The organism is Mycobacterium sp. NPDC051804 (assembly GCF_044452905.1).
Taxonomy (GTDB): domain Bacteria; phylum Actinomycetota; class Actinomycetes; order Mycobacteriales; family Mycobacteriaceae; genus Mycobacterium.
On the sequence record NZ_JBITCD010000005.1, the window covers coordinates 119,878 to 233,158 of the forward strand.

The following is a 113,281-nucleotide window of genomic DNA, read 5'->3' on the forward strand; positions in this document are numbered from 1 at the left end:
GAGGCCGGTCGAAAGCTCCGGTTCTCCTCGGAGCGCACGATGAGCATCGCGCAGCGGCTCTACGAGAACGGCTACATCACTTATATGCGTACCGACTCGACCACGCTGTCGCAGTCGGCCATCAACGCCGCACGAAACCAGGCCACCCAGCTGTACGGCCAGGAGTACGTGCACCCGTCGCCGCGGCAGTACACCCGCAAGGTCAAGAACGCCCAGGAGGCACACGAGGCCATCCGCCCCGCGGGCGACGTGTTCCAGACCCCCGGGCAGCTGCACGCGCAGTTGGACACCGACGAGTTCCGGCTCTACGAGCTGATCTGGCAGCGCACGGTCGCCTCGCAGATGGCCGACGCGCGCGGCACCACGCTGTCGTTGCGCATCTCCGGGCACTCCAGTGACGGCCAGCAGGTGGTGTTCAGCGCCAGCGGCCGCACCATCACGTTCGCGGGCTTCTTGAAGGCCTACGTCGAGAGCATCGACGACCAGGCGGGTGGTGAGGCCGATGACGCCGAGAGCCGGCTGCCGAATCTGGAGCAGGGCCAGCGGGTCGACGCCAAGGAGCTCACCGCCGACGGGCACACCACGTCACCGCCTGCTCGCTACACCGAGGCGTCGCTGATCAAGGCGCTGGAAGATCTCGGTATTGGCCGGCCGTCGACGTACTCGTCGATCATCAAGACAATTCAGGACCGCGGGTACGTGCACAAGAAGGGCAGCGCCCTGGTGCCGTCCTGGGTGGCGTTCGCCGTGACCGGACTGCTCGAACAGCACTTCGGGCGGCTGGTCGACTACGGTTTCACCGCGGCGATGGAGGACGAGCTCGACGAGATCGCCGCCGGGAACGAGCAGCGCACCAACTGGCTGACGAACTTCTACTTCGGCGGCGAGCACGGAGTGGCCGATTCGATCGCGCGCTCGGGTGGTCTCAAGAAGCTCGTCGGTGTGAACCTTGAGGGTATCGATGCCCGAGAAGTCAACTCCATCAAGCTCTTTGACGACGAGGAGGGCCGTCCGATCTATGTCCGCGTGGGCAAGAACGGGCCGTACCTCGAGCGCATGGTGGCCGATCCGGACGGCGAGCCAGGCGAGCTCAAGCCGCAGCGCGCGAACCTCAAGGACGAGCTCACACCCGACGAGTTGACGCTCGAACTTGCCGAAAAGCTTTTCTCCACACCGCAAGAGGGCCGTTCCCTGGGTGTCGATCCAGCCACCGGACACGAGGTCGTCGCGAAGGACGGCCGGTACGGCCCGTACGTCACCGAGGTGTTGCCCGCGCCGCCGGAGACGCCGGACGACGGCGCGGCGTCCGGCGCGAAGAAGCCCAAAAAGCCGACGGGCCCCAAGCCGCGCACCGGCTCGCTGCTGCGCACGATGGACCTGGAAACGGTGACGCTGGAAGACGCGCTGCGACTGCTCTCGCTCCCGCGCGTGGTCGGTGTCGACCCGAACACGAACGAGGAGATCACCGCGCAGAACGGCCGCTACGGTCCATACCTCAAGCGCGGCACCGACTCTCGATCGCTAGCCACCGAAGAGCAGATGTTCGACATCACGCTCGATGAGGCGCTCAAGATCTATTCGGAACCGAAACGCCGTGGTGGACAACGGGCTTCGGCACCGCCGCTGCGTGAGCTGGGTAACGATCCCGCGACCGACAAACCGATGGTGATCAAGGACGGCCGGTTCGGACCGTACGTCACCGACGGCGAGACCAACGCCAGCCTGCGCAAGGGCGATGACGTCATGTCCATCACCGACGAGCGCGCCTCTGAGTTGTTGGCCGACCGCCGGGCCCGGGGCCCGGTCAAGAAGAAGGCGACCAAGAAGGCCGCGAAGAAGAAGGCCCCGGCCAAGAAGGCAGCCAAGAAGGCCTAGCCGCCGGCGGAGACGTCTTCGGGTAGCACCAGGTTCAGCGGCCTGGCCAGCTGTGTCGGGGCCACGCGCCCGCGCAGTTCGACGATCTCGCCGACGTCCCAGCACAGCGCCTCGGCGTCCAGGGCACCGCTGACCGCGATGGCCGATGCGAGCACGTGCCCAGCCTCGAGCTTGGCCAGCTCCGTGAGTCGCGCGGCCTCGTTCACCGGGTCGCCGATCACGGTGTACTCGAAACGGGCCTGCGCGCCGATGTGCCCGGCGATCGCGCGGCCGGCCGACACCCCGATACCGAACTCCGTCTGGCCGAGCACCTTGATCACTTCGTCGTGCAGTTCACGCGACGCGGCGAGCGCCGCCCCGCACGCGTCGGGATGTTCGATAGGCGCACCGAAGATGGCCAGTGCCGCGTCGCCCTGGAACTTGTTGACGAACCCCCCGTGACGGTTGACGGTGTCGACCACCACCCGGAAGAAGTCGTTGAGCAGGTTGACGACCTCGCCCGCGGGGATGGTCGCCGCCAGCTGTGTCGAGCCGACGAGGTCGACGAACAGCACGGCGACGTCGCGTTCCTGGCCGCCGAGCTCGGTGCCGCGCTCCAGCGCTCGCCGGGCGACGTCCTCGCCGACGTAGCGGCCGAAGAGGTCGCGCAGCCGCTGCCGCTCGGCCAGGTCGCGGACCATGTCGTTGAAGCCCGCCTGAAGCAGACCCAGTTCGCTGGCGTCGTAGATCTGCATGTGGGCGTTGTAATTTCCGCGCTGCACCTCGCCGAGCGCCCAGCGCAACTGGCGCAGCGGATCGGCGATCGACATGGCTACCAGCACCGTGCCGAACAGCCCGATGACCAACGCGGCGATCGCGAGCAACAGAATCGGCGTGGTCAGCTTGTCGGCTGGAGCGGTGAGGACCTCGAACTTGCTGGCCACCAGTGCCAGCACGATCGCCAAAATAGGCACGCCGGTGGACAGCACCCACGTCATGACCTGGCGTTGGATCACGCCGGGAGCGCGGAAGTTCTCCGGAACGCCGCCGCGCAGGGCGGCCACGGCGACCGGTCGCAGCACCCGCTCCGACTGCAGATATCCGATGATCGCCGTCGCGGTGGCACCCAAACCGCTGGCGACAGCCACCACTGGCGCCGATTTACTGGCCACCGGCCAGCTGGCCACGATGAACACCACCGAACCGAGCAACCAGTTCGCGACGTTGATCATCGTGCGGTAGTACGGCATCTTCAGCGCGCGGACCCGGGCCAGCTCGGTGACAGCCGGATCGGCGTCGGTCAGCAGCGTGTCCCGGCGCTGCCAGCGGATCACTGGGATCAGCAGCCGCAGGCTCAGGTACGACGCGGTGGTGAACGAGATGAACAGGAAGCCCAGGAACACCGCCAGGTTGAACGCGGGCAGGTCCTGCAGCTGGATCCGGTCCTCAGGCGGCAACCCGAACCGCAGGAAACTCAGGACCAGCAGCGCGCCGATGATGTCGGCCTGCAGCATCCCGAGGGTGAACACCGGCCACGGCGTGCGCGCGACCCAACGGACGAATGCGCCGATTCGCCTCATGGGTATCGCCCCGGTGGTCACTGGTCAACCGTATCGGTCGCCGGCGACGGGAAAAGGCGCAAACGAGCCCTGTGGGACGGACGTGTCGCTTCGCAGCACTACTGTTATCTGCGATGACGGGTGTCTTTTCGCGTCTGGTGGGTCAGCACGCCGTGGAAGCCGAGTTGGTGGCCGCCGCGCGTGCCGCACGCGGTGATTCGGCTCACAGCACAGTGGCGACAGGGACCATGACACACGCGTGGCTGATCACCGGCCCGCCCGGGTCGGGCCGATCGATCGCCGCGCTGTGCTTTGCCGCCGCGCTGCAGTGCACCAGCGACGGCGTTCCCGGCTGCGGAGAGTGCCGCGCCTGTACGACGGCGATGGCGGGCACCCACGCCGACGTGCGGCGGATCGTTCCCGAGGGCCTGTCCATCGGCGTGGACGAGATGCGCAGCATCGTGCAGATCGCGTCGCGGCGGCCCGGGACGGGACGGTGGCAGGTCGTCCTGATCGAGGACGCCGACCGGCTGACCGAGGGTGCGGCGAATGCACTGCTCAAGGTGGTCGAGGAGCCGCCGCCGTCGACGGTGTTCCTGCTCTGCGCTCCGTCGGTCGACCCGGAGGACATCGCGATCACGTTGAGGTCGCGTTGCCGGCATGTGGCGCTGGTGACGCCACCGGTCGACGCCATCGCGCAGGTGCTGGTCGAGACCGACGGGCTGACGGAGGAGGACGCGCGCTGGGCGGCGTCGGTCAGCGGGGGCCACGTCGGCAGGGCGCGGCGGCTGGCCGTCGACCAGGAGGCGCGTGAGCGCCGGCAACGGGCCCTGGGATTGGCGCGTGACGCCGCGACACCGTCGCGGGCCTACGCCGCTGCCGAGGAACTGGTGGCAGCGGCCGAGGCGGAGGCAGTGTCGCTGACCGTCGTCCGCAATGAGACCGAGGCCGAGGAGTTGCGCACCGCTCTGGGCGCCGGCGGCACCGGCAAGGGCACCGCGGGCACCATGCGCGGTGCGACCGGTGCGCTCAAAGACCTTGAGAAACGCCAGAAGTCGCGCAAGACACGGGCGTCCCGCGATGCGCTCGACCGGGCCCTGATCGACCTGGCCACATATTTCCGCGATGCGCTGCTGGTGTCCTCGGGTGCGGGCGACATCCAGGCGAACCACCCGGACATGGGTGAGCGGGTTGCCGCGATGGCCGCGCACGCGCCGCCGGACAAGCTGTTGCGCTGCATCGAGGCGGTGCTGGAGTGCCGCGAAGCACTGGATATGAACGTCAAGCCGAAGTTCGCGGTCGACGCGATGGTGGCGACGGTGGGACGGGCATTGCGCGACTGACTTGGGCGCGCGGTATGCCCTGTCGTAGACTCGTCCCGCCCTTACGGGCGCGGCCACCTTAGCTCAGTCGGTAGAGCGATTCACTCGTAATGAATAGGTCAGGAGTTCGATTCTCCTAGGTGGCTCAAGAACTCGTCCACCAGCGTAAGCACCTCGCCGAGGTGCGTCTGCAACAGCCAGTGCCCGCCACCGAGTAGGTGCAGCTGCGCGTCGGGTAGGTCGCGGTGGTAGGCCCGGGCCGAAGCCTCCGGCATGTAGCCGTCGTGCGGGCCCCACACAATCAGGGCCGGCGGCCGGTGCTCACGCAGGTAGGCCTGCTCGCGGGAGAACCAGTCAAGCGTGGACGGTTGGTCTTCGAGCAAGTGGATGAGGTTGGCCAGCCGCTGCGGGGTGTTCATCAGCGCCCAGTGCAATGTCCAGAGGTCCGGGCTGATGCGGTCGGCGACGTCGTCGGGTAGTTCGCCGCGAAACTCGCTCTCGAATCCTGCGAGGGTGACGTGGTCGGCGATGCGGCGGCGCGAGCCCGGGCCGGGGTTGTCCCAGAGCTCCTTCAGGAAGTCGTACTTTGGGCCGAAGGTGTCGGCGTAGATGTCGCCGTTCTGGATGACAAGACCTGTGATCTGCTCGGGCCGCGACAGCGCCATCCGGAAACCGAATTGCGAGCCGTAGTCGTGCAGCCAGATGGCGAAACGCTGCAAGCCGATCGCGTCGGTGAACCGCGGCAGGAACTCGGCATAGGCGTCGAAGCTGTATCCGAAGTCCTCAGGGGACGGTGTTGCGCTGTAACCGAACCCGGGCATGTCGGGTGCGATGGTCCGCCACCGTCCGCCGAGCCCCGCCATGAGCTCGCGGTAGACGAAGGACGACGCGGGGTAACCGTGGGGAAGCAACAACGCGGGCGCGTCGGCGGGGCCCGCTTCGCGGTAGAACGTGTCGATGCCATCGACGGTGATCCGATGATGGCGAACAGGCGAGAGGGGCATATCCGCCGCGTTCCCCGTCACCTCTTGGCGTCAAACACCTGACGGGCGAGCGTGCACGCCGTATTGCCTGCGGGAAATCCGGCATAACCGGTCGAGTGGTAGATCACCTCGGCGATCTCGTCCTCGGTCAGACCGTTGTTGCGCGCGATCTGGAAGTGAATCTTCAGCTCGTCGGTCGCCCGCAAGGTGATGAGGATGCCAAGAGTGACGAGGCTTCTGTCGCGACGGCTCAGGCCTTCGCGGGCCCACAAGTTGCCGAAGACGTTGTCCATCGCGATCTCGAGAATCTCATCGCCGAACGAGCCGTCCCGAACGTTGAGCGGACCCTCGGGCAGTACGCCGGGAAGCAGCTCGCGGAAAACCTGAACACCTTGCTCACGCACTTCTGTCATGCGATCAGCGTGGCACGTGGCGACTATTTCGGTGCCACGAATCCGACCGGTCCCGCCGCGATGCACACCGACAACGCCGCGGTGTTCGCGCTGACGTTGATCGCGTCGCCCGCACCCGGCAGCCGGACGAACACCCGGTTGAGCCCGGGGTGCACCGGCACCTTCACCTCGACACCCTCGGTCAGCGACATCGTCAGCGATCCGTCGCTGTTGGCCAGGTAGTTGATCTCCGCGGTCCAGTCGGCGGGCAACAGGGGACCGTCCAGTGGCATGCGCACTCCGAAATCCGGCTGGACGAGATAGCCGCATTGCGGCTCCGGTCCCTCGACGATGCTGCGCACCCACGTGACCTTCGCGTCGACCAGTCGGCCGGAGCTGTTCAGCATACGTAACTCGGTTGTCGCCGAGGCGAATTCGGGTCTGTCCCGCAGCAGTGCGAACATGTGGCTGGCTAGGTTCTCGGGGCCGACCACACGCTGCAACACCATCGGGTCGACCTCTTGATCGAGCATCGCGGCGCTCGACGTTTGCGCAGCCGTGGCGAGGCCGGCCTCGGCATTCTGCAGGTACGGCTGTGCCGGGTTGTCGCGCCAGCTCGTCAAGAACGTCGCCGTCGAGTACAGGCTGCTGGCCATGAATACGGTTGTTGCAAGGACGGTTACGGCCGTCCGCGCGCGTGAAGCGTCCAGCCATTTCGAACCCTCGCGGTTGGGTGCGCACAACCCGACGGCGGCCAACAGCGCCAGCACCACGACGAGATCCGGCAGGTATCGCAGTGTCTGCGCCAACTCGAGCGCGGTGAACTCCGACGACCGCATCAGGTAGATCGGTATCTGGCAGGCGACCGCATATCCGACCGCTACCAGCCACACCGCGCCGATGCGCCGTTTGCGAATCACGGTCAGGGCCACCACGGCCGCGAGCGCCACCCAGCCCAGCACCATCACGGTCACCGGCGGCGTACCCCACGGCGATGCGGGTGCCCAGCGCTGCCAATCCCATGGCCCGCCAACGAGTCCAGGCACGATGCCGTGCGTCACCGACCTGGCCAGCAGATCCCATGTCATCGACCAGTCGAGCGTCCATCGCTTCTGGTCGACGACGGCGAGGTACACCGCGATCCACGCGGCCGTCACCGCAAGCGACGAAACCCACAGCCGAACGCCCTGACGCCACACCATCATCGGCGATCCCGCCCCGGTGACGTAGGCGAGCAGCGCCGCGACCGCGAACGCGACGAACGGGATGACGGCGGCCTTCTCGAAGAACAGCAGACCGCCGAGGAACACCAGCAGACCCGTCACGGCGTAACGCTGATTGCCGGTGCGCACCAGCAACACCGCATCCCCGCACACCCACGCCAGTGCCGCGAGCATGGGTAGCGAGTTCAATGCTGCCGCCCACCAAGCGAACCCGGGGACAGCCATCGGGGTGAACAGTGCGAACGCCAACGGAACCAACAGCACGGGCTGCCAACCCAGAATCACGTGCAGCGCCCGGAGCAGCGCCAGCGACGCCAGCAGCTGCAGCACGATCAGGCTGAGCGCGGGAAGGAACCAGTGCAGCGGTGCGAGGCGGGTGATCCCGCCGGCGACCAGAAACGCTGCCGGCATGACGTGGCCGTCGTGGTCGTCGAACAGGTACCCCATCGAGAGCAGGTCCTGGGTGCCTGCCCGACCGATGAGAATCAGGTCGTCCCAGTAGAAGTAGCCGCTGAACGCCAGCACCGCCCGGATGAGCAGTTGCACCAGGATCAGCGCGGCAGCGGCGCGGACGACCCAGTTGGTCTGACCCGTAAACCGTTTCACGCCGGATAGGTGTCGCCGGCTTGGCTGCGTGCCGCCCACGCGGAAGCCACCATCTCGCCGAGCGAATGCCGCATCCGCCAGTCCAGGTCACGGGCCGCCAGATCGCCGGCCGCGACGATGCGCGCCGGATCACCCGGGCGTCGGGGTTTGATCGTGGGTTCGAACTCGATCCCGGTCGCTTCCCGGATCGCGGTCATGATCTCGCGGACGGACGTGCCGTCGCCGCTGCCGAGGTTGTACACCGGCTCGACCGGTTGGCCGGCCGTCAGCCGCTGCGCGGCGGCGACGTGGGCCAACGCCAAATCGGCGACGTGAATGTAGTCGCGCACACACGTGCCGTCCGGCGTCGGATAGTCGTCACCGTTGATCTGTGGGGTTTCACCGCGATAGAGCATGTTGAAGACCAACGGGAACAGGTTGTGTGGACTCACATCGAACAGGTCCGTCGAACCCGAGCCCACCACGTTGAAGTAGCGCAGGCTCGTGTGCTTGAGGCCGGACGCCCGCCCGGCGTCGCGCAGCAGCCATTCGCCGATCAGCTTGGTCTCTCCGTACGGCGATTCCGGCCGGGTCGGGGTGTCCTCGGTGACGATGTCGACGTCCGGCGTGCCGAAGGTGGCCGCACTGGACGAGAACACCAACTTGTCGACGCCCTCGGCGTCCATCGCCTTGAGCAGCGTGACCATCGCCGACACGTTCTGCTCGTACGTGTGTAGCGGCCGCCGGACCGATACGCCCGCGTACTTGAAGCCGGCGATGTGGATGACGCCTTGGACGCCGTGGTCGCGCAGCACCTTGGCGACGCGGTCAGCGTCGAGCAGAGTCCCGCGCACCAACGGCACGGACGCGGGCACGAACTGCTCTAGGCCGGTCGACAGGTCGTCGAGCACCACCACCGGAATGTCGGCGTCCTGGAGGGCGCGGACCACGTGTGACCCGATGTAGCCCGCCCCGCCCGTCACCATCCACGTCATGTTGGAGCCGAGTCTAAAGGGGAAAAAAGATTGTAAGTACTTACTTTCTGTTGTACGCTCGTCGCCATGACCTACGACGTGATTGTTCGTGACGGCCTGTGGTTCGACGGCACCGGCGCAGCCCCGCAGGTCCGCTCGCTGGGCATCCGCGACGGGATCGTGGCAGCAGTTTCGGCCACCCCCCTCGATGAGACGGGGTGCCCGGACGTCATCGACGCAGCGGGCAAGTGGATCGTTCCCGGTTTCATCGACGTGCATACGCACTACGACGCCGAGGTGCTCCTTGATCCGGGCCTGCGCGAGTCGGTGCGGCACGGCGTCACCACGGTGCTGCTCGGCAACTGTTCGCTGTCGACGGTCTACGCCGAGACCGACGACGCCGCCGATCTGTTCAGCCGCGTCGAGGCGGTGCCCCGCAGCTTCGTGCACGGCGCGCTCGACGCGAAGAAAACGTGGACCGAGCCCGCCGAGTACGTCCGCGCCATCGACGAGCTGCCGCTGGGCCCGAACATCGGCTCGATGCTCGGGCATTCGGACCTCCGCACCAGCGTCCTCGGCCTGGACCGCGCGACGACCGAGGGTGTGAAGCCGACTCCGGCCGAGCTTGACCGAATGATGGTGATGCTTGAAAAGGCGCTCGACGCAGGGCTTCTCGGGTTGTCCGGCATGGACGCGCCCATCGACAAGCTCGACGGTGACCGGTTCCGTTCGCGGGCACTGCCCTCGACGTTCGCCACCTGGCGTGAGCGACGCAAGCTGATCTCGGTCCTACGTAAGCGCGGTCGCATCCTGCAGAGCGCGCCCAACACCAAGAGCCCGGCCTCGGCGCTGATGTTCTTCCTGACCAGCAGCAAGTGGTTCGGCCGCCGTCCGGGTGTTCGGATGAGCCTCCTCGTCTCGGCCGACGCGAAGTCCGCCACCGGCGCCGTGCACGTATTCGGGCCCGGCGTCAGGCTTCTGAACAAGGTGCTCGACTCCTTGGTGCGGTTCCAGCACCTACCGGTGCCTTTCGAGCTGTACTCCGACGGCATCGACCTGCCGGTCTTCGAAGAGTTCGGTGCCGGGACCGCGGCTCTGCATCTGCGCGACCAGATCGAGCGCAACGAACTGCTGGCCGACACCGACTACCGTCGCCGATTCCGCAAGTCGTTCGACCGCAAGAAGCTCGGCCCGTCGTTGTGGCACCGCGATTTCCACGACGCGACGATCGTCGAGTGCCCCGATGAGTCGCTGATCGGCAAGAGCTTCGGTCAGATCGCCGACGAGCGCGGGCTGCATCCGCTCGACGCGTTCCTCGACGTGCTCGTCGAGAACGGCGAGCGCAACGTGCGGTGGACGACGATCGTGGCGAACCACCGGCCCAAGTACCTCGACAAGCTCGCCGCCGAACCGGCTATCCATATGGGGTTCTCCGACGCCGGCGCGCATCTGCGCAACATGGCGTTCTACAACTTCTCGCTGCGGTTGCTCAAGCGTGTGCGCGACGCCGAGCGTGCGGGTCGCCCCTTCCTGTCGACGCAACGGGCGGTGCACCGGCTGACCGCCGAGGTCGCTGAATGGTTCGGTCTCGACGCGGGCACCCTGCGCGAGGGTGAGCGCGCCGACTTCGTCGTCATCGACCCTGAGCGCCTCGATGAATCGGTGAACTCGTACCACGAGGAGACGGTCCCGTTCTACGGCGGACTGAGCCGCATGGTCAACCGAAACGATTCGACGGTCGTGGCGACCGCGGTCAACGGTACGGTCGTGTTCCGCGACGGCGAGTTCTGCGAGGGCTACGGGACAACCGTGAAGTCGGGTCGCTTCCTGCGCGCCGGTTCGGCCGAGCCCGCGAAAGCGCTTGTCTGACATGGCAAGGACGCAACAGCAGCGTCGTGAAGAAACGATCGCACGTCTGCTCGACGCCAGCATCGACACCATCGTCGAGGTGGGATACGCGCGGGCGTCGGCGGCGGTGATCGCCAGGCGCGCTCAGGTTTCCGACGGCGCGTTGTTCCGGCATTTCCCGACCATGGGTGACTTCATGGCGGCTACCGCGCGGGAGGTGATGCGTCGGCAGCTGGGCCTGTTCTCGAAGCGGGTCGCCGAGATACCGTCGGCGGAGCCTGCACTCCAGGCCGCGTTGTCCGTGCTGCGCGACGTGACCGGCAACGACACCAACACGGTGATGTACGAACTCCTGGTCGCCGCGCGCACCGACGAAAAGCTCAGAGAGACACTGCAAGATGTATTGACCGAGTACGCCGCGAACATCTACGAGGCTGCGAGGGCGCTCCCCGGCGCCGATCAATTTCCGGAGGATACTTTCGCCGCGCTGACGGCGATCCTTACCAATACCTTCGACGGCGCGGCCATCGTGCGTGCGGTGATGCCGCAACCCGAACTCGAGGACAAGAGGATCGAGCTGCTGACGTTGCTTCTCAGCGGTGGGTCACCTGTCGGGCGGAACTAACGCCCCTCGGGCGCGCGCCAGTGCCGCTAGGTGCACCACGATTCCCACGAGCGGCCCGCACAGCAGGGCGATCACGGTCCGAGTTTCGATGTCCAACGGCAGCAACAGCAGTGCCGTCGATGCGACCGTCGCCGAAACCCAGCCCAGGGAATAGGCCCGGTGCAGCGCCGCGGCCACCGTCGCGGCGCCCGTCAGCGTCAGCAGTGCGATCGTTATCGCGGCGGCGGTCAACCACGCCAGCAGTGGGCCGTCGGCCCGGTACTCTTCGCCGAACGCGTTGCGCAGCAACCACGGTCCGAACACAGCGGCGGCGACCACGCCCAGCAGGCCCAGCCCGATCACCGCGGCGGCAGGTTTCATCAGGGCCTGCATTCGCTCGGTGCGTTGGTCGACGAAGTGCGCGATCAGATTGCCTTGCATCGCGGTGAGGGGTACCAGCAGCGGGGCGCGGGTGAGCGTCACGGCCAGAATCACGACTCCGCCCGTCGCACCCAGATCACCCGACGTCGCCTTGAGGAGTACCGGAAAGCCCATCACCAGAACGGCACTCGCTCCGGCGGCGGCGATCGAATGCGATGCGCCACGCAGAAATGTGGCTGTGCCGCCCGGCGTGAGCATTCGCGCCGCGTCCCGCGTAGCGGGGGAGACCAGCAACAGGATGAGCCAGGCGATCGCGCCCGCCACCGTGGCCCACAGATACCCCACGAGTTCGGCGCCCACCAGAAATGTCGCGACGGCTACGAGCACCCTCAGCCCGGCATCGGTCACCATCAACGACCCGTAAGCCGTCCACCGGTTCAGCCCGGCGAGCATGCCGAGCAGCGTGGCGTGCAGACAGAAACCGGCGAGGCCGACGGCCAGGAGTGCGACCGAAAGCCAGCGCGCCTCGGCGAAGACATGCGCCGACCACAACGGCGAACTCAGCGCGATGAACGCCGCGGCCGCCACACCGACACCCGCCGCCACCCGCATCGCGTGCGTCCGGGGGCCGTCGACGATCTCGGTGTAACCAGCCGAACGCACCTCCCTCGTGGTCTCCTGCAAGAGGCCGAACGCCGCGCCGGTCACCAGGCCGAAAGCTCCCCAGAAGACGCCGAATACGGAGAATCCGAGAGGTTCGAGGTCGCGCGCGGCCAGATACAGCACGGTGTATCCGCACAGTGCGGACAGTGCCGTTGCCACGCCGACCCGGGCGACGCTCGCGCGCGCGACGGGACCCGGTGTGCCGACATCTGTCACGGGGAGAGGTCCAGCGGCGGCAGGTCCGTGGAGTAGAGCCACGCGGCCCACAACGGCCGCAGGGAGTCGTTCGTATGGTTCGAGGCGAGCCCGGTGAAATCGTCGGTGACGGCCGTGCTGTGCCGATGCCTCGCCGTCCAATCACGAAGCAGCGCAAAGAAGTTGTCGTCGCCGATATGCCGGCGCAACACGTGCAGGGTCATTGCTCCGCGCTTGTACACACGATCGTCGAACATGTCGTCGGCGCCCGGATCGGCGAGCAGTAGATCTTGCGGTGAATCCGCAAGCCGCTGGTAGTAGTGCCTGGCCCACTCGTCGGTGGTTCGTCCACCGGAGTGTTCCGACCACAGCCACTCCGCATAGCAGGCGAAACCCTCATGTAGCCAGATGTGCCGCCACCGTTGCGCAGTCACCGAGTTGCCGAACCACTGGTGGGCCAACTCGTGTGCGATCAGCCGCTCCGCACTGCCATGCCCGTCGCAGTGGTTGGCGCCGAAGATCGAGATGCCTTGTGCCTCAAGCGGTATCTCCAGGACGTCGTCGGTGACGACGACTGTGTAACCGGTGGCCAGCGGGTATGGACCGAACAGTTTGACGAAGAGCTTCATCATCTGCGGCTGGTCGGCGAAGTCTCGATCGAAATTGCGCCGCAACCGATTCGGCAGAACGGCGTGCATCTGCACGCCGTTCTTCGCCATGCGGTGGCGCTGGTACATCCCGATCTGCAGCGTCATCAGATACGTCGAGGTCGGCTCGGCCTGCTCGTAGGTCCAGGTGGTCGTCCCGGCTCGCGCCCGCTTCGACACCAGCTCACCGTTGGCCAGTGCGTAGTAGGGACTCTCGGTGCTGATCCGGATGGAGTAGCTCGCCTTCGCGCTGGGATGGTCGTCGCAGGGAAACCACGAAGCCGCACCGTTGGGTTGACCGGCCACCAGCACACCCTCAGTGAGCTCCTCGAAACCCACCTCGCCCCAAGGGCCCCGGATCGGCCGAGGTGTCCCGCCGTACCGCACCACGATCGACATCGCCGCGCCCGCGGGCACGGCCTCCGCCAACCCGATGTGCAGCTTGTTCTGCGACGACCGGAACTGTGCGGGCCGCCGCCCGTTCACGGTCACCTTCGTCACCGACAGCGCATGGGACAGGTCGAGGGTGAAACTGCGCAATGCGGCGAGGGTCACGGCGGTGATGGTCGCCGACCCGGACAGCCGGTTGATCGCCACCTTGTATTCGAGATCGAGTTCGTAGCGCGATACCCGGTAGCCGAAGTTGCCGTTGGCCGGGATATATGGATCGATGACGGGGAGAGTTCCCTTCTTCTTGCTTCGTGTCACGCGGCGGCGTCTTCTGGCTTCTTGGGAGCCGGGTCCGGGGTGCCGCCGCCGCGCTTCTTGCGGAACAGATTCCACGGCGCGATCGGGTTGCCCAGCCAGCGGGTAGACGGCGGTACCTCGTCGCCGCGCATCACCAGCGATGCCGGGCCGACCGTCGCGCCCGCGCCGATCCGCGCGGCGGGCAACGCGACACAATGCGGGCCCAGCGTCGAACCCTCTTCGAGCACAACGGTGTCCATCCGCATGATGCGGTCGTGGAACAGGTGCGTCTGCACGACGCAGCCGCGGTTGACGGTCGACCCCTCGCCGAGCGTGACCAGGTCGGCCTCGGGCAGCCAGTAGGTCTCGCACCACACGCCGCGCCCGATCGAGGCTCCGAGCGCCCGCAGCCACAGGTTCATCACCGGGGTGCCGGTGGCAGCGCGTGCGAACCACGGCGCCGCGACGGTCTCGACGAAGGTGTCCGACACCTCGTTGCGCCACACGAACGCGGACCACAGCGGGTGCTCGATTGCCCGGATGCGACCCACCACAACCCATTTCGCGATCACCGCGATACCGCCTGCGATCGCGCCCGCCGTCAGCAGGACGACACCGCCCGCCAGCGCCGCCCACAGCCAGCCGAAACTGACCGCCAACCACTGCAACGTCAGCAGCACAGCCACGCCGATCGCGAACGTCACGACCAGCGGAACCACCCGGCAGGTCTCCACCAGCGAGCGCAAGATCTTCAACCGCGCCGACGGATGGAACGTGCGCAGTGTGTCGGCCGCTGTCGGCTTGCGCCGCAACCGGACCGGCGGACTGCCGAGCCACGATGAGCCCGCCTTGGCCTTGTGCGGTGCGGCGGACAGCACCGCGACCAACCCGTCGTCGGGCACCTTTCGGCCCGGCTGGGTGATGCCGGAATTGCCGAGGAACGCCCGCTTGCCGATGGTCGCCTTCGCGACGTGTATCCAGCCGCCGCCGAGTTCGTAGGACGCGACCATGGTGTCGTCGGCCAGGAACGCACCGTCTTCGATCACGGTGAACTTCGGGGTCAGCAGTGCCGTCGAGATCTCGGTCCCACGACCCACTTTCGCACCCAGGATCCGCAGCCACCACGGCGTCAGCAGGCTGGCGTACAAGGGAAAAAGGTAGTTGCGCGCGGCATCCATCAGCCGCTCGGTCGCCCATATCTGCCAGCCGACACGACTGCGTACCGGGTGATAGCCCTCGCTCAGCCACAGCGACAGCACCCGCACGCCGAGGACCGTCACCAGGGCGTACGTCAGCACCGCCGTCAACGTCGCGACCGGGGTCCACAGTGCGGCGGGAACAATTGCCGCCGTCACAGACTCCGCACCGCGAATGCCCCAGCCGATCACAACGAGGCCGACACCGAGCGCAAGCAGCGGAACGGCACCGAGCAGCACCGACGTCGTCCCGTACACCGCGACCCACAACGGCGCCCGGCGCGGGCGGTGATCCGGCCACGGATGGCGGGCCTTCCCCGACTTCACCGCGGGCGAGCCCTTCCAATACTGGCCGTTCTTCACCTTGCCGACGACGCCCGAACCCGGTGCGACGTCGGCGTTCTTGCCGACGGTGGCTCCAGGTAGCAGGGTCGTGCGGGCGCCGATGGTGGCGTCGTTGCCGATGGTGATGTGGCCGACGTGGAAGTGGTCGCCGTCGATCCAGTGACCCGTCAGGTCGACTTCGGGTTCGACCGAACTGCGATGACCGAGCTTGAGCATGCCGGTTACCGGCGGTGACGAGTGCAGGTCGACGCCCTTGCCGACCTTGTTGCCGAGCGCGCGGGCGTAGTACACCAGCCACGGCGCCCCGGCCAGGTTCTCCGCGCCGCTGGCCTCCGCGAGGCGCTCGGCGAACCACACCCGCAGATGCTCCGACCCGCCCCTGCGGTACGTGCCGGGCTCGAGTCCCGCCAGCAGCATCCGTGCGAACAGCACCGCGATGCCCATCCGGCCCAGTGGTGTGACGAACAGCAGGAAACCCGCGAGGATCCACCACCAACCGACCGGTGCGGCCCACGGCACCAGGTTCAGTTCGGCGGCGATGTTGTTGGCCAGCGCCAGCCAGATGATCCACTGGAGCCCCGTCAGCGTGGCCAGTGGCAGCGTCAGCGCGACCTGCACCGCTTGGGACAGCCACGACGTCGGTTTGACCACACGAGTCTTTACCCGCGGCGGCGGTTTCAACTCGTCCAGGTATCCGGTCAGCGAGCCCAGCCGGGGATGGTCATAGAGATCGGCAACGGTCACTTGCGGATACCGCTGGCGTAGGGCGGTAACCAGTTGGGCCGCTGACAGCGATCCCCCGCCCAGCGCGAAGAAGTCGGCCTCGGGACCCTCGATAGGGGCGGCCAGGACGTCGCGCCACAGGCCGGCCACCCAGCCCATCGTGCCCGCCAGGTCGGGCGCATCGGCACCCTGTGGTTCACCGGGTGGCGGCCACGGCAGCGCGTCGCGGTCGACCTTGCCGGACGTCCGCGTCGGCAGTTCTTCGACGAGTACCAGACGCGGCACCAGCGCGGCGGGCAGCGCCTCGGCCAGGGACGCGCGCGCGGCAGCCAGATCGAACGCCGGGTCGGCGCTGGCGATATAGCCGACCAGCAGCGGGGTGCCGCTCGTCGTCCGCCGCACCGCGGCCGCGCCGCCGCTGACGCCGGGAAGGTTGACCAACGCCGAGTCGACCTCGCCGAGCTCGATCCGTCGGCCGCCGACCTTGACCTGATCGTCGGCGCGTCCCTGGAAGTAGAGGCCGTCCTGTTCGAGCCGAACCAGGTCGCCGCTGCGGTAGGCGCGGTTCCATTCGAGTGTGGGCATCGGTGCGTATTTCTCGGCGTCCTTCTCCGGATCCAGATAGCGGGCCAGCCCGACGCCGCCGATCACGAGTTCACCGACCTCACCGACGGCCACCGGCGTGCCCGACTTGTCGACGACCGCCAGGTCCCAGCCGGGCAGCGGTCGTCCGATGCTCACCGGTGACCAGTTACGCAACCGGGCCGCGCACGCGACGACCGTCGCCTCGGTGGGTCCGTAGGTGTTCCACACCTCGCGGCCCTCGACCGCGAGGCGCTCAGCCAGCTCCGGTGGGCAGGCCTCACCGCCGAAGATCAGCAGCCGCACCGCCTCGAGCGCCTCGGCGGGCCATAGTGCCGCCAGCGTCGGCACTGTCGAAACGACGGTGATGTCCCTGGAGACCAGCCAGGGACCCAGGTCCATGCCGCTGCGCACCAGCGACCGCGGCGCGGGGACCAGACATGCCCCGTGCCGCCAGGCCAGCCACATCTCCTCGCACGACGCATCGAACGCCACCGACAGACCGGCCAGCACCCGGTCGTTCGGCCCGATCGGGTTGTCCTGCAGAAACATTCGTGCTTCGGCGTCGACGAACGCGGCCGCACTTCGGTGCGTGACGGCGACACCTTTGGGGGTGCCGGTCGATCCCGACGTGAAGATGATCCAGGCATCGTCGCGGCCGAGCGGAGCCGCGGCACGCCATCCGCGCGAGGAACCGCGGGCGCGGACCAGCCCGGCCTCGGTGATGATCGCGACGACGTTGGCCTCGGTGAACACCAGATCAGCGCGTTCGTCGGGATCGTCGGCGTCGACGGGGACGTAGGCGGCGCCGCTGGCCAGCGTCGCGAGGATCGCCACGTACAGCGCGTAACTGCCCGACGGCATCCGGATTCCGATCCGGTCCCCGCGCCCGATGCCGCGGCTGGCCAGCCATTCGACGCTGTCCTCGATATCGGCGATCAACTCTGCGTACGTGAGTTGCACCTCGCCGTCGTCGATGGCCGGCGAATCAGGATGACGGCCCGCGGTGTCGTAAAGGATGTCGATGAGCGTCCTGGGTTCCGGCGCTTGCGACGACAGCAGATACTGCGCAGGTATCTCCGGCACGGCGTCCCCAGTCACGGCTACAAACTACTAAGTGGCGCGGTCAGCGCACACGCGCCGCACGCGCTGGCCGATCACAATTGCGCCAACGGCAATTGCACGTTTGGTTTCCCCGATTTCGGTCAATCGCGGTTACCTGGCAGAATCATGTACGGAGGGGAGTATTCCTTCGCCGCAGCGTCGTCATCACGTCGACCGACATCGGACGACCGGTGCTGCGGACCGCCGGTTACGTGCGGTGGAAGAGACCTCCGGCGTTATTCGAGCTGCATTCGCGGCTCGCCGCGGCGACCGGAGGTTTTGTGAACGTTTCTCAACTCGAGTGGATCATCACGCTGGGCGTGACGATCGCGATTCTGCTGTTCGACGTCATTGTCATCGGGCGCCGGCCGCACGAACCGTCGAGGCGCGAAACCGGGACGTACTTGACCATCTACCTCACTCTTGCCGTGGCCTTCGGTATCTGGGTGTGGTTCTTCCACGGCAGCCAGTTCGGCCTGGAGTTCTTCACGGGCTGGCTCACCGAATACAGCTTGTCGGTCGACAACCTGTTCATCTTCTTGATCATCATGGCCAGCTTCAACGTGCCGAGGAAGTACCAGCAGCAGGCGCTGCTCGTGGGCATCATCCTGGCGCTGATCTTCCGCGGCATCTTCATCGCGCTGGGCGCAGTGGCGATCAACCAGTTCTCCTGGATCTTCTACGCCTTCGGGGCGTTCCTGGTCTACACCGCGATCACGTTGATCCGCGACACAGATCACGACGACGACGCCGAGAACTTCGTGGTGCGCTTTGCGCGTAAACATCTGAGCCTGACCGACGAGTGGCACGGCCTGAAGATGTGGATCAAGGACAACGGCAAGCGGCTGATGACGCCGATGTTCCTCGTGATCGTCGCGCTCGGCACCACCGATCTGCTCTTCGCGCTGGACTCGATTCCCGCGATCTACGGCCTGACCCGCGAGCCGTACCTGGTGTTCACGGCGAACGTTTTCGCGCTGATGGGTCTGCGCCAGCTGTACTTCCTGCTCGGCGACCTGCTGAAGCGGCTGGTGTACCTGTCCCAGGGCCTGGCCATCATCCTCGCGTTCATCGGTGTGAAGCTGATCCTGCACGCGCTGCACGAGAACGAGCTGCCGTTCATCAACGGCGGCGAGCATGTACCGGTGCCGGAGATCCCCACCCTGGCAAGCCTCGGCGTGATCATCGTGACGTTGCTCGTCACGACGGCCGCGAGCCTGTACAAGACGCGCGTGCACGACGTGAAGAACGACAAGAACGGCGAGAACGGCACCGAGACTGCGCCTGACGCATCTGAGAAGTCCTTGGATTCGCGCTGATCGGAACAGTCGACGGTGGTCGCGCCAACACCTAGCGTGGCCGTCGTGCGGCTATTCGTGACTGACGACATCGACGGGCACTGGAGCGAGTTGACCGACGGCGGCGAGCCGGCCGTTCGGGTGGCCGCCGAGGACCTGTCTCAGGCACGCCGGGCCCGGTCGCGGATTCGGGCTGGTTCCGACGAGGTCGCCGTCATCCTCGACGTGACCGTCGCGGTGGCGGACGACTTCCGTTCGGCTCGAAGGGAACTCGATTCGGCCGACGGCGTGCATTACGTCGGTACGGTCGACGGCCTCGCCGGTTTGATCGCCGACATCGAGACGGCGGGTGTAGCCGACGGTGTCACGTTGATCGCGGCGTCACCGCGGCAAGATCTGCGCGCCGTAGGTCTCGATGTGCTCGACTGGCTGGCGGTCCGCGGTCAGGCCAAGGCCTCGTAGAACAGGCGCGCGTACCGGTTGGTGCGATCGGTGCCGACGGTGCCGGGGCCCATCCTGTTCATCACGTAGGCGAACGTGGCCCCGTATTCCGGATTCATCACTATCGCCGAGCCGCCCCAGCCACCCCACCAACAGATCTTCCCGTCCGGCACGGCGGGGACGCTCTCCGGAGTGGGCAATCCGAAGCCGATGCCGAACCGCAGCGGGGTGAACAGCACCTGGTCGACGCCGTTGGATTGCTCCTGGAAAATCAGGTCGATGGTGGCGGGGCTGAGTAGCTGAACACCGTTGGCCTTGCCGCCCAACGAGATCGGCGACAGCGCGCGTGCCAATGCCCGGGCATTGCCGTGCCCGTTCGCGCCACCGATGTCCGCACGCCGCCACGCGGTGGTCTCAGCGATCGCCGCGAAGTCCGGCGCAGCCCGGAACGCAGCGAATGTCTTCAGCATCGGGTGGTCCGCGGGCAACGCATCGTATGGCAGATCAAGAGGCGGCGGCGGAATCAGCTCAGCGATGCGGCGGTCGTCCTCGGCGCGGGCACCGATCTGGACGTCCGCGCCGAGAGGATGGGCGATCTCCTCGTCAACGAAGGCTTTGAGCGTCTTGCCGGTGATACGTCGGATCACCTCGCCGATCAGGTGGCCGTAGTTGATCGCGTGGTATCCCGACGCCGTGCCCGGTTCCCACCACGGTGCCTGACGGGCGAGTTGGCTTGTCGACTTCTCCCAGTCGTAGACGTCGTCGACGTCGAACGGCATATCCCATCCCGACACTCCTGACGTGTGGGCCAGCAGATGGCGCACTTCGATGTCGCGCTTGCCGTTCTCGGCGAATTCCGGCCAGTACTCGGCGACGGGAGCGAAGGGATCGAGCAGGCCGCGGTCGATGAGCATCAACGCCGAGAGCGCGGTGAGTGTCTTGGTGCACGACCAGAAGTTGACGATGGTGTTCTCGGACCAGGGCACGGTCTTGGCGCGGTCCGCATGCCCGCCCCACATGTCGACGACGTACTCGCCGTCGATGTCGATGGCGATCGATGCGCCGAGTTCCTCGCCGCTGGCGATCTCGTCAGCGAGCGCCTCGGCGACCTTGTCGAACCGGGCATCCCAATGACCGTGCACGACGTCATTCATGGACACATCATGCTGTGTCGAGCCTGCGGACAGATCGCGATTCGAACGAAATTCGCGATCTGTCCGCAGTCTCGGCGGGTCTAGCCGTGCTTGGCGGCCTCCTGGGCGAGCTGCACTCGAGACGTGAGTCCCAGCTTCGTGTAGACGTGGGTGAGGTGGGCCTGCACGGTGCGAGGTGAGACGAACAGTCGTGCCGCGACGTCCTTGTTGCCGAGCCCTTCACTGACGAGTTTGACGACGTCGAGTTCGGCGCGGGTGAGAGACGCCCATCCGCTGCTGGCGCGTCGACGCTCACCGCGACCGCGTTGTACGTAGGCGATGGTTTCCTCGATGCTCAGCGAAGCGCCTTCATCCCAGGCTGCGCGAAAGTCGTTCTCGCCCAGATGATCCTGGATTGCCGCGATGCGAGTATCGTGGTCGGACTCGAATATCTTGAATCGACGAACTCCATTTCGCTGTCGAGCGGCATCTGCCGCGCCGAGTAGACGGGCTGCTTCCCGGTGATTCCCGGCGTCTGCCGTGACGTAGGCGAGGCATTCGAATGCGTCGGGAACCATCATGTAGCCGTGCGATTCTGCAGCAGTTTCCAGCGCCGACCGCGCATCGAGACCGGCCTGCTCCAGCTCGCCTTGTGCGATGGCGACGTATGCGCGAGAAGCGAGCGCCGCGACAAGTGAGATGCTCGTCGACATCGCCACTACTTCGTCGGCGCGGCGTCGTGCTGCGCTGAGTTCACCGAGGGCCAAGAGCGGCAACGAGGTGACCACATATGTGGATATCGTTGCAGGCGTCATCGGTGTGTGCAGCAACGCGGCTTCGTACGCCCGTGCCGCCGCGGCGGCATCCCCTGTCATCAGGTTTATGAGCCCGATCGCCGAATACCCGACGAGTTCGCCGAGGTCGGACTGGTACTCCAGATAGGCATCGGCTGCGGTCTGCGCGCCTTCGACGTCGCCTTGCCAGGCCAGCGCAAAATTCAAGCAGATGAGGGCAACCGGTCTGCAGAACGAATCGTGCGCGGCCGTAGCTTCGGCGAGGACGTCTCTCAGCGGGGCGACAGCCTGGATCACCTCGCCTCTGAATGTGTGAGCGTTCGCCAGAGCCAGTCGGCACATCCGCCCGTTGAAGCCATCGCCGATCGCGTCGGCAACCTCGCTGCCTTCCCGGGCAGTTGCATTGATTGCTACGTGGTCTCCCACACCCATCGCTGCGATCGACTGCCAGCCGAGGATCTGACTCAGCCGCCAGCGATCTTTGAGTTCGCGCGCGAGTCTGCCGGCCTCGAGAAAGTCTGCGCCGGCAACCTCGGGGTCGTGGGCAAAAACCCTCCCGTGTGCGATGAGGGCACGCGTGACCAAAGACGGGTCACCGATCTCGCGCGCCAGGCGCAGTGCTTCTTCGGCCACTGCTGCACCGTCGGTGAAACCGTAGTACGCGAGCGACGCCGCTTTGTCGGCAAGTGCTCGCACGCGGTCAGGATCGTGATCCGCATCAGTTGACGTGGTGCAGGCCAGGGCCGCATCGAGCCAAGCAAGCCCCTCCCGGTGGCGCCACTGAGAAAACCACAGCGGCTGCAGCGATGCGGCAATCCGCAATGCGGCTGGAGTGTCCGAGTTCTCCAGACACCAGGCGAATGCGCTTCTCAGGTTGTCGATCTCGACTTCCGCCTGTGCGAGACGCCGCGCGTGGCCGGTGTCGTTCGGCCAGTCGAGTTCGGCCGCCATTGCGGCGTAGTGGTCGCGGTGGCGGCCTCGGATGCCGTCGCCTTCGCGGGATTCGTGCAGTTTCTCCTGTGCGTACTGACGGACGGTCTCCAACAGCCGATAGCGGGTGCCGTGTTCGGTGTCCTCGGCGACCACGAGCGACTTGTCGACCAACAGCGTGAGCTGATCGAGCACCTGGTAGCGCTCGGTATCGGAATCGCCCGCGACAATGTGCGCGGCGTCGATGTCGAACCCACCGAAAAACACTGCCAGCCTGCGGAACAACACTTGTTCCTGCTCGCTCAACAGCGCATGCGACCAGTCCACCGACGCGCGCAGCGTCTGCTGGCGGCGCACAGCGGTACGCGATCCGCCGGTCAGCAGGCGGAACTGGTCGTGCAGACTGTCGAGTATCTCGGCGGGCGACAGCGCACGGACCCGGGCCGCGGCGAGTTCGATGGCCAGCGGGAGCCCGTCGAGCCTCCGGCAGACCTCGGTCACGGTCTCGGTGTTATCCGTCGTGACCCGGAACTCAGGCTTGCTCCTGCGTGCGCGGTCGGCGAACAACTCGATCGCCTCGTCGGCCAGGGACATCGAGGGCACTCGCCAACTCACCTCGCCGGCAACGCCGATCGGCTCGCGACTCGTGGTCAGCAGCGTCAATGCGGGACAGGCGCCGAGCAGGGTGATGACCAGATGGGCGGTGGCGTCGAGCAGGTGTTCGCAGTTGTCGAGCACCAGCAGGATGCGGCGATCGCGGATGAACCGCAGCAGCACGTCCATCGTCTGCTGACCGGGCTGGTCGGGCAGCCCCAGCGCGCGCGCCGCCGTCACCGGCACCACAGCCGGATCGGTGATCGGCGCCAGGTCGACGTACCATGCTCCGTCGGCGAACTCGGTGGCAATCTCCGTCGCGACCTGTATCGCCAGGCGCGTCTTGCCCGCACCGCCGGCGCCGGTCAGCGTGACAAGCCGGTTGTCGCCGAGTGCCTCGCGGATGCCGCGGATCTCGGCCTTGCGTCCGATGAAGCGCGACAGCTGCACCGGAAGATGTTCGGCTGCAACGACAGTCACGGTGCGCAGCGGTGGGAAGTCGTTGTGCAGATCGGCATGGCAGAGCTGCACCACCCGTTCGGGTCGTGGGAGATCGCGCAGGGGGTGAGAGCCGAGGTCGTTGAGTGTCACGTCCGCCGGAAGCTGGTCGACGACAAGCGCTTCCGTCGCACCCGAGAGGACGGTCTGGCCACCGTGTGCGAGATCGCGCAACCGCGCGGTCCGGTTGATTGTCGGACCGATGTAGTTGCCCTCGTCGCGCAGGTAGACGTCCCCGGTGTGCACACCGATGCGCAACTTGATCGGTGCCAAGGGTGCTCGCTGCAAGTCGAGCGCGCAGCTGATGGCGTCCGCGGCACGGGAGAACGCGATGACAAAGCTGTCGCCCTCACCCTGTTCGACCGGCCGCACCCCGTCGTGTGCCGCGACCGCTTGGGACAGTGTCTGATCGAGCCGCTCGACGGCCGACTTCATCGCCTCGGGCTGGGTCTCCCAGAGCCGCGTCGAACCTTCGACGTCGGCCAGCAGCAGCGTGACCGTTCCAGTCGGAAGCTCGCTCATGTCGGCGCCAATGTCCGGGTATTTCCAGCTACTTTCGCTCATGCTAGCCAGCATGCGGCGGCGACCATCGCCGAAACATCAGCGAAAGCGCCAATTGTTCCGATGCGGCCCCGCTTACATACGCGTCCAGACCCTGCGGATTTAGGCGCAATGGCCGATGGACGCTGGGCGGCACCACCGGATAGTCCCTGCCATGACGAATTACGACTTCATCGTGGTCGGTGCGGGTTCAGCCGGCTGCGCAGTGGCCGGCCGATTGGCAGCCCAATCGTCGGCGCGCGTGCTACTGATCGAGGCCGGCGGCTCCGATCGACGCCTGACGATCCGGGCACCGCTGTTCGCGCCGATGCAATACGGGACCGCATTGGACTGGGCGTACGAGAGCGAACCGGAACTCGGCTGTGCCGGCCGCCGCATCGCCCAACCCCGCGGTCGGGTGCTCGGTGGTTGCAGCGCGATGAACGGGATGTTCTGGATCAAGGGCAGCGCCCTGGACTACGACGGCTGGCGGCTGCCCGGCTGGAGCTGGGCCGACGTCGCTCCGGTTTTCGCGCGGATCGAGAGCGGACCGATGCGCGTATCCCGCTCGCCCTTCCCCGATGAGCTATCCCATCGCTTCGTCGCGGCGGCGCGGGCGGCCGGTGTCGCCGCCAACGACGATGTCAGCGGACCCGACCTCGACGGCGCGACGATCACCCCGGTCAACATCCACAAAGGTCAGCGTTGGAGCGCGGCGCGAGGCTACCTCCGCGGGCAGAACAATCTGACCATCGTCACCAAGGCCGCCGTCGACAAGGTGATCATCAGAAACGGGCAGGCCGTCGGCATCGACTACCGCCGTCGCGGACGTGCCCACCAGGCTATCGCCGACCAGGAAATCGTCTTGAGTGCAGGGGCTTTCGGCACGCCTCAGCTGCTGCAGGTGTCCGGTGTCGGACCGGCGGACCATCTGCGCCGGGTCGGCGTCACCCCGCTGGTCGACAGCGTGCGTGTCGGCGCCGGCTTGGCTGACCATCCGATCGTCTGGTCCGTGTGGTCGCTATCGCCGGGGCACGTCGGCCTCGCGGATGTTTCGAATCCGAAGTGGTTGCTGCAGTGGCTGTTACGTCGCTCCGGCAAGCTCGCGAGCAACGGCGGTGAGGCGCTGGCCCACATCCGGTCGACGGTCGACGTGCCGGCATGCGACGTTCAGCTGATCTTCACACCCGCCGACGCCCGCGCCGAAGCGCACGGGCCAAAGTTTGCGCCCGCGCTGTCGGTCGGCCATTCATACTGGACACCGGAGAGCCGCGGAAGTGTCCTGATCAGCTCACCGAACCCTGTTGTGCCACCAGCGATCCGGATGAATCTGCTGTCCGAGCGCTCCGACGTCGATGCTCTGGTGCGCGCCGTTGGACGCACCCGCGAGATCATCGCCACCGAGCCGATCGCATCGGCTGTCGAGCGTGAGCTGGCGCCGGGAAACGGCGAGGACGTCGAGACCTACATCAGGAATTTCGCGAAAACCACAGCGCATCCGGCGTGCAGCGTCGCGATGGGAAGTGACCCCGACAGCGCACTCGACGAGAAGCTGCGGGTGCGCGGGGTCGAGAACCTACGCGTGGCCGACGCGTCGGCGCTACCGAAGATCCCCCGCGCCAACACGAACGCGCCGTCGATCATGGTTGGCGAACGCTGCGCGGATCTCCTACTGGCAGATCACCAGTTGTCGTAGCCGCCCTCGGGGCCCAGCATGCGCTCGAGACGCGTGCGGTTGATGCGGGCAAGCTCGTTGCGCACGACCTTGCGCTCGGTCTCGGTGTCGTTGTGCAATCGATCTGACATCGTCGTGAGCACGTCCTGTGCGGTGTAACCGTTGACGAACATGACGAAGCCGAAGCCGAAGTGTGCCAGGTAGCGCTCCGACGCCTGGCCGAGTCGGACCATCACCTCGGGCTGATCGCACCAGATGGCGCACTGCTCGGCGGCCGACTTCTCGCTGCCAGGCCTGCGCCCGATGTCGGGATAGGCCTGCAGAATCGTGTCGACCGATTCCTCGGAGAGCCCGAACAGCACCGCGTCGGCGGCCCGGAAGAGATCGTCGTGACCGCCGAACGGCCGGCCACTGCACAGGTCGGCGGCCAGCGGCACGCTGTAGCAGCACTCGTAAATCGCATGCACCGCGCGCCGCATCGGCATGGCGTTGAACGCCTCGAGGCCGATCCCCTGATGCATCAGCACAGCGCAATCATCGAAGGCGCAGAGTACGCCCGGGTTACCGCGTGTTACGGCGGTGAAAAATCAGTCGCCCGTCAGTGCCCTTGAGCCTTGAAACGCTCGACGGAGGCCTTCAATTCGGCCTCTGCCTTCTCGCGTCCCACCCAGTCCGCGGCCTTGACGTACTTGCCCGGCTCGAGGTCCTTGTAGTGCACGAAGAAGTGCTTGATCGCGTCGAGTTCGTAGGCGGGCACATCCTCGAGGTCCTGGATGTGGTCCCAGCGCCCATCGCCGGCGGGCACGCACAGCAGCTTGTCGTCGCCGCCGGCCTCGTCGGTCATCTGGAACATGGCGACGACCCGCGCCTCGACGATGCAACCGGGAAACACCGACTCCGGCAGCAGCACCAGCGCGTCCAGTGGGTCGCCGTCCTCGCCGAGCGTGTTCTCGAAGAAGCCGTAGTCGGCGGGGTATGCCATCGACGTGTAGAGGTAGCGATCGAGCTTCACCCGCCCGGAGTCGTGGTCCACCTCGTACTTGTTCCGCGAACCCTTCGGGATCTCGATGACTACGTCGAACTCCACGGCGGCGCCTTCCTGCCCTGTGCTGCGGTATTGGGGACGGCATCACCCTAATCTGCCTAGGATTCTCGCCACCTACTCGGGAGGCACCATGGGCAGAATCTCGACCGGTTGGGCTTTGACGAAGCAGAGCTGGGCGGTCTTGAAGAACGACCGCTCGCTGGTGATCTTCCCGATCCTGTCGGCGGTGTTCGCGACCATCGCGGTCGTCGTGATCATGGTTCCCGCGGTGTTCGCCGACGCCGTAGTGCAGGGCGGGGCGGACAACCAGGAAGGCATCATCTTTGCCATCGGTGGGGCCGTGGCCATCTATGTGTCCACGTTCTTTGCCATTTTCTTCAATGTGGCGCTGGCCGCATGTGCTGCGCGCTCGCTGCGGGGTGAAGACACCAAGGTCAGCGAAGGTATCTCGGCCGCGATGCGCCAACTCGGGCCGATCCTGGGATGGACCCTCGTCGCGGGCACCGTCGGGGTGATCCTGCGGGTTCTGGAGAACCGCTTGCCGCTCCTGGGGCAAATCGCGACCGCGATAGCCGGGGCCGCGTGGTCGGTCGCAACGTTCTTCGTCATTCCGGTGATCGCGATGGAAGGCACGGGACCGTTTGCCTCGCTGAAACGGTCGGTGCAGGTCATCAAGGCCAAATGGGGTGAGGGTGTGACCGGGCAGGTCGCGATCTCGGCGGCGACGGGGCTGATCGTGTTCGGGGTCGTGTTCGTCGGGGGCGGAATCGCCTTTGCCCTGGTCTCCATCAACCTGAAACCGATCGGCATCGCGGTCGGGGCCGTCGCGGTGGCCGCCGTGATCGTCGTCGCGATCGTCTCCAGCGCGCTGAACTCGATCTTCCGCGTCGCCGTCTACCAGTACGCGGTCACCGGTCAGGCGCCCGTCGCGTTCGACCCCCAGATGGTGCAGGCCGCGTTCGGCGCACGCGGCCGGCGGGCGTGATCGGGGCAAACGGATACCCTTAGCTATGCGGCCGACCACGTGGGGGCGATCAACCCATGCCTTGATCGCGGTCGCGGTGCTGGTGTTGGTGGCCGCCGTCGTCGCGGCGTCGGCCCTGCTGAGCCGCGGGGGGTCGCCCGATGCGGCGGCGGTCAAGCCAACACCCGCGGCTGCCACCGCGAACCCGGGCATCGTGCCCGTCTCGGAGTCTGCCGAGAAACCCACTCCCGACCGGCTGGCTGCCGTGCTCGCGCCCGTGCTGGCCGATCCGAATCTCGGCAAGTTCACCGGCCGCATCACCGATGCCATCACCGGGTCTGAGCTGTGGGCTCAGGGTGCCGACGTGCCGATGCAGCCCGCGTCGACCAACAAGACACTGACGGCCGCGGCGGCGCTGCTGGCGCTGGACCGCGACGACCGGCTCATCACCCGGGTCTTCAGCACCGACAAGCGCGGTGTCGTCGTCCTGAAGGGCGGTGGTGATCAGACGCTTTCGGCGGTCGCGCCGGACGAGGAGACCTGGTACCGCGATGCCGCACGGATCAGCGATCTGGCCGAGCAGGTGGAAGCCGCCGGCATCGACGCCACCTCGGTGCAGGTCGACGTGAGCGCCTACACCGGGCCGAACATGGCGCCGGGCTGGGATCCGATGGACATCGACGGAGGCGATATCGCGCCGATGGAGTCGGTGATGCTCGACGGTGGCCGCACGCAACCGGTCAGTGTCGATTCCACCCGGTCGAAGACGCCCGCGCTGGATGCGGGGCGCGCCCTGGCCGTGGCGCTGGACGTCGATCCCAAGAAGGTGACGATGGTGCCGGGTGCCGCGCGCGGCGGTCAGGAGATCGGGTCGGTGCAGTCGCCACCGCTCATCGATCGGCTGCGAGACATGATGAACGCCTCGGACAACGTGATGGCCGAGTCGATCGGCCGCGAGGTCGCCGCCGAGGTCGGGCTACCCCAGAGTTTCGCCGGTGCGGTGCAGGCGGTGCTCGGTGAACTGGACGGCGCCAAGATCGACACCACCAACGCGCGGCTTTTCGATTCCAGCGGGCTGTCGGTCGATGACCGGCTCACCGCGGAAACCCTCGACGAAGTCGTGAACGCGGCCGCAGGCAGCGCGCAACCCAGGCTGCGGCCGCTGGTCGAGATGCTGCCGATCGCGGGCGGCAGCGGCACCCTGTCCAACCGCTACCTCGACACCGATGCGGGGCGGTCGGCTGCCGGTTTCCTGCGAGCCAAGACGGGATCACTGACCGGTACGAACTCGCTGGCGGGCATCATCACCGACGCCAGCGGACGGGTGCTCACGTTCGCCCTCATCTCCAACGACGCCGGGCCGACGGGTCGCATTGCCCTGGACAATTTCGCCGCCGCGCTACGGTCGTGTGGGTGCAGCACATGACCACGTCGACAACGTCATCGCTCAGCGTCGGCCACGCCGTCGACTGGAAGTTCGCCGCCGACGTGGGCGAGAAGCTGGTGCGCCCGGGTCCGGCCGCCTCGGACTACACCCGCCGTCAGGTCATCGACCAACTCGCCGAGTCGTCCCGCAACGCCGAGGTGCCGGTACGTGAGGTCACCGGGCTCATCGAGGGCGGCGCGATCCCCGAAGCCCGCATCGTCGACCGTCCGCAGTGGATCAAGGCGGCGACACAGTCGATGCGCGTGATGACCGGCGGCAGTGAGAAACCCAAGGGCTTCATCAGCGGACGCATCACGGGCGCGCAGACGGGGGCGGTGCTCGCCTACGTGTCGCAGGGCATCCTCGGCCAGTACGACCCGTTCGGTCGGGACGGCGGCGAGCTGCTGCTGGTGTACCCGAACGTGATCGGTGTTGAGCGCCAATTGCGAGTTGATCCAAGTGATTTCAGGCTGTGGGTGTGTCTGCATGAAGTCACCCACCGAGTGCAGTTCAGGGCCAATCCGTGGCTGGCTGACCACATGTCGCAGTCGCTGGGAGTGCTCACCCAAGATGCGGGCGACGACGTCGGACAGATGGTGGGCAGGCTGGCGGGTTACCTACGCAGCCGGCGCGACTATGTCGTTGATGCTGAGTCGGAACCGAATTCGTCGGGGATGATCGGTCTGATGCGGGCGGTTCAGGCTGAGCCGCAGCGCCGAGCGCTGGATCAACTGCTTGTGCTGGGGACGCTGCTGGAGGGCCACGCCGACCACGTGATGGACGCGGTCGGACCCAAGGTGGTGCCATCGGTTTCGACGATCCGGCGGCGCTTCGACGAACGGCGCCAACGCAAGCAGCCGCCGCTGCAGCGGATCATGCGGGCACTGCTCGGGTTCGACGCCAAGCTCAGCCAGTACACCCGCGGTAAGGCGTTCGTCGACCACGTCGTGTCCCGCGTCGGGATGACGCAGTTCAACGCTGTCTGGACTAGCCCCGAAACCCTGCCGCTGCCAATGGAAATCGACAAGCCACAACGGTGGATCGACAGAGTGCTGTAGCCGCGCTACATGCGGCCGTCATGGCGTTTTCCCGCGAGCACGCGACCGCGGACCTGCGCTGGTGCGTGGCACTGTCCGGTGGCGCGGATTCGCTGGCGCTGACGGCGGCCGCGGCGAAGGTGAAACCGACGACGGCGCTGATCGTCGATCATCGACTGCAAACCGGCTCCGACGAGGTCGCGGCGGCGGCGCGCGAACAGGCACTCACGCTGGGATGTGTTGACGCTCAAGTTCTTTGCGTCGACGTTGGCACTGTCGGCGGGCCCGAGGCGGCCGCCCGTACCGCGCGCTACCGGGCACTGGACACCGCGCGAGCCGGCGCGCCGGTACTGCTCGCGCACACGCTCGACGATCAGGCCGAGACCGTGCTGCTCGGACTGGGACGCGGTTCGGGTGCACGGTCCATCGCAGGTATGCGCGCGTACGACCCGCCCTGGTACCGACCGCTGCTCGGCGTCCGGCGCGCGGTGACGCACGCCGCGTGCGACGAGCTGAACCTGACTCCGTGGCAGGACCCGCACAATGCCGATAGGCGGTATACCCGGGTCCGGCTGCGCGTCGAGGTGCTGCCGCTGCTGGAAGACGTGCTCGGCGGAGGAGTCGCCGAGGCGCTGGCCCGCACCGCGGCCGCCCTGCGTGAGGACACCGAGACGCTCGACGCCCTCGCTGACCGTGAGCTGTCCGAGATGTCGACCGCAGGCAGTCTCGACACCGCGCGTCTGGTCGGGCTGCCGGAGGCCGTTCGGCGCAGGGTGATTCGGCGCTGGCTGCTCGCCGGTGGTGCCAGCGGTCTGACCGACAAGCAGATTCGTGGGGTCGACACCCTGGTGACGGCATGGCGTGGGCAGGGTGGTGTCGCGGTGGGATCACCGTTGCGCAGCAGGCGGCTGATCGCGGGCCGCCGCGACGGGATGCTGACCCTGCACACCGAGCCCGTCTGAAACATGGCACGCTGTGCACGTGGCGGAAACCACCGAGATGTACCCGGGCGACATCAAGTCGGTGCTGCTCTCGTCTGACGAGATCCAGGCGAAGGTCGCTGAGCTCGGGCAGCAGCTCGGCGAGGACTACCGCGACACCCTTGCCGAGAACGGCCAAGACCTTCTGCTCATCACCGTGCTCAAAGGTGCGGTGTTCTTCGTGACTGACCTGGCCAGGGCGATCCCGCTGCCGACGCAATTGGAGTTCATGGCCGTCAGCTCGTATGGGTCATCGACGTCGTCGTCGGGCGTGGTGCGCATCCTCAAGGACCTCGATCGCGACATCAACGACCGTGACGTGCTGATCGTCGAGGACATCGTGGACTCGGGCCTGACGCTCTCGTGGCTGCTGCGCAACCTCGCGACGCGGCATCCGCGCTCGCTGAGGGTGTGCACGCTGATGCGTAAACCCGACGCCGTGCGCGCCGACGTTGACATCGCCTACGTCGGATTCGACATCCCCAACGAGTTCGTCGTCGGCTACGGCCTGGACTACGCCGAGCGCTACCGCGACCTGCCCTACATCGGCACGCTGGACCCCAAGGTGTACGAAAACCCGTAGTCGGCGCAAGATGTTTGGCATGACCGAAACAGCCCTTCGGATCTGCCCCTTGTGCGAGGCCACCTGCGGCCTCACCCTGACGATCGACGACGGCAAGCTCACCGGTGCTCGCGGCGACCGCGAGGACGTGTTCAGCCACGGCTTCATCTGCCCCAAAGGTGCGAGCTTCGCAGAGCTCGACAATGACCCCGACCGCTTGGCTCGGCCACTGGTACGGCGCGACGGCGTGCTCACCGAGGCCACGTGGGACGAGGCGTTCGCCGCGGTCGCCGACGGACTCGGCGCGGTCGTGCGCGAGCACGGCGGCTCGTCGGTCGGGGTGTATCTCGGGAACCCGAGCGCGCACACGATCGCGGGCTCGCTGTATCCGCCGGTGATCATTCGCGCGCTCGGCACCCGCCAGGTGTTCAGCGCCAGCACGCTGGACCAGATGCCCAAGCACGTCGCGCTCGGTCTGATGTTCGGCAGCCCGGTCGCGTTCACCGTGCCCGACCTCGACCGCACCGACCACCTCGTCGTCATCGGCGCGAATCCCCTTGTGTCCAACGGCAGTCTGGCCACCGCCGCCGATTTCCCCGGTAAGTTGCGGGCGTTACGTAAGCGGGGCGGCAAGCTTGTCGTCATAGATCCCGCGCGCACCCGTACCGCGGAACTCGCCGACCGTCACATCGCGCCCCGCCCCGGAACCGACCCGGCCCTGATGCTCGCCGTCGTGCACGTGTTGTTCGATGAAGGCCTCGTCGACCTCGGGGCGGTCGCCGACCATGTCAACGGCGTCGACGACGTCCGCGCCATCGCCTCCGATTTCGCCCCGGACGCCGTCGCCGGATACTGCGGCGTGACTGCGGACGAGATCCGCACGCTGGCCCGCGAACTCGCCGCCGCCCCGACAGCCGCGGTGTACGGCCGGATCGGCACTTCCACGGTCGAATTCGGGACGCTGGGAAGCTGGCTCGTCGACGTCATCAACGTTTTGACGGGCAATCTGGACCGCGAGGGCGGCGCGATGTTCCCGCTCGGTCCGACGGCCCCGGCGCCGCGCCCGCCGAAGACGGGTAGGGGTTTCCGGATCGGGCGCTGGCACAGCCGGGTATCCGGCTATCCGGAAGCGCTGTCCGAATTCCCGGCGGCCGCGCTGGCCGAGGAGATCGACACACCCGGCGACGGGCAGATCAAGGCGATGATCACGATCGCAGGAAACCCGGTGCTGTCGGCGCCCGACGGCGATCGCCTCGACCGTGCGCTCGAAAGCGTCGGATTCATGGTGAGCATCGACCCGTATCTCAACGAGACGACGCGTCACGCCGACGTCATCCTGCCGCCACCGCCGCCATCGCAGACCGGACACTTCGACTTCGCGCTCAACAATCTCGCGGTGCGTAACAACGCCCGATATTCGCCGCCGGTATTTCCGGTCGACGGTCGGCCCGACGAGCCCGAGATCCTGTCGCGAATCGCGCTCCTGCTGATGGGCATCGACGCCGATCCCGGTGCTGTCGACGATCAGGTCATCGCAATGACGTTGGGTAAAGAGACAGCCGACGCCGACTCACCGGTCGCCGGCCGTGACGTCGCCGAACTGACCGCGATGCTTGCGTCGGGTCCCGGATACGAACGCCGTCTCGACATGATGCTGCGATTGGGGGGCTACGGCGACGCGTTCGGCGCCGAGCCGGACGGTCTGACGCTGCAACGGCTCAAGGAAACTCCGCACGGTGTCGACCTTGGTCCGCTGCAGCCGCGCCTCACCGAGGTGCTGCGAACGCCAACGGGGAGAATCGAACTCGCCCCGCCGCTGCTCGTCGAGGAGGCTGCGCGGCTGCGGGACGCACTCGATCGTCGCGCGGACCGGTTCGTGCTCATCGGACGACGACATCTGCGGTCCAACAACAGCTGGATGCACAACGTGCCCGCGCTCGCGGGCGGCAGCAATCGGTGCACGCTGCGGATCCATCCCGACGACGCCGCGGAACTCGGCCTCACGGACACCGCGGTCGTCAAGGGTCCCGGTGGTGAACTGCTGGCGCCGATCGAGATCACCGACGGCATGCGGCGCGGTGTGGTGTCGCTACCGCATGGGTGGGGCCATGACCGCGGTGGGACCGGCCAGGAGGTGGCATCGCGCCATCCCGGCGTCAACGTCAATCAGCTGAACGCGGGCAATCAGCTCGACCCGCTGTCGGGTACCGCGGTGCTGAACGGGATCCCGGTGGACATCGCTCCTGCGGGTTAGGTGAGCACCAGCGGGTTAGTCGAGCTCCCAGATCACCGTCACGCTGAACCCGACGGTCTGCTGACCGGGCTCCACGGGTACGGGTGCGGCCATCGCCATCTCGGCGCCGTTGCGCGGCATCGGGACCGGTGGCTGAGTTCCGGCGACCTCCGAAATCGAGATCACGTTGCCCAAGCTGAGACCGGACAGCTGCGCGTACTGCTCGGCCCGGTCTTTCGCGTCTTTGAAGGCGCGGCTGCGGGCGTCGCGCACGAGTTGCGAATCGTCGTCGATCGAGTAGTTCACCGAGTTGATCCGAGTGGCGTTGCCGCCGGTGCTGACGATGAGAGCGAGCGCCTGTGACGCGGCGTCGAGTTGGCGGATCTTCACGTCGATCGTGTTGCTCGCCCGGTAGCCGGAGATGGCGGTGCTGTCGGTGGTCGGCGCGAACTGCGGCTGCAGGCTCACCTGGCTGGTGCTGATGTCGTTGCGGTCTACGCCCGCGTCTACCAGTGCGTTGATCACGGCCTGTTGACGATCGCTGGTCTGGTTCATCGCGCCGGTGACATCGAGCGCGATGGCCTCGATCGAGGCGTTGACGTTCAAGGTGTCCGGGGTGCCTTTGACTTCGCCCGACCCCGCGACGGTGACCTGCCGGACGTCGGAGTTCGCGGTCGGGGCAGCCGCGGTCGGGCCTGACTGTGCGTCGCAACCCGACAGCGTGACAACGAGTCCCGCGGCGGCGAGGACAAGCATTCGGGTGGGCAACTTCGCTCGCGCGGCGATCGGCATGACGAGCACCATACCGTCAGGGCAAGACCAGAATCTTGCAGTGTGCGTCGGGCTCGGAGAGGTCGTCGAAGGCCTGTCCGACGGCTTCGAGGCCGACCTCACCGGTGATCAGCGGCGCGACGTCGATCTCGCCTTCCCCGATCGCGCGTAGCGACTCCGCGAATTCGTTGTAGTCATAGGCGTTCACGAACTGCAGGCTGATCTCCTTGGAGATACCGAACAGCGGCATCACCGTATCGGCCTCCATGCACACTCCTGCCACGATCACGCGGGTGGCGATCGGTGCCCGCCGCAGCACGTCGTTGACGATGCCGGGGACACCGACCGCCTCGAACACCACGGCGGGTTTCGCGGTGTCGAACGGTGATTCCCGTGTCGCGTCGACCGTCCGGTGTGCGCCCATCGTCATGGCCAGTTCGCGCCGCATTCCCGAATAGTCGGAGGCGACAACGCTTTCGACACCGCGGTGGCGAAGCGCCGCGATGATCGCGATACCGATCGGCCCGCAACCGATCACCAGGGCTTCTTCGCCGGGCTGGATAGCGGACTTGTTGACGGCGTGCAGGCCGACGGCCATCGGCTCGGCGAGCGCGGCGTGCCGCGGGTCCATGCCGGTAGGTAACCGCAACAGCAGCGGCGCCGAGAGCAGCATCCGTTCGGCATAGCCGCCCATCGTGGTGTTGCTGGCGAGGATCGGCTCGAAACCCTTCGGCGACAACAACACCGGCAGTGAGGTCACCGCGGTGCCGGCGGGCGGGGCGTCGGTGTCCGGGCCGGCCTCGAGCACCTCGGCGCTGAACTCGTGGCCCATGAACACGTCACCGGCGACGTCGACCGGCAGGCCACCTTCAATCGGCATACCCGTGATTTCCCTCGTGAGCCTGACCATCTGTGCGCCGTGCTTCGCGAAATGCAGGTCGGAGCCGCAGATTCCGCATGCCGTCACACCGACGAGGACCTCGCCCGGACCGGGTACGGGTTCTACGACATCGTCGCGCAGCACCATTCGTCCGTCACGAAGGACCGACGCGCGCATCTATGGCTCCTTTACTTCACGCAGAAACGCCAGCAGGATTCGGTTGATTTCGTCGGGGCACTCCTGCTGGATCCAATGGCCCGCACCATCGACCCACTTCTCGGTGTACGGCCCCGCGGCGACCTCACGTGCGCGGGCGGGGTTCATCGTCGGACCGACCGGATCGGCGGTGCCGCCGACGAACAGCGCGGGCGCGGTGGTCTGTGCATCGGCCAGCTGCGGCGTCGATTCCCAGTTGCGGTCGTAGTTGCGGTACCAGTTCAGCGCGCCCGTGAAGCCGGTCCGGCTGAATTCCGTCACGTAGTGGTCGAAATCGGCCGGGCTGATCCAGTCGGGCAGCGGTGCGTCACCGGAGAGCTGGCCGGCGAACATCCCTCGCATGGTGACGGCGACGTCGGCCTCCAGCTCGGCGTCGGCGAGGCCGGGCTCCTGGAAATGCAACATGTAGAAGTCCTCGCCGAACTTCTCCCGCCACCGTTGCGTCGGGCGGGAACGGGCGCGGGGGATGGGTGGCACGCTGAGCCCCGCGACCGCGGCGACCCGGTCGGGGTGCAGCAGCGCGGTGTGCCACACGACCATGGCGCCCCAGTCGTGGCCGATGAACACCGCCCGGTCGACGCCTCCGCCGACTTCCGAGTCGAGCAGGGCGACCAGATCGCCCGTCAGGGCGTGGATGTCGTAGTCCTCGACGGCCTCAGGACGGCTGGAGCCGCCGTATCCACGCTGGTCGGGGGCCAGTACGTGGTAGCCGGCCTGCGCGAGCACCGGGATCTGGTGCCGCCACGAATACGCCAGCTCGGGGAACCCGTGGGCCAATACGACAAGCGGTGCACCGCGCTCGCCGGCTTCGATGACGCGAAGCGCCACCCCGTTGGTCTCGACGATCCGTTCGGCCGACGTGAGCACGGCCCCAGCCAAGCACACCGTCGGGAACCTCAGTTCGTTGGTGTAGCGGTAGCCTTGAGGTTTCTGACTGCGCTTAAGAGGAAGTCGACGACGGACATTCGATGAACCGTAAAAATGTGATCCGGACGCTCACCGTGATCGCGGTGGTGCTGCTGCTGGGTTGGTCGTTCTACTACTTCAGTGACGACACTCGCGGCTACAAGCCCGTCGACACCTCGGTGGCGATGTCCCAAATCAGCAGCGACAACGTCAAAAGCGCGCAGATCGACGACCGTGAACAGCAGCTTCGCCTCGAACTGAAGAACGGCAACGGCGACACCGAGAACAGCGACAAGATCATCACCAAGTACCCGACCGGGTACGCAGTGCAGTTGTTCGACGCGCTCAGCGCCAAGAACGCCAAGATCAACACAGTTGTGAACCAGGGCAGCATGCTCGGCTCGCTGCTGATCTACCTACTTCCACTGCTGCTGCTCGTCGGCCTGTTCGTGATGTTCTCCCGCATGCAGAGCGGCGGCCGGATGGGCTTCGGCTTCGGTAAGTCGAAGGCCAAGCAGCTGTCCAAGGACATGCCGAAGACGACGTTCGCCGACGTGGCCGGTGTCGACGAGGCAGTCGAGGAACTCTACGAGATCAAGGATTTCCTGCAGAACCCGTCGCGCTACCAGGCGCTGGGCGCCAAGATCCCCAAGGGCGTGCTGCTCTACGGCCCGCCGGGCACCGGTAAGACGCTGCTCGCCCGTGCGGTCGCGGGGGAGGCCGGCGTTCCGTTCTTCACGATTTCCGGCTCTGACTTCGTCGAGATGTTCGTCGGTGTCGGCGCCTCCCGTGTGCGCGACCTGTTCGAGCAGGCCAAGCAGAACAGCCCGTGCATCATCTTCGTCGACGAGATCGACGCCGTCGGCCGTCAGCGTGGCGCCGGCCTCGGCGGTGGCCACGACGAACGCGAACAGACGCTGAACCAGCTGCTCGTCGAGATGGACGGGTTCGGCGACCGCGCCGGTGTCATCCTCATTGCCGCGACCAACCGGCCCGACATCCTGGACCCGGCGCTGCTGCGTCCTGGCCGCTTCGACCGTCAGATCCCGGTGTCCAATCCCGACCTCGCCGGCCGCAAGGCCGTGCTCAAGGTGCACTCGGCAGGCAAGCCGATGGCCGAGGGCGCCGATCTCGACGGGCTGGCCAAACGCACGGTCGGCATGTCCGGCGCGGACCTGGCCAACGTGATCAACGAGGCCGCGCTGCTGACCGCTCGTGAGAACGGCACCGTCATCACCGGTCCCGCGCTGGAGGAGGCGGTCGACCGCGTCGTGGGCGGGCCGCGCCGCAAGGGCCGCATCATCAGCGAGCACGAGAAGAAGATCACCGCCTATCACGAGGGCGGGCATACGCTCGCGGCATGGGCGATGCCCGACATCGAGCCGATTTACAAGGTGACGATTCTCGCCCGCGGTCGCACGGGCGGCCACGCCGTCGCGGTGCCCGAGGACGACAAGGGTCTGATGACCCGGTCGGAGATGATCGCGCGGCTGGTGTTCGCGATGGGCGGCCGGGCTGCCGAGGAGTTGGTGTTCCGCGAGCCGACGACCGGCGCGGTGTCCGACATCGAGCAGGCCACCAAGATCGCCCGCGCGATGGTCACCGAGTACGGCATGAGCTCCAAGCTCGGCGCCGTCCGCTACGGCACCGAACACGGAGACCCGTTCCTCGGCCGCACCATGGGCACACAGGCCGACTACAGCCACGAAGTCGCGCAGATCATCGACGATGAAGTACGCAAGCTCATCGAGGCCGCGCACACCGAGGCGTGGGAGATCCTCACCGAGTACCGCGATGTGCTGGACATCCTCGCCGGCGAGCTGCTGGAGAAGGAGACACTGCACCGCGCCGAGCTGCAGGCCATCTTCGAGGACGTCAAGAAGCGGCCGCGCCTGACCATGTTCGACGACTTCGGTGGTCGTGTCCCCTCCGACAAGCCTCCGATCAAGACACCGGGCGAGCTGGCGATCGAACGCGGCGAGCCCTGGCCGAAGCCGGTGCCCGAGCCCGCGTTCAAGACCGCGATCGCGCAGGCGTCCAGAGCCGCAGAAGCCACCAAGCTTGCCGAAGCGGGTAAGAACGGCACAAATGGCAACGGTGCCAATGGAACTGGCGGGCAAACGCAACCCGACTACGGCGCTCCAGCTGGATGGCACGCTCCGGGCTGGCCTCCGCCACCGAATCAGCAGCAACCACAACATCAGCAACCGCAGGGTTACTGGTATCCGCCACCGCCCCCACCCAATTGGCAACAGCAGCAGCCCTATCCGCCGTATCAGCAGCCCTACCCGCAGCCCGGCCACCCACCGCAGGGCGGCCAACCGAACCCGAATGATGAATCGGGGCAGGAGAACGGTCGGCACAACCCGCACGGCTGACAGGCTTGCAGGGTCACAGGAGGCTTCAATGACGCAGTCGCAGAACAACTCTGTCCAATTCGAACCCGTGGAGTTCGACCAGGCGCGCGCGGAGAAAGCTGTCCGCGAATTGCTGATCGCCGTGGGAGAGGACCCGGACCGGCACGGCCTCGAGGACACTCCGGCCAGGGTGGCGCGCGCCTACAAGGAGCTGTTCGCGGGCCTGTACACCGACCCGGACACAGTGCTGGACACCACCTTCGACGAACAGCATGACGAAATGGTGCTGGTCAAGCAGATACCGATGTACTCCACCTGCGAGCACCATCTGGTGTCGTTCCACGGTGTGGCGCACGTCGGCTACATACCCGGCGAGGACGGTCGCGTCACCGGGCTGTCGAAAATCGCACGGCTGGTTGATCTTTACGCCAAACGCCCACAGGTGCAAGAGCGACTGACCGCGCAGATCGCCGACGCGTTGATGCGCAAGCTGAATCCGCGGGGCGCCATCGTGGTGGTCGAGGCCGAGCACCTCTGCATGGCGATGCGCGGTGTCCGTAAGCCAGGCGCAATCACGACCACCTCTGCGGTGCGCGGACAGTTCAAGACCGACAGCGCATCCAGGTCGGAAGCACTGGATCTCATCCTGCGGAAGTGAGTTCACCGGTGCAGGTCATGGGGGTTGTGAACGTCACCGACGACTCCTTCTCCGATGGTGGCCTGTTCCTCGATCGTGACCGCGCCGTCGCCCACGGGCTGGCGCTGGCCGCCGAGGGTGCCTCGATCGTCGATGTCGGAGGCGAGTCGACGCGTCCCGGCGCCACGCGCATCGATCCGCAGGTCGAGACGGCACGCGTGGTTCCGGTAATCAAAGAGCTTGCCGGAGAGGGTCTTACCGTCAGCATCGACACCATGCACGCCGCAGTGGCACTGGCCGCGCTGGAAAGCGGCGCGAAGATCGTCAACGACGTGTCGGGTGGCCGCGCCGACCCCGCGATGGCTCCGCTGCTGGCCGACGCGAAAGTGCCGTGGGTGCTGATGCATTGGCGCTCGGTCGGCTCGACTCGGCCGCATGATGCGCCCGCATACGGCGATGTCGTCGCCGAGGTCCGCGACGAACTGATGGCCAGCGTCGACGCTGCGGTGGCTGCCGGGGTGGATCCGGTGAACGTGATCATTGATCCGGGCCTGGGTTTCGCCAAGACCGCAGAACACAATTGGGCGCTGTTGCGGGCGCTGCCCGAGCTCGTCGGCACCGGGGTGCCCGTGCTGGTCGGCGCGTCCCGCAAGCGCTTCCTCGGCTCGTTGCTCGCGGGCCCTGATGGTGAGGTGCGACCGCCCAACGGCAGAGAGACAGCGACGGCGGTGATCTCCGCGCTCGCCGGACTGCACGGAGCATGGGGTGTTCGGGTGCATGATGTGCGGGCGTCTGTCGATGCGGTGAAGGTGCTGGAGGCCTGGCGTGGCTGATCGGATCGAATTGCGCGGGTTGACTGTTCGCGGTCATCATGGGGTTTTCGAGCATGAGCGCCGCGACGGCCAGGACTTCGTCGTCGACATCACCGTATGGGTGGACCTGGCCGCTGCGGCCGCGAGCGATGACCTCGCTGACACGCTGGACTACGGGGTCCTGGCGCAGCGCGCCGCCGACATCGTCGCCGGACCGCCGCGCAACCTGATCGAGACCGTCGCCGGGGAGATCGCCGAGGGCGTCATGACCGACGAACGGGTGCACGCCGTCGAGGTGGTGGTGCACAAGCCCGCCGCGCCGATCCCGCTGACCTTCACCGACGTGGCGGTGGTGGCACGCCGGTCGCGACGCAACGGGCGGGGCAACCTATGACCTCAGTGGTGTTGTCCATCGGTTCGAACCTCGGTGACCGGCTGGCGCAACTTCAGTCGGTGGTCGACGGCCTCGGCGGCGCGCTGCGCGAGGTGTCACCGGTGTACGAGACCGATCCGTGGGGCGGCGTCGAACAGGGTGCCTTCCTCAACGCGGTGGTGCTCGCCGACGATCCCGCTCTCGACGCCCGGGGATGGTTGCGTCGCGCGCAGGAATTCGAACGGGCCGCCGCGCGCGTCCGCAACGAACGGTGGGGCCCGCGCACCCTCGACGTGGACCTCGTCATGTGCAGCGACGGCGGTCGCGAGATCATGTCGGCGGACGACGAGCTGACGTTGCCGCACCCGCTGGCGCATGAGCGCGCGTTCGTGCTTGTGCCGTGGCTCGCCGTCGATCCCGCAGCTGTGCTGACCGTCGCCGGTGAGCGGCGCTCGGTCGAGAAGCTGCTCGCCGAACTCGACGCCGCCGACCGCGACGGGGTGCGGTTGACCGACTCGGCGCTGCGCTGATGGGTCCCACCCGCAAGCGTGACCTCACCACCGCGACCGTGATCGCTGCGGTCGCGGCCTACCTGCTCGTGTTACTGCTGTACCGCTTTTTTCCGCCCATCACCCTCTTGTCGGGGGTGTCGTTGCTGCTGGTCGCGATGGCCGAGACGGGATGGGCCTTCTTTGTGCGGTCCAAGATCAACGAGGGCCACATCGGAGACGGTCCCGGCTGGCTTCATCCGCTCGCAGTCGCCAGATCCGTGTCGATCGCCAAGGCGTCGGCGTGGGTGGGTGCCGTGGTGCTCGGCTGGTGGCTGGGCGTGCTCGCGTACCTATTGCCGCGGCGCTCCACTTTGCGAGTCGCGGGCGAGGACACCGCCGGCGCGGTAGTGGCCGCTGTGTGTGCCCTTGCGCTGGTGGCCGCCGCGCTGTGGTTGCAGCATTGCTGCAAGTCTCCGCCAGAACCGCCAGACAACCCTGACGGCGCAACCGAGTAACTGAATTCAAGGGCCTACCAGCCGAATCGCCGAAGAGGTCGACACGCGAGGTGACCTGTGGCGGGTACAGTCGCCCCATGACCGAACCGACCCGCAGCGCCCGGCCTCGGCGCAGCGGGCGCCGGCCCGGTTGGGTGCTGTTGACGGTGTTGCTGGTGCTCGCCATCGGCTCCAGTTCAGCCCTCGTGTTCACCGACCGGGTGGAGTTACTGAAACTCGCTGTCATCCTGGCGCTCTGGGCCGCGGTGGTGGCGGCCTTCGTATCGGTCATCTACCGCAGGCAGAGCGATCTGGACCAGGCGAAGGTTCGCGATCTCAAGCTCGTCTACGACCTGCAGCTCGATCGTGAGATCTCCGCACGCAGGGAGTACGAACTGTCGGTGGAGTCGCAGCTGCGCCGCGAGCTGGTCTCGGAAATCCGCGCGCAGGCGGCCGATGAGGTAGCCGGTCTTCGCGCCGAGCTGGCCGCTCTGCGGGCCAACCTGGAAATCCTGTTCGACGCCGACCTGTCGCATCGGCCCGCGCTCGAGCACGACCGAACCAGCGCGCGGGTCACGGCCAGCCGCATCGACACCGAGGATCGCGAGGACACCGACTTCCGCACCGATGAAAGCCCGATCATTGACGTGCACGAGGAACCGCACCCGCCCGAATACGAATGGACGCCGCCCGACAACGCCGGTGGCGCGCATCGAAGGGGCGCGGAGGCCGAGCGGGAGAACCGTCGGTATGCCCCCAGTGCGCCCCCGCCACCGGTCCCGCCGCCGACGGAGAACGAGCGCACCACCCAATTCACTTGGCCGACAGGACAAGAGCCGCCGAAGCCACCCGAGCCCGTACCAGCTCCGCCCCCGCCGCCTCCACCACCTCCGCCTGCGCCTCCCGAGCCCGCTCCCGTCTCCGACTGGGAGCCCGCGCCCGCGGAGGGACGCTGGATTCCGGCCGGGACGCCGGGCAGCAACTGGGTCGCGCCCCCGCCCCCGCCCCCGCTCCCGCCGGAGCAGCCGGCCAACGGGACCGCCGGCGAGTACGTCGGCCGACGACGCGCACCCGCACCCGGCGCTCCGCATTCGCAGCCGGCGATGTCGACACCGCCGCCCGAGCTGCCCCGCCGCGGTCGGCACTCGGCGCCGCCGGAGGCTGTCGACCCCGGTAAGCCCCCCGCGCCGCCGACCCTGGCCACCGAATCGTCCGAGCCGCCACCGCACGCCGAGCCGGAGCCGACTGAGCCACCGCCGACGTCGCGGCGGCACCGCAGTTCCGACGATGAGACTACCGGCGGGCAGTCGGTGGCCGACCTGCTGGCGCGGCTGCAGGCAGCCCCGTCCGGGGGCGGTCGTCGCCGACGCCGCGACGAGTGAGTTAGGCTTTGTCGACCGTCCGGTACCCGCATCGCAGGACCGGAACGAAGAACTCTCGACATTCAGCGAGGTCGTCTGCGTGGTTTCAATGGGGACCCCCTCTGACGGATTCCGCCCGGCGCGGCTCACGATCGGCATCGTTTCCGCTGGTCGCGTGGGTACCGCCCTCGGCGTTGCCTTGGAGCGCGCCGAGCACGTCGTCGTCGGGTGCAGTGCCATATCGCGCGCGTCGCGCGAGCGCGCGCAGCGCCGGTTGCCCGACACTGCGGTGCTGCCGGTCGACGAGGTCGCCGGACGCGCTGAACTGCTACTGCTCGCAGTGCCCGACGCGGCCCTGGCCGGACTGGTCTCCGGGCTCGCGGCGACGGGCGCCGTTCGTCCGGGCACGATCGTGGCGCACACGTCGGGCGCCAACGGCATCGGCCTGCTGGCTCCGCTGACCGAACAGGACTGCATACCGCTGGCCATTCACCCGGCCATGACCTTCACCGGCGGTGACGAGGACATCGCGCGTCTGCCCGAGGCGTGTTTCGGGGTAACTGCGGCCGACGAAGTCGGATACGCGATCGCCCAATCGCTGGTGCTGGAGATCGGCGGCGAGCCGTTCCGTATTCGCGAAGACGCCCGGACGCTGTATCACGCTGCGTTGGCGCATGCGAGCAATCACCTCGTCACCGTGGTACTCGACGCGGTCGAGGCGCTGCGCTCCGCACTGTGGGGCCAGGAACTGCTCGGCCAGGAGCTCATCGGTGAGGCACCCGGCGGCATCGCCGAGCGAGTCGTCGGTCCACTGGCACGAGCGTCGTTGGAGAACGCACTGGTGCGCGGCCAGGGTGCGCTGACGGGTCCGGTCGCGCGCGGTGATGCGGACGCGGTCGCGCGCCATTTGGAGGCGCTGACAGAATCCGATCCCCATCTGGCACAGGCGTATCGGGCCATTTCATTACGGACCGCGCAGCGTGCGCACGCCCCCGACGAGGTGTTCGCAGTGCTTGGATCGAAGCGATGATCACGACCCCTAAGCCACAGTTCAACGCGGGTGAGCTCAACGTCTACTCGTCGCCGCGGGACGTCTCCGACGTCACCAAGGCGCTTCGGGCGACTGGACGCAGGGTGATGCTGGTGCCGACCATGGGCGCGCTGCACGAGGGCCACCTCACCCTGATCCGTTCTGCCAAGCGAGTCCAGGGTGCAGTCGTCGTGGTGTCGATCTTCGTGAACCCCTTGCAATTCGGTGCGAACGAGGACCTCGACGCATACCCGCGCACGCTTGACGCCGACCTCGCCGCGCTACGCGAGGAACGTGTTGACATCGTGTTCACGCCGACGGCCGCCGACATGTACCCCGACGGCATGCGCACCTCAGTCCACCCGGGCCCGCTCGGCGCGGAGCTCGAAGGTGCCGCGAGGCCAACACATTTCGCCGGAGTTCTGACGGTCGTGCTCAAATTGCTCAACATCGTGCACCCGGATCGCGCATTCTTCGGCGAGAAGGACTACCAGCAGCTGACGCTGATCCGGCAGATGGCCGTAGACCTCGATCTCGGTATCCAGATCGTCGGCGTGCCGATCGTGCGTGAACCCGACGGCCTCGCGCTGTCGTCTCGCAACCGTTACCTCACTGACGTCGAACGTGAACAGGCAGGCGCACTTTCGGCGGCGCTGCTCGCGGGGATGTACGGGGCCGGTGAGGGTTCGGCGGCCGCGCTGGACGCTGCCCGCGCTGTACTTGACGAGGTGCCCGCCATCGACCTGGACTACCTCGAGGTGCGTGACCCGATGATGGGCCCCGCTCCCTCGGTGGGGATGGCGCGAATGCTGGTCGCGGGCCGACTGGGACGAACCCGACTTCTGGACAACATCGCCATCGACATCGGAATGCCGTCCGGCAACGGTCCGGATGTCGAATACGACGAACACGAATTGCCGTGGAGGAATTGATGTTACGAACAATGCTGAAGTCCAAGATCCACCGCGCGACGGTGACGCAGGCCGATCTGCACTACGTCGGCTCGGTCACAATCGATGCCGACCTGATGGATGCGGCCGACCTGCTGGAGGGTGAGCAGGTGACGATCGTGGACATCGAAAATGGGGCGCGCCTGGTGACCTATGCGATCACCGGTGAACGCGGCAGCGGCGTGATTGGGATCAACGGCGCCGCAGCACATCTGGTGCATCCCGGCGACCTGGTGATCCTGATCGCCTACGGCACGATGGAGGACGCCGAGGCGCGTGAGTATCAGCCGCGGGTGGTCTTCGTCGACACGGACAACAAGCAGATCGATCTCGGTCACGACGCTGCCTACGTGCCGGCCGATGCGGCCGAGCTGATGTCGCCACGGTGAGCAGGAACGAAGTGACCCCAGAATCGGTGGAGTAGACCGTGCTGCTCGCAATCGACGTTCGCAACACCCACACCGTCGTCGGACTGGTGTCGGGTTCTGGCGACCACGCAAAAGTTGTGCACCACTGGCGGATACGCACCGAGTCAGAGGTGACCGCCGACGAGTTGGCATTGACGATCGACGGCCTGATCGGCGATGACGCCGAGCAACTCACCGGCGCCGCGGGATTGTCCACCGTGCCCTCGGTGCTGCATGAGGTGCGCCTGATGCTCGAGCAGTACTGGCCGTCGGTGCCGCATGTGCTCATCGAGCCGGGTGTGCGCACCGGAGTCCCGCTGTTGGTCGACAACCCCAAGGAGGTTGGCGCAGACCGTATCGTCAACTGTCTGTCCGCCTTTCATAAGTACGGCACCGCGGCCATCGTTGTCGATTTCGGCTCGTCGATCTGCGTTGACGTGGTTTCGGCCAAGGGAGAGTTTCTCGGCGGCGCCATCGCCCCCGGCGTACAGGTGTCGTCCGACGCGGCGGCGGAACGTTCAGCCGCGTTGCGTCGCGTCGAGCTGACCCGGCCGCGATCGGTCGTCGGCAAGAACACCGTCGAGTGCATGCAGGCCGGAGCGGTGTTCGGATTCGCGGGCCTGGTGGACGGATTGGTGAACCGAATCCGCGCCGACATCGACGGTTTCGACGGTGACGACGTCACGGTGGTGGCCACCGGGCACGGAGCACCCCTGGTGCTGCCGGATGTGCACACCGTCGAGCATTACGACCAGCACTTGACCCTCGACGGTCTGCGGCTGGTGTTCGAGCGCAACCGCGACAGCCAGCGGGGTCGGCTGAAGCAGGCCCGCTAGCCCACGGGATAGGAAAATCTATCCCGTTCACAGGTGAATGCTGGCCTCCCCACGATTACGGAATGACGGCGAGAGCACGAGGATTTCATCCGACGCTCCGCAAACATCCAAACGATCGAAGGGACACCAAATGACCATCAAGCACACCACCGCGGCAATCACGTTCCGGCGAGCTGTCGGCGCTGTCATCGGCGCGGCAGCATTGAGCACCGTGTTCGCGGGTGCCGCGGGCGCCACGATCGACGGTCCACGCCCCAGCCCCAATGGCCCATGCTCGACCATCGGCTCTTGTATGCCCCCGAAGGGTCCGGAGGCGCCGGCGCCACCCTCGCCCGGCCCGGAAACCGTCCTGCCCTCGCCCGATAAAGGTGGCTGCAAGGGGATGATCTGCTTCCCTTGATCCAGGTCTAGAAGAACGTCCGGATCAGGTCGACGACGTGACCGTCCCCGTCGAGCACGGGGATCATCGGCCACTTGTCGAAAACCGTGCACGGATGGCTGATTCCGAACTCCACCCAGTCGCCGACCGCCGCATCGTCCCCGTTGAGTCGCAGATACGCGTGCTGGTCGTTGAGCTTGACGACGTGTGCGGTCGACAAGCTGTGCGGGACCGGCAGGTCTTGGTCGAAGGACACGTCGCGACGGCCCAGCGTAAGCACCGCGAGGTCGGTTTCGGGACGCGACACCACCTGCGCCCACACCCGCAATGCCGACTGCAGCTCCCCGCGCAGCGGAGACGTACGGCGGTACAGACCGTCGTCGTGCGTCAGATAGCACCCGCTGCGCAGGATCGTGCGCACCCGCAGATCGGCGGGCCACCGGGTGAGCGTGTCGGCGACCATGTCGAAATACGTGCTGCCGCCCGCCGTCGTGATGATGTCGTCGGTTTCCATGATCGGCGCCAGCCGCAGCAGTGCGGCCCGCACGTCGGCCAGATACGCACGAACACCGGCGACGGTCTCGGCGCCCAGGTCGTGCCCCAGCGCCGCTTCGTAGCCGGCTACGCCGACCAAGCGCAGCCGGGGGGACGACGTGACGGCACGGGCCACCGCGTCGACGCCGTCCGCGTCGCGGCACCCCGTGCGCCCACCCGGCATGCCGACCTCCACGCAGACGTCCACCGGCCGCACCGCGCCCGCCGCCGTCAGTCCCGCCGTCATCAGCTCGACGCCGCGCAGAGAGTCGACCCAGCACACCAGGGTGAAGTCGGCGTCGGCGTCGAGTTCTGCGGCCAGCCAGTGCAGCGCAGCCGGGTCGACCAGCTCATTGGCAAGGACGACGTCGCGCACACCAAACGCGCGGAAGATCCGGACCTGGCTGATGGTGGCCGCCGTGACCGCGCACGCACCCGCCGCCAACTGACGGGCCAGCAGCTGAGGTGACATATGCGTCTTGCCGTGGGGCGCGAGCTCCACCCCTCGGTCGTCACACCACTTCGCCATCGTGGCGAGGTTCGCCGACAGAGCGTCCGCGAGCAGCACACAGACCGGGCCGACGGCTCCGTCACCGCCGGCTGAGCCGGCGATCCCGCCTTCGAACAGAGGAGGTGACTCTGCGCACACGTCGGCGGGTGTGCGACCCCACCACGTTGCAGGCAGGCCTTTGAACCGCCAGTCCAGCGGGTCCAAGGCAAGTGCCGCGACGGCTGCTGCGTTGATGGGCGCGGTCATGAGTTGATTTAAGCTGGCCTGTCGTGACCGCACCTGATCCGCCCGAAGCCGACATCCCCGAGCAGTACAGGATCCGTCAGGGCAAGCGGGAACGTCTGCTGGCCGAAGGGCGCGATCCGTATCCCGTCGAGGTCGCTCGCACGCACACTCTCGCCGAGATCCGCGAGACCTACCCTGACCTGGAGGCCAACGCCGAGACCGGACTGATCGTCGGTGTCGCGGGCCGCGTCATGTTCGCCCGCAATTCCGGAAAGCTGTGTTTCGCGTCATTGCAGGAGGGCGACGGCACGCAACTGCAGGTCATGATCAGCCTCGACAAGGTCGGTCAGGAATCGCTGGACGCATGGAAGGCCGATGTCGACCTCGGCGACATTGTTTTTGTTCACGGCGAGGTAATCAGCTCGCGGCGCGGTGAACTTTCCGTGCTCGCCGATTTCTGGCAGATCGTGTCGAAGTCCCTGCGGCCACTTCCCGTTGCACACAAAGAGATGAGCGAAGAGTCGCGGGTTCGGCAACGCTATGTCGATCTGATCGTGCGCCCGGAGGCCCGCACCATCGCGCGCCAGCGCGTCGCCGTGGTTCGCGCTGTGCGCTCGGCACTGGAACGACGCGGTTTCCTCGAGGTCGAGACGCCGATGCTGCAGACGCTGGCCGGTGGTGCTGCCGCGCGCCCATTCGTCACGCACTCCAATGCGCTCGACACGGATCTGTACCTTCGTATCGCTCCGGAGCTTTTCCTGAAGCGTTGCTTGGTCGGCGGATTCGAGCGGGTCTTCGAGTTGAATCGCAACTTTCGAAACGAGGGCGCGGATTCGACGCATTCACCGGAATTCGCGATGCTCGAGACATATCAGGCGTACGGCACGTACGACGATTCCGCAGTCGTCACCAGAGAGATAATTCAGGAGGTCGCTGACGAGGCGATCGGCACCAGAAAGGTCCCATTGCCTGATGGCAGTGTCTACGATCTCGACGGCGAATGGCAGTCAATACAAATGTATTCATCGCTGTCGGAAGCGCTTGGTGAAGAGATCACTCCGGATACACCTGCCGATCACTTATGGGCGATCGCCGACAGGTTGGATGTCGAGATTCCGCGCGATCGCGGCTATGGACACGGGAAATTGGTCGAGGAACTGTGGGAGCACACGGTGGGAAACTCGCTGTGGGCCCCCACCTTCGTCAGGGACTTTCCCGTCGAAACGACCCCATTGACTCGTGAACACCGCAGCATCGCCGGCGTCACCGAGAAATGGGACCTTTATGTGCGGCGCTTCGAGCTCGCGACTGGTTACTCCGAACTCATCGACCCAGTTATCCAACGCGAAAGGTTCGAAGCGCAAGCGCGCGCGGCGGCTGCGGGTGATGACGAGGCAATGGCTCTAGATGAGGATTTCCTCGCCGCCCTGGAGTATGCGATGCCGCCCTCGACCGGCACCGGAATGGGTATCGATAGATTGTTGATGGCTTTGACGGGACTGTCGATTCGGGACACAGTTCTGTTCCCGATAGTTCGACGTCAAGGCATGTGATCTAAGCCGAAGTTGCCCGATTTACCATCTTGTTTGAATGGTGTGTTTTACTGTGGCACATTAGGTCGGGGGATCACAGGCTTATCAATTCATCAAGGTTGTTGCCGAGAAGGGCAGAGTGGGCTAATGGCCAAGAAAGTGACCGTCACGCTGGTCGATGATTTCGACGGCGAGGGCGCAGCAGACGAGACGGTTGAATTCGGGCTCGACGGCGTCAGCTACGAGATCGATCTTTCTTCGAAAAATGCCACCAAGCTGCGAAATGACCTCAAGCAATGGGTCGAGGCGGGACGCCGGGTCGGCGGCCGCCGACGCGGTCGCTCAGCAGGTTCCGGCCGTGGTCGGGCTGCGATCGACCGCGAGCAGAGCGCCGCGATTCGGGACTGGGCCCGGCGCAACGGACACAATGTGTCCACCCGTGGACGAATTCCGGCAGACGTCATCGACGCATTTCATGCGGCAACGTAAATAATTCACGCGGTGGAATAGTTCACACGTTCGCTGGCGGCGAAGCCCGCAGCAGCGATCTGCGGAAACAATCACGTCGCCCGGGCGTTGAAACTCGATAGCACCCGGGGACGAGCCACCGCACGCGTTGGTGGTGCCCCTGTCCGCTTAGAGCAGACCGGGAGGCGGGGCACCTGGGTCCGTCGCCCATTAGAGTGGATGGCAGGTGCGGCGCACTTAATCAAGTGCAAGGCGCCGAGTCTATTGATGGAGAGCAGGTAACCACCGATGTTCGAGAGATTCACCGACCGTGCCCGCAGGGTCGTCGTCCTGGCTCAAGAAGAGGCCCGGATGCTCAACCACAACTACATCGGAACCGAGCACATCCTCCTTGGGCTCATTCATGAGGGGGAAGGCGTAGCCGCCAAGTCGCTGGAGTCACTGGGCATTTCGCTCGAGGGCGTGCGCAGCCAGGTCGAGGAGATCATCGGCCAGGGCCAGCAGGCGCCGTCCGGCCATATTCCGTTCACACCCCGCGCCAAGAAGGTGCTTGAACTGTCGCTGCGCGAGGCGCTGCAGCTCGGTCACAACTACATCGGCACCGAGCACATCCTGCTCGGCCTGATTCGTGAGGGCGAGGGCGTCGCCGCCCAGGTCCTCGTGAAGCTGGGCGCCGAGTTGACCCGGGTGCGTCAGCAGGTGATCCAGCTGCTGAGCGGATACCAGGGCAAGGAGACCGCGGAAGCCGGTACCGGTGGCCGTGGCGGCGAGGCGGGCAACCCGTCGACGTCGCTGGTCCTCGACCAGTTCGGCCGCAACCTCACCGCCGCCGCGATGGAAGGCAAGCTCGATCCGGTCATCGGCCGTGAGAAGGAAATCGAGCGGGTCATGCAGGTGCTGAGCCGCCGCACCAAGAACAACCCGGTGCTGATCGGCGAGCCGGGCGTCGGCAAGACCGCGGTCGTCGAGGGTCTGGCGCAGGCGATCGTTCACGGCGAGGTCCCCGAGACGCTGAAGGACAAGCAGCTCTACACACTTGACCTCGGCTCACTGGTCGCCGGCAGCCGCTACCGCGGTGACTTCGAAGAACGCCTCAAGAAGGTGCTCAAGGAAATCAACACCCGCGGCGACATCATCCTGTTCATCGACGAGCTGCACACGCTCGTCGGTGCGGGTGCCGCCGAGGGCGCCATCGACGCGGCGTCGATCCTGAAGCCGAAGCTGGCCCGTGGCGAGCTGCAGACCATCGGCGCCACCACCCTCGACGAGTACCGCAAGTACATCGAGAAGGACGCCGCGCTGGAGCGTCGCTTCCAGCCGGTGCAGGTCGGCGAGCCGACGGTCGAGCACACCATCGAGATCCTCAAGGGACTGCGCGATCGTTACGAGGCGCATCACCGGGTTTCGATCACCGATCCCGCTATCGTGGCCGCGGCCACCCTGGCCGACCGCTACATCAACGACCGGTTCCTGCCGGACAAGGCGATCGACCTGATCGACGAGGCCGGTGCGCGGATGCGCATCCGCCGGATGACCGCTCCGCCGGACCTGCGCGAGTTCGACGAGAAGATCGCCGAGGCGCGTCGCGAGAAGGAATCCGCGATCGACGCTCAGGACTTCGAGAAGGCCGCCAGCCTGCGCGACAAGGAGAAGCAACTTGTCGCGCAGCGTGCCGAGCGTGAAAAGCAGTGGCGCTCAGGTGATCTCGACGTCGTGGCCGAGGTCGACGACGAGCAGATCGCCGAGGTACTCGGCAACTGGACCGGCATCCCCGTGTTCAAGCTGACCGAGGAGGAGACCACTCGGCTGCTGCGCATGGAGGACGAGCTGCACAAGCGGATCATCGGCCAGGAGGACGCCGTCAAGGCCGTCTCCAAGGCGATCCGGCGTACCCGCGCGGGTCTGAAGGATCCCAAGCGGCCGTCGGGCTCGTTCATCTTCGCCGGCCCGTCCGGTGTCGGTAAGACCGAGCTGTCCAAGGCGCTGGCCAACTTCCTGTTCGGCGACGACGACGCGCTCATCCAGATCGACATGGGTGAGTTCCACGACCGCTTCACCGCCTCGCGGCTGTTCGGTGCCCCTCCGGGCTACGTCGGCTACGAGGAGGGCGGCCAGCTCACCGAGAAGGTGCGCCGCAAGCCGTTCTCCGTGGTGCTGTTCGATGAGATCGAGAAGGCCCATCAGGAGATCTACAACAGCCTGTTGCAGGTCCTCGAGGATGGCCGTTTGACCGACGGTCAGGGTCGCACGGTGGACTTCAAGAACACCGTGCTGATCTTCACCTCGAACCTCGGCACGTCCGACATCTCCAAGGCGGTTGGGCTCGGCTTCACCCAGGGTGGCGGCGAGAACAACTACGAGCGGATGAAGCAGAAGGTCAACGACGAGCTGAAGAAGCACTTCAGGCCGGAGTTCCTCAACCGCATCGACGACATCATCGTCTTCCACCAGTTGACTCGCGACGAGATCATCAAGATGGTCGACCTGATGATCGGCCGGGTGGAGAAGCAGCTCAAGGGCAAGGACATGGCCATGGAGCTGACCGACAAGGCCAAGTCCCTGTTGGCCAAGCGCGGGTTCGACCCCGTGCTCGGCGCGCGGCCGCTGCGTCGCACCATCCAGCGTGAGATCGAGGACCAGCTGTCCGAGAAGATCCTCTTCGAGGAAGTCGGTCCCGGTCAGCTCGTGACCGTCGACGTCGACAACTGGGACGGCGAAGGCTCGGGCGAGGATGCGGTCTTCACCTTCAAGGGCAGCAAGAAGCCGGCGAAGGTGGAGGAGCCTGCAGACCTGGCGCAGGCCGGTGCTGCTGGCGCGACAAGCACCGAGTAATTCGAACGACACGCGAAGGCCCCGAAACCATTGGTTTCGGGGCCTTCGTGTTGCCGTCTTTGTTTCGAATGCATGTCCTCCTGTCCCGAACGGTGGACCGTCTGCTTAGGATGCTGGTGTAATCGACGGGCGAAGGAATCTGGTGAGAGTCCAGAACGGTCGCGCCACTGTTAAGTCAGACCCGACGTCCGTCGTCAACCCTTGGTACATGCACGGCTCGCCGTGCGAAAGCTGGGACGCGAAATCCCGGGAAGGACCTGACAATGACATCTCCACAGGCCCGCACATCGCGGGCGACGCCGATCGACTTCTCCGCCACCAAGGCGGCGGTCTGGCTGACCCTCACGGCGTTCTTCGCTCTGCTGGTCATCTATTTCATCGGAATGGACCAGGGCGCCACGTCGGTGTTCGGTAGCAACACGATGGTTCATGAGTTCGTCCACGACGCCCGGCATCTGCTCGGCTTCCCCTGCCACTGATCGCGCAGAGGGAACCCACAAACAATGGAAAAGCAGATTATTTGGCGTGGCTTGCTGGCCGGCGCCGCCGCGGGAGTGCTGTCGTTCATCTTCTCCCGGATTTTCATCGAGCCTGTCATCGACAAGGCAATCGGTTATGAAGACGGCATTGGTGCGGCGCACGAAGCTTTGTCCGGGGCCGCAGGCGGACATGATCACGGCGGCGGCGAAGGCGGATTCGAGGGTTTCACCCGCGCTGTGCAGATGAACATCGGCATGGGGCTCGGCGTGCTGCTGTTCAGCATCGCCATCGGGGCGTTGTTCGCCGTCGTGTTTGCGGTCGCCTACGGCCGGGTGGGCAACATCTCGGCGCGACTGACGTCTTTGTACGTGGCGGGCGGCATGCTGCTCAGCCTGTTCGTCGTGCCCGCGCTGAAGTATCCGCCGAGCCCTCCCGCGCTCAGCCTCGACGAGACCATCCGTCAACGCACCCTGCTGTACCTGCTGATGGTCGCGCTGTCCGCGGCGCTCCTGGTCGCAGCGGTATATCTGGGCCGTCGTCTCAACGAGAAACTCGGCGCCTGGAACGCGGCACTGGCGGCCGCGGGTGCCTACGTCGCGGCGTCGGCGATCGTGATGCTCGTGCTGCCGACCATCGACGAGACACCGGGTCCGCTGCTCGACGACGCGGGCAACATCGTCTACGAAGGCTTCCCGGCCGACCTGCTCTACGACTTCCGGCTGTACTCGCTCGGGAACCAGCTGATCATCTACGCGACGATCGGATTGGTCTTCGGAGCGATGGCGGCAAAGCTGTTGGGCGATAAGCAACGGGACACCGTTTCGGTGTGAGTGAGGTCGTCCGGCTGACCCTCGTATCGCATGCCATGACCGATGCGATGGCAGCCGGGCGGTTTCCCACCGACGAGCCGCTGAACGCCGTCGGTCACCGTCAGGTCGACGCCTCGACGGAACTCGGTGTCGCCGAACGCGCCTACTGCGGGCCCGAGAAACGGTCCAGGCAAACAGCGGAACTGCTTGGCCTGCAGGCAAGTATCGACACTCGACTGGCCGACCTGGACTGCGGTCGCTGGCGAGGAGATGTCCTCGCCCACGTGGATCCCGCGGACTTGGCGATCTGGCTGACGGACCCGACGCGCGCACCGCATGGCGGCGAGTCCGTTGTCGATCTGATCGAGCGGGTGAGGGCCTGGATGGAATCGCTCACCGCCGACCGGGCCCGGTTGGTCGCCGTCACCCATCCGTCCGTGATCCGTGCGGCGATCGTCATCGCGCTTGACGCACCACCGAAGTCGTTCTGGCGCATCGACATTGCGCCGGCGAGCCGGACGATCATGCATTTTCGTGGGCACGCCTGGACGCTACGGTCGAACAACTAACCCATCAGAGCACAATGTCGGCCTGAGAGCGTGGCCGTGCATATATAGCCGCGGCAGCGCTGTCAGCACGACATTGCGTCGGCGTCCGAGGCGAGGGTGACACTAGCCCATCGGGATCAAGTCAAATGTCTTGTGCGCGACCGACAACAGCCAGCCCGCGGCGGTCTGACTGCGAAAGCGGGGCCAGTTCAACTGGAAGCTAACCACCCAGGGCTGGCCGGTGCGGTCCACCGCGTACCAACTGAATGTCAGGTCCCCCGGCAGGTTTCCGCCCTTGGCGCCGATATAGGGCCACTGCGACTCGTCGAGCGAGATACCGGGAACGGCCGAGAGGATGTCCCGCACCGGAGCGGCTTCACCGACAGCGGCGGCCTGCAACGCGGCATGTACGCGACAGATATCGGATGCGCTGCCGTACCACTCTGCGCCGTACTCGGATGCAGGCGTTCCAGTGCGAACCGGATCTGGTTGGAACGGACGGGAATTCGTCTGCTCCAATAGTTGGGCGCGAACCTGTGGCGAAGCCTGCTTCCATTGCTCACGGAGGTCCGGCTGGCCCCAGCCGATTGAAAACAGTTCGTGCATGGTCGGGAACGGCGTCATGCTCGCCGGGTCGTGATGACCCGCGGTGACCAGAGCACGTTCGACGGCGCCGGGGCCAAGCCGCTCGATCAGCAGATCGGTCGCCATGTTGTCGCTCGCCGAGATCATTTCCTGGGCGGCCTTGCGCACGGACACCTGCGCCCCGGGCGGAAGCTCCTGCAGGCCGGCCGATCCGACGGCTTTCGCTTCTTTGGTGATGGTGAGTGGGTCGGTCCATTCGAGGGTGCCGGCCTGCACGGCTTCCGCAACCGCAAGCAGCACATAGAGTTTGAAGATCGACGCCAGCGGCAGCGACAGCTCGGTGTTGGTGCCCGCGACCGTAGTGCACTTCCCAGCCGGACCGCTCAAGTCGACCTTCGAGACTAGGTAGGAGTACCGCGCGTCCGTCTTCGACAGTTCGGTGTCGATGTCCTGCCACGTGTTGATCACGGGTTCCTGCAGCGACACCTCGAAACGATCGACGAGGCCGGCATCATTGGTGCGTAGCGAAATATCCTGTGCGACACCGTAGGACGTCAGGACGTGCATGGTGGCATGCCCGGCTCCGATGTCGATACCGGCGACGGTGATCGGGCGGTCCAACCACAGGTTGCCCATGGCGGACGTGACTCCGTTGACCTGGTCAGGGGCGGCCAGCGTGCGCACCCCGACCGTGCCGATGGGCCATTCGGAGTTGAGCATGTCGATGGTCTGCTTGGCGCGCAGGCCGGGTGGGGTGTTGATCTCGATGGGCACGCCATAGCTCGCGTCCGCCGCGGGCACCGGCGTCGCGGTATTGGTACAGCCGGTAACCACCGCGACGACGACCGCGACGGCGAGCAGCGGGCCCGCCGCCCGGCGCGCCTTACTTACTGGTGCCAGCAACGTCCAGGACAACCTCGAACTCGAGCAGCGATGCGCCGGTGGCAACGGGGTTGGCAGCCTGTCCCTTGTGCGCCTCGATGGCGGGGCCCGTCGCCCACGCCTGGAATGCCTCCTCGGACTCCCACTGGGTCACCACGAAGTAGCGGTCTTCACCCTTGATCGGGCGCAGCAGCTGGAAGCCCAGGAAGCCGGGCTGGTTGTCGACGGCGTGCGCGCGGTGCGCGAACCGCTTCTCCAACTCAGGCCCTGCGTCGGGCGGTACCTCGATTGCGTTGATCTTCACCACGGGCATGTCGCTAGGTTACCGTGCGGACCCATGGCCCCTGACCTGCTGACGCCCCGAGGCGGAACCGGTGAGCCGCTGGTCCTCGTGCACGGTCTGATGGGCCGGGGCAGCACGTGGTCACGGCAGCTGCCATGGCTCGCCCGGCTGGGCCGGGTGTACACGTACGACGCGCCGTGGCACCGCGGGCGCGATGTCGAGGATCCTTATCCGATCAGCACCGAGCGCTTCGTCGCCGACCTCGGTGAGGCCATCGAGGCGCTCGGCGCCCCGGCTGTCATGGTCGGGCACTCGATGGGTGCACTGCACTCGTGGTGTCTCGCCGCGAGCCGGCCCGACCTGGTGCGTGCACTCGTCATCGAGGACATGGCTCCGGACTTCCGGGGCCGTACCACCGGCCCGTGGGAACCCTGGCTCCACGCGCTGCCGGTCGAATTCGACACAGCGCAAAGGGTTTACGACGAGTTCGGACCCGTCGCCGGGCAGTACTTCCTCGAGGCGTTCGACAAGACCGATACCGGTTGGCGACTGCATGGGCATACGAAGACGTGGATCGAGATCGCGGCCGAGTGGGGGACTCGCGACTACTGGCGGCAGTGGTCGATGGTGCGCGCACCCGCACTGCTCATAGAGGCGGGCAACTCTGTGACGCCGCCGGGGCAGATGCTCACTATGGCGGAGTCCGGTCAGCGGACGACGTATCTGCACGTGCCCGGAGCCGGTCACCTGATCCACGACGATGCGCCGCAGATCTATCAAGACGCCGTCGAGTCGTTTCTAGCGACCCTCGCTCATCGACCCTGACGCAGGCCAGAATGGATGCTGCTCGAAGCGCGTCCGCACCGCGTCCACATCATGGTCGATGCGGAATGCGTCGCGGTCGTCAGCCAGATCAGGACTGAAGAACCGTCCGGACATCGGGCCTGCCATCCGGAATTGGTCGAGCCGAAGCCGCAGGGAGCCGGTGCGATGTGCGGCCCAGCTGAGGGTCACTGCCACCGCCAAGGGGGCGATCAGGATGAGGAACGTCAGTGCAGTGGTCATGGCAGTAATGCTCCGCTCACATATATTCCGCCAACAGTGGCAGGAAGGACACCTTGCGATAAAATGCTGCCATGGCATTGAAAAGCGTATCGGCGCTGGTGCTGGACCGTCTAGCGATTTTTGAGTTCGGCGTGATCTGCGAGGTCTTCGGAATCGACCGCTCCGGAGACGGGGTACCGAACTTTGATTTCAAGGTCTGCGGGCCGGAGCCGGGCAAGCCGCTGCGGACCTCGGTCGGCGCGACGATCATCCCCGATCACGGCCTCGATGACCTCATTGGCGCGGATCTGGTGGCCATCCCGGCGATCGGCGGATCGGAGTACCTGCCCGAAGCGCTCGAGGCCGTGAAGGCCGCCGCCGAGTCCGGGTCGATCATCCTCACGGTCTGCTCGGGCGCGTTCGTCGCGGGCGCCGCCGGACTCCTCGACGGCAGGCCGTGCACCACGCACTGGATGCACGCCGACGACCTGGCTCATCAGTATCCGACCGCGCAAGTCGACCGCAATGTGTTGTTTGTCGACGACGGGAATCTGATCACCAGCGCGGGCACCGCTGCCGGCATCGATGCGTGTCTTCATCTGGTCCGCCGCGAACTCGGCAGTGAGGTCACCAACAAGATCGCGCGCCGGATGGTGGTGCCCCCGCAACGCGACGGCGGTCAACGTCAGTACATCGATCAGCCGATACCGGTGCGGTGCTCGGAACGTTTCGCGCCGCAACTGGACTGGATTCTCGCCAACCTCGACCAGCCGCACACCGTCGCGACACTGGCGACGCGCGCGCACATGTCGGCCCGCACGTTCGCGCGCCGGTTCGTCGAGGAGACCGGTCGCACACCGATGCAATGGGTCACCGATCAGCGTGTGCTCTATGCCCGCACCCTGCTCGAGGAGTCCGATCTGGACATCGACCGTATTGCCGAGCGGTCCGGCTTCGGCACAGCCACCCTCCTGCGTCACCACTTCCGTCGCATCATCGGGGTGACGCCGTCAGACTATCGACGCCGGTTCTGCTGCAACGACTCTGGCGACTCCGACGATGACGAAGCTGCCACCGCCTAGACAGCGTCGCGCACCAGCGCATACACCCGCCAGCGGCCCGGCACTCCCTTGAGATCGTGCTCGCCGCGGTCGTCGAATGCGTGTCGCGATCCCGTGACGATCTCGCGGACAGTCGAGGACACCAGGACCTCACTCGGTCCCGCCAGCGCAGACACCCGCGCACCGATGTGCACGGCCATTCCAGCGATGTCGTCACCACGCACCTCGACCTCGCCCGCGTGGATACCGGCACGGATTTCGATGCCGAGCGCCCCGACGGCATCGACGATCGCGGAGGCACATTGAATGGCCGCACTGGGGCTGGGAAACATGGCGACGAAGCCGTCGCCAACCGTGTTCACCTCAATGCCGCGGAACCGCTCGAGCTCGCGCCGCACGAGGGTGTCGTGGTTGTCGAGCAGGCCATGCCATCGGTCGTCGCCCAGAGCGGCCGCGCGCTGCGTCGAGGAGACGATGTCGGTGAAAACGATTGTGGTCAGCACTCGTTCGAAATCCGCACCACCGCGGATTCCTGTGATCAACTCTTCGATCTCGTCGATGATGGGTCCGCTGTCGCCGACCCAGTACAGCGAGTCCGCGCCGGGCAATTCGACATAACGGGCACCCGCGATGTGTTCGGCCAGATAGCGACCATGTCCGACGGGGACGAACGCCGTATCCCGGCGGTGCAGCACCAGCGTCGGCGCCGTGATGTGTGGCAGCTTGTCGCGCACATCGGCCTCGACCAGCGCCTGACTCGATCTGCGGGCCATGCTTGGTGACGCCGCGCGATTGCCCGCCGCGTCCCACCAGGTCCGAAACGCGACGTTGTCGGCAACCGACGGTGCAAGGTAGGCGAGCACGTCGAAGCCCTGCTCGACGGCGTCGGGTTCGACTGCGACCGTGGTGAAGCGGCTCGCCGCGGTGGTGCGGGATCCCACCTCGTAGTCCGGCGCCCACAGCGCCCGCGCGGCGCCGTTGACGATCACCAGGTTGGACACCCGCTCTGGCCGGTCACCGGCCAGAAACAGCGCACTCATCGCCGAGAACCCCGTTGCGAATATCGTCGCCTGCTCGGAACCGACGGCGTCCATCACCGCGACGACGTCCTCGGCCCAGCAGGCCGGGGTGATCTTGTCGGAGCCGATGCGCGACGACATGCCCATGCCGCGGTGGTCGAATCTGATCAGCCTGCAGAACGACGAAAGTCGCCGGTGGAAGCGGTACATCGACGGCTCGGCGTCGATGGAGTCGATCGGGATGAAGGGCCCCGGCATCACCACGACGTCGGTTGGTCCGTCCCCGAGGACCTGGTATGCGATGTCCAAATCGCCACGCGATGCGTAGCGAGTTCGCGGCGCCCCCGAACCGGTCACAGCCACATGACCAGGCTAACTATTCGCCTTCTCCGGCAAGGGCGAAACGCCCGTCTGCGGTCTGCTCGACCAGCCCGTCGACCAGCAGCGAGTCCAGCGCGCGGTCTCGCTGGGCGGTGTCGGTCAGCCACGCCAGGTCGAGCTCCGCGCGTGGCACCGGAGAGTCGTTGCCGCGCAACACATCCAATAGCCGGCCGCGCACCTGGCGATCGGTTCCGGCGTACTTCTGGACCCGTCGCGCGGGCGCCGCGGCTTCCGGATAGCCTCTCGACCGCCACGCGCACACACTCAACGGACAGAGCCCGCATCGAGGTGAGCGCGCAGTGCACACGGTCGCCCCGAGTTCCATCAAGGCCACCGAAAACGTTGGCGCTTCGGCACTATCGGGCAGCAGGGCCGCGACATCGTCGAGATCGCGAACCGACGCCGGCGAATCGGCGCGACCGTGCACCACCCTGGCCACCACCCGGCGCACGTTGGTGTCCACGACGGGTACTCGCTGTCGGTAGGCGAAACAGGCGACAGCCCTGGCTGTGTACGCGCCGATCCCGGGAAGCGTCAACAGCGTCTCGACGTCCGACGGCACCGCGTCGTCGTGATCGGTGGCGATCACCGTCGCGCACTCGTGCAGCCGCTTGGCGCGGCGCGGATAGCCGAGCTTCCCCCACGCGCGCAGCACATCAGCCGCACTTGCGGCGGCGGTGGCGGACGGCGTCGGCCAACGCTCGATCCAAGCCAGCCAGATCGGTTCGACCCGGGCCACGGGCGTCTGCTGGAGCATGAATTCGCTGACCAGAATCTGCCATGGGGACACGCCGGGCCGTCGCCACGCCAGATCGCGCTGCTCCCTGCGATACCAGTCGAGCAGCTGAGGCACAATATCGGTCATGCCCAACACCAGCCCAGTGACCGCGTGGAAAGCACTCAAAGAGGGTAACGAGCGGTTTGTTGCCGGTGAGCCAGAGCACCCGAGCCAGGGCATCGAGCATCGGGCCAGCCTGGCGGAGGCGCAAAAGCCGACGGCGGTGGTCTTCGGCTGCGGAGACAGCCGGGTGGCCGCCGAGCTCATCTTCGATCAGGGCCTCGGCGACATGTTTGTGGTGCGCACCGCGGGCCACGTCATCGACTCGGCGGTACTCGGCTCGATCGAGTACGCGGTAGCCGTACTCAACGTGCCGTTGATCGCGGTGCTCGGTCACGACAGCTGCGGCGCGGTGAAGGCGACGCTCGCGGCGCTCGATGAGGGAGCGGTGCCCGGCGGTTACGTGCGCGACATCGTGGAGCGGGTGATGCCGTCGATCCTCGTGGGCCGTCGCGAGGGTTTGAGCAGGGTCGACGAGTTCGAGGCCCGCCACGTCACAGAGACCGGTTCGCAGCTGATGGCCCGATCCACAGCCATCTCCGAACGCGTCGAGGCGGGCACGTTGGCGATCGTCGGCCTGACCTATCAGCTGGCCGACGGCAAGGTGGTTTTGCGGGACCACATCGGCGACATCGGCGAAAGCTGAATCAGCCCTCATAGGCGACACGCCGAGTCACCTCGGACGAACAGGCATTATCTGGCTTTACCGTGTGAATTGTGCTGGATCTAGAACCGCAAGGCCCCCTTCCCCAACAGATTTACTGGCGCCGCAGGGCACTGGCGCTGGGCGTTGCGGCGGTCGTGATCGCCGTGATCGCGACCCTCTCCGTGGTGATCATCAAGTCCACCGGCGGCACCGAGAACACCGCCGCCGAACAGCCCGCCCCGCCTGCCGCCACACCGACACAGGTGCCGGGGGAGAACCCCGAGGTCAAGACGCCGGTGATGCCGCCGGCGCAGAACGCTCCGGCACCGACCCCGACCCCCACCGCGGCTGTGGCCCCGCCGCCAGTGCTGAACGAGGGCGATGACTGTCCCGATTCGACGCTGGCCGTCAAGGGCATCACCAACCAGCCGCAGTACGTCGTCGGCGATCAGCCGAAGTTCACGATGGTGGTCACCAACATCGGTCTGGTGGCGTGCAAGCGCGACGTGGGTGCCGCGGTGTTGGCCGCCTATGTCTACACGCTGGAAAACGGCAGGCTGTGGTCGAACCTGGATTGCGCACCGTCGAACGAGACGCTGGTCAAGACGTTCCAGCCCGGTGAGCAGGTGACGACAGAAGTGACCTGGACCGGCATGGGATCGGCGCCGAACTGCCCGCTGCCACGCCAGCCCATCGGCCCCGGGATGTACAACCTGGTCGTTCAGCTGGGTAACCTGCGCTCCGCGGCCGTCCCATTCGGTCTCGCTGCGCCCGCTCCGGCGCCGCCGCCAGGTGACGCACCGCCGCCACCACCCGCAGTGGGTTAGGCCAGCCGGTCGGCGATCGTCGATTCGGCCAACTGCGACAGGCCTTCTCGGATGTGGCGTGCCCACATCGATCCGATGCCTTCGACGTTCTGAAGGTCGGTCGCGCTCGCGGCCAACAGACCCTGTAGCGAGCCGAACGAGCGCACCAGCAGGTCGACGTGGGCGAACTGCAGCCGCGGAATGCCCGCCATCGCACGGTAACCGCGCGAGCTCATCGCCGAATCCTGCGCCTCGGCAGTCGATGGGTATCCGAAAACCCTTGCCAGAGCGGTGAAGTCGAGCAATTCGTTGTCGGAGAGATGGTCCAGCTCCTCCAACGTCGCGCTCACCTGGGCGGCGGTCGGTGGGTCCGGATTGGCGTGGTAGTCACGCACGATCAGCTCGCGCGCCGTCTCGTTGTCGCCGACCAGCTCCTCCAGCTGCAGCCTGACCTGACGTCCGTCGGTGCCGAGTTCGACCACGTCGGAATCGATTTCGAGGCTGATGCGTCGCACCATCTCCAGCCGCTGCACGAGCGTCATCACATCGCGCAGCGTGACAAAGTCCTCGATCTCGGCCGTCGACAGCTGCCTGCTGACCTCGTCGAGCCGGGCCTTGTAGCGCTCCATTGTGTCGATGGTCTGATTGGCGCGGGACAGAATGGTCGCCGAGTCGGGGATCACGTGGCGTTCCCCGGCCACGTAGACGGTCACGATGCTCATCGAATGGCTCACCGAGATCACCGGATAGCCCGTCTGGATGGCCGTGCGTTCCGCCGACCGGTGCCGCGTGCCGGACTCCTCGGTGGGGATCGACGGATCGGGCACCAGCTGGACATTGGCCCGCAGGATGCGGCTGCCGTCGCTGGACAGCACGACGGCGCCGTCCATTTTCGACAGCTCACGCAGTCGCGTCGGCGCGTAACGGACGTCGAGCGAGAATCCGCCGTCGCAGATCGCCTCGACGCTGTCGTCGTAGCCGACGAGGATCAGCGCGCCTGTGCGGCCACGCAGGATGCGCTCGAGCCCGTCACGCAGCGCCGTCCCAGGTGCCAGTCGGGAAATCGTCTCGCGCAGAGTCGGCCTGGCCAGCTGCACAACGGTGCGGCTGGACCTTCCACCAGGCTTGACCGCCATCGATCCCTCCTACGACTGGCCGCTATTCTGCGCGATCTGCCGCAGCACCCGCAATGCCGAGCCGATATCGTCGGCCGGCATCGCGCGCAGCCCCGCGGGCACCGCCGTCACGCCAGGAGGCACCACGGCCGAGGTGAACCCCAACCGTGCGGCTTCGGCCAGCCGCCGATCCATACCGGTGACGCGGCGTAGATCGCCGGCCAGTCCGACCTCACCGATCGCCACGGCTGCGGCGGGCATCGGCAAGTCCATGCACGACGATGCGATCGCCAGCGCCACCGCGAGATCCGCAGACGGATCCGTCAACCGCATGCCCCCGACCGTCGACAGGTAGATGTCGTTGGCGCCGACCGGTAGCTTGGCCCGCTTCTCCAGCACCGCGGTGATCATCGCGGCGCGCGACGAGTCGATACCGCTGACGGCCCGCCGCGGCGAACCGCTCGCCGGTGCTCCGAGCAGCGCCTGCACCTCGCCGATAAGCGGGCGCTTACCGTCGAGTGCGACGGTGACCGCGGTACCTGACACCGGTTTGGGCCGCTGATCCCGAAACAGTGCCGACGGGTCCGATACACACTCGATTCCGTTGTCGTGCAACAGGAAACAACCGACTTCATCAGCGGCACCGAAGCGATTCTTGATGCCGCGGACCATGCGAAGCGACGACTGCCGGTCACCCTCGAAGTGCAGGACGACGTCGACGAGGTGCTCCAACGAGCGTGGACCCGCGATCGCGCCGTCCTTGGTGACGTGGCCGACGAGGATCATCGCCACCCCGGAGGTCTTGGCGGCCATCGTCAGGGTCGTGGTGACCGCGCGGACCTGGGTGACGCCGCCGGTGACGCCCTCGGCTTCCGTCGTCGACATGGTCTGCACCGAATCGACGATGACCAGGCTGGGCTTCACCTCGTCGATGTGGCCGAGCACCATCTGCAGGTCCGATTCGGCGGCCAGATAGACCTCGTCGTGTGTACAGCCGGTGCGCTCGGCGCGCATCCGGATCTGGCCTGCTGACTCCTCGCCCGACAGGTACAGCGCGCGCTTTCCGCTCCCGGCCCACCTGTGCGCAGCCTCCAGCAGCAGCGTCGACTTGCCGACTCCTGGCTCACCGGCCAGCAGCGTCACCGATCCGGGGACGACCCCGCCCCCGAGAACGCGGTCGAGTTCGGGGATTCCCGTATGGACGTGCCGGGTGCGGCCGGGGTCGATCGAGGTGATGGGTACGGCCGGCGAGGTCGGGGCGATCGCACGCCGCATCGACGAGCCGTTGACGGCGGAGAGCACCGCCACCTCGTCAACCGTGCCCCAGGTGCCGCAGTCGGCACATCTGCCGACCCATTTCGCGGTGACGTGGTGGCATTCGGAGCAGCGATACTGCGAACGCGCTTTGGCCACGAGCCGACCGTATCCTCAGGGACCGACAGAAGTCCGTGGTGAGGTGCCGTGTCGCGGAGTTCTGCGGTCAGTGGCCGCCGGAGCCGCCGCCCGAGTGGCCGCCGCTGCCGCCTTCTTCGCGGCGGGGGCTTTCACCAGCGGAGACCGGCACCGCGAAGGTGCCCTCGCCGCCTTGCTCGAACTTGAACGTGAAGTTGTACGTGAGGCCGTTGGTGATCGGCTTCGTCAGCTCCACCTTGGCCTCCGCGGCCTCGACCGTCTCGACGCTCTCCAACGGACTTATTTGCCCGTCGGGGGCGCCGACGACGAGCGTGCCCGCCGCGGGCAGCGCGGTGTCTCCGGACAGTGTCACCGTTCCGACGTCGGACGTGATGGACACCAGCTTGTCGTTGACATCCGGCGAGTTGTTGGAGGCGACGAAGATCAGCTCGACTTCACTACCCGGTTGGGCGTAATCCGTCTTCAGGTCGACCCGCAGGTGGGCGTTGCGCACCGCGATCTTCCCGATGTTCGCGCTGGTGCCGTTCACCGCGGCTTCCTGGGTGGCCGTCTGGGAAACCTGCCCGGCTCCGCAGCCGCTCATGACGACGGCGGCTGCCAGTCCACAGGCGGCCAGTTTGAAGCGGTCCACACGTGCCTCCTGCTCGACGGACTTTGGATTCGACTATGGACTGTAGTAGGTGCGCGTGGCGGGCGGTAGCTGAGGGCCGACGGACGGTCCGCAGTTTTCTCGATGGCCGCAGCGTGTTGCACGTATTCGTCACGCTGTCAACCCCTAGTCTCGACCTGGAGTGCCCCTGACCTGCACCGTTGATCCACGCCTGTCCGGACCCCGTGCTAACATTGGGTTGTGAAAGGGGCTCTAATCTGATGATTTTCAAGGTCGGAGACACCGTCGTCTATCCACACCACGGCGCCGCGCTGATCGAAGCGATCGAAACCCGGACCATCAAAGGCGAACAGAAGGAATATCTCGTCTTGAAGGTTGCCCAGGGCGATCTCACCGTTCGAGTCCCTGCGGAGAATGCCGAATACGTGGGCGTGCGAGACGTCGTCGGGCAAGAAGGTCTCGACAAGGTTTTCCAGGTGCTTCGCGCACCGCATACCGAGGAGCCGACCAACTGGTCGCGTCGCTACAAGGCCAATCTCGAGAAGCTGGCCTCCGGTGACGTGAACAAGGTGGCCGAGGTCGTCCGCGATCTGTGGCGCCGTGACCAGGAGCGTGGCCTGTCCGCAGGCGAGAAGCGCATGCTGGCCAAGGCCCGTCAGATCCTCGTCGGTGAGCTCGCGCTCGCGGAGAACACCGACGACGAGAAGGCGGCGACCATTCTCGACGAGGCACTTGCTGCCGCCTCCTGAAGGCCATGACGGGCCTGCCCAGAGTCGGGCTCGGCACCGACGTACACCCGATCGAGGCCGGTAGGCCGTGCTGGCTGCTGTGCCTGTCGTTCGCTGATGCTGACGGCTGCGCCGGGCATTCCGATGGTGACGTCGCCGCGCATGCGCTGTGTGACGCCCTGCTTTCCGCCGCCGGGCTCGGCGATCTCGGAGAAGTGTTCGGCACCGGCCGCCCCGAATGGCGCAACGTCAGCGGAGCGGAGATGCTGCGTCACGTACACGGCCTGCTGGTAGCCGAGGGCTATCGCGTCGGCAATGCCGCCGTACAGGTCATCGGTAACGAGCCCAAAGTGGGGCCGCGCCGTGCCGAGGCGCAGAAGTTGCTGTCCGAACTCATCGATGCCCCGGTATCGGTATCGGCGACCACGACTGACGGTCTGGGTCTGACCGGACGCGGTGAAGGTTTGGCCGCGATCGCGACCGCACTGGTCATTCCAGCCGAATAAGCCCGGTAAGCTGGCCCGTCGTGACCGACCTGCGGCTATACGACACGATGGCGGGCGCCGTCCGCGACTTCGTGCCGGTGCGTCCGGGCCACGTATCGATCTACCTCTGCGGTGCCACCGTGCAGGGCCTGCCCCACATCGGGCACGTCCGCAGCGGGGTGGCATTCGACGTCCTGCGGCGCTGGCTGATGGCGAAGGGCTACGACGTCGCGTTCATCCGCAACGTCACCGATATCGACGACAAGATCCTGAACAAGGCCGCCGATGCGGGCAGGCCGTGGTGGGAATGGGCCGCCACCTACGAGCGCGCGTTCTCGGCCGCCTACGACGCTCTGGGCGTGCTTCCGCCGTCGGCCGAGCCACGGGCCACCGGACACATCACCCAGATCATCGAGCTGATCGAGCGTCTGATCGAACGCGGCCACGCGTATGTGGGTGGCGGAGACGTGTACTTCAACGTGCTCAGCCTGGGCGACTACGGGAAGCTGTCGGGCCACCGGATCGACGACGTGCACCAGGGCGAGGGTGTGGCGACCGGTAAACGCGACGAGCGCGACTTCACGCTGTGGAAGGGTGCGAAACCAGGCGAACCGTCCTGGCCCACGCCCTGGGGACGCGGCCGTCCAGGCTGGCACACCGAATGCGTCGCCATGTGCGAGGCGTACCTCGGCGCCGAGTTCGACATCCACGCCGGCGGGATGGACCTGGTGTTCCCGCACCACGAGAACGAGATCGCGCAGGCCGAGGCCGCCGGTGATCCGTTCGCCCGCTTCTGGTTGCACAACGGTTGGGTGACCATGGGCGGCGAGAAGATGAGCAAGTCGCTGGGCAACGTCCTGGCGATACCGGCTGTGCTGCAACGGGTTCGGGCCGCAGAGCTGCGCTACTATCTCGGCAGCGCGCACTACCGGTCCATGCTGGAGTTCTCCGAGACAGCGCTGCAGGACGCCGCGAAGGCGTACACCGGCATCGAGGATTTCCTGCACCGGGTCCGCAATCGGGTCGGTGCGGTGGTGCCGGGCCAGTGGACACCGAAGTTCGAAGCAGCCCTCGACGACGATCTCGCGGTGCCGACGGCCCTGGCTGAGATCCACGCCGCACGCGCGGAGGGGAACCGGGCACTGGACGCCGGTGACCACGAAACCGCACTGGCACAAGCGATGTCGATCCGCACGATGATGGGCATCCTCGGCGCCGATCCGCTCGACGAGCGCTGGGAATCCAAGGACGAGACCTCGGCCGCGCTGGCCGCCGTCGACGTCCTCGTGCAGGCCGAGGTGCAGCGCCGGGCGGACGCCAGGGATCGCCGCGACTGGGCGGAGGCCGACGCGATCCGCGACCGTTTGAAGGCGGCCGGGATCGAGGTCACCGACACCGGTGACGGACCGCAATGGACACTGCTGGACGGTTACACCAAGTAATGGCTGGAAACTCCAAACGCCGTGGCGCGATTCGCAAGCCCGGCACCAAGAAAGGCCCGACCGTCGGGTCGGGCGGGGTGCGCCGCCGTGGGCTCGAAGGCAGGGGTGCGACGCCGGCAGCCAAGGACCGGGCCCACCATCCCGCGGCGAAGCGTGCCGCGAAGGCGGCCAGGAAGCAGCAGGGCCGCCAACGCAAGACCGATGACGTCGAACTGGTGCTCGGGCGCAATCCCGTGGTGGAGTGCCTGCGTGCGGGTGTGCCTGCCACCGCGCTCTACGTCGCGCTCGGCGCGGAATCCGACGAACGACTGACCGAATCGGTCACGCGGGCAGCCGATTCCGGGATCGCCATCCTCGAGGTGCCGCGGATCGATCTCGACCGGATGAGCACCAACGGGCTCCACCAGGGCATCGCACTGCAGGTTCCGCCCTATGAGTACGCGCATCCCGACGACATGGTGAAGGCTGCGACAACGGACGTGTCGCCCGCCCTGCTCGTCGCCCTGGACAACATCTCCGATCCGCGAAACCTCGGCGCGATCGTCCGGTCGGTGTCCGCGTTCGGCGGCCACGGCGTGCTGATTCCCCAGCGACGATCGGCGTCGGTGACCGCGGTCGCGTGGCGCACCAGTGCGGGTGCGGCTGCCCGGCTTCCGGTGGCGCGGGCGACGAATCTGAATCGCACACTGAAGGATTGGGCCAACGCCGGCCTGCAGGTGGTGGGTCTCGACGCCGACGGTGACATCACGGTCGACGAACTCGACGGCTCAGGCCCGATCCTCGTGGTCGTCGGATCCGAGGGCAAGGGCCTGTCTCGTCTGGTCCGGGAGAACTGCGACGCCATCGTGTCGATCCCGATGGCGGGACCCACGGAATCGCTGAACGCGTCGGTGGCCGCCGGCGTGGTACTCGCTGAAATCGCCCGCCAGCGCCGCAGTTAAGCGGGCTGCAGCACCTCGGCCAACCCGGGTAACTTCGGTTCGACGCCGGCGCCTGGGGTCACCCGGCGCAGCCGTCGTGCCACCCACGGCGCCGCGAACGCTGCGGCCCAACAAAAGTTGGCCCACCAGCTACGTTCCGGCGGTGTCGAATTCAACAGCGCGGCTGACCGCGACGTCAGGCTGTGCGGCACCGTGAGTGTGTCGAGGACCTTGGCGGCCATGCGTTCGTGTCCTAGTGGGGATAGGTGGATGCGGTCGCCCGCCCACAGCCGCGGATCCCGAAACTCGTTGAACCGCCAGAAGTCTACGAGCTGAACACCGAGATCGTCGACGATGGTACGCAACAGTTCGTTGTAGATCGCGGCACGGCCGCGCAACCGGCGGAACAGCGGGACAGTGCCGAGATCGGCAGCGGTGAAGGTGAGGACGACCGCACCGGTTTGCTGCAGGGTCTTCAAAGCGTCGGCGTAGCGCGCCATCATCGCGTCGATGTTGTTGCGCACCAACAACAGATCGTTCATGCCTGCGTAGATCGTCACGATGTCGGGCTCGAGCATGACCGCGGTCTGGATCTGTTCGGCGAGTATCTCGTCCATGGTGCGCCCACGTACCGCCAGGTTTGCATAGCGCATGTCCGGGTTGTTCTGCCCGAGCACTTCAGCGACACGGTCGGCCCAGCCGCGTAGACCGTTCGGAGAGGCTGCATAGGGGTCGCCGATACCTTCGGTGAACGAGTCACCGAGCGCTACGTATCTGCTGAATACAGCCATAGCACCAATCTGGCCGATGCTATGGCGACGCGCACCCCGCAGCGCCGCCGGTGGCGCAATCGACATACGTTGTCCCACTGTCGTTTGAGCGCAGGTAACCGGGACTACACACCGAACAGTTTGATGCTCAGCCACAGACCCGCGACCGATGCCAGCAGGGTGAGCGGCACGGTGCACAGCCCGATGCGGGTGAACTCGACGAACCCCGCCGGCATCTCGCGGCGAACGACGCCACGCCACAACAGATTGGCCAGTGAGCCGACGTACGTCAGATTGGGCCCGATGTTCACCCCGATCAGCACAGCGAGCACGGCGGCCGGGCCCGATGCCGCCACGAGCGGAAGCATGACCAGCACTGCGGGCAGATTGTTGACGACGTTGGACAGGACGGCGGCGATCGCCGCGATTCCCAGCAGTGCGGGCAGCGTGTCGCCCGTGGGCAGCACGTCGCGCATCGCTGAGTCCAGGCCGTGCAGCATCACCGCGTCGACGACGACACCCAGGCACAGCACGAACGCCAGGAACGGTGCGTCCACCGCTGCCGCGATCCGGTGGACGGTGGTGTCGCGGCGGGCGAGTGCTCGCACGCCGAGGACGGTGGCGCCGGCCAGGGCCGCCCATGCGGGGGAGTGCCCGAGCAGTGAGGTCACCGCGAAACCGGCGAGGGTGAGCGCGAGGACCACCAGGACGAAGACCGGCACATCCACGCGTTCAGACCCATCGACGTGAGTGGACTCGACGGACAGGTCACTCCTGAAAACCCAACGCAACAAGACGAATTCGACGGCGATCGCGGCCAGCCAGGGCAGGGTCATGACCGCGGCGAAATGCACGAACGTCAGTCCCGCGGCTGTGAACGCCAACAGGTTGGTGAGGTTGGACACCGGCAGCAGCAGCGACGCACTGTTGGACAGGTGGGCGGTGGCATACGCGTGCGGCCTGGCCGGCACCGCCAGCGTGCGTGCCGTCGCGAGCACGACCGGCGTCAAAAGCACGACCGTCGCATCGAGACTCAGGATCGCTGTGGTCGCAGACGCGACGACGAACACCATGGACAGCAGGTGTTTGGGGTTGCCCGCGCTGAACCGCGCCATCGCGACACCAGCCGCGCGGAACAGTCCCTCGTCGGCGCACAGCTTCGCGAGCACCAGGATCGCGGCCAGGAAGCCGACGACGGGCAGCAGTCGGCCCACCTCGGCGAGCGCCTCGGGTACCGAGATGACGCCCGCGACGAGCAAAATGCAAGCCACCGGGACCGCGACGATGGCCTCGGGCCAGCCGTGTGGCCGGACGATGGCGAACAACAGCACGACGGCCAGTGCGACGAGCGCCAGGCTCAACTCCACGGGTCTGCGCGCTGCCAGAGCGTCGGCAGATGCAGCGCGACACCGTCCTCGCGCGCCAGCCGCGACAGCACTCGCATGGTGACGTCCAGGTCGTCACCCGCGTAGGGGAGTGCGCGCAGCGGTTTGTGCAGCGGGCGGAAGAAGTCGTCCCAATGGGTGAGCACGACGCGGCGCGCGCCGACGCAGCGCACAGCTTCTGTCCAGTAGTCGACCAGGTACCGCTCAGGCTGTACGCCGAGCTGCCCGACGCCGAGATACACCACGTCGGCCTGCTGCCCGGCCAGCGCGCCGGGCACGAATCCGGCACTGCCGACGATCAGCAGCCGCCTGCCGGACGGGCGGTGGTGCACGACCGTCGACCACGCCTCACCGCACTTGTAAGCCGACGCGCGTACCGGCGGCGCGACGGGTTCGGTGATGACGCCGGGAAAGCGATCGGGTGGGCAATGTTCGGACTCGATCAGCGTGACGTCATACGCCCCAACGGTTATCGGCTCACCCGGGGTGGCGACGACGAGGCGGTCGTCGGGCAATCCGTGGCCGCGGCCGACCTGTCTCGCCGACGTTCCGCCGACTACCTTCGCGCTCGTGCGCTCGGCGACCACAGCGGTGTCCATCGCGTGGTCGAAAATGCGTGTGCACCGGCATGACCGCATCCAGGCGCTGCACCCCGAGGCGCGCCAAGGAGCCGTCGATGCGGGGCGCCGACGGCGACAACGACCGCAGTCCGACCTCGGCGAGGCTCGGCCGGGAAAAGAAGCCATCGGTCATCAGGGCGGATTCACCGTCGTCGATGAGCAGCGTGGTGACGCCGGCCCAGGTGACAGTCAGCGGCGCGCCCTCGGGCGCGGCGGGCGCGTCGAAGTAACCTGCGTAGTCGGCCAGGTTCGGCCTGCCGAGCTTGAGGCGCATAGCGCCAACCTTATGCGCGGCTCCCGTAGCGCCTGCGGAACTTCTCGACCTGCCCGGCGGTATCGATGTGGCGGCGGGAGCCCGTCCAGAACGGATGTGACGAGGCGCTGATGTCGACGACGACGAGGGGATAGGTGCGGCCGTCCTCCCATTCGACAGTGCGCTCGCTCGTCAACGTGGACCGCGTCAGGAATGCGTCACCGGTGGTCGCGTCCTGGAACACCACCGGGTGGTAGTCGGGATGGATATCGGGCTTCATCGTTCGTCTCCTTCGTGATACTTAGCTACCTCACCTGCGTGCTCGAACGGATCGGAGAAGGTACGCCACTCGTGCGGGTGCGCCATCTCGTCGTCGGTGAGCAACGCTGCTTGTAGGCCGTCGGCGATGGCCTGGGGTTCGGCGCCGCAGACGAGCACCGTCAACGCCACGTGGCGGTCGCCGAGAGAGTCGTCCCAATCGGCGGAGGCCAGTGCGCACCGCTGTGGGTCGGCGTAGGCCAACTGGTTGGAAGTCATTGCAGCCAGCCACTTTCCGGCGTACTCGGTTCGTAGTCCGCAGCCGGCGGATTCGATCCACATCGCGTCGTCGAACCGGTTGGCCAGCCACAGCCTGCCCCGGGTTCGCACCACCCCGTCCAGCAGCAGATCCAGTGCGTCGTGCAGGCGTTCGGGATGGAACGGCCGCCGCGCGGAGAACAGGATCAACCCAACGTCGCCGTCGCCGGAGAGTGACGGCTGACCGGCGAGCAATGGGTCGTGCGGATTGTCGCTGCGGCCTCGGCGGCTGTCGGGTTCGAGATTGGCCAGCGCGGTCTCGGCGCGTTCGGCTCCGACGGTGAGGCGTGCCAGCGGCGCCAGGCGGCGCAGCACCGACAGCGTCCGCTTATCGGGTTCGGTGAGCACGAGCGCGTCGGCGAACTCGGCCTGGGCGACCACGACCTGCGCGACCGTGCGCCCGTCGGAGAGGTCGTCGTCACCGAGGGATTGGCTCAGCCAATTCGCGGAGTCGACGCATGTCACCACCGCGTCGATCCGCACGTCGCAGGCGGCAGGCCCGTCGAGGTATCCGGGCCCCACGCGCACCCGCACGTTGTTGATCGCCCAACAGACCGGTTCGGGTTCCAACCACGGCATCAGGCGCACAACGATGCGCTCGACGTCGCTGCGGCGATGCAGCCGTCTGAGCAGGATCAGCAGGTCGTTGCGCACCGTGCAGGTGACACAGCCTTTCCGCAGCTCGAGAGGCCATTCCGTGGTGTCGCCGGCGACGGTGACGCGCCGCAGGACCACCTGGCCGTCGAATCGGTGCTCGACGACGACCGTGCCGGGTTGTCTGCCCACGACGTCGACGACGCCCTCAGTATCGCCCTGACCGCAAACCACGACCACCGGCGTTCGCATGCGCACCTCCTGTACTATTGAAAACGATTATCATTTACATTAACGCACCGAAAGGAGGGGCGTGTCCGCGCACTGTCAGGTCACCGGCCGAGCACCGAGCTTCGGCAATTCCGTATCGCACTCACATCGCCGCACCCGCCGGCGGTGGAACCCGAACATCCAGTCCAAGACCTACTATCTGCCCTCGGAGCGCCGCCGCGTCACGCTGCGGGTGAGCGCCAAGGGGATCAAGGTCATCGACCGTGACGGCATCGAGGCCGTCGTCGCTCGGCTACGTCGTGAAGGGACAAAAATCTAATGCCGCGCACCGATATCCGGCCAATCGTGAAACTGAAGTCCACCGCGGGTACCGGCTACACCTACGTCACGCGCAAGAACCGGCGCAACGATCCGGATCGGATCGTGCTGCGCAAGTACGACCCCGTCGTGCGGCGCCACGTCGACTTCCGCGAGGAACGCTGATGGCCAAGACCTCGAAGATCGCCAAGAACGAGCAGCGTCGCAAAACCGTTGCGCGATATGCCGAACGGCGTGCGGTGCTCAAGGAGACCATCCGAACGGGCACGCCTGAAGAGCGCGCCATCGCGCAGGCGGCCCTACAGAAATTGCCGCGAGACGCCAGTCCGGTGCGACTGCGCAACCGCGATGTCGTCGACGGGCGGCCGCGCGGTCATCTGCGCAAGTTCGGGTTGTCGCGGGTACGGATGCGCGAGATGGCTCACCGCGGCGAGTTGCCCGGCGTCTCGAAGGCGAGTTGGTGATGGCCAAGAAACGGCAAACGCGTCGGCATCCCGCTCCGGAACCGAAGCATCAGAAGAAGTCCCCGCTCACCGAGCGGGGCATCGAGTACGTCGACTACAAGGACGTGCAGCTGCTCCGGACGTTCATCTCCGAGCGCGGCAAGATCCGGTCGCGGCGCGTAACGGGGCTGACGGTGCAGCAGCAGCGGGAGGTCGCCAACGCGATCAAGAACGCACGGGAGATGGCGCTGCTGCCGTATGCCACCCTGCGGTAATCTCCGCGCGTGAGCAGCATCCCAGTCATCGCGTTGACCGGGTATCTCGGCGCAGGCAAGACCAGCCTGCTCAACCACGTTCTGAGAACCCCGAGAGCGCGACTTGGCGTGATCATCAACGACTTTGGCGCGCTCAACGTGGACGCCGGGCTGGTCACCGGCCAGGTCGACGAGGCTGCCTCGATCACCGGCGGCTGTGTGTGCTGTCTGCCTGACAATGGCGGGCTCGACGACGCGCTGACCAAGCTCACCGACCCTCGACTCGACCTCGACGCCATCATTGTCGAGACCAGCGGTCTGGCCGACCCGGTCGCCGTGGCGCAACTGATCCGCTTCAGCGGCGTCGACCGCGTGCGGCCGGGCGGCATCGTCGACGTCATCGACGCCACCACCCACTTCGACGTCGTCGATCGCGAGACCAGTCCACCCGCGCGCTATGCCGCCGCATCGCTGGTCGTCGTCAACAAGATGGATCAACTGCCGATCGACGACCGGCAGCCGTTGCTCGAGCGAGTGGAGAAGCGCGTCCGTGAGCGTAATCCTCATGCCCCTGTCGTCGGAACGGTCGGCGCGCGAATCGATCCCGCGCTGCTGTACGACCTACCCGGATCGAGTGACGAGCTGGGCCAGCTCTCGTTCCGGGACCTGCTCTTCGAGTCCGACGATGACCACCATGCCCACGCCGACGCGGTCACGGTGACCACTTCGGGGTGTATCGATCCGGGCAAACTCCTTGATCTGCTGGAGGATCCGCCGTCCGGGGTCTATCGGGTCAAAGGCACGATAGCCGTGCGTTATCGATCCGCAGTGCGGACCTACGTCGCGCATCTCGTCGGTCCCTCGATACACATCTCGGGTGCTCCGGCCACGGCGACACCGAACAGTCTCGTCGCGATCGGGATGGATCTCGACACCGAGCACGTCCGAGCGCTTCTGGACGACGTGTTGGCCCCCGGCGACGGAAACGCTTCGGCGGCAGCCATTCGCCGCCTTCAGCGTTATCGCCGGCTCAGCCTGTGAATCAATACTCGTAGAGGTTGGCGGGCGGGTCGATGCGCGTGGCGGAGAAGACCTCCATGACCGCGATCGGGCCGTCGCGTGAAAAGGTCTGTCCGGTTGGGACTTTGGCCTCGACCCGCAGCCAGGTGTTCTCTGGATAGTTGTCGACCTGCTGCGCGGCCGGACCGCTGATTCGAATTCGCGCCAGCGAGGCGTCGGCGGCGCAGCAGATGATCACCACGCGCGCCAGATCCGTGCGGCCGTCCTCTTTGAACGTGAACCCGGTGACAGTGATCAGCCTGTCGTCGAGGGTGTTCGCCGAATCGCGCGCAATTCGAACGAGGACCTCGGGCAGCGAGATGGCCGGCGCGCGCTCGTCGGGCAGTGCGGGAAACGGCCGGCGCTCCGTTGGTGGGGACACCTCGGTCACCGACGGGGTCGCGGCTTGAGGTGCGATGGCAGGCGGAACGATGAAACCGAGCACCGCGATGGGCACGATGAGCAGCCAGGCCGCCGACGCTCGGTGAGTGTGTCCGTCGTGACCGGGCGCGTCTGTCGACCCGCGGCGGATGTCGCGCACGATGGATATCAGCGCGAGCACGATGAGCAGGATCGCCGACACCGCCAGCCACGGCAGCAGCGACGGCTTGACGTAGCGGGTGTACGCACCGGTGATCGTGATGATTCCGGTGGCCATGCCGACGAGCAACAGGATCACGTTCTCGGTCTCGCGCGTCATTGCGCGCCCACCAGCAGGCCGACGCCCGTGGCGACGAGCATCGCCACCACGAACGTCGTTGGCGCGAAACGCAGAGCGAACGCGCGTCCGAACATGCCGGCCTGCATCGCGAACAGCTTGAGATCGACCGCCGGACCGACGACGAGAAACACCAGACGCGGAAGCAGCGGCAGCATCGTCAAGCTGGCGGCGACGAACGCGTCGGCCTCCGAGCACAGCGACAGCACCACCGCGAGCAGCGCCATGGTCACGATGCCGAGCACGATCTGGCCCGCGAGCTTCTCGTACATCCACGGCGGCACGATCACCCGAAGCGCCGCGGCGGCGGCAGCGCCGATTACCAGGTACGAGGCCGCCTGTAGGAAGTCGTGCCGGGCCGCCTCGGTGAAGACCGTCCACCGCGAGTCCTCGCCATCGCGTGGTTGTGGCAGACGCCGGGTGATCCACTCGGTCCGGCCGAACCGCGCCCACAACCCACCCATGATCAACGCAGTCAGCAGAGACGCGATGCACCGCGCAGCCACCATCTGCGGCTGGCCGGGGAATGCGACAGCGGTGGCCACCAGCACGACGGGGTTGATGGCCGGGGCGGCGAGCATGAATGTCAACGCCGCGGCGCCGACCGCACCATCACCAAACAGGCGGCGCGCCACGGGAACCGAACCACATTCGCACCCGGGCAGGGCCGCACCGCCGACACCGGCGGCGAGGATGGCTGGGGCGGGCCTGCGCGGCAACCAGCGAGCGAGCCGGTCGGGGGTCACGAACGCCGCGACGAGTCCGCTGATCACGATCCCGAGGGCCAGGAAGGGAATGGCCTGCACGAAGATACCGCTGAAGACTGTGGCCGCGGTCGCGAGATCCGCTGAGCCGAAGACGAATCCGCGTAGCGCGGTGCCGAAGACGGCCAGTGCGACCATGCCGACGACCAGCACGACCATGGATCTGTTCAGGTGAACGCCCTGATCTCGACCCCGTCGGATCCCAGTCGCTCCCGTACCGCGGTGGCGATTCGCACGGCACCGGGCGAATCTCCGTGCACGCAAACAGATTCGACCGTGATGGGAATCGTGGAACCATCGGCCGCGTCCACCCGGCCCGCCGTCACCATCGACGACACCCGCTCGACGATCTCATCGACATCGTGCAGCACGGCGTTGGGCAGTCGCCGGGACACCAGCTGTCCGTCCGAGCGATATGCGCGGTCGGCGAACGCTTCGGGCACGGTGCGCAGCCCGACGTCCTGTGCTTCGGTGAAGAACACCGAACCGGACAGACCGAGAACGGGTAGGGCAGGGTCGACGGCGTACACCGCTTGGGCGACCGCCCGCGCCTGATCGTGGTTAGTGACGATCGTGTTGTACAGCGCGCCATGGGGTTTGACGTAGCTTACCGTCGAGCCCGCGGCATGCGCGATCGCCTGTAGCGCGCCGATCTGGTAGATCACGTCGGCCCTGAGGTCTTCCGGGTCGGCGTCGATGAAACGTCTGCCGAATCCGGCGAGATCGCGGTAACCGACCTGTGCACCGATCCGCACGTCGCGTTCAGCGGCGGCTCGGCACGTCCGCAGCAGCAGCGCGGGGTCGCCGGCGTGGAATCCGCACGCGACGTTGGCGCTCGTGACGATGTCGAGCATGGCGTCGTCATCGCCGAGTTTCCACACTCCGAAACTCTCGCCGAGATCGGCGTTGAGATCGACGGTCACGTCGACCAGCCTACGATCGGCGCGGGCGCGGCCCACCTGTTCTCGGCGACGAATTCGCTCAGCGGCCGCCCGACCACCCAATGGTCGATCTCGAGTTGAGGGCGGTCGGGAAACTCCGGCACCGGGCCGAGACACAGCACAGCGACGGCCTCGGCGTCGTCGGGAATGCCGAGCAACTCCCCGAGCCGGCGCGGATCGAAGAGGGACACCCACCCCATGCCGAAGCCTTCGGCGCGGGCAGCCAACCATAGGTTCTCGATGGCGCATGACACCGATGCCAGGTCCATCTGCGGCAGCGTGCGCCTGCCGAAGATGTGGGCCTGCCTGCCGTCGCCCAGTGCGACGACCAACAGCTCGGCGCAGTCCAGGATGCCTTCGACCTTGAGTGCCAGGAACTCGGCAGCGCGCGGACCGAGCGCTTCCGCGGTGCGCTGCCGCTCTTCGTCGACGACGGCGTGAATGTCTCTGCGCAGATCGGAGTCGGTGATGCGGATGAACCGCCACGGCTGCATCAGCCCGACGCTGGGCGCGGCGTGCGCGGCCTGCAGTAATCGGATCAGCACGTCCTCGGGGATCGCGGAGCCGGGGACGAAGCGTCGCATGTCGCGACGTTCGGCGATCACGCGGTAGATCGCGCTTCGCTCCGCTGGGCTGAATGCGTGCTCGGTCACGTAAAAGAGCCTAGGTGGCACCATCGACGGGGTGACCCGTGAGCAGGTATTGATTGATGCGGCGGAACTGGAGCAGCGACTCGAGGACGGCGAGCGTCCGACGATTCTCGACGTGCGCTGGCAGCTCGCTGAACCCGACGGCCGCGCGGCATACGAGCGAGGCCACATTCCGGGCGCGGTATACGTCTCGCTTGACGACGAATTGTCCGACCATTCCGTCACCGGTCGCGGACGCCACCCGTTGCCGTCCGGCTGCGATCTCGAGGCGGCCGCCAGGCGCTGGGGTGTGCGCGCCGGTGTGCCAGTCGTCGTGTACGACGACTGGAACCGCGCGGGCTCGGCGCGCGCCTGGTGGGTGCTCAAAGCGGCGGGCATCACCGAGGTTCGGATCCTCGACGGTGGACTGTCCGCCTGGACCGGGCCGCTCGAAACCGGTTCGGCGAGTGCGCAACCCGGCGATGTCACGGTGACCTACGACGACCTGTATGCCGGCGCACTGCCGACGCTGACCGCCGAACAGGTGACGGACGCGGACCTGACGCTGCTGGATGCGCGTGCCCCGGAACGCTTCCGCGGCGACGTCGAACCCGTCGACCCGGTCGCCGGCCACATTCCCGGGGCCCGCAACGTGCCGAGCACGAGCCTGCTGGACGGCGACGGCCGGTTCGTCTCCGATGTGCCCGAGTTGAGCGGTGCTGTCGGCGCGTACTGCGGATCGGGTGTCACGGCGTCGGTCGTGGTCGCGGCGCTCGCCGCAGCCGGTGTCGACGCCGCGCTGTACCCGGGCTCGTGGTCCGAATGGTCCTCGCATCCAACGCGTCCCGTGGAGAAGGGCTAACCGCGAGCCCGGCCGCGGCGGCCGACCAGCCAGCACACCAGGAAGATCGCGAACGAGATCGTGGTGACGAACACCGACACGGGCACCCCGGGCGCAAGGGACAGCACGATGCCCCCGACAGCAGCCACCTCGGCGAAGACCACCGACGCCGCGATCGCCGCACCCGGTGAGGCGAAGACCCGCACCGCGGCCGCGGCGGGTGTGATGAGCAGGGACATCACCAGCAACGCGCCGACGATCTGCACACCCTGAGCGGCGGTGACCCCGACCAGGGCGGCGAACACAATGCCCAATGCGCGCACCGGAACTCCGCGCCCCGCCGCGACTTCGGGGTCGACGGTGGCGAACAACAGCGGGCGGTAGGAAACCGCGAGGACCGCGACGACGGCGATCGATACCACCGCGAGCAGCGCCAGTCCCGAGTATCCGACGCCGACTATCTGGCCGGTCAGCAGCGCGAAGCTCGTCCCGGTTCGGCCGGGATAGAGATGGATGAACAGCACCGCGAGACCGAGTCCGAATGCCAACACGACACCGATCGCCGAATCCCGTTCACGGGCACGCTGACCCAAAATGCCGAACAGGATTGCGGCCATTGCGCATCCGATGAGTGCACCGACGCCCACATTGAAACCGGCGAGCAGCGCGAAAGCCGCTCCCGTGAGGGACAACTCGCTTGATCCGTGCACCGCGAACGACATCTGCCGCATCACGATGAAGGGTCCGATCAAACCGGACACCAGGGCTAGCAGAGCCGCCGCGAGCAGCGCCTGCTGGACGAAGTCGCGGCGCAAGAGGTCGAGGGTGATGTCGAACGAGAACAGGTGCGTCAGCAGGTCGCTGAGCCGTTCAGTCATGGTCGTGTCCGCTCGCGTGCGCCGAATGGTCGTGTTCGCCGACTACGACGTAGCGGCTGCCGACCTTCACCACCTGGATGTCGGCGCGATACAACTCGGACAGAGTCGCCGAGGTCATCACCTCTTCGACGGTGCCGATCCGGAATCGCCCGTCGACCAGATAAAGCACACGATCCACGTAGGGCAGAACGGGATTGACCTCATGTGTGACGAAAAGTACGGCGGTGTTCGCGTCGCGGCGGCGCGCATCGATGAGGCCGGACACCAGCCGCGCATTGGCAGGGTCGAGGTTGAGTAACGGCTCATCGCACAACAGCAGCACCGGATTTGTGGTCAAGGCCTGGGCGATCCGCACCCGCTGCAGTTCACCGCCGGACATCACCCCGACCGGCACATTTCCCAAGGCTTCGCCGTTGACCTGGGACAGCGCCCGCTGCACGGCTGCGCGTTTGGCCGAGCGGTCGGTCGCGAGTCCCCACCGGTGACCGTCGAAGCCCAGACCCACGAGGTCGCATCCGCGCAGCGACAGTCCGGTGTCGATGGCTCGGTGCTGAGGTACGTAACCGATTCGCTGACTGCCCTTTTCGACCGGCTGCCCGCAGATGGTCACGCTGCCTTCGGTGAGGGGCAGTTGGCCCAGCAGCACCTTGAGCAGTGATGTCTTACCCGTCCCGTTGGGTCCGAGCACGGCGATGAATTCGCCGGCATGCACTGTCAGATCCAGCTGGTCCCACAGCACGCGTTCGTCGAACGCCAGCCGGGCGCTGGTCAGTTCGGCGACGACGACAGCAGGCACGCCCTTGATTATCGGTTCGCCTGTGGTGCCTTATCCAACTGGCTCGCCAGCTGTTCGGCGGTTTGGCGCTGCCAGGTTAGATAGTCGGTGCCTTCAGGCAGCGTCTCCGTCACGTTGACCACGGGAATCGAGGCGCGGTTGGCCGCGTCCTGAAGCTGCTTGGTGACCGCGGTCTCGGTCTGCGGGTTGTACAGCAGCGCGGACACCTGCCGGGTGTTGATCAGGTCGAGCATGGCGGCCAGGTCGGCTGGCGACGGGTCGGTGTCCTCCTCGATCGCGTTCGCGAAGCCCTCCGGGGTCTTGTCGGCGATACCTGCGTTGGCCAGCAGGTAGTGCGCGACGGGCTCGGTCGCGACGACCGAGGCCCCCGGATGCTGCTGACCGATCGCGCGCTCGAGCGTCAGGATCTCGTCTGCCTTGGCGCCGAACGCCTCGGCGTTGGTGCGGTAGGCGTCGGCGTTGGCGGAGTCGATGGTCGACAGCCGGTCGGCGACCTGGGTGGCGACGGCCTTGGCGGTCGCCGGGTCGTAGAAGACGTGTTCGTTGGCGGGCTGCGATGACGCGGGCAGCAGCGCGAAGGCGTCGACGGTCGGGACGTCTGGATGGTCTTCGAGCACGTGCTCGACCCAGTGGTCGTAGTCGCCGCCGTTGAACACGACCAGCGAGGCGTCGGTGATCGCCGCGGTGTCCGCGGGGCTGGCTTCGAACGAGTGCGGGTCGGCGGCCGTCCCGCTGACGATCGACGTCACGGCCGCATGATCGCCGGTGACGGCCCCGGCCACACTGCCCCACACATCGGTGGACGCGACGACGGTTGTGGTGCCGTGGCCGGATTGCGCCGATTCCTGCTCACTGCACCCGGCGGCACCGATCGCCACCACGATCGCCGTCATCGCCGCAAAGCTGGCCCGCATCGCATCTCCTGTAAGCCGCTGAATAGAAATGAAAACCGTTTCCAATAACTCTATCCCACAGCATCCCGGGGAACGCAAATCAATCCGCTAACGTCACAGCATGTCCAGGAGTCCAGCGCCCCGGCGCCGGGCGACCCTGGCCTCGTTGGCCGCCGAGCTCAAGGTTTCCCGGACCACCATCTCCAACGCCTACAACCGGCCGGATCAGTTGTCCGCCGATCTCCGCGATCGTGTGCTCGCCACCGCAAAGCAGCTGGGTTATCCCGGACCGGATCCGGTGGCCCGCTCGTTGCGCACCCGCAAGGCGGGGGCAGTCGGGCTGATGATCACCGAACCGCTCAACTATTCGTTCAGCGATCCCGCTGCGCTGGACTTCGTCGCAGGCCTTGCCGAGTCATGTGAGGAGGCGGGCCAGGGGCTGCTGCTGGTGGCGATCGGTCCGAACCGCAGCTTCGACGACGGTTCGGCGGCCGTCCTCGCGGCGGGCGTTGACGGGTTCGTGGTGTACTCGGCCTCCGACGACGACCCCTACCTGTCGGTGGTCCAGCAGCGGCATCTCCCGCTCGTCGTCGTCGACCAGCCCAAGGATGTGCCGGGCACCTCGCGCGTATGCATCGACGATCGTGAAGGTATGCGACTTCTCGCCGAACATGTTGTGAGCCTTGGTCATCGGGAGATCGGCTTGCTCACGATGCGGCTGGGCCGCGATTGGCCGCACGGCGGGGCGAAGCCCGCGTTGGCCGACCCGGACCGTGTCCAGACTCCGCACTTCCACGTTCAGCGCGAGCGTATTCACGGTGTGCACGACGCGATGACCGCCGCGGGCCTTGACCCCGCATCGCTGACCGTCGTCGAGAGCTACGAACACCTGCCGACATCCGGCGGTGCGGCCGCAGAGGTGGCGCTCGATGCCAACCCACGCATCACGGCGCTGATGTGCACGGCCGACGTGCTGGCGCTGTCTGCGATGGATCATCTACGCGCAAAGGGTATCTACGTACCGGGTCAGATGACGGTGACGGGCTTCGACGGTGTACCCGAGGCGTTGCGGCGCGGCCTGACGACCGTGGTTCAGCCGAGCATGGAGAAGGGCAGGCGTGCGGGCCGGCTGCTCCACAACCCGCCGCGCTCCGGTCTGCCGGTGATCGAGGTGCTCGAGACCGAGGTGGTGCGGGGCCGCACGTCGGGCCCGCCCGCCTAGAGCTCGGTGATCGGCGGCGTTGCGCGCCACTCGTCGAGTGCCGGCGCCAAACCGTCGCCCAGCATGGGCAGTTGCGGCACCATCGCCAGTACGGCCACCATCGCCAGCCGGCCCGCCGTCTCGGTGACCCGAAGCACCCGTTCGTCGACAGGGCGCAGACCAACGGCCGCGGCGGCAGCGTCGTAGGCCGCGATGCCGTCAGGTCCCACCATCGCGAGGTCCGATTCGATCGCACCCAGCGTCACGAGCTCGAAGTCCGACCACAGGTCACCATCGGGTGTGCTGATCATGTTGTAGTAGGGCGCATCCCCGTGGATGGGCTGGACGTCGACGCCGGGGAAGGTCTGCTCGAAGACTTCGCGCGACGTCAGCACCGGCGCGATCACAGACCATTCCCGTTGTGCCCGTCCGAGATCGGCGGCGGACAGCAGTTCGGGCATGCGCTCGAGTGCGGCCAGCCCGTCGGGGATGTACGTGCCGAACGGCGCCCAGAAAGCGAGGTCGCCGTCGTACTCACGCAATGCGGAGTGCAGGCGGGCGGTCTGCTCGATACGGCGCGTCATATCCGGCTCGGCGTTTGGAACTTCGTCGATCAACTGCCAGAAGGTCATCGACAACCCGTCACGCCGAACGGGTTCACGCGGCACCAGCGGACTCGGCGGCACCACCGGATGGCCGCGGTCCGCCAGCCATCCCGCCACGGCGAGCTCTGAACACTGCTGCGCTGTCTGGGTTTCCGGGTCCGCTGAGTAGGACGGCGGAAGCACTGTGGGCACCCGCACGACAACGGGCGCCGGGGCAAGATGCACGATTACGGAGAACACGTCGTAGAGAACGCGCGGTGCCGAGACCTCCAGTCCGAGATCCCGACCCGCCGCCGTCGCAGCCGAAACTGCCCGCGCCGTACGGGCTTTCAGCTCGTCAGCGGTCAGCACGCGCGTTCAAGAGATAGCCCAGCGCCTCCGCTACGTCCTCGGGCGAATCAACCCGAAACCGCGCGGCACTCTCGCCGGGGCCGACCTTGACGCCGACATCGCCGTCGCGCATCCGCGCGAACCCCTTCTCGTCGGTGACGTCATCGCCGAGGAACACCACCGCTGTCGAGGCGGTCTGGTCGCGCAGGATGTCGACCGCCGCACCTTTGTCGGTGTGGATGACCGCGAACTCCAGCACCGCCTTGCCTGCGGTGGCGTGCGCATCCCAGCTTTCCGAGGCGCGGCGAGCCTGCTCGAGTGCCGCCTCACCGTCGGCGGGACTCGCGTTGCGTACGTGCAGGGCGACCGAGGCCGGTTTGGTCTCGACCGTCACTCCCGGCTTGGCGGCCGCGATCTCGTTCAGCTCGGCGATGATTCGCGCCAGCAGTCCCTCGTCGATGTCATGGGTGAAGCCGGTGTCGAACTCGGCCCCGTGGCTGCCGACCAGATGAATGGAGTCGGGCACCGCCGACAGCGTCCGCAGCACGCCGAGCGCACGCCCGGATACCAAGGCAACCTCGGTGTCCGGCAGTTCGGCGAGCGCGACCAATGCCGTAGCGGCATCGGGCAGCATCCGAGCATCGGCCGGGTTGCTGACGATGGGCGCGAGGGTGCCGTCGAAATCGCAGACCACGAGCAACCGGGGAATCCGGGAGATCGAATCGAGCGAGCGCTGCAGTTCGACCGGGAGCACGCCTAGATCTTAGGGTGCTCGCCATCGCCGATCAGGAGCCGCACGGCGAGGTCCAGACGCTTGGCGACGTCGGTCGCCGACGCCCGCCGGGTCAGCCAGGCCAAAAGGTTCGACAGCCACACATCGGAGATGACGCGAGCGATGTGGTACTGGTCCTCGGTCGGCTCGCCGTCGCTCATGGCGCGGGCGAACATCGAGTCCATCAGCTTGCCGACGTGATCAACCTCACCGGCCGCTGACGCGTCGGCGAACACGAAGGCGCGTGTCATCGCCTCGGTCAGCAGGGGATTGCGCTGCATCGAACGGTTGAGCTTGCCGACCATGACGTTCAGTCGTTGGTATGGCGTGCCACCGGCGATCGTGGAGCGGTCGGTTTTGGCGTCGATGCGCTCGAACTCCCGGCCGAGCGCCGAGACGAGCAGGTGCACCTTTGACGGGAAGTAGCGGTACAGCGTCCCCACTGCGACATCGGCGCGTTCGGCGACGGCGCGCATCTGAACTGCCTCGTAGCCGCCCTTGGAGGCGATGGCCAGGGTGGCGTCCAGGATCCGCTTACGGCGTTCCCGCTGGGCTTCGGATCCCAGTTCGGACTCGGCCAATACGGCCACGGTCATCACCTGGCGCGGTCGTGATTCCGACCCCGATCCCTGGTTTGGCTGTGACAGGCCGGACATCTGGTCGACTACTCCTTCTTCGCACGTTCACCCGTGCAAAACGATACGCATTCCGAACTTCATTTTCTCACTTCAGGACCGGCACTGCACCGACGTGTCCTGCTGCTATGGCGGTCGACTTGACGGTCGATCGCTGGCACTATTAGAACACGTTCTAGTGGGAAGCATGGTCTTCTCGCCCAAACGCTAGGAGCAGACGGTGTCAGCCACAACGACCGACGAGCAGTTTGCCGCGCGCGAACTGGTCCGTAGCTGGGCAGCCGCATCAGGCGCCTCTGAGGCGGCCAGGAAGGTCGAGGAAGGCCAGCCGGACGCCTGGCGCACAGCCTACGACGGACTGGCCCAACTCGGCATCTTCGGCGTCGCGCTTTCCGAGGAGCAAGGCGGCGCTGACGGCACCGTCGAGGATCTGTGCGCCATGGTCGACGAGGCCGCCGCGGCCCTGGTCCCCGGACCGGTCGCGACGACGGCGCTGGCCACCCTCCTTGTCGAGCAGGCCGATGTACTGGAGTTGCTGATCACAGGTGAGCGGGTTGCGGGGGTGGCGCTGAACGCCGACGTCGAATTCGATGGCACCAAGGCGTCCGGCACCGCTACATACGTGCTCGGCGCTGATCCTGGCGGGTATCTGGTGCTGCCTGCCGGAGACTCCGTGGTGTTGATCGACGCCGCGGCCGACGGCGTCACGGTAGAACCGCTGACGCCGACCGACTTCTCGAGGCCGCTGGCCAGGGTCGTGCTGGACTCCGCGCCCGCAACGAAACTGTCCGCGTCGCCACAGCGGTTCGCCGACGTGGCGGCGACGGTGCTGGCGGCCGAGGCCGCGGGGCTGGCGCGCTGGGCGCTGCAGACCGCGACGGAATACGCGAAGGTGCGTGAGCAGTTCGGCAAGCCGATCGGCAGTTTCCAGGCCATCAAGCACATGTGCGCCGAGATGCTGCTGCGCTCCGAGCAGGCCTCGGTGGCCGCGGCCGACGCGGCCAGGGCGGTGGCCGAGGATGACGAACAGCAGCTCTCCATCGCCGTCGCGGTGGCCGCGGCCGCCGGAATCGAGGCCGCAAAGGCCAATGCGAAGGACTGCATTCAGGTGCTCGGTGGCATCGGGATCACCTGGGAGCATGATGCGCATCTGTATCTGCGGCGCGCGTACGGTATCTCACACTTCCTCGGCGGCGCCGACAATTGGCTCCGTCGCGTCGCGACACTCACTCAACAGGGTGTGCGTCGCGATCTGCGCATCGACCTCGAATCGGTCGAGCACCTGCGCCCCGAAATCGCTTCTGCGGTAGCCGAAGTCGCCGCTCAGCCAGCCGAGAAGCGGCAGGTTGCGTTGGCCGACTCGGGGCTGCTGGCGCCGCACTGGCCGCGTCCGCACGGCCGCGAGGCCGGCCCGGCCGAACAACTGCTCATCGACCAGGAGCTGGCTAAGGCCGAGGTGGTCCGGCCAGATCTAGTGATCGGCTGGTGGGCGGTGCCCACGATTCTCGAGCACGGTTCTCCCGAGCAGATCGAGCAGTTCGTGCCCGCCACGCTGCGGGGTGAATTCCTGTGGTGCCAGCTGTTCAGTGAGCCCGGGGCGGGATCGGATCTGGCAGCGCTGCGTACCAAAGCAGTACGGGCCGACGGGGGCTGGAAGCTCACCGGACAGAAGGTGTGGACGTCGGCGGCGCACAAGGCGGCCTGGGGGGTGTGCCTGGCCCGTACCGACCCCGATGCGCCCAAGCACAAAGGCATCACCTACTTCCTCGTCGACATGAAATCGGCGGGCATCGACATTCGCCCGCTGCGGGAGATCACCGGCGACAACCTTTTCAACGAGGTGTTCTTCGACGAGGTGTTCGTGCCCGACGAGATGGTGGTGGGCCCGGTCAACGACGGCTGGCGGCTGGCACGCACGACGCTCGCCAACGAGCGGGTGGCGATGGCGCACGGCACCGCGTTGGGCAACCCGATGGAAGAGTTGTTGCGGACCGTGGCCGATCTGGACCTCGATGCCACCGGCCAGCACCAGCTCGGCTCATTGATCCTGGCGGCTCAGGTCGGCTCGCTTTTGGACCAGAAGATCGCGGAACTGGCTGTGGGAGGCCAGGATCCTGGCCCGCAGGCCAGTGCGCGCAAGCTGATCGGCGTGCGGTACCGGCAGGCGCTGTCCGAGCTGCGGATGGAACTCTCCGAAGGTGCGGGCGTCGTCGACAACAAGACTGTGTTCGATTTCTTGAACACCCGCTGTCTGACCATCGCGGGCGGAACCGAGCAGATCCTGCTCACCATGGCCGCCGAGCGACTGTTGGGTCTGCCCCGCTAGATGCGGGCTAGCTGAACGCGGCCTGCGCGCAGGCGTTGGGTGTCGTGAGGTTGACGCCGGCGTACACCACCTGGATGTAGGAGCACACGATCAACGGGACGTCGGTGCGGGGGCGGCCGGTGTACGAGTCGATGGGCCATGCGACGCCGTGCAGGCTGACCCGGTCCGGCGGTCCGCCACCGAAGTAGACCGTCGAGATCTCGTTGTCGGTCGGCGACTTGAAGATCCGGGTGTTCGGTGTCGCGACGTTCGAGTTGATGTAGACCGAGCGGTCCATCGTGCGCAGCGTCACGTTCTGCCGGGCGTACAGATCACCGGGGAATCCGATCACGCCCGTCGGGGTGCGCAGGTTTGCGACGGTGTCGAACAAGCATCTCGCTTCGGCCGTAATGCAATTGGCGGTCACATGCATCTGAATTGTGTCCACCGGATTGGCGGGAATCGAGGAGTCCGCCGTGTCGAGGGCAGCCGCTGACGTCGCCATCGGAGTGACGAATCCCAGAGTCAGCATTGTCGCCGAGATCGCCACGAATGCGCCGACCAACCGCTTCATCACTTCAGATGCTCCCTTCGGTGCGCGAATCGTAGCCCGTGCGTTACTCGTCGTAGGTGACTTCGACCGAATCGGATCGCGGCACCGCCTGGCACCCCAGAATCAGGCCTTCGTCGAGGTCAGACTGCTCGAGCACGTCGTTGACTTCCATCTCGACGTCGCCGCTCTGTTTCAGCACCGCGCATGCTCCGCAGTGGCCCTCGCGGCAGGAGAACGGCGCATCGAGACCCTTGTCCAGCAGTACGTCGAGCAGCTTCGCCTTGCGCGGCCAGGTGATCTCGTGCTTCTCGCCGTCGAGTGTGACGATCGCCGTCGCCGGGCCCTCGTCGCTGTCGTCCTCGTCGATCACGACCGCGGCGAACGGGTCGGAGTCCAGCGATTTGAACACCTCGATGTGGATGCGCTGTGCGCCGACGGACTTGAGCGCCTCCTCGGCGGCGACCATGAACGGTCCCGGGCCGCAGATGTAGGCGTCATGTCCGGCGTACGGCTGGGCAAGGGCGGCGAGTGCCGCCGCGCTCGGCAATCCCTGCACGCTGACCAACCAGTGCACGACGGTCAGCCGGTCGGGGTACTTCTCCGCCAGCTCGCGCAGGGCGGCGCCGAAGATCACCGAGTTCTCGTCCTGGTTGGCGTAGATCAGCACGACCTTGCCGCTGCCCTCGGCGAGCGCCGACTTGCAGATCGACATCATCGGAGTGATGCCGCTGCCAGCTCCCATCAGCAAGAAATCGGTGTCGAGAGTCTTGGGAACGAAGGTGCCTGACGGCGCCAGCACATGCAACTTCATGCCGGCGTGCGCGTTGTCGCATAGCCAGTTCGAGGCGTATCCGTCCGCGGTGCGCTTGACGGTCACTGTCAGCGGATCATCGGTGAAGGGGGAACTGCACAGTGAGTAACAGCGCGCGACCGAGCCCGTGCGGTCGCTGGGCACCCGCAGTGTCAGGAACTGACCGGGGGAGTAACGCAGTCGGTCGGCTGGAATCTCAACGCCGTCCGGGACGGAGAACACCAGCGAACGCGCGTCGGCGGTCTCCTCGACGACGTGGGTCAGCTGCAGCTCGAGCACATGGCTTCCGAGCGGCTCGTCCGTCACCGTTCACCCTTCCTCAGTGTGTCAATATGCGGCCTATAACTAGAACAGGTTACAGAAATGCATGTGCCCAGGTCCAGCCCCCGCAGGATGGCCCTTCTCGACACAAATCGTAACGTGTTCTAATCTTCATCTAGGCCCATACTCCCGGGAGGCAGTAGCCAGTGACATCCGTAGACAGTATTGAACAGCGTGACGTGCAGTCGGTCCTAGCCGGCATCGACGATCTGCTGCCGCTGATCGCAAAGCGGGCGCAGGCGACCGAAGATCTGCGGCGCTTGCCCGACGAGACCGTTGCCGAACTCAACGAGGCTGGGTTCTTCAAGCTTTTGCAGCCCGAACAGTGGGGCGGCCTGCAGTGTGATCCGACGGTGTTCTACGAAGCCGTGCGCCGCATCGCGAGCGCCTGTGGGTCGACCGGATGGGTCAGCTCGATCATCGGCGTCCACAACTGGCACCTCGCGCTGTTCGACCAGCAGGCCCAGGAAGACGTGTGGGGCGACGATCCCTCCGTCCGGATCTCGTCGTCGTACGCGCCGATGGGGGCGGGCACCGTTGTCGACGGCGGCTACCTCGTCAACGGTTCGTGGAACTGGTCGTCTGGCTGTGACCACGCAACGTGGACGTTCGCGGGTGGCCCAGTGATCAAGGATGGCAAGCCGGTCGACTTCGGCAGCTTCCTGATGCCGCTGGGCGACTACACGATCGACGACGTCTGGAATGTCGTCGGCCTGAAGGGCACCGGAAGCAACACGCTGGTGGTCAAGGACGTGTTCGTGCCGCGCCACCGCTTCCTGTCCTACAAGGCGATGAACGACCGCACTGCGGGTGGCCTCGCCAACAACACCGCGCCTGTGTACAAGATGCCTTGGGGCACAGTGCATCCCACCACCATCTCGGCGCCGATCGTCGGCATGGCCTACGGCGCCTACGACGCGCACGTCGAACACCAGGGCAAGCGCGTTCGCGCAGCGTTCGCGGGCGAGAAGGCCAAGGACGATCCGTTCGCGAAGGTCCGGATCGCGGAGGCGGCCAGCGACATCGACGCTGCGTGGCGCCAACTGATCGGCAACGTCGCTGACGAGTACACGCTGCTCAAGGAAGGCAAGGAAATCCCGTTCGAGCTGCGCACCCGCGCACGTCGTGACCAGGTTCGGGCCACCGGCCGCGCCATCGCGTCGATCGACCGGCTTTTCGAGGCGTCGGGTGCCACGGCGCTCAACAACGACGCTCCCGTGCAACGGTTCTGGCGCGACGCGCATGCCGGACGCGTGCACGCCGCCAACGATCCCGAGCGCGCCTACCTGATCTTCGGAAACAACGAGTTCGGCCTGCCGCCGCAGGACACGATGGTTTAACTGGAAGGCCTGATGACCTCCTTCGCCGCCGAAGCCGCACAACAGCAAGAGATCACCTTCGAGTCGACGTCGCGCTACGCCCAGGTTCGCGATGACATGCGCCTGCACTACCACGAGGCGGGTGTCGGCCACGAGAAGACGGTCGTGCTGCTGCACGGTGGCGGACCCGGCGCGTCGAGCTGGTCGAACTTCGGGCGCAACATCGCTGTGCTGGCTCAGCACTTCCATGTGCTGGCGGTCGATCAGCCGGGCTACGGGAATTCGGACAAGCACACCGAACACGAGCAGTACAACCGCTACAGCGCGACCGCGCTCCTGAATCTGTTCGATCACCTGGGTATCGAAAGCGCTGACCTGGTTGGCAATTCGCTCGGTGGTGGCACCGCCGTACGCTTCGCGCTGGATAACGGAAGGCGAGCGGGCAGGCTGGTGTTGATGGGGCCTGGCGGGCTTTCGGTGAACTTGTTCGCGCCTGACCCCACGGAGGGCGTCAAGTTGCTCGGCAGGTTTGCGGCTGAGCCGACGCGCGAGAACATCGAGAAATTCCTGCGCATCATGGTCTTCGATCAGAGCCTGATCACCGAGGAGCTGATCGACGAACGCTTCGCGATCGCGAGCCAGCCGGAGTCGATCGCGGCGACCAAGGCGATGGGTAAGTCGTTCGCGGGAGCGGACTTCGAGCTCGGCATGATGTGGCGCGAGGTGTACAAGTTGCGCCAGCGGGTCTTGCTGATCTGGGGCCGCGAGGACCGGGTCAACCCGCTCGACGGGGCGCTGGTGGCGCTCAAGCAGATCCCGAAAGTCCAGTTGCACGTCTTCGGACAGTGTGGACACTGGGCTCAGGTGGAGAAGTTCGACGAGTTCAACAAGCTGACTGTCGATTTCCTGGGAGGCGCGTCGTGAGCATCAAGTCACTGGGCTACCTGCGCATCGAATCGACCGACGTCGGCGCGTGGCGTGAGTACGGCCTGAAGGTGCTCGGCATGGTCGAGGGATCCGGCCAGACCGAGGGTGCGCTGTACCTGCGGATGGACGAGTTCCCCGCGCGACTGGTCATCATCCCCGGCGAGCATGACCGTCTGCTGCAGTCGGGCTGGGAGACGGCCAACGCCGCGGCACTGCAGGAGATTCGCAACCGGCTCGACATCGAGGGCACGCCGTACAAAGAGGCGTCGGCCACCGAGCTCGCCGAACGCCGTGTCGACGAGATGATCATGTTCGACGATCCGTCGGGTAACAGTCTCGAGGTTTTCCACGGTGTCGCACTGGAACACCGGCGCGTCGTCAGCCCGTATGGCCACAAGTTCATCACCGAGGAGCAGGGCCTCGGCCACGTGGTGCTCACCACCCGCGATGATGCGGAGACGCTGCACTTCTACCGTGATGTGCTCGGCTTCTTCCTGCGTGATTCGATGAAGCTGCCCCCGCAGCTCGTCGGCCGTCCCGCCGATGGCGCGCCGGCGTGGCTGCGGTTCCTCGGCGTGAACCCGCGCCACCACAGCTTGGCCTTCATGCCCGGCGAGACACCAAGCGGCATAGTGCATCTGATGGTCGAGGTCGGTGAGGCCGATGACGTCGGGCTGTGTCTGGATCGCGCGCTGCGCCGCAAGGTCCCGATGTCGGCGACCCTGGGTCGTCACGTCAACGACAAGATGCTCTCCTTCTACATGAAGACACCCGGCGGGTTCGACGTCGAGTTCGGTTGCGAGGGGCTGCAAGTCACCGATGACGACTGGGTCGCCCGAGAGAGCACTGCCGTCAGCCTGTGGGGCCACGACTTCAGCATCGGCTTCAAGTAGTGACTCCTCCCATCGATCCCCGCACCTTCCGAAATGTGCTGGGGCAGTTCTGCACGGGTATCACGGTGATCACCACAGTGCATGACGAAGAGCCGGTCGGGTTCGCCTGCCAGTCTTTCGCCGCGCTGTCGCTGGATCCGCCGCTGGTGCTGTTCTGCCCGACGAAGGTGTCGCGATCCTGGAAGGCCATCGAGGCCAGCGGACACTTCTGCGTCAACGTGCTGCACGAGAAGCAGAAAGACGTCTCGGCGCGCTTCGGGTCCAAGGAGCCGGACAAGTTCGCCGAAATCGATTGGCATCTCTCGAAACTCGGATCGCCCATCATCAAGGACACTCTGGCGCACATCGACTGCACGGTGCACTCCGTGCACGACGGCGGCGACCATCTGGTGGTGTTCGGCTCAGTGCACTCGATGTCGGACGTGCCGCACAAGAAGCCGCGGCCGCTGTTGTTCTACAAGGGTCAGTACACCGGAATCGAGCCGGACAAGAACACCCCGGCGCATTGGCGCGACGATCTCGAGGCGTTCCTCACCGCCACCACCGACGACACCTGGCTCTAGATACAGCCCGCCGAGCAGGGGTCGAGCGGAGGCTGCATTTCCGGGTCCGGGGCGTTGGGATCCACCGGCACCTGCGTGGACAGGTCGACGCTGTGGTCGAGGTCCGGTGCCGTCGGGATGATGTTGCAGATGAAGCTCAGCGCGAGGTCGCACGGAGGACGATCGGGCTGCGCGGCGGCCGGTACGGCGAGCCCCACCAACGCGCCCAGTCCGATCACCACGGCGATCGCCACCCTCGTCAGCATCGACTCACCCTACAACTGTCGATTCGATGAATTCGACGATTGTCTGCGCCACCTCGCGGTGCATGGTCTCGTTGAGGATGTCGTGGCGGCCGCCGGGGAACTCGGTGATCTGCAGCGGCGCGATCTGCTCGGCATAGGCGCGGACGGCGCCGACCGGCGCTATCGAATCGTTGACGCCGTGCACCGCCAACGTCGGCACGGACAGTTTCGGCAGATCCCCGCCGAACCGGTCCCAGGCCCTGTCGAGTTCCCTGGCCAGCGAGGTGCCGTCGGCGTCCACGAACGCCAGTGGATCGTTCTCGAGCGAGTCGACATAGAAGGGGTCGGCCGAGAGCCAGCCGGGCTCGAGCCCGAACGTGGTGTCGGTATCGAGCAGTTCGGGGATCGGTACCACGGGAGCGCCGGAGATGACCCCGGCCCGGTAGCGGTCGGGTTGGTCGAGCAGCCGGAAAAGGGTGACGACCGCCCCGAACGAATGGCCCTGCGCGATCAGGGGTAACCCTGATCGCTCGCCTTCGACCAGTTCGGTGAGGGTGTCGGCCAGGTCGGAGCTGTCTTCGATCGACCCGAATTCGCCACGGTCGCCCGGGCTGAGTCCGTGGCCGAACTGGTCGACCGCCCAGAGATCGATGCCCGCGGCGTTGAGCGCGAATCCGTAGCGGTGATAAACCCCGGTGTGCTCGCCGAAACCGTGCAGGAAAACGACCGCGGCGCGCGGTTCGGCAGCGGCCCAGTGTCGGTAGTACGCGCGGCCCCTCGGGTGGTCGATGAACGGCATTCCTCGACGCTAGCGCGATCGACTACCCTTCACAGGCCAGGAGGTATTAATGCAGCAGCGCGGATTCGGCGACCTCGAGGCGAGCGTCATGGAACGGGTCTGGGGTCGCGAGGACGGTGTGACCGTCCGCGAGGTTTTCGAAGAACTCGCCGACGCGCGTGAGATTGCGTACACGACCGTGCTTTCCACTCTGGACAACCTGCACCGCAAAGGCTGGGTCAAGCGGGAGCGCGAGGGCAAGGCGTTTCGATATTGGCCGACGATGACGCGCGAGCAACGTTCGGCCAATCTGATGCGCGCGGCCTTTGACTCCGGTGGTGACACCGAAGCGGTGCTGGCCTTCTTCGTCAACCAGATGACCGAGTCGGAATCCGCCCAACTACGAGAGGCGTTGCGCCGCTCCGGTGCCGGGAAGCGGCGCCGATGACCGCCGCGGCCCTTCTCCTGGCGTACACCGCGCTCATGATCTGGCTGTCGCCCCCGCTGCTGTCCCGGCTCACCCGTCGCGGAGTGAGTCCGCGCCTCGGTGTCGTCGCCTGGCTCTCGGGCATCGGCGGTGCACTGCTCGCGTGGGCGGTTGCCGTGTCGATTCTGGTTGCGGCGGGTGTGCGGGGAATTTCGGACACCGCGGCGATGGAGTTCTGTCTGAAGCTTGTCGGTCTGCCCGCGGCGACGCCGAGTCCGTCGAGCATGGCGGCCCTCATCGTCGTCGGTCTGGTGGCGTCGGCGGTGGTGACGGTGAAGGTGACCCGGGCGGTGCTGGGGTTGCGGATGCGCAGTCGCGAGCACGCGCATGCTGCCCGGATCGTCGGCGTGCCCACTGCCCGTCCGGACGTGTTCGTGGTGACCGCCGACCGGCCGGCGGCGTATTGCGTGGTGGGCCGGCCGCACGCCATCGTGGTCACGTCCGCAGCCATGGAGACGCTCGACGAGTCACAGCTCGCGGCGGTGCTCGCGCATGAACAGGCCCACCTGTCCGGCCGCCATCACCACATCCTGATGGTGCTGCGGGCGCTTGCGGCCGCGCTGCCGTCGTTGCCGTTGTTCACCCGCGGCGCCGCGGAGGTGGCCGACCTCCTGGAGATGTGCGCCGACGACTCTGCCGCGCGCCGTCACGGTACGAGGCCATTGATCGCAGGGATGATCATGTTGGCGGCGCCGGCGCCGTTGCCCGCGTCGGGTCTGGCCGTCGCCGCCAACGCGGTGGTGGCGCGTGTGACCCGATTGATCGATCCGGCGCAACCCGGAACACGTTGGCGTCACCGCCTTTTGGTGTCGGCCACCATCTCGGCTATCGTCTGCGCGCCCGCCGTTATCAACGTGCTGTGCCACCACTGACGGCCACTACTTCTACACCCCGGCGTTTCCGGCCTTCCACTGTTCCCACGGGATATTCCAGTCGCCCAGTCCGTCGACACCGGAAAGCGTGGGCCCCACGGTGTTGACGACCTCGACGATGTCGCCGCGTTTGGTGGTCTCGTAGAACCATTGGGCGTTCTGCGGATTCACGTTCAGGCACCCGTGGCTGACGTTCGAGTTGCCCTGGCTGCCGACAGACCATGGCGCGGAATGAACATAGATTCCGCTGTAGGACATCTGGGTCGCCCAGTTGACCTCGGTGCGGTATCCGTCGGGTGAATTGACCGGCACACCGTAGGTCGACGAGTCCATGACGAGGAAGTAGTGGCGGTCGCCGATGATGTAGGTGCCGTTGTCGGTCGGAGTCTTGTTCTTGCCCATGGATATCGGCATCGTCTTTACGACGTTGCCGTTGATGCGCACCGTCATCGTCTTGGTGGTGTCATCGGCGGTCGCTATCACTTCATCGCCGATCGTGAAGTGGCTCGTCGCGTCGTCCTGGCCGAACAGTCCGTCACCGAGGTCGACGCCGTAGGTGTTGACGCTGATATCGACCTTCGTCCCGGGTTTCCAGTATTCGGCTGGGCGCCAGCGGACTTCGCGACTGTTGACCCAGTAGAAGGCGCCCTCGACCGGGGGATCGGTCTTCACGGTGATCGCCCGCTGGGCGGCGAACCGGTCGGGAATGTTCTCGTCGAACCGCACGGCGACGGGCTGACCGACGCCGACGACTTCACCGTCCTTGGGGAACACGTAGGGCATCGTCAGGTTTTGGGGTGAGTGGGTTTCGAATGTCGCATTGCTCTGCGTCGCACCGCCGAGGCCCAACGCTTCGGCGGTCAGCGTGTACTGCTTGTTGTAGCCCAGCGGTTCGGCCGAGCGCCAGGTGAGACCGTCCTGACTCAATTCGCCCTTGACCATCCGGCCCGCGGCGTTGACGAGGGTCACGGGGCCGAGCACGCCGTCTTCGGCGCTGACGGTGATCGGTGATTCGACGGCAACCCCGACGGCGCCATCGGTTACCGACGACTGCAACTTCGGGATGAGTAGATCGCCGTACGGCGTGCCCTTGTCGACGATCACCTGCGGCTGCGGTGGCGGCGCCGGCCGGCTGCATGCGCCGAGACCGACGACGAGCGCGGCAATGGTCATCACGGTCGCCGTCGTCCACCAGACCTGCCGCATAGGTGTTGTCCCGTCGTTCGTCGAAGCAGTTGCACTACTATTCTACGTAGTTACTACGTAGATGCAGGTCGAGAGCATCGTGGGAGACACCATGTGCTGAAAACAACCACTGGACGGGCCCTGCTCACCGCAGCCGCGGTCGCCGTCATTGCCTTCGTGGCGGTGTTCCTTCTGTTGAGCCGGAATGCCGACGACAAGCCCGGTGCGGCGACGAACGCGTCCGCTCAGGTGGTCCGCGAGGACAGTCATCGGCTCAACGAGGTCCCCGATGCGAAGGTGACGTTCGTCGAATTCCTCGACTTCGAGTGCGAAGGGTGCAAGGCCGCGTATCCGATCGTCGAGCAGCTTCGGGCCGACTACGGTGACCGCGTCGAGTTCGTGCTGCGGTACTTCCCGCTGTCGGGACACTTCAACGCCGAGCGTGCCGCTCGCGCGGTCGAGGCCGCCGCACAGCAGGGCAAGCTCGAACCGATGTATCACAAGATGTACGAGACGCAGTCCGAATGGGGTGAGAAGCGGACTCCGGCCGACGACGTATTCCGTGGCTTTGCAACCGAACTGGGGCTGGACATGGCCGCGTTCGATGCCGCCTACGGCGACCCGGCCACCGCGCAACGCATCCGCGTCGACCTCGACGACGGCGAGGCGCTCGGCGTCCGTGGTACACCGACCTTCTTTATCAACGGCGAAGAGGTCCGGTTGCGTCAACCCGATGACCTTCGCAACGCCATCGAGGATGCGCTCAAGTAGTGCGCGCCCTGGTCGTCGTATCGCTCGTCTGCGCAGTCCTTTTCGCAATGCCCAGCCCAGTGGCCAACGCCGACCTGAGCCAGCGCATCGCGGCGGCTGAGCAGTATCTGGCGACACGGCCCGGAACAGTGGGATTCGTGTTGCGGGACCGTGTGACGGGCGGAAAGTACCGAAACGCCAAAGCGGCGAGCCCGATCTGGACGGCGTCGACGATCAAACTGGCGATGGTCGCCGATCTGCTCACCAGAGAGCAGGCAGGGCAGATCCGGCTGAGCGATGCCGATCGGCGACAAATGGTCGCCATGCTGCGCAGTTCAGACAATGCCGCCGCCGACGCGTTGTGGTCGCAGTACGGCGGAACCGATCAGGTGTTCAACGCTAACTTCGCCCGCTACGGGATGCCTAACGTCCGTCCGCAGAGCGGCTTCGGTGACGTGTTCCCCTACTGGGGGTTCCAGAAGGGCACGGCCGACGACTTCGACGGTCTGATGAACTACGTTCTGACCGGCCTCGCCCCGGGCAACGCCGCTGCGGTGGTCGCCGAGATGCAGCGCGTCGACGGCGACCAACAGTGGGGTGTCTGGGGGTCGGGGCCCGCCATGGCGCCCGGTAACAAGAACGGGTGGTCGCAGGAAGAGGGCGGCTGGGTGGTCAACAGCGTCGGCTTCGCTGGACCGAAACAGCGGTTCACCCTTGCGATCATGAACTCGCTCGACGGGCAGGGAGGCTACGACGAAGGCGTCGAGACGACGACGCGGCTCGCGCAGATACTGCTCGGATCGAACTAGCCCACACCGAGGAGCACGTCGTGCTGTTCGGTCATCCGCTGCTGGATCGCATTGACGACCGCCGCCACCTCGGGTCTGCGCAACGTCTCGGGGCGAGTGACGAGCCAGTACGTCAAGCGGACCGCCACCTCGTTCACCAACACCCGCACGAGGTCGTCATGGCGGTCGGCCATGAAGCACGGCAGCAGGCCGATGCCCGCTGCCGCCCGCGTCGCCTCGACGTGGACGAAGACGTTGGTGGACGTGACGGATTCGCGCATGGCAGGGGCGAAGCTCGTCGCCACATCGAGGTCGTCGACCTGCAGCATCGAGTCGATGAAGTACACCAGCGGATAGCGCGCGAGATCCGCGACGCTCGCCGGGCTTCCGTTTTCGGCCAGGTAGTCGCGTGCTCCGTAGAGGCCAAGACAGTAGTCGCCGAGCCGGATCGCCTTGGCGCGGTGCACCTTCGGCTCGCCGACCACGATCTCGACGTCCAGGCCGGAGCGCTGCTGGGTGGCGCGCCGGGTCGCTGCGACGATCTCGACCGCGACGTTCGGATGCTCCCGTTGCACCTGCGCGGCGGCGGGCGCGGCGATGTAGGCGGAGAAGCCGTCGGTCGCGGATATCCGGACGACGCCCTCGAGCGCGGGCTGGCCGCCGGCGTGCACGGACAACGAGCGTACGGCGGATTCGACGGCCTCGGCGGCCGACAGTGCCTCACGGCCGAGGTCGGTGAGTTCCCAGCCGCCGGCGACGCGGGCCAGTACGCGCCCGCCGATCGACCGCTCCAGCGCGGCGATGCGGCGTGAGATCGTCGTGTGATTGAGGCCGAGTTCCTCCGCAGCGATGTTGTAGCGGCCCGAGCGACCAACTGCGAGCAACACGAGGAGATCGTCGGCGCTGGGCTGCATATCTGCATTTTTGCAGATAGCTCCTGCAGTTTTGATCATTGCAGGTAGGGGTACCTGCATGAATACTCACAGAGGTCTGTGCGGTGCATCACAATCGAGGGAGCGTTCGATGACGATTCACAACGAGCCCGGATCAGTTCCGACGGGCCTCAAGCGAGTGGTGGCGGCGTCGATGGCCGGGACCGTCGTGGAGTGGTACGAGTTCTTCCTCTACGCCACCGCGGCCACGCTGGTTTTCAACAAAGTGTTCTTCGCCGAAGGCTCTGGCGACAGCGCGCTCATCGCGGCACTGCTCACCTACGGCGTCGGATTCCTGGCGCGCCCGCTCGGCGGTGTCGTCTTCGGGCATTTCGGCGATAAGTACGGCCGCAAGAAGTTGCTTCAGTTCAGCCTATTGCTCGTCGGCAGCGTGACGTTCCTCATGGGATGTCTGCCGACCTACGGCCAGATCGGGATCTGGGCGCCGATACTGCTCGTCATTCTGCGATTCATGCAGGGCTTCGCCGTCGGCGGCGAATGGGGCGGCGCCGTCCTGCTCGTCGCCGAACACAGCCCGAACCGCGAACGCGCATTCTGGGCCAGCTGGCCGCAGGCGGCTGTCCCCGTCGGCAACATGCTGGCGACGGTCGTGCTCCTCGTGCTGACCGGCACACTGTCGGAAGCCGCGTTCCTGTCGTGGGGTTGGCGGGTCGCGTTCTGGCTGTCAGCGGTCGTCGTCCTCGTCGGCTACTACATCCGGACCAAGGTGACCGATGCGCCGATCTTCCTCCAGGCGCAGCAGGAGGTGGAGCGGGTCAAGGCCGTGTCCTACGGCGTGTTTGAGGTGCTGAAGCGTTATCCCCGTGGGGTTTTCACGGCAATGGGACTGCGGTTCGCCGAGAACATCATGTACTACCTCGTCGTCACGTTCTCGATCGTCTATCTCAAGAACCACGTCGGCGCTGACACAGGTGACATCCTGTGGTGGCTGTTGGCCGCGCACTTCGTGCACTTCCTCGTCATCCCACAGGTCGGGCGGCTCTCCGACCGTTACGGGCGCAGGCCCGTGTACATCGTCGGCGCGATTCTCGCGGGCACCTGGGGCTTCTTCGCTTTCCCCTTGATGAACACCGCGAACTATTTGGCGATCATGGCCGCGGTCATCATCGGTCTGGTGATTCACGCGATCATGTACTCGCCGCAGCCGGCCATCATGGCGGAGATGTTCCCCACGCGCATGCGGTATTCGGGCGTATCGCTCGGCTATCAGGTGACGTCGATCGTGGCCGGATCGCTGGCGCCAGCGATCGCCACCTGGCTGCTCGGCGAGTTCGGCACGTGGGTGCCCATCGCGATATACCTGGCTGCGGCCTCGGTGATCACCCTGGTGGCAGCGGTGTTCATGCGCGAGACGAACGGCATCGATCTGGAGAGCCTCGACGAGGCCGACCGTGAGGAACTCGCGAAAGCCGGTGTCGTATGAGCGAACTCGCGGGCCGCACCGCGCTGGTCACCGGTGGCGCGAGCGGTATCGGTGAGGCGTGCGCGCGGGAGCTGGCGGCGCGCGGGGCGGTGGTCACGGTCGCCGACCGCGACGACGTCGGCGCCAAGGCGTTGGCGGACGACATCGGCGGAAAGGCCTGGGCTGTCGACCTTTCCGATGTCTCGGCGCTCGAAGAACTTCAGCTGGAAGCCGACATCCTGGTCAACAACGCCGGGGTTCAGCACGTCAGTCCCATCTCCGAGTTCGGTCCCGATCGCTTCCGGCATCTGATGACGTTGATGGTCGAATCACCGTTCCTGCTCATCCGCGCCGCGCTGCCGCACATGTGCAGGCAGAACTTCGGCCGGATCATCAACATCTCCTCGGTACACGGCCTGCGGGCGTCGGAGTTCAAGGTCGCCTACGTGACCGCCAAACACGGGCTCGAGGGTCTGTCGAAGGTGACGGCGCTCGAGGGTGCACCGCACGGCGTCACGAGCAACTGTGTAAACCCCGGCTATGTGCGAACTCCACTGGTGACCAAGCAGATCGCCGATCAGGCCAAGGTCCACGGCATTCCTGAGGATAAGGTGGTCACCGACATCCTCCTGAAGGAGAGCGCCATCAAGCGTCTGGTGGAACCCGAGGAAGTGGCGGCCCTGGTGGGCTGGCTCGCGTCGCCGACCGCCGGCATGGTGACCGGCGCGTCCTACACCATGGACGGGGGCTGGAGCGCGCGATGACCGCACCGCAATGGGCGCCGACGGATGAGGATGTCGCCACTGCCTGCGTGACCGACTTCGCGCGCTTCGTGGCTGACCGCACGGGGGTGACGACCACCGACTACGCGTCGCTGTGGCAGTGGTCGGTGGACGAGCCCGCCGCGTTCTGGTCGACGTTGTGGGATTACTTCGAGTTGGGTTCTCGCGGCGACACGGTCCTCGAGAACGACACGATGCCCGGGGCCCGATGGTTTCCTGGCGTCACCCTGAACTACGTCGACCAGGTCATCCGCAATGCGCGCACCGACCGTCCCGCGATCATCCAGGTGTCAGAGGACGGCACCGACGTCGAGATCTCATGGGCCGAATTGCTGGGACGCACAGCGGCATTCGCCGAGAAGCTACGCTCGCTGGGGGTTGGTGTCGGCGACCGCGTCGCCGGATATCTGCCCAACATTCCCGAGGCTGTCATCGGCTTCCTGGCGACCGCGAGCATCGGCGCGATCTGGAGCGCCTGCGGCCAGGACTACTCGGCGAAGGCCGCACTGGAGCGGCTGGGTCAGCTCGAGCCCGTGGTTCTGCTGGCGGCCGACGGTTATGAGTTCGGCGGTAAGCATTACGACAAGCGTGAGGACGTCGAGGCCCTGCGCGGGGGACTGCCGTCACTGAAGGCGACCGTGATGGCCTCCGAGCTCTCCGACTCCGGCGGCGAATTGCAGACGGTACCCGTCGACTTCGACCATCCCCTGTGGGTTCTGTACTCGTCGGGGACGACGGGTAAGCCCAAGGGGATCGTCCACGGTCAGGGTGGCGTTCTGCTCGAGCACTTGAAAGCCGTTGCTCTGCAGTCGGATATCGGACGCGACGACACCTTCTTCTGGTACACCAGCCCCAGCTGGATGATGTGGAACTTTCAGGTGGCCGGGCTGTTGGTCGGTGCGACGATCGTCTGCTATTCGGGCAGTCCCAACGCCCCGCGGCCGGATGCGCTGTGGGAGATCGCGGCTCGGCTGCGCGCGACCGTCCTGGGCACGAGCCCGGGATATGTGCTCGGATGCGCCAAGGCAGGTGCTGTCCCGCGCGAGGAACACGACCTGTCCGCGCTTCGCACGGTCGGCATCACCGGATCGTCGCTGCCGCCGTCGTCCTCACTGTGGTTGCGCGACAACGTCGGTGAGCATGTCCAAGTGAACTCGATCAGTGGTGGCACGGACGTCGTCTCGGCGTTCATCGGCGGTGTACGCACCGTACCGGTATGGCCCGGCGAGCTGTCAGCGCCGTTCCTCGGGTGCGCGTTGGACGCCTGGGATGAATCAGGTAATCCGGTGCGCGGTGAGGTCGGTGAATTGGTCATCACCAAGCCGATGCCGTCGATGCCGATCAGCTTCTGGAACGACGACGACGGATCACGTTATCGCAGTGCCTATTTCGAGATGTTTCCCGGGGTTTGGCGTCACGGTGACTGGATCACGATCACCGATCACGGCAGCATCATCGTGCACGGGCGTTCGGATTCGACGCTGAATCGGCACGGTATCCGGATGGGCAGCGCTGACATCTACCAGTCGGTGGAGCGACTGCCGGAGATCGCCGAGGCGTTGGTGATCGGCTGTGAGCAGGAGGACGGCGGGTACTGGATGCCGTTGTTCGTTGTGCTGGCCGAGGGGGCTGCGCTCACCGATGAGCTACGTGAGCGGATCAAGAAGGCCATTCGCGAGGAGGTTTCTCCGCGACATGTTCCCGACGAGATCATCGAGGCTCCCGGCGTGCCGCATACGCGTACCGGGAAGAAGCTCGAGGTGCCGATCAAGAAGCTGTTCGCCGGCGCTGACGCTGCGAAGGTGGTTGAGCGCACCGCCGTCGACGACCCCGATCTGCTGGATTGGTATGCAAGCCTGAAGCGCTAGCGTGTCAGTTCTCCGACCGGATGATGTTCTCGTCATCGTCGTCGGTGATAGTCAGGATGATGTTCATCTGAGTACTCCTTTCTGAGAGGGCTGATCCCAAGATCAGGGATCGAACTTGGCGTTTCCTTAACGAGTTCGAAATTACGGGCCATGCGCTGCGGTGGCTCGCTTGTGCGCACTACTCGCGAAGCATCAAATAGTGCGCCTTTTGCGCGTTTTGCTCGCCGATCCAGACTTGTCGGTGGGTGGCTGTAGTGTCGAACATATGTTCGAGTGTGAGTTCGTCGGCGCTGACGATGCCTCTGTCGTCGGTGCGGTCGCGGAGCTGACCCGAGCTGAAGCCGCCACCGCGGCGCGGCGGTTGGCGGCGATCGCGGAGCTCAGGCGTCGGCGGGTGCTCGGTGAGGATGATGAGCGGGCGCGGTGGGCGTGTGATTGGTGGGATAGCGCGGCGGCGGAGGTGGCCGCGGCGATGAACATCTCTACGCGTAAGGCATCCGGGCAGATGCGGATTGCGGTGGCTTTACGAGATCACCTGCCCGGTGTGGCTGCCTTGTTTTCCGGGGGTGAGCTCAGTGCGCGGGTGGTCGGGGCGATCACGTGGCGTACGCAGTTCATCGAGGATGAGGCGGTGTGGGCGCTCATTGATCGTGCGATCGCCGCGCGGGCGAGCCGGTGGGGTCCGCTGGGCGAGGACAAGCTGGTCGCGGCGGTGGATGCGTTGGTGTTGGAGTTTGATCCGGCGGCGTTGATGGTCAGTAAGACCATGGCCCGCTCGCGTGATTTCGTGGTCGGTGATCGTGAGGATGAGGACGGGACCACGTCGGTGTGGGGCCGGTTGTCGGCCGCGGATGCGGCGGTGTTGAAGAAGACGATCGCGGCGATGGTGGCCACGGTGTGTGAGAACGATCCGCGATCGGCCCATGAGCGTCGCGCGGATGCGTTGCGGGCGATGGCCGACCGCAACGACCACCTGCCGTGTGGGTGTGACTGCCCGAACTGCCCTGCCCGGCAAGGCAACCCCGCACCCAAGTCCTCGGTCGTGGTCAACGTTTACACCGACCAAGCCACCCTCGACGCTCTGACCGCAAAGACGGTCCAGAGCCCGGCGCCACAGACTTCCGAACCCCCGATCCTGACTCCTGCGCCCGCGGATCCGATGGAGACTCCAGCACCGGAGACTTCCGCGGCCTACACCGCTGTGTCGGCGGGTACGGCGCTGTTGGGTGGTACTGAGGTGATGCCGACTCCGCTGCTGGCCGAGTTGTTGCGCACCGGCGCGAAGCTACGACCGCTATGCACGCCCGACGCTGAACCGGAGTCGGGTTATCGGCCGTCGGCCAAGCTGGCGCGGTTTGTGCGGGGCCGGGATCTGACGTGCCGGTTTCCCGGGTGCACCGCCCCCGCGGAGGTCTGCGATATCGACCATGTGATCCCTTACCCGCTTGGGGCCACGCATGCGTCGAACCTTGCCTGCCTATGCCGAAAACATCACCTGCTCAAGACATTCTGGACCGGCGATTGGCAACTGACGCTACGCCCTGATGGGGCGGCGGTGTGGACGTCGCCGACCGGGCACACGTACACGACCTATCCGGGGTCGCGAGCCTATTTTCCGGACTGGGACACCAACACCGGGGACCTGCCGCCCCCATCGGAGTCGCAGACCTTCAGCACCGACCGCGGGGTGATGATGCCCCAACGCCGGCGCACCCGCGCCGACGACCGCGCCGCACGCATCAAAGCCCTACGCGAACATAACAACTCACCGCCACCCTTCTAGGTGAGCCAGGCGCCGATGCGGCGTACAGCCTCCTCGATATCACTCTCGGGGCCTGCGAAGGACAGTCGCACGTACGAGCCGCCGCGCACTGTGTCGAAGTCGACGCCCGGTGCGATCGCGACGCCAGTATCGGCTAACAGCTTCGAGCAAAACGACAGCGAGTCGGTCGTCAGGTGCGACACGTCGGCATACACGTAGAACGCACCGTCGGTCGGTGCGAGTTTGTCGATGCCGATGCCCCGTAGTCCGTCGAGCAGCAGGCGCCGATTACTCGCGTAGTGATGCAGCAGCGCGTCGGCCTCGGCGATCGACTCCGGAGTGAACGCCGCGACCGCGGCAACCTGTGCCAGCGTCGGCGGGCAGATGGTGAAGTTGCCCGTCAGGCAGTCGACAGCACGTTGCAGCTCCTGCGGTACCAGCAACCACCCCAACCGCCAACCAGTCATCGCGTAATACTTCGAAAAGCTGTTCACCACAACGGCTTCCCGCGACGTCGACCATGCGCAACTCGTCTCTGGCGCGCCCTCGTAAACCAGCCCGTGGTACACCTCGTCGCTGATCAGTCGCACACCCGTCGACTCGCACCACGATGCGATCGCGGCCAGTTCTTCCGGCGGAATCACCGTCCCGGTCGGGTTGGCCGGACTCGCGACGATGACGCCCTGCACCGGCGGATCGAGTTCCGCCAGCATCTGCGCTGTCGGCTGGAACCGCGTCTCCGGCCCGCACGGAATCTCCACGACCTCACACCCCAGCGCGGACAGGATGTTGCGGTAACACGGATATCCCGGGCTCGCGATCGCCACTCGGTCGCCCACGTCGAAACACGCGAGAAACGCCAGCAGAAAGCCTCCGCTCGAACCGGTCGTGATCACGACGTCCGCCGGGTCGACTGTCAGCCCCCGTCGATCCTGATAGGACGCGGCGATCGCCGCGCGCAACTCCGGAATACCAAGCGCCACGGTGTACCCGAGAACCGTATTGTCCAGCGCCGCCTTCGCGGCCGCGCGCACCGCCTGCGGCGCACCCGAACTCGGCTGACCTGCCGAGAGATTCACCAGATCGCCATGACTGCGCTGACGCTCGGCGGCGGCCAGCCACACATCCATCACATAGAACGGCGGGATGCCCGCACGCAGTGCGACGTTCATCGGGCCGGCAACTGATCGAGGTCGTGGAAGAACCCGTGTACGTCGGCGTAATAGAACGGCTTGAGTGCGCCGTACACGCCGCTCCAATCAGGCACCCACGCGACCAACGCGTCGAGAAGCGTTGTGCACGTGTCTGGGTCGAGTTCCTTGCGCGCGATGACCACCGGCGGTCGGCAGCTATCGTACCTGCCTATGATCTTCGTCTTCTCCGCGTTCTCGGGTGTCGTCTTCCATACGTCCTCGAGCACCATAGTCGCGCGGACCTCGCCGGACACGACGGCGTCGATCTGCCCTTGCCACGGGGGAACCGGAACGAAATGCATGAACTCGTCCCACGTCTTGCCGTGCTGCGTCAGCAGAATGGCCGGCGCGTAGTAGCTCGACGTGCACGACGTGTTTATGTATCCGTATTCCGCGCCAGCCAGATCGTCAAGCCCGGTCGCGGCGTCGTCGGACCTGACCACGAGCAAGCTGCTCTGGCGGGGATCGCCGGAGAACTTCGACGTCGCGATCGTCAAGCCGCGGTAGTGCTCGTCACCGCTTCGCAGCAGGTGGTGAAAATCGGCAGTGGGCACATACGCGAAGTCCGGCTGGTGGTCCGCCAGTGCCTTATCGATCGCCGTAAGGTCGGTAGTCTCCTGAGCGGCGATACCCGCTGCGGCGAGCGTGGTCTTCCACGGCTCATCGCATGCGGGCAGTCCCAGATTCTGGTCCAAGACGAAGCTCAGCGACGTCACGGGCCCAACGTTAGAGCACTTCGGACTCGAGCCGGCGCAGATGCTCGCGCGGCGGCCCGAGCAGCTGTGCGCTGCCGTGTGCCCGCTTGAAGTACAGCTGAATGTCGTGCTCCCACGTGATGGCGATGCCGCCGTGCATCTGGACCGCCTCGCCCACCACTTTGGAGAACGCTTCGCTCGCCGAGAACCGGGCCAGCGCCGCTGACGTCGGCGACGGCTCGGCGATAGCCTCATTCACCACCGCGCGCGCCGACTGCACGGCGACGTACAGATCGGCCATCCGGTGCTTGAGCGCCTGAAAGCTGCCGATCGGCCTGCCGAACTGAACCCTGTCCTTCGTGTACGCGACAGTGAGGTCGAGACACTTCGCGGCCGCGCCGATCTGCTCGGCGGCCAACAGGATCGCCGCCGTATCGGCCAGGCCCGGGTCGGCGCCGATCTCGGCGTCACCCTTCGATTCGATGCTTGCCAGCCGACGTGTCGGATCCATCGACTTCACAGGATGGGCGGTGAACTCCGTCAGCCGCTTCAACTGCTGACCGTCAGCGGTGATCACGACGTCCGCGACGTCGCCGCTGATCACGAAATCCGGATCGAACGCGACGGTGCCGATCTTGGTACCCGCCGCGAGCTCCTCGAGCATGTCGGCATCCGGCTCGTCTGCGGTCAGCAGCGCCAGCTCGGCGAGCGTTGTGCCGAGCAGAGGCGTCGGCACCAGTCCCTTGCCGAGCTCCTCGAGTACGACGGCGGCATCGGCGAGCTCACCGCCCGCACCGCCGAGTTCCTCGGGCACCACCAGAGCCGCAGCACCCACCTGCTCGCACAACAACTTCCACAGCGACTCGTCGAAACCGCGCTCGGAGTCCATCGCCTCGCGGACGGCCTCAGGCGACGCGTGCTTCTCGACCAGTGCGGCTACCGTGCCCCGCAGCAGTTCCCGTTCTTCACTCACAATGCCTCCAGAAGCCGTCGCCGATGCAGCGCGGGATCGCCCCACGCCGAACGCAGCGCCTGTACGCGCAACAGCGACAGCGACATGTCGTGCTCTTGCGTGAATCCGATCGCGCCGTGTGTCTGCAGCGCCGAACGTGCCGCCAGCAGCGCGGCATCCGATGCGGCGACCTTGGCCGCACTGACGTCGCGCGCCGTCTCCGCCGACCCATCGGCCAACGACAGCGCCGCGCCGTAGACGAGTGGCCGCGCCAGCTCGAGTGCGATGTGTACATCCGCGAGCTTGTGCTTGATCGCCTGATACGTACCGATCACCGTGCCGAACTGGCTGCGCTGCTTGGCGTATTCGACGGACATGTCGAGCAGGGCCTGCCCGGCACCGAGCAGCTGCGCCGCTGTCGCCAGCACACCGAACTCGTAGGCGCGGGCCACGTCGGCGGCCTGTCCTTCACCGGACGCGCTGACGTGGAACAACTTTCGGCTCGGGTCGACCGATTCCACCTCTTCGCCCGCGGTGCCCTCGCTGACCATCCCGTCGGCCGCCACCAGGATCAGACCGGCGGTGTCGGCGTCCACTGCCCGCGGCACCTGCGGGGGCATCGCGACGGTGGCGATCAGCTCACCCGACGCCAGCGCTCCGCTGCGCTCATCGTCGGAGAGCAGAACTGGTGCCACCGCGATGGATTCGGTCACCGGGCCGGGAACACACCACCGGCCCAGCCGTTCGGCGGCGACCACCAGATCGACGGGGTGTGCTTCGATCCCGTCGAACTTCTCGGGAACCATCAGGGCTGTCACTCCCAGGTCGGCAAGCTGTGCCCACACTTTGCGGCCGGGAGCGGGATCGCCCGCAGCCCATGCGCGCACCGCGGCGGGCATATCGGCCGCACCGAGTGCGGCGTCGATGCTGGCAGCGAAGTCGCGCTGCTGTTCGTCGATTTCAAAGTTCATGTGTCTACTTCCGCGGCAGGCCCAGCAGGCGCTCGGCGATGATGTTGCGCTGAATCTCGTTGGTACCCGCATAGATAGGGCCGCCCAGCGCGAACAGCAGCCCCTCGGTCCACGAATCGGCCAGCTCGGCGTCGGCGCCACGCATGTCGAGCGCCGTCTGATGGATCGCCACGTCGAGGTCCGACCAGAACACCTTGGTGACCGACGACTCGGCGCCGAGTTCACCGCCACCACTCACCCTGGTGACGGTGCCGAACGTGTGCAACCGGTAGGCCTGTGCCTTGATCCACGCGTCGGCGACACGGTCGGCGTACACGGGGTCGGGATTGTCTTTCCACTGCGCCACCAAGCGTTCCGCTGGTGCGATGAAGCGTGCGGGGCTGCGCAGCGACATCCCGCGTTCATTGCTCGACGTGCTCATCGCGGCGCGCCAGCCCTCGTGTACCTCGCCGATCACGTCGTTGTCGGGAACGAACACGTCGTCCAGGAAGATCTCGCCGAAACCGGTGTCGCCGCCCAGCTGGGCGATCGGGCGCACCGTGATGCCGTCGGCCTTCAGGTCGAACATGAGGTATGTCAGTCCCTTGTGGCGCTGCGCCTCGGGATCCGAGCGGAACAACCCAAACCCGCGCTCGCCAAACGGTGCGCGCGAACTCCAGATCTTCTGGCCGTTGAGCAGCCAGCCGCCGTCGGTCCTGGTGGCGGTTGACCGCAACGATGCCAGGTCGCTGCCCGACTCAGGCTCAGACCACGCCTGCGCCCAGATCTCTTCGCCGCTGGCCATTTTCGGCAGCACGCGGTCGAGCTGCTCCTCGGTGCCGTGCGCAAAGAGCGTCGGCGCGAGCATCGAGGTGCCGTTGGCGCTCGCGCGGCCGGGGGCACCCGCGCGGAAGTACTCCTCCTCGTAGACCACCCACTGCAGCAGCGACGCGTCACGGCCGCCGTACTTCTCGGGCCACGTGATCACCGACAAGCCGGCGTCGAACAGCACCTTGTCCCATTGCCGGTGTTGTTCGAAGCCCTCGGCGGTGTCGTAGGACTTCGTCGGGAACTTGTCCTTGTTCGCCGAAAGGAATTCGCGCACCTCGGACTGGAAGTCCAGGGTCGCGTCGTCGAAGTTGAGATCCATCAGAACTCCTAATTCCGCGTCCCGCGGAGAACTGGCTTTACTACCTTGCCGCCCGGATTACGCGGCAGCACGTCGAGAAACTCCACGAATCGCGGAGCCTTGAAGTTCGCGAGATGCTCACGCGTGTAGGCGATCACCATCTTTTCGTCCAGCTCCACGCCCGGCTTGAGCACCAGGAACGCCTTGCCGACCTCGCCCAACCGCTCGTCGGGCACCCCGATGACGGCCGACTCGGCGACGCCGTCGAGCCGCGCCAGCACCTGCTCGATCTCGGCGGGATAAACGTTGAAGCCGCCGCAGATGTACATGTCCTTGAGCCGGTCGGTGATCGTCAGGTTCCCACGCTCGTCCAACCGCCCGATGTCGCCGGTGTGCAGCCAGCCCTCGGGATCGATTGCCGCGGAGGTGGCTTCGGGGTCGTCGAGGTACCCGAGCATGACGTTGGGCCCGCGCAGCAGCACCTCACCAGAGCCGTCCTCGGACGGGTCGTCGATGCGCAGCTCGAAGTCGGCGATCGGGCGCCCGCACGTCGTTGCGACTGTGACTGCGTCGTCCTCGGCGCGGCACATCGTGCCGAAGCCGCTGGCCTCGGTCAGACCGTAGGCGGTCAGCACGATGTCGATGTCGAGTTCGGTCTGCATGCGTTCGATCAGCACCACCGGGATCGTCGCCGCACCGGTGACCGCGAACCGCAGCGAGGTCAGGTCGTAATCGCCGCGCTTGGGATGGTCCAGCAGTGTCTGGTAGATGGTGGGCGGCCCGGGCAGCACCGTGATCCGATGCGCGGCCACCGCGGCCATCGCCTGCTCCGGGTCGAACGTCAGCTGGGGGATCAGCGTCGCGCCGGTCTGCAGGCATGCCAGGATGCCGGCCTTGTAGCCGAAGTTGTGGAAGAACGGATTGATGCAGAGGTAGCGGTCGGCGCTGGTGAGCTCTCCGCAGGCGGCCCATGCTGCCGGCGCATCGAGCGACTGGCGGTGTGCGCACTCCACGCCCTTGCTGCGTCCCGTGGTGCCGGAGGTGAAGAGGATGTCCGAGACGTCGTCCGGGGTGAGGGCGTCGACGCGGGCGTCGACGCCGTCGAAGTCGGTCCCTCGCGCGACGAACTCGTCCCACGTCCCGTCATCCTTCTCAATTGGGACGCGAATCACGTGCCGCAGATCCGGCAGGGCGTCCCGGTCGATGGACGCGGCCTTGTCGGCGCCGAGGAACTCACCCGCAGCGAACAAGAGGGGAGTGGCGGTGCGGGCCAGAATGTCGGTGGCCTCGCCCGCGGTGTAGCGGGTGTTCAGCGGCACCATCACGCCGCCCGCGTAATGCGTGGCCAGGCACGCGACCACCCAGTGCCAGGTGTTCGGCGACCAGATCGCGACGCGGTCCCCGGCCTGCACGCCCAGGTCGATCATGGCTGCGGCGGCCTGCCGCACCTCGGTGCGCAACTGCGCGTAGGTCAGCTGACGATCGTCGGTGACCAGCGCGTCGTGATCGGAGAATTGGTCGGCGATCCGGTCCAGGACCTGCGGAATGGTCCTCGGATCGTCCGTCATCGATGCTCCTCTAACAAAGCAAGTGCTTGGTAGGTTAGCCTACAGGGGTGATAGAGGTCCAGGAGTTCAGGGCCGAGGTCCGCGACTGGCTCGCCGAGAATCTCGCCGGCGAATTCGCCGCGATCAAAGGCCTGGGAGGGCCGGGTCGCGAGGATGAGGCGTTCGAGGAACGGCGCGCATGGAACCAGCATCTCGCGGCCGCCGGCTACACATGTCTCGGCTGGCCCGAGGAGCACGGCGGCCGTGGTCTGACAGTTGCGCACCGCGTCGCCTTCTACGAGGAATACGCGATCGCGAACGCCCCCGCGAAGGTGAACCACTTCGGTGAGGAACTGCTCGGACCGACGCTGATCGCCTTCGGCACCCCCGAACAGCAGCAGCGCTTCCTGCCGAAGATCCTCGACGTCACCGAGCTGTGGTGCCAGGGCTACTCCGAACCCGGCGCGGGCAGCGATCTGGCCAACGTCGCGACGACCGGCGAGCTCGTCGGCGACGAATGGGTGATCAACGGCCAGAAGGTGTGGACGTCGCTGGCGCACTGGGCGGACTGGTGCTTCGTCGTCACCCGCACCGAGAAGGGTTCCAAGCGGCACGCGGGACTGTCGTTCCTTCTGGTGCCGATCGATCAACCCGGCGTCGAGGTGCGGCCCATCGTCCAGCTGACCGGTGACTCCGAGTTCAACGAGGTCTTCTTCGACGACGCGCGCACCGAGGCCGGACTGGTCGTAGGAGAACCGGGCGACGGTTGGCGCGTCGCGATGGGACTCTTGACCTTCGAGCGTGGCGTTTCGACGCTCGGTCAGCAGATCGAGTACGCCCGTGAGCTTTCCGGTGTCGCCGAGCTCGCGAAGAGCAACGGCGCAGCCGACGATCCGCTGATCCGCGAGCGGCTGGCCCGGTCATGGGCAGGCCTGCGCACCATGCGGTCCTACGCGCTGGCGACCATGGACGTCGAACAGCCGGGACAGGACAACGTCTCGAAACTGTTGTGGGCCAACTGGCACCGCGAGCTCGGTGAGATCGCGATGGAGGTAATTGGCCGCGACGGTCTGACGCTGACCGACGGCGACTTCGACGAATGGCAGCGGCTGTACCTGTTCTCCCGGTCGGACACGATCTACGGCGGTTCCAACGAGATCCAGCGCAACATCATCGCCGAGCGGGTGCTCGGCCTACCCCGAGAGGTCAAGGGCTGATGAGTTTGGCCGAAGCGCCCAAAGAGATTGAGGGCCACGGACTTCTGACCGGCAAGGTGGTTGTGGTGACCGCCGCCGCGGGCACCGGCATCGGCTCGTCGGTGGCTCGGCGCGCGCTGGCCGAGGGGGCCGACGTCGTGATCTCCGATCACCACGAGCGTCGCCTCAACGAAACCCGCGATCAGCTGACCGAACTCGGTCTCGGCCGCGTCGAAAGCGTCGCGTGCGACGTGACGTCCACCGCGCAGGTCGACGCGCTGATCTCGTCGACGACTGCGCGGATGGGACGGCTCGACGTACTGGTCAACAACGCGGGTCTCGGTGGCGAGACGCCCGTCGTCGACATGACCGACGAGGAGTGGGACCGCGTTCTCAACGTGACGCTGACATCGGTGATGCGTGCGACGCGCGCCGCGCTGCGGTACTTCCGGGACG

At 66.4% G+C, this 113,281-nt stretch carries 111 protein-coding genes, 1 tRNA gene and 1 pseudogene (2 of these 113 running past the window's edge); 62 read left to right on the forward strand and 51 right to left on the reverse strand.

Annotated elements, in window-relative coordinates:
- A protein-coding gene (gene topA / locus ACIA48_RS20230; protein WP_396735423.1) for a type I DNA topoisomerase crosses the window boundary here: on the forward strand, positions 1-1,875 show its 3' portion. The gene continues 933 nt to the left of window position 1, outside the view; only the last 1,875 of its 2,808 coding nucleotides appear in the window; its start codon lies beyond the left edge, outside the window; the stop codon is at positions 1,873-1,875.
- On the opposite strand, the gene ACIA48_RS20235 is transcribed toward topA, so the two are convergent.
- Positions 1,872-3,434 (reverse strand): adenylate/guanylate cyclase domain-containing protein, encoded by a 1,563-nt coding sequence (locus tag ACIA48_RS20235; RefSeq protein ID WP_396736792.1) that lies wholly within the window; start codon positions 3,432-3,434, stop codon positions 1,872-1,874. The two genes, topA and ACIA48_RS20235, sit on opposite strands and share 4 nt — an antisense overlap.
- Before the next feature lie 113 nt (positions 3,435-3,547).
- Here ACIA48_RS20235 and ACIA48_RS20240 point away from each other — a divergent pair, with 113 nt between their 5' ends.
- Together ACIA48_RS20240 and ACIA48_RS20245 are read left to right on the forward strand one after the other, a co-directional pair.
- Positions 3,548-4,756 carry a DNA polymerase III subunit delta' gene (locus ACIA48_RS20240; protein ID WP_396735425.1) on the forward strand — a complete coding sequence of 403 codons (1,209 nt, stop codon included), beginning with the start codon at positions 3,548-3,550 and terminating at the stop codon, positions 4,754-4,756.
- A 52-nt stretch (positions 4,757-4,808) separates the two neighbouring features.
- Positions 4,809-4,881, forward strand: a tRNA-Thr gene (locus ACIA48_RS20245).
- Here the strand turns inward: ACIA48_RS20245 and ACIA48_RS20250 are convergent.
- Genes ACIA48_RS20250 through galE form a run of 4 tightly spaced genes read right to left on the reverse strand, consistent with a single transcriptional unit; the run spans position 4,855 to position 8,913 of the window.
- Positions 4,855-5,739 (reverse strand): alpha/beta fold hydrolase, encoded by an 885-nt coding sequence (locus ACIA48_RS20250; RefSeq protein WP_396735428.1) that lies wholly within the window; start codon positions 5,737-5,739, stop codon positions 4,855-4,857. The two genes, ACIA48_RS20245 and ACIA48_RS20250, sit on opposite strands and share 27 nt — an antisense overlap.
- A gap of 17 nt (positions 5,740-5,756) precedes the next feature.
- On the reverse strand, positions 5,757-6,131 hold the full coding sequence (locus ACIA48_RS20255; protein WP_396735431.1) for a carboxymuconolactone decarboxylase family protein: 375 nt from the start codon (positions 6,129-6,131) through the stop codon (positions 5,757-5,759).
- A gap of 23 nt (positions 6,132-6,154) precedes the next feature.
- Positions 6,155-7,939, reverse strand: a complete 1,785-nt coding sequence (locus ACIA48_RS20260; protein WP_396735434.1) for a hypothetical protein — start codon at positions 7,937-7,939, stop codon at positions 6,155-6,157.
- Positions 7,936-8,913 carry a UDP-glucose 4-epimerase GalE gene (gene galE, locus ACIA48_RS20265; RefSeq protein WP_396735436.1) on the reverse strand — a complete coding sequence of 326 codons (978 nt, stop codon included), beginning with the start codon at positions 8,911-8,913 and terminating at the stop codon, positions 7,936-7,938. The genes ACIA48_RS20260 and galE overlap by 4 nt, the downstream gene beginning before the upstream one ends.
- Positions 8,914-8,979: 66 nt before the next feature.
- On the opposite strand from galE, the gene ACIA48_RS20270 reads away from it, so the two are divergent.
- Together ACIA48_RS20270 and ACIA48_RS20275 are read left to right on the forward strand one after the other, a co-directional pair.
- Positions 8,980-10,761, forward strand: a complete 1,782-nt coding sequence (locus ACIA48_RS20270) for an amidohydrolase family protein (RefSeq protein ID WP_396735439.1) — start codon at positions 8,980-8,982, stop codon at positions 10,759-10,761.
- 1 nt (position 10,762) lies between these two features.
- Complete coding sequence (locus tag ACIA48_RS20275; RefSeq protein ID WP_396735442.1) at positions 10,763-11,365, forward strand: TetR/AcrR family transcriptional regulator; 603 nt, start codon at positions 10,763-10,765, stop codon at positions 11,363-11,365.
- On the opposite strand, the gene ACIA48_RS20280 is transcribed toward ACIA48_RS20275, so the two are convergent.
- From ACIA48_RS20280 to ACIA48_RS20290, 3 genes are read right to left on the reverse strand one after another with little or no spacing between them, the layout of a single operon-like run.
- Positions 11,345-12,604, reverse strand: a complete 1,260-nt coding sequence (locus tag ACIA48_RS20280; protein ID WP_396735445.1) for a hypothetical protein — start codon at positions 12,602-12,604, stop codon at positions 11,345-11,347. The genes ACIA48_RS20275 and ACIA48_RS20280 overlap by 21 nt on opposite strands.
- A complete protein-coding gene (locus ACIA48_RS20285) occupies positions 12,601-13,938 on the reverse strand; it encodes a M1 family metallopeptidase (RefSeq protein WP_396735448.1) in 1,338 nt (445 codons plus the stop codon). Before ACIA48_RS20285 ends, ACIA48_RS20280 begins: the two co-directional genes overlap by 4 nt.
- On the reverse strand, positions 13,935-17,864 hold the full coding sequence (locus tag ACIA48_RS20290) for a Pls/PosA family non-ribosomal peptide synthetase (protein WP_396735451.1): 3,930 nt from the start codon (positions 17,862-17,864) through the stop codon (positions 13,935-13,937). The genes ACIA48_RS20285 and ACIA48_RS20290 overlap by 4 nt, the downstream gene beginning before the upstream one ends.
- Before the next feature lie 284 nt (positions 17,865-18,148).
- Here ACIA48_RS20290 and ACIA48_RS20295 point away from each other — a divergent pair, with 284 nt between their 5' ends.
- Both ACIA48_RS20295 and ACIA48_RS20300 read left to right on the forward strand, forming a co-directional pair.
- On the forward strand, positions 18,149-19,186 hold the full coding sequence (locus ACIA48_RS20295; RefSeq protein ID WP_396736795.1) for a TerC family protein: 1,038 nt from the start codon (positions 18,149-18,151) through the stop codon (positions 19,184-19,186).
- A 45-nt stretch (positions 19,187-19,231) separates the two neighbouring features.
- Positions 19,232-19,627 (forward strand): hypothetical protein, encoded by a 396-nt coding sequence (locus tag ACIA48_RS20300; RefSeq protein ID WP_396735454.1) that lies wholly within the window; start codon positions 19,232-19,234, stop codon positions 19,625-19,627.
- Here ACIA48_RS20300 and ACIA48_RS20305 read toward each other — a convergent pair.
- Together ACIA48_RS20305 and ACIA48_RS20310 are read right to left on the reverse strand one after the other, a co-directional pair.
- Entirely contained in the window at positions 19,609-20,760 is a 1,152-nt protein-coding gene (locus ACIA48_RS20305; RefSeq protein ID WP_396735457.1) for a serine hydrolase domain-containing protein, read from the reverse strand. The genes ACIA48_RS20300 and ACIA48_RS20305 overlap by 19 nt on opposite strands.
- A gap of 80 nt (positions 20,761-20,840) precedes the next feature.
- Positions 20,841-24,119: a LuxR family transcriptional regulator gene (locus tag ACIA48_RS20310; RefSeq protein WP_396735460.1), complete on the reverse strand. Its 3,279-nt coding sequence runs from the start codon at positions 24,117-24,119 to the stop codon at positions 20,841-20,843.
- A 151-nt stretch (positions 24,120-24,270) separates the two neighbouring features.
- Between ACIA48_RS20310 and ACIA48_RS20315 the strand changes: the two genes are divergently transcribed.
- Positions 24,271-25,791 carry a GMC family oxidoreductase gene (locus ACIA48_RS20315; RefSeq protein ID WP_396735462.1) on the forward strand — a complete coding sequence of 507 codons (1,521 nt, stop codon included), beginning with the start codon at positions 24,271-24,273 and terminating at the stop codon, positions 25,789-25,791.
- Here the strand turns inward: ACIA48_RS20315 and ACIA48_RS20320 are convergent.
- Positions 25,776-26,291 (reverse strand): 2-oxo-4-hydroxy-4-carboxy-5-ureidoimidazoline decarboxylase, encoded by a 516-nt coding sequence (locus ACIA48_RS20320; RefSeq protein ID WP_396736797.1) that lies wholly within the window; start codon positions 26,289-26,291, stop codon positions 25,776-25,778. The genes ACIA48_RS20315 and ACIA48_RS20320 overlap by 16 nt on opposite strands.
- A gap of 77 nt (positions 26,292-26,368) precedes the next feature.
- Positions 26,369-26,857 (reverse strand): inorganic diphosphatase, encoded by a 489-nt coding sequence (locus ACIA48_RS20325; RefSeq protein ID WP_396735465.1) that lies wholly within the window; start codon positions 26,855-26,857, stop codon positions 26,369-26,371.
- An 88-nt stretch (positions 26,858-26,945) separates the two neighbouring features.
- Here ACIA48_RS20325 and ACIA48_RS20330 point away from each other — a divergent pair, with 88 nt between their 5' ends.
- From ACIA48_RS20330 to ACIA48_RS20355, 6 genes are read left to right on the forward strand one after another with little or no spacing between them, the layout of a single operon-like run.
- Positions 26,946-27,800 (forward strand): DUF6159 family protein, encoded by an 855-nt coding sequence (locus tag ACIA48_RS20330; protein WP_396735468.1) that lies wholly within the window; start codon positions 26,946-26,948, stop codon positions 27,798-27,800.
- A gap of 25 nt (positions 27,801-27,825) precedes the next feature.
- Positions 27,826-29,205 (forward strand): D-alanyl-D-alanine carboxypeptidase/D-alanyl-D-alanine-endopeptidase, encoded by a 1,380-nt coding sequence (gene dacB, locus ACIA48_RS20335; protein WP_396735471.1) that lies wholly within the window; start codon positions 27,826-27,828, stop codon positions 29,203-29,205.
- Positions 29,202-30,263: a zinc-dependent metalloprotease gene (locus ACIA48_RS20340; RefSeq protein WP_396735474.1), complete on the forward strand. Its 1,062-nt coding sequence runs from the start codon at positions 29,202-29,204 to the stop codon at positions 30,261-30,263. The genes dacB and ACIA48_RS20340 overlap by 4 nt, the downstream gene beginning before the upstream one ends.
- Positions 30,242-31,204 carry a tRNA lysidine(34) synthetase TilS gene (gene tilS, locus ACIA48_RS20345; protein WP_396735477.1) on the forward strand — a complete coding sequence of 321 codons (963 nt, stop codon included), beginning with the start codon at positions 30,242-30,244 and terminating at the stop codon, positions 31,202-31,204. Before ACIA48_RS20340 ends, tilS begins: the two co-directional genes overlap by 22 nt.
- A gap of 37 nt (positions 31,205-31,241) precedes the next feature.
- Positions 31,242-31,805, forward strand: coding sequence for a hypoxanthine phosphoribosyltransferase (hpt, locus tag ACIA48_RS20350; RefSeq protein ID WP_396736799.1), 564 nt, complete (start codon positions 31,242-31,244; stop codon positions 31,803-31,805).
- 19 nt (positions 31,806-31,824) lie between these two features.
- Complete coding sequence (locus tag ACIA48_RS20355; RefSeq protein ID WP_396735480.1) at positions 31,825-34,038, forward strand: molybdopterin-dependent oxidoreductase; 2,214 nt, start codon at positions 31,825-31,827, stop codon at positions 34,036-34,038.
- A 15-nt stretch (positions 34,039-34,053) separates the two neighbouring features.
- Here ACIA48_RS20355 and ACIA48_RS20360 read toward each other — a convergent pair whose 3' ends face one another.
- From ACIA48_RS20360 to ACIA48_RS20370, 3 genes are read right to left on the reverse strand one after another with little or no spacing between them, the layout of a single operon-like run.
- Entirely contained in the window at positions 34,054-34,809 is a 756-nt protein-coding gene (locus ACIA48_RS20360; protein WP_396735482.1) for an SIMPL domain-containing protein, read from the reverse strand.
- A 16-nt stretch (positions 34,810-34,825) separates the two neighbouring features.
- Positions 34,826-35,845, reverse strand: a complete 1,020-nt coding sequence (locus tag ACIA48_RS20365) for a zinc-binding dehydrogenase (RefSeq protein WP_396735485.1) — start codon at positions 35,843-35,845, stop codon at positions 34,826-34,828.
- On the reverse strand, positions 35,846-36,751 hold the full coding sequence (locus ACIA48_RS20370; protein WP_396736802.1) for an alpha/beta fold hydrolase: 906 nt from the start codon (positions 36,749-36,751) through the stop codon (positions 35,846-35,848).
- A 101-nt stretch (positions 36,752-36,852) separates the two neighbouring features.
- On the opposite strand from ACIA48_RS20370, the gene ftsH reads away from it, so the two are divergent.
- The 12 genes from ftsH to ACIA48_RS20430 all read left to right on the forward strand — a co-directional run bounded on the left by ftsH (position 36,853) and on the right by ACIA48_RS20430 (position 46,938).
- Complete coding sequence (gene ftsH, locus ACIA48_RS20375; RefSeq protein WP_396735488.1) at positions 36,853-39,168, forward strand: ATP-dependent zinc metalloprotease FtsH; 2,316 nt, start codon at positions 36,853-36,855, stop codon at positions 39,166-39,168.
- A 28-nt stretch (positions 39,169-39,196) separates the two neighbouring features.
- Positions 39,197-39,805, forward strand: a complete 609-nt coding sequence (gene folE / locus ACIA48_RS20380) for a GTP cyclohydrolase I FolE (RefSeq protein WP_396735490.1) — start codon at positions 39,197-39,199, stop codon at positions 39,803-39,805.
- Positions 39,806-39,822: 17 nt separating this feature from the next.
- Positions 39,823-40,617, forward strand: a complete 795-nt coding sequence (folP, locus tag ACIA48_RS20385) for a dihydropteroate synthase (RefSeq protein WP_396736805.1) — start codon at positions 39,823-39,825, stop codon at positions 40,615-40,617.
- The gene (folB, locus tag ACIA48_RS20390; protein WP_396735493.1) at positions 40,610-40,990 is read left to right on the forward strand and encodes a dihydroneopterin aldolase; all 381 of its coding nucleotides are present in this window, start codon (positions 40,610-40,612) and stop codon (positions 40,988-40,990) included. Before folP ends, folB begins: the two co-directional genes overlap by 8 nt.
- Positions 40,987-41,499 carry a 2-amino-4-hydroxy-6-hydroxymethyldihydropteridine diphosphokinase gene (gene folK, locus ACIA48_RS20395; protein ID WP_396735496.1) on the forward strand — a complete coding sequence of 171 codons (513 nt, stop codon included), beginning with the start codon at positions 40,987-40,989 and terminating at the stop codon, positions 41,497-41,499. Before folB ends, folK begins: the two co-directional genes overlap by 4 nt.
- Positions 41,499-41,975 carry a DUF3180 domain-containing protein gene (locus ACIA48_RS20400; RefSeq protein WP_396735499.1) on the forward strand — a complete coding sequence of 159 codons (477 nt, stop codon included), beginning with the start codon at positions 41,499-41,501 and terminating at the stop codon, positions 41,973-41,975. The genes folK and ACIA48_RS20400 overlap by 1 nt, the downstream gene beginning before the upstream one ends.
- A 77-nt stretch (positions 41,976-42,052) precedes the next feature.
- The gene (locus ACIA48_RS20405) at positions 42,053-43,336 is read left to right on the forward strand and encodes a DUF6779 domain-containing protein (protein ID WP_396735502.1); all 1,284 of its coding nucleotides are present in this window, start codon (positions 42,053-42,055) and stop codon (positions 43,334-43,336) included.
- A gap of 88 nt (positions 43,337-43,424) precedes the next feature.
- A complete protein-coding gene (locus ACIA48_RS20410) occupies positions 43,425-44,345 on the forward strand; it encodes a Rossmann-like and DUF2520 domain-containing protein (RefSeq protein WP_396735505.1) in 921 nt (306 codons plus the stop codon).
- Complete coding sequence (gene panC, locus ACIA48_RS20415) at positions 44,342-45,277, forward strand: pantoate--beta-alanine ligase (protein WP_396735508.1); 936 nt, start codon at positions 44,342-44,344, stop codon at positions 45,275-45,277. Before ACIA48_RS20410 ends, panC begins: the two co-directional genes overlap by 4 nt.
- Positions 45,277-45,684 carry an aspartate 1-decarboxylase gene (gene panD, locus ACIA48_RS20420; protein ID WP_396735510.1) on the forward strand — a complete coding sequence of 136 codons (408 nt, stop codon included), beginning with the start codon at positions 45,277-45,279 and terminating at the stop codon, positions 45,682-45,684. The genes panC and panD overlap by 1 nt, the downstream gene beginning before the upstream one ends.
- A gap of 38 nt (positions 45,685-45,722) precedes the next feature.
- Positions 45,723-46,538, forward strand: coding sequence for a type III pantothenate kinase (locus tag ACIA48_RS20425; protein WP_396735512.1), 816 nt, complete (start codon positions 45,723-45,725; stop codon positions 46,536-46,538).
- Positions 46,539-46,668: 130 nt separating this feature from the next.
- Positions 46,669-46,938 (forward strand): hypothetical protein, encoded by a 270-nt coding sequence (locus tag ACIA48_RS20430; protein ID WP_396735515.1) that lies wholly within the window; start codon positions 46,669-46,671, stop codon positions 46,936-46,938.
- A gap of 7 nt (positions 46,939-46,945) precedes the next feature.
- Here ACIA48_RS20430 and ACIA48_RS20435 read toward each other — a convergent pair whose 3' ends face one another.
- Positions 46,946-48,208: an alanine racemase gene (locus ACIA48_RS20435; RefSeq protein WP_396735517.1), complete on the reverse strand. Its 1,263-nt coding sequence runs from the start codon at positions 48,206-48,208 to the stop codon at positions 46,946-46,948.
- Positions 48,209-48,231: 23 nt separating this feature from the next.
- Between ACIA48_RS20435 and lysS the strand changes: the two genes are divergently transcribed.
- The 6 genes from lysS to ACIA48_RS20465 all read left to right on the forward strand — a co-directional run bounded on the left by lysS (position 48,232) and on the right by ACIA48_RS20465 (position 54,877).
- The gene (gene lysS, locus ACIA48_RS20440; RefSeq protein WP_396735519.1) at positions 48,232-49,740 is read left to right on the forward strand and encodes a lysine--tRNA ligase; all 1,509 of its coding nucleotides are present in this window, start codon (positions 48,232-48,234) and stop codon (positions 49,738-49,740) included.
- Between the two features lie 126 nt (positions 49,741-49,866).
- Entirely contained in the window at positions 49,867-50,208 is a 342-nt protein-coding gene (gene lsr2, locus ACIA48_RS20445; protein WP_396735522.1) for a histone-like nucleoid-structuring protein Lsr2, read from the forward strand.
- A gap of 267 nt (positions 50,209-50,475) precedes the next feature.
- On the forward strand, positions 50,476-53,019 hold the full coding sequence (clpC1, locus tag ACIA48_RS20450; protein WP_396735525.1) for an ATP-dependent protease ATP-binding subunit ClpC: 2,544 nt from the start codon (positions 50,476-50,478) through the stop codon (positions 53,017-53,019).
- A 263-nt stretch (positions 53,020-53,282) separates the two neighbouring features.
- Positions 53,283-53,498 carry a CbtB domain-containing protein gene (locus ACIA48_RS20455; protein ID WP_396735528.1) on the forward strand — a complete coding sequence of 72 codons (216 nt, stop codon included), beginning with the start codon at positions 53,283-53,285 and terminating at the stop codon, positions 53,496-53,498.
- 24 nt (positions 53,499-53,522) lie between these two features.
- Positions 53,523-54,329: a CbtA family protein gene (locus tag ACIA48_RS20460; RefSeq protein WP_396735531.1), complete on the forward strand. Its 807-nt coding sequence runs from the start codon at positions 53,523-53,525 to the stop codon at positions 54,327-54,329.
- Entirely contained in the window at positions 54,326-54,877 is a 552-nt protein-coding gene (locus tag ACIA48_RS20465) for a histidine phosphatase family protein (protein WP_396735534.1), read from the forward strand. The genes ACIA48_RS20460 and ACIA48_RS20465 overlap by 4 nt, the downstream gene beginning before the upstream one ends.
- Before the next feature lie 102 nt (positions 54,878-54,979).
- On the opposite strand, the gene ACIA48_RS20470 is transcribed toward ACIA48_RS20465, so the two are convergent.
- Together ACIA48_RS20470 and mhuD are read right to left on the reverse strand one after the other, a co-directional pair.
- A complete protein-coding gene (locus tag ACIA48_RS20470) occupies positions 54,980-56,389 on the reverse strand; it encodes a serine hydrolase (RefSeq protein ID WP_396735537.1) in 1,410 nt (469 codons plus the stop codon).
- Positions 56,325-56,636 carry a mycobilin-forming heme oxygenase MhuD gene (gene mhuD, locus ACIA48_RS20475; RefSeq protein ID WP_396735539.1) on the reverse strand — a complete coding sequence of 104 codons (312 nt, stop codon included), beginning with the start codon at positions 56,634-56,636 and terminating at the stop codon, positions 56,325-56,327. Before mhuD ends, ACIA48_RS20470 begins: the two co-directional genes overlap by 65 nt.
- 24 nt (positions 56,637-56,660) lie before the next feature.
- Here mhuD and ACIA48_RS20480 point away from each other — a divergent pair, with 24 nt between their 5' ends.
- Positions 56,661-57,431 carry an alpha/beta fold hydrolase gene (locus ACIA48_RS20480; RefSeq protein WP_396735542.1) on the forward strand — a complete coding sequence of 257 codons (771 nt, stop codon included), beginning with the start codon at positions 56,661-56,663 and terminating at the stop codon, positions 57,429-57,431.
- On the opposite strand, the gene ACIA48_RS20485 is transcribed toward ACIA48_RS20480, so the two are convergent.
- The gene (locus ACIA48_RS20485; protein WP_396735545.1) at positions 57,405-57,671 is read right to left on the reverse strand and encodes a hypothetical protein; all 267 of its coding nucleotides are present in this window, start codon (positions 57,669-57,671) and stop codon (positions 57,405-57,407) included. The two genes, ACIA48_RS20480 and ACIA48_RS20485, sit on opposite strands and share 27 nt — an antisense overlap.
- A 71-nt stretch (positions 57,672-57,742) precedes the next feature.
- On the opposite strand from ACIA48_RS20485, the gene ACIA48_RS20490 reads away from it, so the two are divergent.
- Positions 57,743-58,732, forward strand: a complete 990-nt coding sequence (locus tag ACIA48_RS20490) for a helix-turn-helix domain-containing protein (protein WP_396735548.1) — start codon at positions 57,743-57,745, stop codon at positions 58,730-58,732.
- Here ACIA48_RS20490 and ACIA48_RS20495 read toward each other — a convergent pair.
- Positions 58,729-60,093, reverse strand: a complete 1,365-nt coding sequence (locus tag ACIA48_RS20495) for an alpha/beta fold hydrolase (protein ID WP_396735551.1) — start codon at positions 60,091-60,093, stop codon at positions 58,729-58,731. The two genes, ACIA48_RS20490 and ACIA48_RS20495, sit on opposite strands and share 4 nt — an antisense overlap.
- A 13-nt stretch (positions 60,094-60,106) precedes the next feature.
- Positions 60,107-60,976, reverse strand: coding sequence for an A/G-specific adenine glycosylase (locus ACIA48_RS20500; protein WP_396735554.1), 870 nt, complete (start codon positions 60,974-60,976; stop codon positions 60,107-60,109).
- Here ACIA48_RS20500 and ACIA48_RS20505 point away from each other — a divergent pair.
- Positions 60,975-61,595 carry a carbonic anhydrase gene (locus ACIA48_RS20505; protein WP_396735557.1) on the forward strand — a complete coding sequence of 207 codons (621 nt, stop codon included), beginning with the start codon at positions 60,975-60,977 and terminating at the stop codon, positions 61,593-61,595. The genes ACIA48_RS20500 and ACIA48_RS20505 overlap by 2 nt on opposite strands.
- 71 nt (positions 61,596-61,666) lie before the next feature.
- Complete coding sequence (locus ACIA48_RS20510; protein WP_396735560.1) at positions 61,667-62,422, forward strand: hypothetical protein; 756 nt, start codon at positions 61,667-61,669, stop codon at positions 62,420-62,422.
- Here ACIA48_RS20510 and disA read toward each other — a convergent pair.
- The 3 genes from disA to ACIA48_RS20525 all read right to left on the reverse strand — a co-directional run bounded on the left by disA (position 62,419) and on the right by ACIA48_RS20525 (position 65,560).
- Entirely contained in the window at positions 62,419-63,537 is a 1,119-nt protein-coding gene (gene disA / locus ACIA48_RS20515; RefSeq protein WP_396735563.1) for a DNA integrity scanning diadenylate cyclase DisA, read from the reverse strand. The two genes, ACIA48_RS20510 and disA, sit on opposite strands and share 4 nt — an antisense overlap.
- 9 nt (positions 63,538-63,546) lie before the next feature.
- Positions 63,547-64,929, reverse strand: a complete 1,383-nt coding sequence (gene radA / locus ACIA48_RS20520) for a DNA repair protein RadA (RefSeq protein ID WP_396735566.1) — start codon at positions 64,927-64,929, stop codon at positions 63,547-63,549.
- Positions 64,930-64,996: 67 nt separating this feature from the next.
- On the reverse strand, positions 64,997-65,560 hold the full coding sequence (locus tag ACIA48_RS20525; protein WP_396735568.1) for a hypothetical protein: 564 nt from the start codon (positions 65,558-65,560) through the stop codon (positions 64,997-64,999).
- A 239-nt stretch (positions 65,561-65,799) separates the two neighbouring features.
- Here ACIA48_RS20525 and carD point away from each other — a divergent pair, with 239 nt between their 5' ends.
- The 4 genes from carD to rlmB are packed head-to-tail and all read left to right on the forward strand — an operon-like array spanning position 65,800 to position 69,135.
- Complete coding sequence (carD, locus tag ACIA48_RS20530; RefSeq protein WP_003888533.1) at positions 65,800-66,288, forward strand: RNA polymerase-binding transcription factor CarD; 489 nt, start codon at positions 65,800-65,802, stop codon at positions 66,286-66,288.
- A gap of 5 nt (positions 66,289-66,293) precedes the next feature.
- Entirely contained in the window at positions 66,294-66,773 is a 480-nt protein-coding gene (ispF, locus tag ACIA48_RS20535; RefSeq protein ID WP_396735574.1) for a 2-C-methyl-D-erythritol 2,4-cyclodiphosphate synthase, read from the forward strand.
- A gap of 20 nt (positions 66,774-66,793) precedes the next feature.
- Positions 66,794-68,194 (forward strand): cysteine--tRNA ligase, encoded by a 1,401-nt coding sequence (cysS, locus tag ACIA48_RS20540; protein WP_396735577.1) that lies wholly within the window; start codon positions 66,794-66,796, stop codon positions 68,192-68,194.
- Complete coding sequence (gene rlmB / locus ACIA48_RS20545) at positions 68,194-69,135, forward strand: 23S rRNA (guanosine(2251)-2'-O)-methyltransferase RlmB (protein ID WP_396735580.1); 942 nt, start codon at positions 68,194-68,196, stop codon at positions 69,133-69,135. The genes cysS and rlmB overlap by 1 nt, the downstream gene beginning before the upstream one ends.
- Here rlmB and ACIA48_RS20550 read toward each other — a convergent pair.
- The 5 genes and pseudogenes from ACIA48_RS20550 to mrf form a co-directional block, all read right to left on the reverse strand.
- Positions 69,132-69,905: an SGNH/GDSL hydrolase family protein gene (locus ACIA48_RS20550; RefSeq protein ID WP_396735583.1), complete on the reverse strand. Its 774-nt coding sequence runs from the start codon at positions 69,903-69,905 to the stop codon at positions 69,132-69,134. The two genes, rlmB and ACIA48_RS20550, sit on opposite strands and share 4 nt — an antisense overlap.
- Positions 69,906-70,009: 104 nt before the next feature.
- Positions 70,010-71,251 (reverse strand): SLC13 family permease, encoded by a 1,242-nt coding sequence (locus tag ACIA48_RS20555; RefSeq protein WP_396735586.1) that lies wholly within the window; start codon positions 71,249-71,251, stop codon positions 70,010-70,012.
- Positions 71,242-72,163, reverse strand: a pseudogene (locus ACIA48_RS20560) (MBL fold metallo-hydrolase). Before ACIA48_RS20560 ends, ACIA48_RS20555 begins: the two are co-directional and overlap by 10 nt.
- A gap of 10 nt (positions 72,164-72,173) precedes the next feature.
- Positions 72,174-72,422, reverse strand: a complete 249-nt coding sequence (locus ACIA48_RS20565; RefSeq protein ID WP_396735589.1) for a type B 50S ribosomal protein L31 — start codon at positions 72,420-72,422, stop codon at positions 72,174-72,176.
- Positions 72,419-73,564, reverse strand: coding sequence for a ribosome hibernation factor-recruiting GTPase MRF (gene mrf, locus ACIA48_RS20570; protein ID WP_396735592.1), 1,146 nt, complete (start codon positions 73,562-73,564; stop codon positions 72,419-72,421). Before mrf ends, ACIA48_RS20565 begins: the two co-directional genes overlap by 4 nt.
- 61 nt (positions 73,565-73,625) lie before the next feature.
- On the opposite strand from mrf, the gene rpmB reads away from it, so the two are divergent.
- The 5 genes from rpmB to ACIA48_RS20595 are packed head-to-tail and all read left to right on the forward strand — an operon-like array spanning position 73,626 to position 75,599.
- Positions 73,626-73,862 (forward strand): 50S ribosomal protein L28, encoded by a 237-nt coding sequence (gene rpmB, locus ACIA48_RS20575; RefSeq protein ID WP_396735595.1) that lies wholly within the window; start codon positions 73,626-73,628, stop codon positions 73,860-73,862.
- Positions 73,862-74,026, forward strand: a complete 165-nt coding sequence (rpmG, locus tag ACIA48_RS20580) for a 50S ribosomal protein L33 (protein WP_396735597.1) — start codon at positions 73,862-73,864, stop codon at positions 74,024-74,026. The genes rpmB and rpmG overlap by 1 nt, the downstream gene beginning before the upstream one ends.
- Positions 74,026-74,325: a 30S ribosomal protein S14 gene (rpsN, locus tag ACIA48_RS20585; protein WP_396735600.1), complete on the forward strand. Its 300-nt coding sequence runs from the start codon at positions 74,026-74,028 to the stop codon at positions 74,323-74,325. The genes rpmG and rpsN overlap by 1 nt, the downstream gene beginning before the upstream one ends.
- Positions 74,325-74,579: a 30S ribosomal protein S18 gene (gene rpsR, locus ACIA48_RS20590; RefSeq protein WP_396735602.1), complete on the forward strand. Its 255-nt coding sequence runs from the start codon at positions 74,325-74,327 to the stop codon at positions 74,577-74,579. The genes rpsN and rpsR overlap by 1 nt, the downstream gene beginning before the upstream one ends.
- 9 nt (positions 74,580-74,588) lie before the next feature.
- The gene (locus ACIA48_RS20595; RefSeq protein WP_396735605.1) at positions 74,589-75,599 is read left to right on the forward strand and encodes a CobW family GTP-binding protein; all 1,011 of its coding nucleotides are present in this window, start codon (positions 74,589-74,591) and stop codon (positions 75,597-75,599) included.
- Between the two features lies 1 nt (position 75,600).
- Here ACIA48_RS20595 and ACIA48_RS20600 read toward each other — a convergent pair whose 3' ends face one another.
- The 4 genes from ACIA48_RS20600 to bluB are packed head-to-tail and all read right to left on the reverse strand — an operon-like array spanning position 75,601 to position 78,693.
- Entirely contained in the window at positions 75,601-76,317 is a 717-nt protein-coding gene (locus ACIA48_RS20600) for a TIGR03943 family putative permease subunit (RefSeq protein WP_396735608.1), read from the reverse strand.
- The gene (locus tag ACIA48_RS20605; protein WP_396735610.1) at positions 76,314-77,258 is read right to left on the reverse strand and encodes a permease; all 945 of its coding nucleotides are present in this window, start codon (positions 77,256-77,258) and stop codon (positions 76,314-76,316) included. The genes ACIA48_RS20600 and ACIA48_RS20605 overlap by 4 nt, the downstream gene beginning before the upstream one ends.
- A gap of 8 nt (positions 77,259-77,266) precedes the next feature.
- Entirely contained in the window at positions 77,267-78,031 is a 765-nt protein-coding gene (locus tag ACIA48_RS20610) for a LamB/YcsF family protein (RefSeq protein ID WP_396736806.1), read from the reverse strand.
- Complete coding sequence (gene bluB / locus ACIA48_RS20615) at positions 78,019-78,693, reverse strand: 5,6-dimethylbenzimidazole synthase (protein WP_396735613.1); 675 nt, start codon at positions 78,691-78,693, stop codon at positions 78,019-78,021. The genes ACIA48_RS20610 and bluB overlap by 13 nt, the downstream gene beginning before the upstream one ends.
- A gap of 31 nt (positions 78,694-78,724) precedes the next feature.
- Between bluB and ACIA48_RS20620 the strand changes: the two genes are divergently transcribed.
- A complete protein-coding gene (locus ACIA48_RS20620; protein WP_396735616.1) occupies positions 78,725-79,531 on the forward strand; it encodes a sulfurtransferase in 807 nt (268 codons plus the stop codon).
- On the opposite strand, the gene ACIA48_RS20625 is transcribed toward ACIA48_RS20620, so the two are convergent.
- The 3 genes from ACIA48_RS20625 to ACIA48_RS20635 are packed head-to-tail and all read right to left on the reverse strand — an operon-like array spanning position 79,528 to position 82,098.
- Positions 79,528-80,388 carry a metal ABC transporter permease gene (locus ACIA48_RS20625; protein WP_396735619.1) on the reverse strand — a complete coding sequence of 287 codons (861 nt, stop codon included), beginning with the start codon at positions 80,386-80,388 and terminating at the stop codon, positions 79,528-79,530. The genes ACIA48_RS20620 and ACIA48_RS20625 overlap by 4 nt on opposite strands.
- On the reverse strand, positions 80,381-81,184 hold the full coding sequence (locus tag ACIA48_RS20630; RefSeq protein ID WP_396735622.1) for a metal ABC transporter ATP-binding protein: 804 nt from the start codon (positions 81,182-81,184) through the stop codon (positions 80,381-80,383). The genes ACIA48_RS20625 and ACIA48_RS20630 overlap by 8 nt, the downstream gene beginning before the upstream one ends.
- 8 nt (positions 81,185-81,192) lie before the next feature.
- Positions 81,193-82,098 carry a metal ABC transporter solute-binding protein, Zn/Mn family gene (locus tag ACIA48_RS20635; protein ID WP_396735624.1) on the reverse strand — a complete coding sequence of 302 codons (906 nt, stop codon included), beginning with the start codon at positions 82,096-82,098 and terminating at the stop codon, positions 81,193-81,195.
- A 100-nt stretch (positions 82,099-82,198) separates the two neighbouring features.
- Here ACIA48_RS20635 and ACIA48_RS20640 point away from each other — a divergent pair, with 100 nt between their 5' ends.
- On the forward strand, positions 82,199-83,299 hold the full coding sequence (locus tag ACIA48_RS20640; protein ID WP_396735627.1) for a substrate-binding domain-containing protein: 1,101 nt from the start codon (positions 82,199-82,201) through the stop codon (positions 83,297-83,299).
- Here the strand turns inward: ACIA48_RS20640 and ACIA48_RS20645 are convergent.
- From ACIA48_RS20645 to kstR, 3 genes are read right to left on the reverse strand one after another with little or no spacing between them, the layout of a single operon-like run.
- The gene (locus tag ACIA48_RS20645) at positions 83,296-84,234 is read right to left on the reverse strand and encodes an aminoglycoside phosphotransferase family protein (protein WP_396735630.1); all 939 of its coding nucleotides are present in this window, start codon (positions 84,232-84,234) and stop codon (positions 83,296-83,298) included. The two genes, ACIA48_RS20640 and ACIA48_RS20645, sit on opposite strands and share 4 nt — an antisense overlap.
- Complete coding sequence (gene otsB, locus ACIA48_RS20650; RefSeq protein WP_396735633.1) at positions 84,221-84,967, reverse strand: trehalose-phosphatase; 747 nt, start codon at positions 84,965-84,967, stop codon at positions 84,221-84,223. Before otsB ends, ACIA48_RS20645 begins: the two co-directional genes overlap by 14 nt.
- A 2-nt stretch (positions 84,968-84,969) precedes the next feature.
- Entirely contained in the window at positions 84,970-85,575 is a 606-nt protein-coding gene (gene kstR, locus ACIA48_RS20655; protein WP_396735636.1) for a cholesterol catabolism transcriptional regulator KstR, read from the reverse strand.
- 265 nt (positions 85,576-85,840) lie between these two features.
- On the opposite strand from kstR, the gene ACIA48_RS20660 reads away from it, so the two are divergent.
- On the forward strand, positions 85,841-87,946 hold the full coding sequence (locus tag ACIA48_RS20660; protein ID WP_396735639.1) for an acyl-CoA dehydrogenase family protein: 2,106 nt from the start codon (positions 85,841-85,843) through the stop codon (positions 87,944-87,946).
- A gap of 7 nt (positions 87,947-87,953) precedes the next feature.
- Here ACIA48_RS20660 and ACIA48_RS20665 read toward each other — a convergent pair whose 3' ends face one another.
- Both ACIA48_RS20665 and ACIA48_RS20670 read right to left on the reverse strand, forming a co-directional pair.
- On the reverse strand, positions 87,954-88,499 hold the full coding sequence (locus tag ACIA48_RS20665; RefSeq protein WP_396735641.1) for a hypothetical protein: 546 nt from the start codon (positions 88,497-88,499) through the stop codon (positions 87,954-87,956).
- Positions 88,500-88,542: 43 nt separating this feature from the next.
- Positions 88,543-89,595, reverse strand: coding sequence for a 2Fe-2S iron-sulfur cluster-binding protein (locus ACIA48_RS20670; RefSeq protein ID WP_396735644.1), 1,053 nt, complete (start codon positions 89,593-89,595; stop codon positions 88,543-88,545).
- A 161-nt stretch (positions 89,596-89,756) separates the two neighbouring features.
- Between ACIA48_RS20670 and hsaA the strand changes: the two genes are divergently transcribed.
- Genes hsaA through hsaB form a run of 4 tightly spaced genes read left to right on the forward strand, consistent with a single transcriptional unit; the run spans position 89,757 to position 93,312 of the window.
- Entirely contained in the window at positions 89,757-90,950 is a 1,194-nt protein-coding gene (gene hsaA, locus ACIA48_RS20675) for a 3-hydroxy-9,10-secoandrosta-1,3,5(10)-triene-9,17-dione monooxygenase oxygenase subunit (protein ID WP_396735647.1), read from the forward strand.
- A gap of 12 nt (positions 90,951-90,962) precedes the next feature.
- Complete coding sequence (gene hsaD / locus ACIA48_RS20680; RefSeq protein ID WP_396735650.1) at positions 90,963-91,853, forward strand: 4,5:9,10-diseco-3-hydroxy-5,9,17-trioxoandrosta-1(10),2-diene-4-oate hydrolase; 891 nt, start codon at positions 90,963-90,965, stop codon at positions 91,851-91,853.
- Positions 91,850-92,749 carry an iron-dependent extradiol dioxygenase HsaC gene (gene hsaC, locus ACIA48_RS20685; RefSeq protein WP_396735653.1) on the forward strand — a complete coding sequence of 300 codons (900 nt, stop codon included), beginning with the start codon at positions 91,850-91,852 and terminating at the stop codon, positions 92,747-92,749. Before hsaD ends, hsaC begins: the two co-directional genes overlap by 4 nt.
- Positions 92,749-93,312 carry a 3-hydroxy-9,10-secoandrosta-1,3,5(10)-triene-9,17-dione monooxygenase reductase subunit gene (gene hsaB, locus ACIA48_RS20690; protein ID WP_396735656.1) on the forward strand — a complete coding sequence of 188 codons (564 nt, stop codon included), beginning with the start codon at positions 92,749-92,751 and terminating at the stop codon, positions 93,310-93,312. The genes hsaC and hsaB overlap by 1 nt, the downstream gene beginning before the upstream one ends.
- Here hsaB and ACIA48_RS20695 read toward each other — a convergent pair.
- Both ACIA48_RS20695 and ACIA48_RS20700 read right to left on the reverse strand, forming a co-directional pair.
- A complete protein-coding gene (locus ACIA48_RS20695) occupies positions 93,309-93,557 on the reverse strand; it encodes a fibronectin-binding protein (protein ID WP_396735658.1) in 249 nt (82 codons plus the stop codon). The genes hsaB and ACIA48_RS20695 overlap by 4 nt on opposite strands.
- Positions 93,558-93,561: 4 nt before the next feature.
- Positions 93,562-94,335, reverse strand: coding sequence for an alpha/beta fold hydrolase (locus tag ACIA48_RS20700; protein WP_396735661.1), 774 nt, complete (start codon positions 94,333-94,335; stop codon positions 93,562-93,564).
- 49 nt (positions 94,336-94,384) lie between these two features.
- On the opposite strand from ACIA48_RS20700, the gene ACIA48_RS20705 reads away from it, so the two are divergent.
- Positions 94,385-94,762, forward strand: coding sequence for a BlaI/MecI/CopY family transcriptional regulator (locus ACIA48_RS20705; protein WP_396735664.1), 378 nt, complete (start codon positions 94,385-94,387; stop codon positions 94,760-94,762).
- On the forward strand, positions 94,759-95,673 hold the full coding sequence (locus ACIA48_RS20710) for a M56 family metallopeptidase (protein WP_396735667.1): 915 nt from the start codon (positions 94,759-94,761) through the stop codon (positions 95,671-95,673). The genes ACIA48_RS20705 and ACIA48_RS20710 overlap by 4 nt, the downstream gene beginning before the upstream one ends.
- A 12-nt stretch (positions 95,674-95,685) precedes the next feature.
- Here ACIA48_RS20710 and ACIA48_RS20715 read toward each other — a convergent pair whose 3' ends face one another.
- A complete protein-coding gene (locus ACIA48_RS20715; RefSeq protein WP_396736809.1) occupies positions 95,686-96,846 on the reverse strand; it encodes an Ig-like domain-containing protein in 1,161 nt (386 codons plus the stop codon).
- Between the two features lie 126 nt (positions 96,847-96,972).
- Here ACIA48_RS20715 and ACIA48_RS20720 point away from each other — a divergent pair, with 126 nt between their 5' ends.
- Positions 96,973-97,629, forward strand: coding sequence for a DsbA family protein (locus tag ACIA48_RS20720; protein WP_396735670.1), 657 nt, complete (start codon positions 96,973-96,975; stop codon positions 97,627-97,629).
- Between the two features lie 47 nt (positions 97,630-97,676).
- Positions 97,677-98,417 carry a tat pathway signal sequence gene (locus ACIA48_RS20725; protein ID WP_396736812.1) on the forward strand — a complete coding sequence of 247 codons (741 nt, stop codon included), beginning with the start codon at positions 97,677-97,679 and terminating at the stop codon, positions 98,415-98,417.
- Here the strand turns inward: ACIA48_RS20725 and ACIA48_RS20730 are convergent.
- Positions 98,414-99,370 carry a LysR family transcriptional regulator gene (locus ACIA48_RS20730; protein WP_396735673.1) on the reverse strand — a complete coding sequence of 319 codons (957 nt, stop codon included), beginning with the start codon at positions 99,368-99,370 and terminating at the stop codon, positions 98,414-98,416. The genes ACIA48_RS20725 and ACIA48_RS20730 overlap by 4 nt on opposite strands.
- 49 nt (positions 99,371-99,419) lie before the next feature.
- On the opposite strand from ACIA48_RS20730, the gene ACIA48_RS20735 reads away from it, so the two are divergent.
- The 4 genes from ACIA48_RS20735 to ACIA48_RS20750 all read left to right on the forward strand — a co-directional run bounded on the left by ACIA48_RS20735 (position 99,420) and on the right by ACIA48_RS20750 (position 105,184).
- Positions 99,420-100,772, forward strand: coding sequence for an MFS transporter (locus ACIA48_RS20735; RefSeq protein ID WP_396735676.1), 1,353 nt, complete (start codon positions 99,420-99,422; stop codon positions 100,770-100,772).
- On the forward strand, positions 100,769-101,515 hold the full coding sequence (locus tag ACIA48_RS20740; protein ID WP_396735678.1) for a 3-hydroxybutyrate dehydrogenase: 747 nt from the start codon (positions 100,769-100,771) through the stop codon (positions 101,513-101,515). Before ACIA48_RS20735 ends, ACIA48_RS20740 begins: the two co-directional genes overlap by 4 nt.
- Positions 101,512-103,401 carry an acetoacetate--CoA ligase gene (locus ACIA48_RS20745; RefSeq protein WP_396735680.1) on the forward strand — a complete coding sequence of 630 codons (1,890 nt, stop codon included), beginning with the start codon at positions 101,512-101,514 and terminating at the stop codon, positions 103,399-103,401. Before ACIA48_RS20740 ends, ACIA48_RS20745 begins: the two co-directional genes overlap by 4 nt.
- Positions 103,402-103,666: 265 nt before the next feature.
- The gene (locus ACIA48_RS20750) at positions 103,667-105,184 is read left to right on the forward strand and encodes a DUF222 domain-containing protein (RefSeq protein WP_396735682.1); all 1,518 of its coding nucleotides are present in this window, start codon (positions 103,667-103,669) and stop codon (positions 105,182-105,184) included.
- On the opposite strand, the gene ACIA48_RS20755 is transcribed toward ACIA48_RS20750, so the two are convergent.
- The 6 genes from ACIA48_RS20755 to fadD3 are packed head-to-tail and all read right to left on the reverse strand — an operon-like array spanning position 105,181 to position 111,650.
- Positions 105,181-106,335: a pyridoxal phosphate-dependent aminotransferase gene (locus tag ACIA48_RS20755; protein WP_396735685.1), complete on the reverse strand. Its 1,155-nt coding sequence runs from the start codon at positions 106,333-106,335 to the stop codon at positions 105,181-105,183. The genes ACIA48_RS20750 and ACIA48_RS20755 overlap by 4 nt on opposite strands.
- Positions 106,332-107,072, reverse strand: coding sequence for a phosphate/phosphite/phosphonate ABC transporter substrate-binding protein (locus ACIA48_RS20760; protein WP_396735688.1), 741 nt, complete (start codon positions 107,070-107,072; stop codon positions 106,332-106,334). Before ACIA48_RS20760 ends, ACIA48_RS20755 begins: the two co-directional genes overlap by 4 nt.
- 10 nt (positions 107,073-107,082) lie before the next feature.
- Complete coding sequence (locus tag ACIA48_RS20765; RefSeq protein WP_396735690.1) at positions 107,083-108,024, reverse strand: acyl-CoA dehydrogenase family protein; 942 nt, start codon at positions 108,022-108,024, stop codon at positions 107,083-107,085.
- The gene (locus ACIA48_RS20770) at positions 108,021-108,974 is read right to left on the reverse strand and encodes an acyl-CoA dehydrogenase family protein (protein ID WP_396735692.1); all 954 of its coding nucleotides are present in this window, start codon (positions 108,972-108,974) and stop codon (positions 108,021-108,023) included. The genes ACIA48_RS20765 and ACIA48_RS20770 overlap by 4 nt, the downstream gene beginning before the upstream one ends.
- Before the next feature lie 4 nt (positions 108,975-108,978).
- A complete protein-coding gene (locus ACIA48_RS20775) occupies positions 108,979-110,103 on the reverse strand; it encodes an acyl-CoA dehydrogenase family protein (protein ID WP_396735694.1) in 1,125 nt (374 codons plus the stop codon).
- A gap of 8 nt (positions 110,104-110,111) precedes the next feature.
- Positions 110,112-111,650, reverse strand: coding sequence for a 3-((3aS,4S,7aS)-7a-methyl-1,5-dioxo-octahydro-1H-inden-4-yl)propanoate--CoA ligase FadD3 (gene fadD3 / locus ACIA48_RS20780; RefSeq protein WP_396735696.1), 1,539 nt, complete (start codon positions 111,648-111,650; stop codon positions 110,112-110,114).
- Positions 111,651-111,697: 47 nt separating this feature from the next.
- Between fadD3 and ipdE1 the strand changes: the two genes are divergently transcribed.
- Both ipdE1 and ipdF read left to right on the forward strand, forming a co-directional pair.
- The gene (gene ipdE1, locus ACIA48_RS20785) at positions 111,698-112,846 is read left to right on the forward strand and encodes an acyl-CoA dehydrogenase IpdE1 (protein WP_396735699.1); all 1,149 of its coding nucleotides are present in this window, start codon (positions 111,698-111,700) and stop codon (positions 112,844-112,846) included.
- A protein-coding gene (gene ipdF / locus ACIA48_RS20790; protein WP_396735702.1) for a (5R,7aS)-5-hydroxy-7a-methyl-1-oxo-2,3,5,6,7,7a-hexahydro-1H-indene-carboxyl-CoA reductase crosses the window boundary here: on the forward strand, positions 112,846-113,281 show its 5' portion. It continues 353 nt past the right edge of the window; 436 of the gene's 789 nt are visible here — the first part of the coding sequence; the start codon lies at positions 112,846-112,848; its stop codon lies beyond the right edge, outside the window. Before ipdE1 ends, ipdF begins: the two co-directional genes overlap by 1 nt.

Bases quoted from the DNA above. Each gene is read 5' to 3' on its own strand.
- ACIA48_RS20725 (WP_396736812.1), top strand. From the start codon at position 97,677: ATGCCCAGCCCAGTGGCCAACGCCGACCTGAGCCAGCGCATCGCGGCG.
- ACIA48_RS20505 (WP_396735557.1), top strand. From the start codon at position 60,975: ATGCCCAACACCAGCCCAGTGACCGCGTGGAAAGCACTCAAAGAGGGT.
- hpt (WP_396736799.1), top strand. From the start codon at position 31,242: ATGTACCCGGGCGACATCAAGTCGGTGCTGCTCTCGTCTGACGAGATC.
- ACIA48_RS20365 (WP_396735485.1), bottom strand. From the start codon at position 35,845: ATGCGCGCGTCGGTCCTTCGTGACGGACGAATGGTGCTGCGCGACGAT.
- ACIA48_RS20775 (WP_396735694.1), bottom strand. From the start codon at position 110,103: ATGGATCTCAACTTCGACGACGCGACCCTGGACTTCCAGTCCGAGGTG.
- ACIA48_RS20310 (WP_396735460.1), bottom strand. From the start codon at position 24,119: ATGAGCGAAAGTAGCTGGAAATACCCGGACATTGGCGCCGACATGAGC.
- ACIA48_RS20625 (WP_396735619.1), bottom strand. From the start codon at position 80,388: ATGACTGAACGGCTCAGCGACCTGCTGACGCACCTGTTCTCGTTCGAC.
- ACIA48_RS20490 (WP_396735548.1), top strand. From the start codon at position 57,743: ATGGCATTGAAAAGCGTATCGGCGCTGGTGCTGGACCGTCTAGCGATT.
- panC (WP_396735508.1), top strand. From the start codon at position 44,342: ATGATCACGACCCCTAAGCCACAGTTCAACGCGGGTGAGCTCAACGTC.
- ACIA48_RS20635 (WP_396735624.1), bottom strand. From the start codon at position 82,098: ATGCGGGCCAGCTTTGCGGCGATGACGGCGATCGTGGTGGCGATCGGT.
- ispF (WP_396735574.1), top strand. From the start codon at position 66,294: ATGACGGGCCTGCCCAGAGTCGGGCTCGGCACCGACGTACACCCGATC.
- ACIA48_RS20330 (WP_396735468.1), top strand. From the start codon at position 26,946: ATGGGCAGAATCTCGACCGGTTGGGCTTTGACGAAGCAGAGCTGGGCG.
- ACIA48_RS20240 (WP_396735425.1), top strand. From the start codon at position 3,548: ATGACGGGTGTCTTTTCGCGTCTGGTGGGTCAGCACGCCGTGGAAGCC.
- ACIA48_RS20750 (WP_396735682.1), top strand. From the start codon at position 103,667: ATGTTCGAGTGTGAGTTCGTCGGCGCTGACGATGCCTCTGTCGTCGGT.
- ACIA48_RS20735 (WP_396735676.1), top strand. From the start codon at position 99,420: ATGACGATTCACAACGAGCCCGGATCAGTTCCGACGGGCCTCAAGCGA.
- clpC1 (WP_396735525.1), top strand. From the start codon at position 50,476: ATGTTCGAGAGATTCACCGACCGTGCCCGCAGGGTCGTCGTCCTGGCT.
- ACIA48_RS20405 (WP_396735502.1), top strand. From the start codon at position 42,053: ATGACCGAACCGACCCGCAGCGCCCGGCCTCGGCGCAGCGGGCGCCGG.
- ACIA48_RS20340 (WP_396735474.1), top strand. From the start codon at position 29,202: ATGACCACGTCGACAACGTCATCGCTCAGCGTCGGCCACGCCGTCGAC.
- ACIA48_RS20665 (WP_396735641.1), bottom strand. From the start codon at position 88,499: ATGAAGCGGTTGGTCGGCGCATTCGTGGCGATCTCGGCGACAATGCTG.
- ACIA48_RS20435 (WP_396735517.1), bottom strand. From the start codon at position 48,208: ATGACCGCGCCCATCAACGCAGCAGCCGTCGCGGCACTTGCCTTGGAC.
- ACIA48_RS20600 (WP_396735608.1), bottom strand. From the start codon at position 76,317: ATGACGCGCGAGACCGAGAACGTGATCCTGTTGCTCGTCGGCATGGCC.
- ACIA48_RS20455 (WP_396735528.1), top strand. From the start codon at position 53,283: ATGACATCTCCACAGGCCCGCACATCGCGGGCGACGCCGATCGACTTC.
- rpmG (WP_396735597.1), top strand. From the start codon at position 73,862: ATGCCGCGCACCGATATCCGGCCAATCGTGAAACTGAAGTCCACCGCG.
- ACIA48_RS20400 (WP_396735499.1), top strand. From the start codon at position 41,499: ATGGGTCCCACCCGCAAGCGTGACCTCACCACCGCGACCGTGATCGCT.
- mhuD (WP_396735539.1), bottom strand. From the start codon at position 56,636: ATGCCCGTGGTGAAGATCAACGCAATCGAGGTACCGCCCGACGCAGGG.
- ACIA48_RS20270 (WP_396735439.1), top strand. From the start codon at position 8,980: ATGACCTACGACGTGATTGTTCGTGACGGCCTGTGGTTCGACGGCACC.
- ACIA48_RS20730 (WP_396735673.1), bottom strand. From the start codon at position 99,370: ATGCAGGTACCCCTACCTGCAATGATCAAAACTGCAGGAGCTATCTGC.
- ACIA48_RS20745 (WP_396735680.1), top strand. From the start codon at position 101,512: ATGACCGCACCGCAATGGGCGCCGACGGATGAGGATGTCGCCACTGCC.
- ACIA48_RS20705 (WP_396735664.1), top strand. From the start codon at position 94,385: ATGCAGCAGCGCGGATTCGGCGACCTCGAGGCGAGCGTCATGGAACGG.
- ACIA48_RS20715 (WP_396736809.1), bottom strand. From the start codon at position 96,846: ATGACCATTGCCGCGCTCGTCGTCGGTCTCGGCGCATGCAGCCGGCCG.
- ACIA48_RS20255 (WP_396735431.1), bottom strand. From the start codon at position 6,131: ATGACAGAAGTGCGTGAGCAAGGTGTTCAGGTTTTCCGCGAGCTGCTT.
- ACIA48_RS20360 (WP_396735482.1), bottom strand. From the start codon at position 34,809: ATGCCGATCGCCGCGCGAGCGAAGTTGCCCACCCGAATGCTTGTCCTC.
- ACIA48_RS20275 (WP_396735442.1), top strand. From the start codon at position 10,763: ATGGCAAGGACGCAACAGCAGCGTCGTGAAGAAACGATCGCACGTCTG.
- ACIA48_RS20565 (WP_396735589.1), bottom strand. From the start codon at position 72,422: ATGAAGCCCGATATCCATCCCGACTACCACCCGGTGGTGTTCCAGGAC.
- disA (WP_396735563.1), bottom strand. From the start codon at position 63,537: ATGGCGGTCAAGCCTGGTGGAAGGTCCAGCCGCACCGTTGTGCAGCTG.
- panD (WP_396735510.1), top strand. From the start codon at position 45,277: ATGTTACGAACAATGCTGAAGTCCAAGATCCACCGCGCGACGGTGACG.
- ACIA48_RS20485 (WP_396735545.1), bottom strand. From the start codon at position 57,671: ATGACCACTGCACTGACGTTCCTCATCCTGATCGCCCCCTTGGCGGTG.
- rlmB (WP_396735580.1), top strand. From the start codon at position 68,194: ATGGCTGGAAACTCCAAACGCCGTGGCGCGATTCGCAAGCCCGGCACC.
- folP (WP_396736805.1), top strand. From the start codon at position 39,823: ATGGGGGTTGTGAACGTCACCGACGACTCCTTCTCCGATGGTGGCCTG.
- ACIA48_RS20500 (WP_396735554.1), bottom strand. From the start codon at position 60,976: ATGACCGATATTGTGCCTCAGCTGCTCGACTGGTATCGCAGGGAGCAG.
- ACIA48_RS20235 (WP_396736792.1), bottom strand. From the start codon at position 3,434: ATGAGGCGAATCGGCGCATTCGTCCGTTGGGTCGCGCGCACGCCGTGG.
- ACIA48_RS20550 (WP_396735583.1), bottom strand. From the start codon at position 69,905: ATGGCTGTATTCAGCAGATACGTAGCGCTCGGTGACTCGTTCACCGAA.
- ACIA48_RS20640 (WP_396735627.1), top strand. From the start codon at position 82,199: ATGTCCAGGAGTCCAGCGCCCCGGCGCCGGGCGACCCTGGCCTCGTTG.
- ACIA48_RS20410 (WP_396735505.1), top strand. From the start codon at position 43,425: ATGGGGACCCCCTCTGACGGATTCCGCCCGGCGCGGCTCACGATCGGC.
- dacB (WP_396735471.1), top strand. From the start codon at position 27,826: ATGCGGCCGACCACGTGGGGGCGATCAACCCATGCCTTGATCGCGGTC.
- ACIA48_RS20770 (WP_396735692.1), bottom strand. From the start codon at position 108,974: ATGAACTTTGAAATCGACGAACAGCAGCGCGACTTCGCTGCCAGCATC.
- ACIA48_RS20320 (WP_396736797.1), bottom strand. From the start codon at position 26,291: ATGCATCAGGGGATCGGCCTCGAGGCGTTCAACGCCATGCCGATGCGG.
- ACIA48_RS20305 (WP_396735457.1), bottom strand. From the start codon at position 20,760: ATGAATGACGTCGTGCACGGTCATTGGGATGCCCGGTTCGACAAGGTC.
- ACIA48_RS20355 (WP_396735480.1), top strand. From the start codon at position 31,825: ATGACCGAAACAGCCCTTCGGATCTGCCCCTTGTGCGAGGCCACCTGC.
- ftsH (WP_396735488.1), top strand. From the start codon at position 36,853: ATGAACCGTAAAAATGTGATCCGGACGCTCACCGTGATCGCGGTGGTG.
- hsaD (WP_396735650.1), top strand. From the start codon at position 90,963: ATGACCTCCTTCGCCGCCGAAGCCGCACAACAGCAAGAGATCACCTTC.
- ACIA48_RS20695 (WP_396735658.1), bottom strand. From the start codon at position 93,557: ATGCTGACGAGGGTGGCGATCGCCGTGGTGATCGGACTGGGCGCGTTG.
- ACIA48_RS20480 (WP_396735542.1), top strand. From the start codon at position 56,661: ATGGCCCCTGACCTGCTGACGCCCCGAGGCGGAACCGGTGAGCCGCTG.
- folK (WP_396735496.1), top strand. From the start codon at position 40,987: ATGACCTCAGTGGTGTTGTCCATCGGTTCGAACCTCGGTGACCGGCTG.
- ACIA48_RS20740 (WP_396735678.1), top strand. From the start codon at position 100,769: ATGAGCGAACTCGCGGGCCGCACCGCGCTGGTCACCGGTGGCGCGAGC.
- ACIA48_RS20605 (WP_396735610.1), bottom strand. From the start codon at position 77,258: ATGGTCGTGCTGGTCGTCGGCATGGTCGCACTGGCCGTCTTCGGCACC.
- fadD3 (WP_396735696.1), bottom strand. From the start codon at position 111,650: ATGACGGACGATCCGAGGACCATTCCGCAGGTCCTGGACCGGATCGCC.
- rpsR (WP_396735602.1), top strand. From the start codon at position 74,325: ATGGCCAAGAAACGGCAAACGCGTCGGCATCCCGCTCCGGAACCGAAG.
- ACIA48_RS20460 (WP_396735531.1), top strand. From the start codon at position 53,523: ATGGAAAAGCAGATTATTTGGCGTGGCTTGCTGGCCGGCGCCGCCGCG.
- rpsN (WP_396735600.1), top strand. From the start codon at position 74,026: ATGGCCAAGACCTCGAAGATCGCCAAGAACGAGCAGCGTCGCAAAACC.
- folE (WP_396735490.1), top strand. From the start codon at position 39,197: ATGACGCAGTCGCAGAACAACTCTGTCCAATTCGAACCCGTGGAGTTC.
- ACIA48_RS20710 (WP_396735667.1), top strand. From the start codon at position 94,759: ATGACCGCCGCGGCCCTTCTCCTGGCGTACACCGCGCTCATGATCTGG.
- carD (WP_003888533.1), top strand. From the start codon at position 65,800: ATGATTTTCAAGGTCGGAGACACCGTCGTCTATCCACACCACGGCGCC.
- ACIA48_RS20755 (WP_396735685.1), bottom strand. From the start codon at position 106,335: ATGAACGTCGCACTGCGTGCGGGCATCCCGCCGTTCTATGTGATGGAT.
- ACIA48_RS20250 (WP_396735428.1), bottom strand. From the start codon at position 5,739: ATGCCCCTCTCGCCTGTTCGCCATCATCGGATCACCGTCGATGGCATC.
- mrf (WP_396735592.1), bottom strand. From the start codon at position 73,564: ATGCGAACGCCGGTGGTCGTGGTTTGCGGTCAGGGCGATACTGAGGGC.
- galE (WP_396735436.1), bottom strand. From the start codon at position 8,913: ATGACGTGGATGGTGACGGGCGGGGCGGGCTACATCGGGTCACACGTG.
- lsr2 (WP_396735522.1), top strand. From the start codon at position 49,867: ATGGCCAAGAAAGTGACCGTCACGCTGGTCGATGATTTCGACGGCGAG.
- ACIA48_RS20430 (WP_396735515.1), top strand. From the start codon at position 46,669: ATGACCATCAAGCACACCACCGCGGCAATCACGTTCCGGCGAGCTGTC.
- ACIA48_RS20700 (WP_396735661.1), bottom strand. From the start codon at position 94,335: ATGCCGTTCATCGACCACCCGAGGGGCCGCGCGTACTACCGACACTGG.
- ACIA48_RS20315 (WP_396735462.1), top strand. From the start codon at position 24,271: ATGACGAATTACGACTTCATCGTGGTCGGTGCGGGTTCAGCCGGCTGC.